The following is a 114,019-nucleotide window of genomic DNA, read 5'->3' as shown; positions in this document are numbered from 1 at the left end:
GCAGCGCAGGTGTCCGGGTAACCGTCCCCGGGACTACACGTCAGCGCCCTCTCAGCCCGGTGCTCCGAGCTCCCGCGTGTGCAAAGGTGCCCCCACGCTAGCGTCATATCGGGCGCGCTGAACAGAGGGCCCCACGCTTCCTCCACCTTCTTGCGATGATCGGTCGGTGACCCCACCCACGCAGTCTCACGAATCGCACGGCCACTCGCACAGTCATGGCCCCGCCGTGCCGGTCTCCCGGCACCTCCGCAAGGTGATCGCGGCGGTGCTGATTCCGTTCGCGGCCGCCGTGGTGGTCGGGCTCGCCGTGCTCTGGCCGGGCGGTGCGCCCGCGCACGAGCGGACCGGTGTGGGTTTCGACCGGCAGACCTTCGAGGGCCAGGTGGTCCAGCTTGAGCGGGTCGCCTGCAAGGACGTGAACGCCTCGCAGGTCCCGTCGACCGGTGACACCTCGACGCCCCAGGGCCGCGAGGCGGTGCGGGAGGAGACCGGCGAGTGCAAGAAGGCGACGGTCGAGCTGAAGAGCGGCAAGGAGAAGGGTCACACTTTCATCGAGATCGTCCAGCCGGACGCGCCGCGGCAGTTTCACGTGAAACAGGGTGTTGTGGTCGCCTATGCGCCGGACGCTCCCCGGGATCTCCAGTACTCGGTGTCCGATGTGGACCGCCAGTTCCCGTTGACGCTGCTGGCCGGGATCTTCGCGATCGCGGTGATCGTGGTGGGGCGGATGCGAGGGGTCATGGCGCTGGTCGCGCTCGTGGTCTCGTTCGCGATCCTGACGCTGTTCATCCTGCCGGCGATCCTCCAGGGCTCGAATCCGCTGGTGGTGGCGGTGGTGGGGGCGAGCGCGATCATGCTGGTCGCGCTGTATCTGTGCCACGGCCTGACGGCCCGTACCTCGGTGGCGGTGCTCGGCACCCTGATCTCGCTGCTGCTGATCGGCCTGCTGGGGTCGCTCTTCATCGGCTGGGCGAGCCTGACCGGCAACACTGATGACAACACGGGGCTGATCCACGGCCTCTACCCGGAGATCGACATGAGCGGCCTCCTGCTGGCCGGGGTGATCATCGGTTCGCTCGGTGTGCTCGACGATGTGACGGTGACGCAGACTTCGGCGGTGTGGGAGCTGCGCCAGGCCGACCCGACGATGGGGCCGCGGGCGCTGTACCGGGCGGGGATCCGGATCGGCCGGGACCACATCGCGTCGGTGGTCAATACGCTGGTGCTGGCCTACGCGGGTGCCGCGCTGCCGCTGCTGCTGCTCTTCTCGATCGCGCAGTCGAGCGTGGGGGCGGTCGCCAACAGTGAGCTGGTGGCGGAGGAGATCGTACGGACGCTGGTGGGGTCGATCGGTCTGGTCGCGTCGGTGCCGGTGACGACGGCGCTGGCGGCGCTGGTGGTCTCCGCCGACCGGTCCGCCCCGGAGAGCCCCGCGGCCCCGTCCGCGCCGCCCGCCCCGTCCGCGCCGCCCGCCCCGGACGGACCGGACGGACCGGGGGCGGGACCCGGGGCCGGTCCGGAGTGGGAGCTTCAGGAGGCCCCGGGGGTCCTGGTACCGACCCCGCCGGTGCGCGGACCGGGCGGCCGGGGCCGCCGCCGCAAGAAGTAGGCCGGGCGGAGCCCACCCGGGACACCAGAATCACCCGGACGGCCCCCTCCGCGGACCGTCAGCCGGCGTTCTCCTCGGCGAGGATGCGGCCCAGCTCCTCCTCAAGACTGCCTTCGAAGTCACTGAGCGTGCGCTCCTGGCCCAGCGGGACCAACCGGTCCGTACGGTCCAGGAAGGCGACCAGCGGCGCGGCACTGACGCGGAAGAGCGCGTGGTCGTCGCCGACCTGGAGCCGCATATGGACGTCCGAGAGGTCCTCGGGCGTCGTCGGCGAGATGTGCACATCACCGTCCCCGCTGGGCGTGTTGATGCCGTCGAGGAGCAGTTCGCGACCGAAAGTCCAGGTCACAGGCGCATCGCCGGGCAGATGGAATGTCATCCGCACCGCGTAGGGATCAGCCACCTTGTAGTGGAGTTCCACCGGGATACGGAACGACAGCTCCTCGGAGACGAGGAAGCTCATCAGGACCTCGGCCTGGACCGACTCGCGCATCGTTGTACTCCGGAGTAGATGGAACAGTGGCTGGTAATGATCCCCGTTGACCCTCTTGACGCAATCGTCCTGTAAGCGCTAGCGGATCACAAGGAGTAATTTTTCAGATACTGATAGAGAGGATTTGCGAGGTCAGCAGCGATCCGATCTCTCTGCGTAACCGTTCGACCGTCGGAAGCAGTCGTTCCTGTTGACAGACCGGTATAGAAATGGCCACGGCAGCGGCCGTGGAACCGACCGTGACGGGTACGGCGGCACAGACCGTGCCGATCCGGTACTCCTGCCGGGAGACGACCGGTTCCATCCGCCCCAGCGAGGCGAGGCGCTCCAGCAGGGTGCTCCGGTCCGTCACCGAGTACGGCGTGAGCGGGCGGACGGGATAGCGGTCCAGGTGGTCGCGGCGGGACGCCTCGTCGAGCTGGCTCAGCAGACACTGGCCGATCGCGTGGGCATGGGCCGTCGCGCGGAAGTCGGCCCGTGCGACGACCGCGGGGCACGCGGGACTGTCGGCCACGGAGACGAGGTCCATCTCGCCCTCGTGGTAGACCGCGAAGTACACGGGGACACCCATCGCGTCACGCAGCCGGGCGAGGACCTTGACGAGAGTGGCGCGGCGGCTGCGGACGGCTCCGGCGTGCACCAGCCGCTGCGCGGCGTCCCCGAGGACGAAGACGCCCCTCTCGCGGCGGAGATAGCCCTCGTAGGTGAGGGTGCGCAGCAGGTGATAGGCCGTGGGGAGAGCGAGCCCCGTCTCGCGGGCGAGCTGCTTCGCGGTGGCCCCGTCGGGATGGGACCCCACCGACTCCAGCAACCGCAGCGCCCGCCGCACCGAGCCGATCAGCGTGGGAGCCGCGGCGGATGTAGCTGTGACCAAAGATCACCCCCAGGCGTGCGGACGGGCCGGAGCCCGCCGGGTGCGGCAGAGGTGAGTCACTTTAGGGGCAGGTCACAGCCAGGGTTGGTTTCCCGTTCACCTTTCCCCCTGGCGGGCTAACAGACCTATGGACTGACAGCCCTACCAGTCACCACGCGAGGACGACGAGGACGCCGTGAACTTCCGCACGACGTAGATCAGTCCGCCGACGAGGGCGACGAATATCAGCACCTTGAACAGCACGCCGATCACGAACGCGAGCAGGCTCATGATCAGCCCGCCGAAGACCACGACGGCGATCACGGGCACCGCGATCCACTTCACCCACCACGGCATTCCCGTGAAAATCTCCCGAACCGCCATCGTCCTTACCTCGCTTCACCGAGTTCCTGATGTGACCGTCGTACGCCTTCGATGCTAGAGGCGCGGCAGCCTCCCTGGCGGCCCCGCAGCCCCCGCTCTCCCCTGATCCGACCCTGAGAAGCGCCTGAGGGTCACCCCTCGGGCGGCGCGAACACGACCATCACCCGCAGATCCTCCGTGATGTGGTGGAACTTGTGCGCGGCCCCGGCCGGTACGTAGACCACACTGCCGCGGCCGACCTGCGTCGTCTCCGTCCCGACCGTGATCGACGCCCGGCCGCTCACGACGAAGTACACCTCGTCCTGCCGGTGCGGCTGCTGCGGGTCGCTCGCGCCCGCGTCCAGCGCGTACAGACCCACAGACATGGTGCGTTCCCGTACAAACTGCAGATACGCGCCGTCGTTGGCGGCACGCTCCGCCTCCAGCTCATCCAGTCGGAATGCCTTCATGCCACGATCAGACCATGAAGAATTTCCTAGTCAAGACGATCGCCAACGCGGCGGCCCTGGCGGTGGCGATCTGGCTGCTCCAGAACATCACCTTGACCGGTGAGAACACCGGCAAGAAGGCGCTGACGCTGGTCCTGGTGGCGCTGCTCTTCGGGCTGGTCAACTTCCTCGTCAAGCCGGTGCTGAAGCTGCTGACCCTGCCGTTGTTCATCCTCACCCTGGGGCTGTTCACCCTGGTGGTGAACGCCCTGATGCTGCTGCTGACCTCCTGGCTCGCGGACAAGCTGAGCCTGAGTTTCCAGGTCGAGGGGTTCTGGACGGCCGTGCTCGGCGGCCTGGTCATCTCCGTCGTGTCGTGGGCGCTGAACGTCGCGCTCCCCGACGACAACGACTGAGCCGGCCATGAACGACCCCGTGCACCACTCCCTGGACATCGGTGACGGCACACGAGCCGTGCGAGCCGGGCTTCCCGAGCCGGTGAAGCACGAACCGACCCTCCCCGGGCCGGTCTTCGCCGCCCACTTCCACCTGCCGGGCGACCCGACCGGACCGTACACCTACGGCCGCGACGAGAACCCGACCTGGACCCGTCTCGAACAGGCCATCAGCGAGCTGGAAGCGCCCGGCAGACCCGTCGAGACCGTCGCCTTCGCCTCCGGGATGGCCGCGATCTCCGCGGTGGCCTTCTCCCAGCTCCGGGCCGGCGACGCGGTCGTCCTGCCCGACGACGGCTACCAGGCCCTTCCGCTGCTGCGCGAACGCCTGGAGGCGTACGGCGTGGAGGTGCGCACCGCGCCGACCGGCGGCGACGCCCAGCTCCGCATCCTGGCCGGGGCCCGCCTCCTGTGGATCGAGTCGCCGTCCAACCCCGGACTCGACGTCTGCGACATTCGCCGGCTCGTGCGCGAGGCGCACGCCGGCGGCACCCTCGTCGCCGTCGACAACACCCTCGCCACCCCCCTCGGCCAGCGCCCGCTGGAACTCGGCGCGGACTTCTCCGTGGCCAGCGACACCAAGGGCATGACCGGCCACGGCGACCTCCTCCTCGGCCATGTGACCAGCGGCGACCCGGAACTCGCCGCGGGCGTCCGGCGCTGGCGCAAGGTCGTCGGGGCGATCCCCGGGCCCATGGAGGCATGGCTCGCACACCGCTCGCTGGCCACCCTCCACCTCCGTGTCGAGCGCCAGTGCGCCAACGCGCTGGTCCTCGCCCGCGCACTGGCGGAACGCGACGACGTGAGCGCGGTGCGCCATCCCGGGCTGCCCGAGGACCCCTCGCACGCCGTGGCCGCCCGCCAGATGCGCCGCTTCGGCTCCGTGGTCTCCTTCGTCCTGCCCGACCGCGACAAGGCGGAACGTTTCCTCGGAGAGCTGCGGTTCGTGGAGGAGGCGACCAGCTTCGGCGGCGTACGATCCACCGCCGAGCGGCGCGGACGCTGGGGCGGCGACGCCGTACCGGAAGGCTTCATCCGCTTCTCCGTCGGCGCCGAGGACCCCGACGACCTGCTCACCGACGTCCTGCACGCCCTCGACACGGTGCGCTGACACCCACCGGCCGCCGCCCGCCAACGGCCCGGCCACCGACCCCGCCACCGACGGACTCCGTATACGAAAGAGACGGTCCGAGCCTCCCCCCTCATGGCTCGGACCGTCCCAGGTTCCACGCCGCTCCACGCGCGGAGAACCATTCCACCAAGGCTAGTTGACTCTGCGTCAGTGTCCAATCACAGTAGCGACAGCGGCCTATCGACTTATTTATAGTTGGCACAGCGGGGGCGCCGCGGGGGGCGAGGCCCTGTCGGGACAGGGCGCGGGCGCGGTTCAAGACGGGAGAGCGGGACATGGACCTGGCTCTGCTGCGCACCTTCGTCACCGTGCACCGCGCCGGTTCCTTCACCCGCGCCGCCGCCCTCCTCGGCCTCTCCCAACCCGCCGTGACCGGCCAGATCAGGACCCTGGAACGGCAGCTCGGACGCCCCCTCTTCCTCCGCCAGGCCCGCGGCGTCACCCCCACCACCATCGGCGACGAACTCGCGCACCGCGCCGCACCCCACCTCGACGCACTGGTCGAGATCGCCGAGACCGGACTCGACGAGGAATCCGGCGTACGGACCCTCCATCTCGCCGGACCCCCCGAATTCACCTCCCTGCGCGCCCTGCCCGCACTCACCCCGCTCACCGCCCAGGGCCTCGCACTGCGCACCTCGTTCTTCGGAAACTCCGAGGAAACCCTGGAAGGGCTGGCCGCCGGACATCATGATCTGGCCATCACCACCGCCCGGCCACGCGGCGGACTCCTCACCGCGACTCCGCTCTGCGACGAAGAACACGTCCTGATCGCGGCCCCCCGCTGGGCGGCCCGCCTCGGCCACGAGGTGCTGCGCGAGGGCGTCGTACTCCTCGAACAGCTCCCGGTGGTCGAGGTCCACGAATCGCTGCCCTTCGTCTCCCGCTACTGGGCCACCGTGTTCGAGACCCGGCCCGCGGCGGCCGGCACCGTGATCGCCCCCGACCTGCGGGCCGTCCTGGAGTGCACGGCGGCGGGCGCCGGACTCGCCGTCCTGCCCCGCTACCTCTGCGAGGCGGCCCTGGAGCGCGGCGAGGTCGTCGCCCTCCTCGACCCGCCCGTACCCCCGCTGCGCACCTACTTCCTGGCCGTACGCACCGGCACACTCGCCCTGCCGCCGGTCGCGCGGGCTCACGAGTGGCTGCTGCGGGCCGCCGTGCAGTGGTGACCGGCACAGACGGACCGGCGGACGGCCGGGACGACGGGCCCGCGATCCGATGGGCCGCCGGGAGTTTCAGAAGGGGTGGGACGGGCGAACCTCTTCCCATGACCGAACGGCCCGTGGTCAAGCGCACCGCACGCGCCATCCTGCTGGACGGCGACGACCTGATCCTGATCAAACGGACCAAGCCAGGGGTGGACCCGTACTGGCTCACCCCCGGTGGCGGCGTCGAGAGAACGGACGCCACCGTCGTCGACGCCCTCCACCGCGAAGTGGACGAGGAACTCGGCGCGAAGATCATCGATGTGGTGCCGTGCTTCGTCGACACCGTGGAGCACATCGCCGACGGCGGCGTCACCGGCGTGAAGGTCCAGCACTTCTTCGTCTGCCGGCTGGACTCGATGGACACCTCACTGCGCCACGGCCCCGAGATCGACGAACCGTCCGGGGAGTACGAGATCGTCCGGGTGCCGTTCAGCCGCGTCGGCATCGCCGCCGTCCATCTCGTACCCCTGTCCCTGCGCCACTACCTGGACGGCAACATCGAGGGCGTACGCGCGATGCACGCCCCCGACCTGGGCTGACCTGCGGATCACCGGCCGGGCGGCGCCCGGCCGGTGATCCCCGGGCGCCGCTACATGGCCGCGACCAGCTCGTCCAGGGAGTCGTGGCGGATCCGCTCCGAGGGGATCCCGGAGCCCCGCAGCGCGTCCAGACTGCTGCGGATCATCCCGGGCGGCCCCGACAGATACGCGTCGAACTCATGCCACGGACCGTGGTCGCGCACCGCCTCGGGAAGCCGCCCCGTCAGCCCCGCCGTGGGGCCCTCCGCGACCACCGGACGCACCGACAGCCACGGGTGGGCGCTCTCCAGCTCCAGCATCGTCTCCATGTCGTACAGGTCATGATCGCTGCGCGCGCCGTAGAACACCTCCACCGGACGCCGGTGCCCGCGCTCGGCGACATCCTCGATGAGCGCCTTGATCGGCGCGATACCGGTGCCCCCGCCCAGACAGAGCAGACCGTTGTCCTTGCTGTGGTCGACGGTCATCGAACCGGCCGGAGGCCCCAGCCGCAGGATGTCACCGGGACGGGCGTGGTGGACCAGCGCGTTGGACACCCAGCCGGCCGGGACCGCCTTCACGTGGAACGACAGCAGACCGTCCGGGCGGGGCGCCGACGCGAAGGAGTAGTGCCGCCAGACCCGCGGCCACCACGGCGTCTCCAGACTCGTGTACTGCCCGGCGAGGAACGGGTACGGCTGGTCGGGCCGGACCGTGACCACGGCGATGTCGGAGGTCCGCGACTCGTGCGAGACCACCTCGGCCTGCCACCACGCCGGAGCGTGCTGCTCGTTCTCGGCCGCCGCGTCGATCATGATCTGGGAGATGGTCGTGTACGTCCGCACCCAGGCGCCCTCGGTGTCCTCGTCCCAACTGGCCGAGGCGTAACGCGCCAGCGCCCCCATGAGGGCCTCACCGACCGCCGGGTAGTGCGCGGACTGGGTGCCGTACTTGCGGTGCCCACGGCCGAGCTGCCGCAGATAGTCCGTGAGAACGGCGGGCGAGTCCATGTGCTCGGCGGCCGTCAGCAGCGCCTTGAGCAGCCGGTCGCGCTGCGCGTCCATCGCCACGGGGAACAGCCCCCGCAGATCCGGATGGCGCACGAAGAGCAGCGAGTAGAAGTACGAGGTGACCTGATCGGACACCGGGGCGATCTCGGCCAGCGTACGGCGGACGAGGATCGCGTCCGGCGAGGCGTTCGGGTCGGGCGCCGCGGGAGGGGGCGGCACGACGGACGGCTGCCCCGCAGGGGCCGCCTGGGCGGCAGGGGCGGCCGGGGCCGCAGGGGCCGCCTGGGCGGCGACCGGTGCCTCGGGCGGCAGCGCGGCCGACACCGGCGCCTGCGGCGGCAGAGAGGCACCCTCCGCACCCTCCGCGGGCTGCCCGTCACCGGACCACTCCGTGACCTGCTCCGCCGGGGCGGGCGGCCCGTCGGCGCTCTCCGCGCCCGGGGGCCGCTCGTACTCCGGCTGAACGGGATGGTGCCGTACGGCGTCCACCGAGTCCGGCGGTACGGGACCGGGGCGCGCGGCGGCCGACCGTACGGCTGCCTCCGCGGCTGCGGCGGAAACGGGCCCGCCGACCCCGCCTCCCGTCGTCCCGGGGCCCTCGGAGACCTGCGGATGTGCTGCGGGGCCCTCGTCCGCGCGCGCCGCCTTGGCACGCGGCCGGAACGCGTCGGGAACCCCGTCGTCCTCGGGCGGCTGCACGGGAGCCGGCTGTTCCACGGCCGGTTCCCGGTCCGGGGCCGTGGCTCCCTCACGCGGTGGCGGCGCGGTACGGGTCCCGCCGGAACCCACCGGGCGTATCGAGGCGAAGGTGCGGCCCTGGGGGGGTATTCGGTCCCGGCCCGCCGCCTCCCCGGCACCGCCCGGAGCCGCCGGGTCCGGCCGGCCCTGGCCGCTCGGCGCCCGGCGAGGGGCGAACCAGCCGCCGCCCGCGCGCTCCCCGGAGCCGCCGCTGTCCCCGGAAGTGCCGTTGTCAGCGGACGTGGTGGTCGGAGCGTCCATGATGTGCCTCGCCTCGAACATCTTTCGGTCGGTCTGCGCACTTCCGCTGGTCCGGAATACGCAAGCAATTCCCCGTTCTGACTCGGACTGTCAACAGCCCGCCCCGAACCCCGCCACAGCCCCTGCGGTACCCGAGGCACAGGAATGCGACATAGCGCGCACCACCCGTCGTCGCAGCATGGCAGGCCATGTCACCACAGCGGACAAAGAGCGCGAAGTTCGGGCATCCACGCTGGATTTACCGTTAGGGTGCATCGCTCCCGCGCTCAATCGCCGGCTCCCCGCCGCGTTTCCACGGCACCTCCGGGTCAGAGTATTACTGCTGGAGGCGCACCAGTTCATAGACCTCACGCAGATCGCCTCCCGAGTACGTGTGCGTGGCGAGCCCCGCCAGGTGATGATCAGCGTTCACGGCCACGGCACAGGGCACCACCGTGAAGATCTCCGCATCGGACATCGAATCACCATAGGCAACACAGCGGTCCAGCCCCACCCCGAACTCCGCACACAGCCGGTTCGCGATCTTCACCTTCGCGGCCGGATCGAGGATGCCCGACCGGTCCACCGGCTCGACAAAAGGCAGAGCCGGCCACCGTGAACCATGAGTGGCGTGCGCACCCCACTCCAACAGCCGCGAAACAAAGAAATCAGGCGAGAGGGAGATAACAGCGCAGTAATCCCCCCTCTTCCGGATGTCCGCCCAGACCTCACGGATTCCCGAAAGCCACGGAGCACCCTCGAAAGCCGCCGCCACCTGCTCCACCGTCAGCTCGGCCCACAACTCCCGCGCCCGTACCGCGAACTCGTCCGGCGCCAGCCCCCGCGAGAGGAAACCACGCTCCAGCTCCGCGATCTCACGGCCCAGCCCCAACTGCCGGGAGATCTCCACCGCGGCGGCCGAACCACGGATCAGCGTGCCGTCGAGGTCGAAGAGATGAAGCCTGCGTCCGCTCACCGTGCTCCCCACACTCACCATGTACGCCGAATACTCACCATGTACGCCGAGATTAGTCCCCGCGGTTGCTCACGCGGGCAGACGCCCACCGGCCGCCCGGCAGGCACCGTGTTTCACGTGAAACAACGCAAGCGGCCCACGCACGGATCCTCCTCGTCCTCCACATCGCCGTCTCCGCGAGCCGGCTTCCCGCCTTCGCCGACACCTCCGCTCCCTCACTACTTCCCGTAAAACGGTGGACGAACGATCACCGGCTCCGCCAGCCTGATCCCCATGCCGACACCGCTCTCCGCACTGCCCATCCGACGCCTGACCATGAGAGACCTCACGGCCTGCGCGGACCTCGCCGAAGACCGCGACTGGGCACGCGAAGAGCACCGATGGGGCCTGCTCCTGTCGGCGAGCACCGGACACGGCATCGACGACCCGGACGGCAAGGGCCTGGCCGCCGTCTGCGTCGTCACCTCCTACGGCAGAGAACTCGCCGCCGTCGGCATGCTCCTCGTCGCCGGCCGGCACGCCCGCCAGGGCCTCGGGCAGCGCCTGATGCGGCACGTCCTGCACGAGGCCGGGTCCACCCCGCTCGTCCTTCACGCCACTCCCCAGGGCAAACCGCTCTACGAACGGCTCGGCTTCACCGCCATCGGCTCCACGGAGACCGTCCTCGGCCGCCTGCGGACCCCCGGCCCCACCGCGTCCCCCGTGGCCACCCGGACCGCGACCGCCGCCGACCTGCCCGCCATCGTCCGCCTCGACCACGAAGTCTTCGGAGCGGACCGCACTCACCTCCTCGCCCGGCTCCCCGCCTTCGCCGACCGCCTCCGCGTCGCCGAGGAAGCCTCCACGATCACCGGCTACGCGGCAGCCTGGCCCACCGCGGCATCCGATGTCATCGGCCCCGTCGTCGCCCGGGACACCGACACCGCCAAGGCCCTGATCACCGCCGTCGCCCCCGGCCCGGACCGGCCGGTGCGCACCTCCGTCGACGTACGCCACGAGGAACTGCTGAGCTGGCTCAAGGAGCACGGTCCGGAACGGACCGCCCTCACCACACTCATGACCTACGGCGTCCCCGACCTGCCGGGCGACCGAGCCCGGCGGTTCGCCCCCCTGAACCTGGCCACAGGCTGACCCGTCGCCCCCGCGGCGTACCCTGCCGACCATGAACGACCTGGAGATACGGCCCGCGGTCCCCGACGACATCCCTGCCATCGTGGCCCTGCTGGCGGACGACGCGCTCGGCGCACAGCGCGAGTCCCCCGACGACCTCACCCCCTACACCGCGGCCTTCGAACGCCTGGCCGCCGACCCGAACCAGCACCTCGTCGTGGCCGTACGCGATGACCGCGTGGTCGGAACACTCCAGCTCACCATCGTCCCCGGGCTCTCCCGCCGCGGCGCCACCCGCTCCCTCGTCGAAGCCGTACGGGTCCACTCCGACGAACGCGGCAGCGGCCTCGGCACCCAGCTCATCGAATGGGCGATCGACGCATCACGCCGCGAAGGCTGCCAACTGGTCCAACTGACCTCCGACGCCACCCGCACCGAGGCCCACCGCTTCTACGAGCGGCTCGGCTTCACCGCCTCCCACGTCGGATTCAAACTGAGTATCTGAAAACCGCATCCTTATCCGATCCGGCTCGTTGCCCCCGGCAAGGGGGCGGGACATATGTCCATCGGGATCCCGCCCCTCCGACGGGCCTCACGGCCCAGGAGGAGACGGATCAGATGCTCGACGAGATAGTTCTGCTGGAGTCCAGCTCCCTGCGCGCACGTGTCGCCGAACGCGACGAAGTCCTCGACAAGGTCAAAGAACTGGCCCTGTCACCCGACGGCCTCCACGCCACGACCAAGGATGTCGCCGCCTACTTCGAGGTCGGCGAGACCGTCATCTGGGCTGTCATCCACGACCACCGGAGCGAACTCCAGTCCAACGGATACCGCGTTCTCAGCGGCGAGGAACTGACGTGCTTCAAGCAAGTCTGTGGAATCAAGTCCCGCAGCCGCTCCGTCGGGATCTTCTCCCGACGCGCCGTCCTCTACACCGCGATGCTGCTCCGTGACAGCATCGTCGCACGTCAGGTGCGTACGTACCTGCTCGACAGCGAGCGGAATCAGTCCGTCGAGCCTGTGGACAACTTTATCCACAGGCTCCAGGAATGGATCGACACCCGCATCACCGACGCCCTCACCCAGCACCCCGCCGCACCCGCCGACGCGGACGCCGCGCGCCTCGCCGAGGACATCGTCCGCACCACCATCGGCACGGCCGTCGTCCCGGTCCTCAACACCGCCATCCGGAACGACGGCGACCAGCGCGCCCGGATCGAGACCCTCGAAGACGAGGTGACCCGCCTCAAGCGCATCCTGCGCGAGCGCGAGGCCGCCGGCTCGATGGGCGCACTCGACGCCATGAACGCACGCCAGTTCGAGCAACACATCGCCTGGCTCTGCCGCCGCGACGGATGCGATCCGGTCACGGTGACCGGCGGCCACGGCGACACCGGAGCCGACATCGTCGCCTACACCCCCGACGGGCGCCGCGTCGTCGTCCAGTGCAAGGCACGCACCCCTGCGGCGACCGTCACCAGCGGCGACGTACAGCAGTTCATCGGCATGGCCAAGCTCGACTACAAGGCCGACATCGCCCTGCTCGTCGCCACCTGCCCCTTCACCCGGGACGCCCTGCTGCTCGCCGCCCGGCACGACATGACGGCGGTCCACCGCGGGCTGCTGGAGGCATGGAACGGAGGCGTGAAACTCCAGGCGTTCCGCCCCTGATCCACCCCGACAGCCCATCCCCCCAGCAACCGATCCACCCCAACAGCCGGGCCCGAAGCCGCAATTCACGCTTGCGGCTTCGGGCCCGGTCGCACTCTACCGTCCGTCGGCCACGCTGCCCGGTTTCACGTGAAACATCACCACCGGTCCTGTACCCCGAGCCCGCGCCAGCCCGCCTCGTCCACCCCGCCGGGAACCGCGTCCCCCGGCTCGTACGGCGCCCGGGTGAAGACGAACGAGCCGAGGTCGAGATGGCTCACGGATCCGTCCGGCCGTCGCACCACTCGCAAGGTCTCCCCGGCGTAGTAGCCGTCGAGCCCCGTCCAGCCGCCGTCGGCCGCCGCGACAAAGACCGAGCCCCGCCCACCGCCGCGCAACGGGCGCAGCTCCAGCCCGCCGTCCGCCGTCAGCTTCAGCCCGACGGGCTGTGTTCCCCAGTACCACGGTCCGGTGAGCGCCAGCAGCTCCTGGTCCACCTCGGTCAGTGGCTTCCAGGGCGCCGGGATCCGCGGTTCCGCGTCCGCCACGATCCCCACCAGCTCCGCCGCGAGCGATCCGCTCGCCAACCCCGACGTGGCATTGGCCAGCGCCACCGCGGCCACCCCGTCCTCCACGCTCACCCACAGGCCGGCGACAAAGCCGGGAAGCGACCCCGTATGCCCCACGAGCGTCCGGCCGCCCTGGCGAATCACCTGTGTTCCGAAACCGTAGAGGCCGTCCCACTCCCCTGCCTCCGGCGCCACCGCCGGTTTCCTCAATTCCGCCACGGACGCCGCGCTCAGGACGTTCTCATCACCTTCCGCGAGGAAACCCGCGAACCGGCAGAGGTCGGCGGCGGTCGACCAGAGCTGCCCCGCCGGCGCCATCAGCCCCAGGTCCACGGCCGGCTCCGGCAGCATCACATCCGCCCACGGGTGCACGGCCCAGCCATCGGCCGCGGGCGCGACCGGGCGCGCCGTCGTGCGGTCCATGGACAGCGGCTCAAGGACCTCGCGCCGCAGCACTTCCTCCCAGGACGCGCCACGTACCGCCTCGATCAGCGAACCCAGCAGCGTGAAACCCGGGTTGGAGTAGTGGTGCCGCCTTCCGGTGGGGTGCAGCACCGGCCGCTCTCCCAGTACGTCCACCAGCTCCGGGCGCAGCGCACCCGGTGTCCGCTCCCACCACGGCGCCGGGCTCTCCGCGGCGAGCCCCGCGCTGTGGGCGAGAAGCTGCGCGACGGTGACCTCACCGACGCCCGTCCCCGGAAGGTGCTTCTCCAGCGGGTCCGCGAGATCGAGCAGCCCCTCGTCGCGCAGCCGCAACACCAGCACGGCGGTGAACGTCTTCGTGATCGACCCGATCCGGTACTGCGTATCCGCGTCCGGGGCGTGCCCGTCCACGCAGCTCCGGGCCCCCGACCACACCATCCGACCCTCACGTGCCACCGCCGCGACCACCGAGGGAACCCGTGCCTCCGCCTGCGCGACAGCAATACGATGCAACAGAGCCCGTCGTGTACCGGGCAGCAACTCTTCCCAAGGTGTGGTCATGAACCACATCTACCCATGCGGTACCGCCACGTCGACCGCATTTCGCGCTGTGCCGACACCCCCGCCACCCACGCGCCGTCAGGAACCGGACACCGCACGGCAAAACCCGCTGGACAGGTCCGACAGCAGTCACCACAGTGACCCGCATGACTTCTCTCGTACGCCACATATCGATCGACTGCGCCGACACCTACGCCCTGGGCAACTTCTGGGCCAAGGTCCTCGGTGCCTCCCTCGCCGACGACGACCTGCCCGGGGACTCGGAAGCTCTCCTCGAAGCCCGAGGCGTCACGCTGCTGTTCATCGCCGTCCCCGACGACAAAACCACCAAGAACAGGGTCCACTTCGATCTCCAGCCCCAGGAGCACACCCGCGACGAGGAGGTCGAACGCGTCCTCGCCCTGGGCGCCACCCTCGTGGCCGACCACCGCCGCCCCGACGGCCTGGGCTGGGTGACCCTCGCGGACCCCGAGGGCAACGAATTCTGCGTGGAGCGCAGCGCCGCCGAACGAGCGGCCAGGCCCGGCTCACCGACGTGACACCTCTTCGGCGGAAGGCGCGGCGGCGGGTGCCGACGGTGTCGTGGCGGCGGCACGCTCCAGAGCGGTCCGGGAGACGTCGACCGCGGTGACCTGCCGGCCGCGCCTGGTCGGCCAGATCGCGTCGGCGCCTTCACCGCGTCCCACGTCGAGCGCCTGCCCTGGCGGCAGACCGGTGATCTCGGTGACGAGCACTGGTGAGGTCAGATGCCGTGACGCCGGTCGCCCATGGCCAGTTCGCACAGGCGGGCTTCCGACGCGGCGGAGAAGGGCTCGTGCGGGGCCTCCCGCGCGGCACGGCGCGCGTCCTCGGCGACGGGATCGGCAGTGACCGCTCCTGCGGCGCCCGAGCCCGAAGGGGCGGCCGCGAGCACGCTCGTGGCGGGCCCGTCGGGGCTGCCCGTATTCCGGCCATCAGTACCGCGTTGGGGTCGTTGGGTCATCGTGACCACCTCCGCCAGCAACTTCCCCCATCCATGACGGGCTGACAATGTTCTTTGCGGAAAGCGCAAGGACCCGATCCCCATTCGCCCGAGGGGTACCACCGGCGAGGCCATCCCTGATCAGATCCTCAGGGGCGCTCCGTCGCGTCGGGAAGCAGGGGAAACAGCCGGGTGATGAGGGCCACCGGCCGCGCGGTGTCCGGCCTGGCCAGGGGGCGTTGTTCGCGGTCCTGGTAGGGCGCGAGCGCCCGCCGGATCGTGTCCGCGACCCGGCTCATCTCCTCAGGCGTCAGATAGGCGACGGCGCTGAAGGCTTCGTCGTGACGCCACTCGGCCGGCGCCCGGTCCCGCTGGGTCAGCCACCGCTGCCAGCTCTCGTCCTCCAGCCCCCGGGCCAGGTCGCCGAACGGCTCCACCGACGGCGCGTCGGCAGCGCTGTGGCGCTGCCGCAGACGCCAGGGGCGTGCGCGGCCCCCGCTGTGGGGGGCCTCCTCGACGTAACCGTGGCGTGCGAGCTGCCGCAGGTGGAAGGAGCACAGGCCGGAGCTGTGCCCCAGCCGGGAGGCGGCCTCGGTCGCCGTGACGGTGCCCACGTCGGCGAGCAGGTCCAGCAGGGCTGTGCGGACCTCGTGCTCGCGGAGTTCGCCCCCGGCGTCGCGTGCCCGGTCGCGGGAGGTGTTGACGTCATCTTCAGTCACTTTGCAAACTCTGCTACTTTGCAAAGGACTTGGCAAGCGGTCCTCGCTCGAAGGCACCGGGCCACGGTGACGTCCACGGCATCCGCCGCGTACACAGAAGAGGAGACAGTGATGTCTGTTCGGCACGAGGGGCCCCGGCCCCTCGACCGGCGAGTCCACTTACAGGGCCGCCCCGTCGACTCCTATCCGGCCCGGTCACCGGAGGCGGAACGCGGTTCGGTACGCCGCGTCACCATGGTGGGTGAGGAGATTCTGAGCCGCCCGTGCCAGGACGTGACCGAGTTCGGCTCCCCCGAACTGTCGGCGCTGATCGACGACATGTTCGTGACGATGTACGTGGCCGACGGTGCCGGACTGGCCGCCAACCAGGTGGACGTCGGCCTCCGGCTGTTCGTGTACGACTGCCCGGACGACCACGGGGTCCGGCATGTCGGCCACATCGTCAACCCGGTTCTGGAACTCCCCGATCCGGGCAACCGGCGGCTCCTGGACGACTTCGAGGGCTGTCTGTCCGTGCCCGGCGCCACCATGGAGGTCCCCCGTACGGATCACGCCGTCGTGCGCGGGCTCGACAAGGACGGCAGCCCCCTCGTCATCGAAGGAACGGGCTACTTCGCACGCTGCCTTCAGCACGAGACCGACCACCTCCTCGGCCACACGTATCTCGACCGCCTCTCCAGACGGGACCGCAAGGACGCGCTGCGGACCATGGCGGAGCGCCGTGAGGACGTCCTCGCCCAGCGCGCCGTCAAAGCCGCCGAGCTCGGCCGATAAGACAAACGCACCTCGTGTGCGGGACGGAGCCCAACGGGGCGGAGCCCAACGGGAACCTCTAGGACCGGGCATGGCCCACCCGGCAGCCCCGGGGTGCGACCGCGGTGGCTCCCTTCGGGTGGTGGCGGCGCAGGTTGGCGGCGAGGACACGGTCGAGCGTACGGTCGGACAGCATCGGGCCCAGACGCATGATCAGGGCGGCATCCCGGCCGGCGGTGTAGCGGGTGCGCGGCCTGCGGGTCGTCACGGCCTTCGCGATGACCCGGGCGGCGGCGTCGGCGGTCAGGCCCGACGCGGTACCCGAGGCCATCAAGCTGTTGTTCGCCCGCACCAGGGCGCCGTAACGCTCGTCCTGCTCCGGTGTCATCCCGGCGGCCAGGTCGTTCGCCGTCGCGATCCCCCGGGCGGCGATCTCCGTACGGACGCCGCCGGGCTCGACCACGACCACCTGGACGCCCAGCGGCGCGACCTCCCGGCGGAGCGAGTCGCTGACCGCTTCCAGGGCGAACTTCGCGCCGGCGTACGCGCCGTATGTGGCCATGGCGTACTTGCCGCCGATCGAGCTGATGTTGACCACCCGGCCCTTGCCGCTCAGCAGCGCGGGCAGGAGCGCCTGGGTGACGGCGATGTGGCCGAACAGGTTGACCTCGAACACCCGCCGCCACTCCGCCATCGGCAGGGCCTCGACCGGGGCGTTCACCTGGACACCGGCGTTGTTGACGAGCGCGTGCAGTGCGCGCGGGTCGTCGGTGACCCGCGCGGCGAGTGCCTCCACGCGCTCGGGCTCGGTGATGTCGAGGATGACCGGTTCGATGCCGGTCGACCGGATGGCGTCGGCGTCACGGTCGCGTCGCACGCCGGCCAGGACATGGAACCCCCGGCGAGCCAGTTCGCGGGCGGCCGACGCGCCCATGCCCGTGGAGGCCCCGGTCACGACGATCAGCTTCTGAGTTTCAGATGACGTTGTCACCTCTACTACGCTAACAGTTCAGATGACACCGTCAACTGTATGATGGACGCCATGGTCACCCGCGCGGAATCCGCCGCCGCCACCCGCCGCGCACTCCTCGACGCGGCCGCCGAACTCCTCGACCTCGGCGGCCCCGAAGCGGTCACCCTGCGCGAAGTGGGCGCACGGGCAGGCGTGTCACGGGGCGCGCCCTACCGGCACTTCACCGGCAAGGACAGCCTGCTGACCACCATCGCGACCGAGAGCTGGCAACGCATCGCCGACCAGATCCACACCCTGCGCACCGACCCGGCCCTCACGGACTCCGAAAAGCTGCACGGCGCGCTCCACACCCTCATCACCGTCGCCCGCGACCAACCGCACCTCTACCAGATGCTGTTCAGGCGCACCGGACACCGCCCCGAAGACCTCGCCGAAGGACTCGACCGCGTCCGGCGTCAGCTCTGCGGACCCGCGGACACCCCGACCGCAGACCGCATCCGCGCGGCCGGACACTTCCAGGACGAGTTCCTGGCCATCGTCACCGACCTCACCGGCGAACGGAACACACGGCACTACGGCGCCCTGCTGCTCACCAGCACCCACGGCATCGCGGACATGGAACTCAGCGGCCACTTGGCCACGGACAGCCTGCGCACCACCGCCGACGAGCTCATCGACACCCTCGTCCGCGTAGCCGCCGACGCCGGAAAAACGGCATAGCAACACCCACACCCCGCCGACACGCACCCCCTCGGCGGCACCGGCGAACCTACGACCAGGGGCTCAGGTCTGCGCCATGTCCACGAAACGCGAGTAGTGCCCCTGGAACGCCACCGTGATCGTCGCCGTCGGACCGTTACGGTGCTTCGCCACGATGAGGTCCGCCTCGCCCGCGCGCGGCGACTCCTTCTCGTACGCGTCCTCACGGTGCAACAGGATCACCATGTCCGCGTCCTGCTCGATCGAGCCCGACTCACGCAGGTCGGAGACCATCGGCTTCTTGTCCGTACGCTGCTCAGGGCCACGGTTGAGCTGCGACAGCGCGATCACCGGCAGCTCCAACTCCTTGGCCAGCAGCTTCAGGTTTCGCGACATGTCCGAGACCTCCTGCTGGCGGCTCTCGGCCCGCTTCGAACCACCCGACTGCATGAGCTGCAGATAGTCGATGACCACCAGGCGGATGTCATTGCGCTGCTTGAGACGCCGGCACTTCGCCCGGATCTCCATCATCGACAGGTTCGGCGAGTCGTCGATGTACAGCGGCGCCTGCGAGATGTCCGGCATCCGGCGGGCCAGCCGCGTCCAGTCCTCGTCCGTCATCGTGCCCGACCGCATATGGTGCAGCGCCACCCGCGCCTCCGCCGACAGCAGACGCATCGCGATCTCGTTCCGCCCCATCTCCAGGGAGAAGATCACACTCGGCAGATTGTTCTTGATGGACGCCGCCCGCGCGAAGTCCAGCGCCAGCGTGGACTTACCCATGGCCGGACGGGCCGCGATGACAATCATCTGGCCGGGGTGAAGACCGTTCGTCAGCGAGTCGAAGTCCGTGAAGCCGGTCGGCACACCGGTCATCTCACCGCTGCGCGAACCGATCGCCTCGATCTCGTCGAGCGCACCCTCCATGATGTCGCCCAGCGGCAGATAGTCCTCGCTCGTCCGCTGCTCCGTGACGGCGTAGATCTCGGCCTGCGCGGAGTTGACGATCTCATCGACATCCCCGTCAGCCGCATACCCCATCTGTGTGATCTTCGTACCCGCCTCCACGAGCCGGCGCAGCACCGCCCGCTCGTGCACGATCTCCGCGTAGTACGACGCGTTCGCCGCCGTGGGCACCGACTGGACGAGCGTGTGCAGATACGAGGCCCCGCCGACCCGGCCGATCTCACCGCGCTTGACCAACTCGGCCGCCACCGTGATCGGGTCGGCCGGCTCACCCTTGGCATAGAGGTCGAGAATCGCCTGGAAGACCGTCTCGTGGGCCGGACGGTAGAAGTCATGGCCCTTGATGATCTCCACGACATCGGCGATCGCGTCCTTCGACAGCAGCATGCCGCCGAGGACCGACTGCTCCGCGTCGAGATCCTGCGGAGGCACCCGCTCGAACCCTCCGGAACCGCCGTCCCAGGGGCCGCTCTCGCTGCCCCGCTCGTGCTGCTCCTCGCGGCCCCGGCCCTCCCCACGGCGCTGCCGGGAGACAGGCAGACGGTCGCTGGGACCGGTGTCGGTCCAGGGGTCGTCCAACGGCTCGGGAATGCTCACCGGCCACCTCCTCATGTCCGCTCAGCGGACCTCGCCGTGCCACTCTTTGTACGGCACGACACTGACAAAACGAGAGGTCTGACTCCGGTTCCGGCGCGTCGGACGCCGGTCCACGGTAGGCCCGCCGGCGACGTCAGCCAATCTTGTTATCCACAGGCCATGTGGACGAGAGACCAGATGCTGTGGAGAACATGGGCGAACCTGTGCACGGACCGGGGGACAGCGCTGTGGACAAAGTCATACTGGCCTTACCACACCACCTTTGACCTGGTCTTTTTCCATCCACCGGCTGTGGGGGAGAAAAACTTTCCCGACTGGACCAAGATCAGTGGAACCGGCGCACAACCGATCCTTCAACGGAGCCAAAAGTAAGGATCACAAGTCCCTTGCATCACTTACCTGTGGAAGATTAGGTTGACCGCATGACACAGGCCCCTTCGGCATCCAGGACAGGACGGCGACGGCACGATCGCGAGATCGTCGCGCTCGCCGTTCCGGCCTTCGGGGCCCTCGTGGCCGAGCCGCTCTTCGTGATGTTCGACAGCGCGATCGTCGGCCATCTCGGCACCCCGCAACTCGCCGGACTGGGCATCGCGGCGGCCCTGCTGACGACCGCCGTCTCCGTCTTCGTCTTTCTCGCCTACGCCACCACCGCGGCCGTCGCCCGGCGGGTCGGCGCGGGCGATCTGCCGGCCGCCATCCGTCAGGGGATGGACGGCATCTGGCTGGCCCTCCTGCTCGGTGCCGTCGTCGTCGCGGTGACCCTGCCCGCCGCGCCGTGGCTCATCGGGCTCTTCGGCGCCTCGGACACCGCCGCACCGTACGCCGTCACCTATCTGCGGATCTCCAGCCTCGGCATCCCGGCCATGCTGGTGGTACTGGCCGCCACCGGTGTGCTGCGCGGGCTCCAGGACACGCGTACGCCGCTGTACGTCGCCATCGGCGGGTTCGGCGCCAACGCGGCGCTCAATGTCGCGCTCGTCTACGGCGCCGGCCTCGGCATCGCCGGCTCCGCCTGGGGCACGGTGATCGCCCAGTGCGCCATGGCCGCCGTCTATCTGGTCGTCGTCGTACGGGGAGCGCGTCGGCACGGCGCGTCGCTGCGGCCCGACGCGGCGGGGATACGGGCCAGCGCACAGGCCGGGGCCCCGCTGCTGGTCCGTACGCTCTCGCTGCGGGCGGTTCTGATGATCGCCACGGCGGTCGCGGCGCGGCTCGGGGACGCGGACATCGCGGCGCATCAGATTCTTCTGTCGCTGTGGAGTCTGATGGCGTTCGCGCTCGATGCGATCGCCATCGCGGGGCAGGCCATCATCGGCCGCTATCTCGGGGCGGGGGACACCAAGGGCGCCCGGGAGGTGTGCCGTCGCATGGTGCAGTGGGGGATCGTGTCGGGTGTGCTGCTGGGTGTTCTGATCGTCGCCGCACGCCCGTTGTTCATTCCGCTGTTCACGGGGGACCCCGCGGTGCGGGAGACGCTGCTGCCGGCTCTGCTGGTGGTGGCGGTGACACAGCCGCTCGCGGGGATCGTGTTCGTGCTGGACGGTGTGCTGATGGGCGCGGGGGACGGTCCGTATCTCGCCGGGGCCATGGTGGTGACGCTGGCGGTCTTCGCGCCGGTCGCTCTGCTCGTGCCGGTTCTGGGGGGCGGACTGACGGCCCTCTGGTGGGCTATGGGGCTGATGATGGCGGTCCGCATGCTGACGCTCTGGCTGCGGAGCCGTTCGGGCCGGTGGCTGGTCACGGGCGCCACGCGCTGACGTACACGTCCCGGGCCGCCGTTTCACGTGAAACACCCGGTGTGCCCGTTTCACGTGAAACATGGCTGCGGCGAAGGAGCTGTAGTGACAGAACCGCAGGGACAGAGAAGAGGGCCGTATCCCGGTGGGGATACGGCCCTCTTCCTGCGTACTCTGCCGAGCGTGTCGCCTAGGCGGAGACGACCTCGATGCCGAGCTTCGCGGCGACCTCGGGGTGCAGACGCACGGACACCTGGTGCGAGCCCAGGGTCTTGATCGGCGAGCCGAGTTCGATGCGACGCTTGTCGACGTCCGGGCCACCGGCGGACTTGATCGCCGAGGCGAGGTCAGCCGGGGTGACGGAGCCGAAGAGGCGGCCGGCGTCGCCGGAGCGAACGGCCAGACGCACCTTCACGCCTTCGAGGCGGGCCTTGATCTCGTTGGCCTGCTCGATGGTCGCGATCTCGTGGATCTTGCGGGCGCGGCGGATCTGCGCCACGTCCTTCTCGCCACCCTTGGTCCAGCGGATCGCGAAACCACGCGGGACCAGGTAGTTGCGAGCGTAGCCGTCCTTGACGTCGACGACGTCGCCGGCGGCGCCGAGGCCGGAGACCTCGTGAGTGAGGATGATCTTCATGATTCGGTCACCCTCCCCTTATCGCGCGGTGGACGTGTAGGGCAGCAGCGCCATCTCACGGCTGTTCTTGACGGCCGTGGCGACGTCACGCTGGTGCTGCGTGCAGTTGCCGGTGACGCGGCGGGCACGGATCTTGCCACGGTCGGAAATGAACTTCCGCAGCATGTTCGTGTCCTTGTAGTCCACGTACTGGGTCTTGTCCTTGCAGAATGCGCAGACCTTCTTCTTAGGCTTGCGCACAGGCGGCTTCGCCATGGTGTTTCTCCTGTGTGATCAAGAAGTGGGGTACGAGCCCGCCCTAGAAGGGCGGCTCGTCCGAGTAGCCGCCGCCGGAGCTTCCGCCCCAGCCGCCTCCATTGCCCCCGCCGCTCTGCGGCTGCTGGCCGCCGCCGGCCGGCGCGCTGGTGGCCCACGGGTCGTCGGCGGGAGCACCGCCGCCGCCCTGCTGGCCACCACCACCGGAGCCGCCGCCCCAGTTTCCGCCGCCGCCCTGCTGGCCGCCGCCGTAACCACCCTGGCCACCGCGACCGGTGGTCTTGGTGACCTTGGCCGTGGCGTTCTTCAGGCTGGGGCCGACTTCCTCGACATCCAGCTCGTAGACCGTGCGCTTGACGCCCTCGCGGTCCTCGTAGGACCGCTGCTTCAGCCGGCCCTGCACGACGACGCGCATGCCTCGCTGGAGCGATTCGGCGACGTTCTCCGCCGCCTGCCGCCAGACCGAGCAGGTGAGGAACAGGCTTTCGCCGTCCTTCCACTCATTGGTCTGCCGGTCGAAGGTGCGGGGAGTGGACGCGACGCGGAACTTCGCGACCGCCGCACCGGACGGGGTGAAGCGCAGCTCGGGGTCGTCGACGAGATTGCCGACGACCGTGATGACGGTCTCGCCTGCCATGGGTGAACCTCTCGGCGGGGATTGCTTCTGGCTGCTTGCTGCTACTCGGACCCGATGACGCTGAGCTGGAGGCTCAGTGGGTCTCGGGGCGGAGGACCTTGGTCCGGAGGACCGACTCGTTCAGGTTCATCTGTCGGTCGAGCTCCTTGACGACCGCAGGCTCGGCCTGGAGGTCGATGACCGAGTAGATGCCCTCGGGCTTCTTCTTGATCTCGTAAGAGAGACGACGACGGCCCCAGGTGTCGACCTTCTCGACCTTTCCGTTGCCCTCACGGACGACGGAGAGGAAGTTCTCGATCAGCGGGGAGACAGCTCGCTCCTCGAGATCGGGGTCGAGGATGACCATCACCTCGTAGTGACGCATGTGGAACCCACCTCCTTTGGACTCAGCGGCCACGGTCGTTCCGTGGCAGGAGGGTCGTGATGCGTGAGCAACGGTATCGGCCGCCACTGACAATCCGGCTCGTCGGACGAGGGGATCGTGTTCTGGTCAGGGCAGACACCGGTGCAGACCGTACAGACTACCCGCACGGTGGCTTCCTGTTGAAATCCTGCTGCCTGCGGGCGCAATCTGTACACATCGGGTGTGCGCGGCGCTACGATGCGCCGCCTCCGGCAAGGCCAGGAGGTGCCAGATGGCACAGGCAATGCGACCGAACCCCTCCACGTCCCTTTTCTCGACGGACGGGAAGTCCCATCCGCTTCAGGACACCCTGATGGTGGTGACGCTGGCGCTGGGTCTCCTCGCGTTCGTCACGGCGTTCTTCCACCAGTTGCATCTGATCAGCTCGTGGGCGGGGCTGGTGGGGATCCTGACGGGTGGGTACGGGCAGTTCATCTCCGTGACGACACGCGAGCGGTTCCTGCTCATCATCGGGCTGGGCGCTTCGGCGGTCGGCTTCTTCCTCGGTATGGCGCACGGTGGTCTGTTCGGCGGGGTGATCGGTTAGGGGTCCCGTTCGATCCGGCGTGGTCCGCGTGGTCCGGCGTGATCCGCGTGATCCGAACGAGGGCCCTGGGGGCCTGTCCCGCGGGCCGGGCCCCCGGAACATCTCCGTCGGCTCGGCCGAGGGCCAGACGGGGCGCTCCATCGGCGCAGTAGGCTTCGGCGCGAGAGCCGGAGCCCCTGTATCGATGGGGACACACCTGCCGAGGAGCGCCCCGTATGAGTCTGACCCTGAGGACCATCAGCCGTGAGCAGCATCTGGCGTATATCCAGAGTCTGCCCGCGGCGAGTCATTGCCAGGTCCCGGCGTGGGCTGATGTGAAGACGGAGTGGCGCTCCGAGAATCTGGGCTGGTTCGACAAGAACGGTGAGCTGGTCGGTGCGGGGCTGGTGCTGTACCGGCAGTTGCCGAAGATCAAGCGGTATCTGGCGTATCTGCCCGAGGGTCCGGTGCTGAATTGGTATGCGCCGAATCTGGACGAGTGGCTTCAGCCGATGCTGGCTCATCTGAAGCATCAGGGTGCTTTCTCGGTGAAGATGGGGCCTCCGGTGGTTATCCGGCGGTGGAATGCGGCGGCGATCAAGTCGGGTATTCAGGATCCGGATGTGAAACGGCTGCGTGATGTCGAGGCGTCGCACATCGAGCCGCGTGCTTTCGAGGTGTCGGACCGGCTGCGCAAGATGGGGTGGCAGCAGGGGGAGGACGGGGGTGCGGGCTTCGGTGACGTCCAGCCGCGTTATGTCTTCCAGGTGCCTTTGGCCAATCGTTCGCTGGATGATGTGCTGAAGGGGTTCAATCAGCTCTGGCGGCGCAACATCAAGAAGGCCGAGAAGGCCGGTGTCGATGTGGTGCAGGGGAGTTACGAGGATCTCGGTGAGTGGCAGCGGTTGTACGAGATCACGGCGGAGCGGGATCATTTCCGGCCGCGGCCGTTGTCGTACTTCGAGCGTATGTGGAGTGTGCTGAACGCCGAGGACCCGAATCGGATGCGGTTGTATTTCGCGCGTCATGAGGGTGAGAACGTGGCGGCGGCGACGATGCTGATCGTCGGTGGTCATGTCTGGTATTCGTACGGTGCTTCGGCGAATCACAAGCGTGAGGTGCGGCCTTCGAACGCGATGCAGTGGCGGATGCTGCGGGACGCGTATGCGATGGGTGCGACGGTGTACGACCTGCGGGGTATTTCCGATTCGCTCGACGAGACCGATCACCTTTTCGGTCTGATTCAGTTCAAGGTGGGTACGGGCGGCGAGGCGGTCGAGTACATCGGCGAGTGGGATTTCCCGCTGAACAAGCTGCTCCACAAGGCGCTCGACATGTACATGTCGCGCCGTTGACCGGTTGATGTGCCGCCGGAGGTTTCCGGCGGCGGTCCGGGGCGGATCCTTCTGGTAGGGCCGGTTGGGCCGTCCCGACCCGTAAGACGATTCCCGTAAGACGATTCATATTCTTATCCACCGCAGCACTCTGATCACCGCAGCCGAGAGAAAGGTTCCGGACCGGCAATGGCGCTCTCCCTCTACGTCGACACCGCGCGCTGGCGGGCGCACCAGAAGTCGGTCATCGAGCAGTTCCCGGGGCTCGTCCCGGTCTGCAAGGGCAATGGCTACGGCTTCAGTCATGAACGGCTCTCCGACGAGACCACGCGTTTCGGGTCCGACACGCTGGCTGTGGGCACGATTTATGAGGCCGCGCGCATAAAGGACTGGTTCAGCGGCGATCTGCTGGTGCTCACGCCGTTCCGGCGGGGCGAGGAGCCGGTGCCGCTGCCGGACCGGGTGGTGCGCTCGGTCTCGTCCGTGGACGGCGTGTACGCCCTGGTGGGCGCCCGTGTGGTCATCGAGTGCATGAGCTCGATGAAGCGCCACGGGGTGAAGGAGGAGGAGCTGGGGCAGCTCCACGCCGCCATAGAGGACGTACGGCTGGAGGGCTTCGCCCTGCATCTTCCGCTGGACCGTACGGACGGCTCCGACGCGGTCGAGGAAGTCATAGCGTGGATGGACCGGCTGCGGGCGGCGCGCCTTCCGCTGCACACGATGTTCGTGAGTCATCTCGCGGCGTCCGAGCTGGCGCGGCTCCAGCAGCAGTTCCCGCAGACGCGGTTCCGGGCGCGGATCGGCACGCGGCTGTGGCTGGGTGACCACGAGGCGACCGAGTACCGGGGTTCGGTGCTGGACGTGACGCGGGTCGCCAAGGGCGACCGGTTCGGTTACCGGCAGCAGAAGGCCGCGTCCGACGGCTGGCTGGTGGTCGTGGCGGGGGGTACGTCGCACGGTGTGGGGCTGGAGGCCCCGAAGGCGCTGCACGGGGTGATGCCGCGGGCGAAGGGGGTCGCGCGGGCGGGTCTGGCGACGGTGAACAGGAATCTGTCTCCGTTCGTCTGGGACGGGAAGCAGCGCTGGTTCGCGGAGCCGCCGCACATGCAGGTGTCGATCCTGTTCGTGCCGTCGGACGCGCAGGAGCCGAGGGTCGGGGACGAGTTGGTGGCGCATCTGCGCCATACGACGACGCAGTTCGACCGGCTCGTGGACCGCTGACCGCGGCGCTCGCCCTGGCCCCGCGCCGGCCCCCGTAACGCCGAAGGCTCCCCCCGCGTCCACGCGCGAGGGGAGCCTTCAGTCGTTTCCCGAGCTCCCGGGTTCCCGAGTTCCCGAGGTGGTCAGCCGGTGTCGCGGTGGTCAGCCGAAGTCGGGTGAGCGCTCCTGGGCGGGCGGCAGGCTCTTGCGGACCCCCCATTCGAGCTTGACCCCGCCGAAGTGGGTGGCGGGCGTTCCGGCGGGCTCCGGTGCGGCTCTGCCGAGCACGAAGCGGTCCTCGGCGCCGTCCAGGACGCCTCCGGAGGGGTCGTCCGTGCCGTCGGTGCGTACGCCGTCCCGTTCGGGCAGGAGGATGTCCCGTACGACCAGGGCGCAGAGGTAGAGCGTGCCGAGCAGGTGCAGGGCGATGGCGAGCTGGTAGCCCTCGGTGGGCAGTCCCTTGTGGGCGTCGCCGCTGGTCGTGTACGCGAGGTACATCCAGATGCCGAGGTAGTACATGACCTCGCACGCCTGCCAGATGAGGAAGTCGCGCCAGCGGGGGCGGGCCAGGGCGGCGAGCGGGATGAGCCAGAGGACGTACTGCGGCGAGTAGACCTTGTTGGTGAGGATGAACGCGGCGACGACGAGGAAGGCGAGCTGGGCGAAGCGTGGCCGGCGGGGCGCGGTGAGGGCGAGGGCGCCGATGCCCGCGCAGGCCAGCACCATGAGGACCATGGCGTACGTGTTGACGGTGCTGACGTCGATGGACCGGCCGGTGCGCTGGGTGATGATCAGCCAGAAGGAGCCGAAGTCGATCTGCCGTTCCTGGCTGAAGGTGTAGAACTTCTTCCACCCCTCGGGGGCGAGCAGCATCACGGGCAGGTTCACCGCCAGCCAGGCGGTGGCGGCTCCCATGAGGGCCGTGCCGTACGCGCGGTAGCGGCCGGCTCGCCAGCACAGGACGAGCAGCGGCCCCAGGACGAGTGCGGGGTAGAGCTTGGCGGCGGTGGCGAGCCCGATGAGGATGCCGAAGGCCAGGGTGCGGCCGCGGGACCACATGAGCATGGCGGCGGCGGTGAGGGCGACGGCCAGCAGGTCCCAGTTGATGGTGGCGGTGAGCGCGAAGGCGGGCGCCAGGGCGACCAGGAGGGCGTCCCAGGGGCGGCGGCGGTGGGTGCGGGCGACGCAGACGGCGATGACGGCGGCGCAGATCATGAGCATGCCCGCGTTGACCATCCAGTACATCTGCTCGCGGTACTGGAGGGAGCCGCCGGGGGTGAGCCAGGAGGCGACCTCCATGAAGAGGCCGGTCAGGACGGGGTACTCCAGGTACTGCATGTCGCCGCTGAGCCGGTCGAAGTACGGCACGAGGTTGTCGGCGAAGCCGCGCCCGATGAAGAGGTGCGGGATGTCCGAGTAGCAGGCGTGGGTGTACTGGGAGCTGGCTCCGCGGAACCAGGCCCAGTTGTAGCAGGGCATCTTCTGCACCATGCCGAGTGCGAACATGCCGATCGCCACCAGTGCGACGGCGCGTACGGGGGAGAGCCGGCCGCTGCCCGGCCAGGCCCAGCGTCCGGCGGGGCCGCCGATCAGTTCGCTGCCGGCCGCGGCGATCTCGTCCCGCCGGGTGGGCGCCACGTCCGGCCGGTCCTGGTGCACGGTTGTCTCTTCTGCGCTCGGCATGGCGTCCATCCTGCCGTATGCCGCTGTGGGCGGTGCGGGCCTGTGGACGACGCGAGGGCCGCCGCACCGTACGTACGTGTATCTGTACGTATCCGGTGCGACGGCCCTCGCGGGTGTCGCGGGCGGCCCCTCCGCCTGTGGAGGCGGCCTGTGCGGCGGCTGCGGCGGCTTCGGGTGCCGGAGAGGTCTCCGGCGTGTCAGCCGAAGATGCCCCCGCCTCCCGAGTCTTCCGTTTCCTCACTGGACGGTGAGGGCGAGGTGGTCTCCCCGCCGTCGCCGCCCCCGCCTGGGCCGCCGTTGCCGTTGCCCTGGTTGGTGTTCCCCTGGTTGTTGTTGCCCTGGTTGGCGCAGCCGAAGATGTTGTTGCAGGACTCCGTGTCGGAGGGGCTCGGCGGCGGCGCCTGCTCGCTCTCGGTCTCCGTCGGGGTCGCTGACGGGCTCTCGGAGTCGCTCGGCGACGGGCTGTCGCTCGGCGACGGGGTCGGGGACGCGGCGCCGCCTCCGTAGACCGCCTCACCGATGGGCTCGGGCTTGGGGAACTTCTCGACGGGCTTCCCCTTGAGCGCCTGCGTCATGTAGTCCTGCCAGATCTCGGCCGGGAACGACGCGCCGTGGATCTTGTCCTGATTACCAGTACCGAACATCTCCTCGAACTGACGCTTCGTGTTCTTCGCGTCGTCGTCCATCCGGTACATGTCGATGGCGGTGGAGAGTTGCGGGGTGTAGCCCACGAACCAGGCCGACTTGTTGCCGTCGGTGGTACCGGTCTTGCCGGCGACCTCACGGCCGGGGAGCTGCGCGCTGCTTCCCGTACCGCCGTCCTTCACGACGTCCGTCAGCACGTCGGTGACGTTGTCCGCGACATTGGAGGGGAAGGCATTGGTCGCCGTCGCCTTGTGCTGGTAGATGACCTCGCCCTCCTTCAGCACCTTGTCGACGGAGTACGGGTCGCGCTGCTTGCCGCTGGCGGCGAAGGTGGCGTAGGAACTGGCCATCCGGATGGCACTCGGGTCGGAGATGCCGAGCGAGAACGAGGGAACGCTGGACTTGCTGAGGGATTCGGGGAGCAGACCCGCGTTGATGGCCGCCTGGCGCACCTGGTCGATCCCGACGTCCATGCCGAGCTGGACGAAGGGCGAGTTGGCGGACTGCTTCATGGCCTCACGCAGGTCGATGTCGCCGTAGTCGCGGCCGCCGTCGTTGGTCTGGAGCCACTCCTTGCCCTCTTCGTTGGTCCAGATCGACCCGTCGTATTCCTTGATCTTCAGTTTGTTGTCGCCGTTGTAGGTGGCCTTGTCGGGCGAGACCTGTGTGCGCTGTTCGTCGGTCTGCTGCGGAGGGAGTTTCGGGTCGCGCTTGCCGTGTTCCATGGCCGCGGCTAGCACGAACGGCTTGAAGGTCGATCCGACCTGGGCGCCGGTCTGGTCGGCGTTGTTGGTGAAGTGCTTGGTGGCGTCCTCGCCGCCGTAGATGGCGACGATCTTTCCGCTGGCCGGCTCGACCGAGGCGCCGCCGAACTGGACGTGGGTGTCGGTCTTCGGACGCTTCTCGGGGTCGATGTTGGCGTCGTAGACCTTCTTGACCGACTTCTCCAGCTCTTCGACCTTCTTCTTGTTGAAGGTCGTGTGGATCTCGTAGCCGCCCGCGGTGAGGTCGTCGGCCGTGATGTCCCGGTCGTTGTTGTTGACGAAGTTCGCCTTGGCGAGGTCGACCAGGTATCCGATCTGGCCGCCGAGGTCGCCGGACTTCTTCGGCGGGTCCGGCATCGGGAACTCGGTGTACTTGGCGCGTTCGGTCGCGTCGAGGAGCTTGTCATCCACCATGCCGTCGAGGATCGACTTCCAGCGGATCTCGGCCCGCTTCCTGTTCGCCTCGGGAGTGGCGTTCCGGTTGAGCTCGGGGGCGCCGGCCGGGTCGTAGAGGGTCGCGCCCTTGAGCAGCGAGGCGAGGAAGGCGCACTCGCTCGCGTTGAGCTCGTCGGCGTCCTTGCCGTAGTACGTACGGGCCGCGGCCTGGATGCCCCAGGAGTTGCGCCCGTAGTACGACGTGTTCAGGTACCCCTCCATGATCTTTTCTTTGTCCATGTCCGCGCCGACCCGCATGGAGATGAAGAGTTCCTTGAACTTACGGCTGAAGGTCTGGCTCTGGTCTCCCAGCCGGGCGTTCTTGACGTACTGCTGGGTGATGGTGGAGCCACCCTGCGTGTCGCCGCCCATGGCCATGTTGAACACGGCGCGGCCCATGCCCTTGAAGTCGACGCCGGGGTCGTTCCAGAAGGTCTTGTTCTCGGCGGAGACCACCGCGTTCTGCATGTTCTTGGGGATCTGGCTGATGTTGATGATCTGCCGGTTGACCGCGCCGTCGGCGGCTGCCATCTGGGTGCCGTCGTCCCAGTAGTAGACGTTCTTCTGAGCCTCCGACGCCTTCTGGACGTCGGGGACCTCGACCATGGCGTACGCGACGGTCCCGGCGGCCAGGACGGACCCGACGAAGGCGATACTCAGCCCGGTGGTCTGCTTCCAGGAGGGCACCCAGCGGCGCCAGCCGTACTTGTTGTACCGCGGGTAGTCGATGAACCGCTTCTTGCGCGGTTCCTCGTCCCCGGCTCCGCCGCCGCGTCGGCCTCCGCCGCCACCGCCCGCGCCACCGCCCTCGGCCCCGCGTCGGCGTCCGCCGCGCTGGGCGGCGCGTCTGGCCTCGGCACGCCCGCCGTAGGCGGGCTCCTCCTCGTATCCCTCGGCATGGGAGACCGTGGTCTCCCGCGAAGGGGCTGCACGGCGACCGGACGGCTGCTGGGCCGCACGCCTGGACGCGGCACGGCCGCCACCTGGTGGCTGCGGCGTTTTGCGACGGTGCTCGCTCATCGAACGACTACTCCTCGGGCAGGCGTGTACGCCTGGAAGCGGCAGTTGGGTTCCGGTCCCCCGAAATGAATACGGACCGGCCCGGCATAGGGCTCATCCGACATGCATCCGGTGAACCGACAGTCTTGACGTTCATGGACGTCGCTGGGTTCCCGGTGGTCTGCATGCCGCACAGACTACGCACGGTCAAACCCCTCCGAGAGCTGAAGTTCACCCTAAATCAGGCAAGTTGCATCATGAGAATCCGGGATGTGACGCCGTTCACTAAAGCCCCCCTTGTCCCCACCGTCTCTCCGATCTATCGTCGGGATGTATCGAGTCGATACATCGGTTCGGCATAAGAGTCCGGGACGGTGTCCTGGACCGTGGAGGAGGCGAGGGTGAGCAGACGCTCGGGCATTCTTGAGTTCGCTGTCCTCGGCCTGCTCCGCGAGTCCCCCATGCACGGCTATGAGCTGCGGAAACGGCTCAACACCTCGCTGGGGATCTTCCGTGCCTTCAGTTACGGGACGCTCTATCCCTGCCTCAAGACGCTGGTTGCCAACGGCTGGTTGATCGAGGAACCGGGCAGCGCCCCGGAGGACGCGCTCGCCGCCTCCCTCGCGGGGCGCCGGGCCAAGATCGTTTATCGGCTCACGGCCGACGGCAAGGAGCACTTCGAGGAGCTGCTGTCGCACACCGGCCCCGACGCCTGGGAGGACGAGCACTTCGCTGCTCGGTTCGCCTTCTTCGGGCAGACGGAGCGCGATGTGCGCATGCGGGTGCTGGAGGGCCGCCGGAGCAGGCTGGAGGAGCGCCTCGAAAAGATGCGCGCCTCCCTGGCCCGTACCCGTGAGCGGCTCGACGACTACACGCTCGAACTGCAGCGCCACGGCATGGAGTCCGTGGAGCGCGAGGTGCGCTGGCTGAACGAGCTGATCGAGAGTGAGCGGGCAGGGCGGGATCAGATGCGGTCCGGCCCCGAGGAGCCCGTCGAGCAGGAAGCCGGAGAAGCGGACGGCCTGCCCCGGCACCGGGACGCCGCGTCTTCCGGGGGTACGCCCCCGGGACGTCCAGGACCGCCGGATCCGTCCGCGGACCCCACCAAGTGAGGCCCTGCACCTCCGCAGGGTTTCATCACGAACGCTGAGATCACACAGGGAGCAACCGCAATGGGTTCGGTTCGCGTAGCCATCGTCGGTGTGGGCAACTGCGCCGCCTCGCTGGTGCAGGGTGTCGAGTACTACAAGGACGCCGACCCGGCGGGCAAGGTCCCGGGTCTGATGCACGTCCAGTTCGGCGAGTACCACGTACGGGACATCGAGTTCGTGGCCGCGTTCGACGTGGACGCGAAGAAGGTCGGCCTCGACCTCTCGGACGCCATCGGTGCCAGCGAGAACAACACCATCAAGATCTGTGACGTGCCCTCCACGGGCATCACGGTCCAGCGCGGCCACACCCTCGACGGTCTGGGCAAGTACTACCGCCAGACGATCGAGGAGTCCCCCGAGGCCCCCGCGGACATCGTCCGGACCCTCAAGGACAAGCAGGTCGACGTCCTGGTCTGCTACCTGCCCGTGGGCTCCGACGACGCCGCGAAGTACTACGCGCAGTGCGCCATCGACGCCAAGGTCGCCTTCGTCAACGCCCTCCCGGTCTTCATCGCCGGCACGAAGGAGTGGGCGGACAAGTTCACCGAGGCCGGCGTCCCGATCGTCGGTGACGACATCAAGTCGCAGGTCGGCGCCACGATCACGCACCGCGTCATGGCGAAGCTCTTCGAGGACCGGGGCGTCGTCCTGGACCGCACGATGCAGCTCAACGTCGGCGGCAACATGGACTTCAAGAACATGCTGGAGCGCGAGCGCCTGGAGTCCAAGAAGATCTCCAAGACGCAGGCCGTCACCTCCCAGATCCCCGACCGCGACCTGGGCGCCGACAACGTCCACATCGGCCCGTCGGACTACGTGGCCTGGCTCGACGACCGCAAGTGGGCCTACGTCCGCCTTGAGGGCCGCGCCTTCGGCGACGTCCCGCTGAACCTGGAGTACAAGCTGGAGGTCTGGGACTCCCCGAACTCCGCGGGCGTCATCATCGACGCCGTGCGCGCCGCGAAGATCGCCAAGGACCGCGGCATCGGCGGCCCGATCCTCTCCGCGTCGTCGTACTTCATGAAGTCCCCGCCCGTGCAGTACTTCGACGACCAGGCGCGTGAGAACGTCGAGAAGTTCATCGCCGGCGAGGTCGAGCGCTAACACCTCCGCGCACCCCGCACCGGTCACACCGGCCGCGGTGGTCACGGCAGTTGCGGCAGTTGCGTTCCGTGCGACCGGCCGTACGAGAAGGGGCACCGGGCCATCAGGTCCGGTGCCCCTCTCGCGTCCGCCGGCGGTACGTATGTGACGCTGGCCCACATGCCTGTCGTACGGGATCTGCGCTTACTCCTGCGTCTCAGGGACTTCCGCCGACTGCTCGCGGTCCGGCTGCTCTCCCAGGCGGCCGACGGCGTCTTCCAGGTCGCGCTCGCCGCGTACGTCGTCTTCTCCCCCGAGAAACAGACCTCGCCCGCCGCCATCGCCTCCGCGATGGCCGTACTGCTGCTGCCCTACTCGCTGGTCGGCCCGTTCGCCGGAGTGCTCCTCGACCGCTGGCAGCGCCGCCAGGTCTTCCTGTACGGGAACCTGCTGCGCGCCCTGCTGGCCGGGTGCACGGCGCTGCTGATCCTGGCGTCCGTACCCGACTGGCTCTTCTACGCCTCGGCGCTCTCCGTGACCGCCGTCAACCGGTTCGTGCTCGCAGGGCTCTCGGCGGCCCTGCCCCGGGTCGTCGACGACGAGCGCCTCGTCCTGGCGAACTCGCTCTCCCCCACCGCCGGTACCCTCGCCGCGACCGCGGGCGGCGGGCTCGCCCTCGCCGTACGGCTGACCGCAGCCGACTCGGACGCCGCCGTGATGCTGCTGGGCGCCGTCCTCTACTTCTGCTCGGCGCTCACCTCGCTGCTGCTGGCCCGCGAACTGCTCGGCCCCGAGCACGCGCTCGTACAGCCCCGGCTGGGGGCCGCGCTCACCTCCACCGCGCAGGGGCTCGCCGACGGACTGCGTCATCTCGCCGAGCGGCGCCCGGCGGCGGGCGCGCTGGCCGCCATGACGGTGATGCGCTTCTGCTACGGGGCGCTGACGGTGATGGTGCTGATGCTCTGCCGCTACGCCTGGACGGACCGGGAGTCCGACGGCCTGGCGCTGCTCGGGCTCGCCCTCGGAATCTCCGGCGCGGGGTTCTTCGCGGCGGCGCTCCTCACCCCGTGGGCGGTGGGCCGGCTCGGGGCGCCCGGATGGATGGCGCTCTGCGCCACGGCGGCGGCCGTGCTCGAACCGGCGCTCGGGCTGCCTTTCGCGCCCGTACCGCTGATGGCCGCCGCGTTCCTCCTCGGTCTGATCACCCAGGGCGCGAAGATCGCAACCGACACCGTGGTGCAGACAACGGTGGACGACGACTTCCGCGGCCGGGTCTTCTCCCTCTACGACGTTCTGTTCAATGTCGCCTTCGTGGGCGCCGCCGCGGTGGCCGCGCTGATGCTGCCGCCGGACGGACGGTCCGCGCCGCTGGTGGTGATGGTCGCGCTTCTCTACGCGGCCGTCGCGGCGGCCCTGACACGCGGGAGGCGGTGTTTCACGTGAAACACCGCCTCCCGGGGAACCGCGCTCGGGTGATGTTTCACGTGAAACATCACCCGAGCGTCATCCGTTCTGCGCCGCCCACCACTCCTTGAGCGCGGCGACGGCCGCGTCCTTCTCCATGGGGCCGTTCTCCAGCCGCAGCTCCAGCAGGAAGGTGTACGCCGCGCCGATCACCGGCCCGGGGCCGACATCCAGGATCTCCATGATCTGGTTGCCGTCCAGGTCCGGCCTGATGGCGTCGAGCTGCTCCTGCTCCTGGAGCTGGGCGATGCGCTCCTCCAGGCCGTCGTAGGCACGGGAGAGCGCGTTCGCCTTGCGCTTGTTGCGGGTGGTGCAGTCGGAGCGGGTCAGCTTGTGGAGCCTGCTCAGCAGCGGGCCCGCGTCGCGTACGTACCGGCGGACCGCCGAGTCGGTCCATTCGCCCGTCCCGTAGCCGTGGAAGCGCAGATGCAGCTCGACCAGACGGGAGACGTCCTTCACCATCTCGTTGGAGTACTTGAGCGCGGTCATCCGCTTCTTGGTCATCTTCGCGCCCACCATCTCGTGGTGGTGAAAGGAGACCCGGCCGTCCTTCTCGAAGCGCCGGGTGCGGGGCTTGCCGATGTCGTGCAGGAGCGCGGCCAGCCGCAGCACCAGGTCCGGTCCGTCCTCCTCCAGGTCGATGGCCTGCTCCAGAACGGTCAGCGAGTGCTCGTAGACGTCCTTGTGACGGTGGTGCTCGTCGCTCTCCAGCCGCAGCGCCGGCAGCTCGGGCAGGATCCGTTCGGCGAGCCCGGTGTCGACGAGCAGCGCCAGCCCCTGGCGCGGGTGAGCGGCGAGGATCAGCTTGTTCAGCTCGTCCCGGACCCGCTCGGCGGAGACGATCTCGATACGTCCGGACATGTCCTTCATGGCCGCGACGACCTCCGGCGCCACCTCGAAGTCCAACTGCGCGGCGAAGCGCGCGGCCCGCAGCATCCGCAGCGGATCGTCGGAGAAGGACTCCTGCGGGGTACCGGGCGTGCGCAGCACCTGGGCCGCGAGGTCCTCCAGCCCGCCGTACGGATCGATGAACTCCTTCCGCGGGAGGGCCACGGCCATCGCGTTGACCGTGAAGTCCCGGCGTACGAGGTCCTCCTCGATGGAGTCGCCGTAGGACACCTCGGGTTTGCGTGACGTACGGTCGTACGCTTCCGAGCGGTACGTGGTGACCTCGATCTGGAAGCGCTGATCCACGTCCCCGACGCGGGCGTCCTTCTGGCAGCCGACCGTCCCGAAGGCGATCCCGACCTCCCACACCGCGTCCGCCCAGGGCCGCACGATCTTCAGTACGTCCTCGGGGCGGGCGTCGGTCGTGAAATCCAGGTCGTTGCCGAGCCTGCCCAGCAGGGCGTCCCTGACCGAGCCTCCGACCAGGGCGAGACCGAAACCGGCCTCCTGGAAACGGCGGGCGAGATCGTCGGCGACGGGGGACACCCGCAGCAGTTCGCTGACCGCGCGGTGCTGCACCTGGCTGAGTGCACTGGGGTTGTCTTCATTGGCTTTCGGCACAACAGAAAAGGGTACGTGCCGTGGCTCATCCGGTCGTCCCCGTTTCCGGGCTCCCCTCCGATTCACGGGTTTACGGCAGCGCATGAGATTCTTCCGATCATGTGGAGCAGTCCCCAGCACTTCGCCACAGCGCACATCGTTACCATGCGTGGACGCAGCAACCGACAACCACCAACGGCAGCAGACGATGACGAGGGACGGGCGAGCGCGTGGCCGAGGCGGCAGACTTCCAGGGGACGGGCCATTCCGCTGCCCGCCGATGGCTGCGGCGCACAGCCTCCCTCCTCGCCGGGGTACCGCTCATGGCGAGTCTGCTGGCCGGTACGACGGCTCCCGCGGCCCAGGGGGCGACACAGGCCACCGGGGGCCGTACGGTCCGTGTGGCGCTCGACACACTCGCGCCCAGCGCCCCGGTGAAGGGCGACACGCTCACCATCTCGGGGACCGTGACCAACGAGGGCAAGAACACCGTCAACGGCGCGCAGGTGGATCTGCGGGTCGGGCCGCGGATGGCCGGCCGGACCGCCATCGACGACGCCGCGGCGCGCTCCGGCGTCTCGGGTGACGTGGCCCCGATCGGCGGGGCGTACAAGGTCGTCATCCCGAAGCTCCCGGCCGGGATCCCGCAGGACTTCGCCCTGTCCGTCCCCGTCAGCAAGCTGGGGCTCGACGAGGACGGGGTCTACCAGCTCGGCGTCTCGGTGACGGGGCAGACCTCGGCCGCCCCGTACGACCAGGTGCTGGGTGTCCAGCGCACCTTCCTGCCCTGGCAGCCCGAAGGGACGGACAAGAAGACCCAGGTCACCGCGTTGTGGCCGCTGATCTCGTCGACGCATCTCTCCGCCGAGACCGGGCGGGACGATCAGCAGACCCCGGTCTTCGAGAACGACGACCTGGCCGAGGAGCTGGCGCCCGGCGGACGGCTGGAGCAAATGGTCTCCCTCGGCAGCCGGCTCCCGGTGACGTGGGTGATCGATCCCGATCTGATCGCCACCGCCGACGCCATGACCAGGAACTACAGCGTCAGAAGCGGCGACACGACGGTGCCGGGCCGCAACCAGGCCGTGGCGGTCAAGTGGCTCGACTCGCTGGAGAAGGCGGTCAAGGCCGGCAAGGTCGTCGCGCTGCCGTTCGCCGATCCGGACCTGGCCTCGCTCGCCCACCGCGGCAAGAGCGTCTCCGGCGCCCTCAGCCATCTCCAGCCGGCCACCGACGTGGCCGACGACACGGTGGAGACCGTCCTCCACGTCAAGCCGTCCGTGGACTTCGCCTGGCCGGTGGACGGCGCGATCGACCCGTCGATCGTCGATGTGGCGACCTCCGCGGGCGCCCACAAGGTCATCACCCGCAGTGACAGCCTCCAGGACAACCTCTCGTACACCCCGAACGCCGCACGGCCGATCGGCGGCGGCACGACGGCCGTCGTCGCGGACTACCGGCTCTCGACCGCCTTCCAGGGCGACATGTCGGCGGCGAGCAGCTCCACCCTCGCCGTCCAGAAGTTCCTGGCCCAGTCGCTGGCCGTGACGCTCCAGGAGCCCGACAACGAGCGCAACGTCGTGGTCGCGCCGCAGCGGACGCCGACGGCGGCCCAGGCGCAGTCGATGGCGCGCGCGCTGCGCGCCCTGGAGCCCGAGCGCTGGACGGAGCCGACGGACCTGATCGCGGCGGCCGCGGTCGGCCCGGACGCGGACGCCACCACGAAGGTGCCGGGCGCCTCCCACTACCCGAAGAAGCTGCGCGCCCAGGAACTGCCGACCCGGACGTTCCTCGACATCAAGAACACGCAGGACCGCTTCGACAAGTTCAAGGCCATCCTCACCGCACCGGACCGGGTCGCCGCCCCCTTCGGCAACGCGATCAGCCGGGCGATGTCGACGTCCTGGCGCGGGGACCCGGACGGCGCCCAGCAGTACCGGGAAACGGTCGACACCTATCTGCAGAGCCTCACCGACGAGGTGCGGCTCATCCCCAAGTCCGTGCTCACCCTGTCCGGGCGCAGCGCGACGATCCCGGTGACCGTCCAGAACCAACTGCTCCAGGGCGTGCAGAACCTGGTGCTGCGCCTGAAGTCGGACAACCCGACCCGGCTGAAGCTCGACGGTGATCTGGCCGTCGCGGAACGACCGATCAAGATCGACGGCGGGCACAGCCAGTCGGTGAAGTTCACCGGCGCGGGCAACGCCAACGGGCCGGTGCAGGTGACCGCCCAGCTCTACACGGTGGACGGCAAGCTGTACGGCGGCCCGATGACCTTCCAGGTGAAGGTCTCGGAGATCACGCCCACCGTGATGCTCGTCATCGCGGGCGGTGTGCTGCTGCTGGTCCTCGCCGGGGTGAAGATGTACAGCCAGCGCAAGCGGGCCGTGGCCCGTAAGGCGGGCGCCGGGCCCGCGGACGGCGACGGCGGCGAGAGCGGCGACGACGGCCCGCAGGACGGCAACGGCGACGGTGACCGGGGCGGCCTGGAGGACACGGACGCCACCGGGCCGGATCCCACCGGGCCCGGCACCGCCGGACCGCACGCCACCGGATCCGACACCACCGGGCCCGAAGCCGACGGTCCGGACCCCAACGGGGACCCGCACGGCACGAAGAACACGGCCGCCACGAAGGCCGTCGAGGACACAGATCCCGGGCAGCCGAGTGACCCGACACCGGACACCGGTCCGGAAAGCGCGGACGCGTCGGGCGCGGGTGAGAAAGTGGACCGTTGAGCGATGTCGTGGCCGGTCGGCCGGGGACGATGAGGTGGGGTAACCATGAACGCGCCGTACGACGGTGACCGTGGGCCGGGCACGGGCGGCGATCCGGCAGGCCAGGTCCCGCCGCCTCCGCCCCCTGCCCAGGACCCGTATGTCCAGGACGCCTACGCGCAGGACCCCTACTGGGCGCAGGACCTGTCCGCGCAGGATCCGGTGACCGAGGCGCTGTACGACCGCGCCTCGCACCCGCCGCCGCCCCCGGGCACCTATCCGGACCACCAGGACCTGTACCGGCAGCCGCACGCCCAGCAGCCCGCCCCCGATCCGCGGATCTGGGCGCAGCCCCCGCCGCCCGAGCCCTCGGGCCCCTCCCGTCTTCTGCCGTACGGGGACGACGCGCGGACCACCCAGTTCACCGGCGTCGACGACCTGGTCACCCGGGCCGCGGACGAGAGCCCGGCGCCGGACGCGTTCGCGCACCTCTACCGGGACCAGCAGGCCACGGCGCAGGCCGTGGCGGCGCCGGAGCCCGAGGCGGCCCCCGCGCCGCCGGCCAAGAAGTCGGGCGGCAAGGCGGCCGGGCTGCTCAAGTCCAGCGCGCTGATGGCCGCGGGCACGCTGGTGTCCCGGCTCACCGGCTTCGTACGGAGCCTGGTGATCACGGCCGCGCTGGGTGCGGCGCTCCTCGGTGACTCGTTCACCGTCGCCTACACCCTGCCTACGATGATCTACATCCTCACCGTCGGCGGCGGCCTGAACTCGGTCTTCGTACCGCAGCTCGTGCGGGCGATGAAGAACGACGACGACGGTGGCGTCGCCTACGCCAACCGGCTGCTCACTCTGGTCATGGTCGCGCTCGGCGCGATCGTGGCGCTGGCCGTGTTCGCCGCGCCCGTGCTGGTCCAGGCGATGTCGGACCCGATCGCCAGCGACGCCGCCGCCAACAACGTGGCTGTCACCTTCGCCCGCTACTGCCTGCCCACGATCTTCTTCATGGGTGTGCACGTGGTCATGGGCCAGATCCTCAACGCGCGCGGCAAGTTCGGCGCGATGATGTGGACCCCGGTCCTCAACAACATCGTCATGATCACCACGTTCGGTCTGTTCATCTGGGTGTACGGCACCGCCGCCGACTCCGGGATGACCGTATCGACGATCCCGCCGGACGGCGTACGGCTGCTGGGCATCGGTACGCTCCTCGGTCTCATCGTCCAGGCGCTCGCGATGATCCCCTACCTCAGGGAGACCGGGTTCCGGTTCCGCCCGCGGTTCGACTGGAAGGGCCACGGCCTCGGCAAGACGGTCAAGCTCGCCAAGTGGACCGTCCTGTTCGTCCTCGCCAACCAGGCGGGTGTCCTGGTCGTCACCCAGCTCGCCACGGCCGCGGGCAAGGCGTCCGGCACGGACGGCGCCGGCATCCTGGCCTACAGCAACGCCCAGCTCATCTGGGGCATGCCGCAGGCCATCATCACCGTCTCGGTCATGGCCGCCCTGCTGCCCCGGATCTCCCGCGCCGCCAGCGACGGCGACCCGGGCGCCGTCCGCGACGACATCTCGCAGGGGCTGCGCAACTCCGCGGTCGCGATCGTCCCGATCGCCTTCGGGTTCCTCGCGCTCGGTGTCCCGCTCTCCGTCCTGATGTTCTCGTCCAGCGGCCTGGAATCGGCGCGGTCCATGGGCTTCATCCTGATGGCGTTCGCCCTCGGTCTCATCCCGTACTCCGTGCAGTACGTCGTCCTGCGCGGCTTCTACGCCTACGAGGACACCAGGACGCCCTTCTACAACACGGTCATCGTCGCCGCGGTCAACGCCGCGGCCTCCGCGCTCGCCTATGTGCTGCTGCCCCCGCGCTGGGCCGTGGTCGGCATGGCCGCGGCGTACGGACTGGCCTACGCCGTCGGTGTCGGCGTGGCCTGGCGCAGGCTGAAGAACCGGCTGGGCGGCGATCTGGACGGCGGACGCGTCCTGCGGACGTACGCGCGGCTCTGCCTCGCCTCCGTGCCCGGCGCCCTCGCGGCCGGCGCGGTCGCCTACTTCGTACTGGAAGCTCTGGGCAGCACCGCCCTCGCCTCGATCGTCGCCCTGATCGGCGGTGGCATCGTCCTGCTGGGGCTCTTCTTCGTCGCGGCGAAGAAGATGCGGATCGAGGAGATGAACGCCATGGTCGGCATGGTCCGGGGCCGCCTCGGACGGTGACGCGACCCGGCCGGGTACAACCATCATCGGCTGCCGCGTGTCGTGCATAGCGTCCGACTGTGGGCACAATTGGCTTGGCTGTTGGACAGGGCGCAATGGATGGGGAGGCAGGAGCGACGGTGGCGGAACGTAGCACGGCTGCCGTCGACGTGGCCGGCAACAGTGGCGATGAGCCGCTGACCGCCAAGGCGGACAAGGCCACGACCGACGGGTTGGCGGAGGCCCAGGAGACGGCGGAGCGGTCCGCCGACGACACGGGCGGTGAGCGGCGGGACACCGAGCCGGGCGGCGCGGCGCCCGAACTCCACAGCGGCCACAGACTCGCCAGACGCTACCGCCTGGAGGAGTGCGTCACCCGTCTGGACGGTTTCAGCAGTTGGCGTGCCGTCGACGAGAAACTGCGCCGCGCCGTCGGCGTGCACCTGCTGCCCTCCGACCATCCCCGGGCCCGTTCCGTGCTGGCCGCGGCCCGGTCCGCCGCGCTGCTCGGCGATCCCCGCTTCGTCCAGGTCCTGGACGCCGTCGAGGAGGGCGATCTCGTCTACGTCGTCCACGAATGGCTGCCGGACGCCACCGAGCTCACCACGCTGCTCGCCGCGGGCCCGCTGGAGGCCCACGAGGCGTACCAGCTCGTCAGCCAGGTCTCCCAGGCCATGGCCGCCGCGCACCGCGAGGGGCTGGCCCATCTGCGGCTGACGCCCGGCGCCGTCCTGCGGACCTCCACCGGCCAGTACCGGATCCGCGGACTCGCCGTGAACGCCGCGCTGCGCGGCATCCGCGCGGACCGGCCCCAGCGCACCGACACCGAGGCGATCGGCGCGCTCCTGTACGCCGCACTCACGCAGCGCTGGCCGTACGAGAGCGACGCCCACGGCCTCTCCGGCCTGCCCAAGGGGGTCGGGCTGATCGCCCCCGACCAGGTGCGCGCCGGTATCCACCGCGGTCTCTCGGAGCTCGCGATGCGGGCCCTGGTCAACGACGGCGCCACCGCCTCCCGGCAGGATCCGCCGTGCACCACGCCGGACGAGCTGTCCGCGGCGGTCGCGGAGATGCCCCGTATCCGGCCGCCGGAGCCCACGTTCACGCCCCCGCCGGAGTACCAGCGCACCACCTACCAGCAGGGCACCTACGGGCGTACCCAGGCGGGCGTCGGGGTGACGTCCCCGACCCCGGTGATGCCGCCGCCGCCCCCGCTCCAGAGCCCCACCGGCAAGGTCCTCAAGTGGACCGTCGCCGCACTGCTCATCGCCGTCCTGGGCCTGGGAAGCTGGCAGGTCGCCGACCAGCTCCTCGACGGGGAGCGCGGCACGCCCGACACGACCCCCACGCAGACCACCACCGGGGGCGGCGACAAGGCAGTCAAGCCCGTCAAGCCCCTCAAGATCGACGGTGCGACGGAGTTCATGCCCGAGGGATCCGGGATAAGGCCGGAACTGGTCTCGAACGCCACCGACGGCGACAGCGGCACGGCCTGGATCACCAAGCAGTACTGGAACTACCCCAATTTCGGTAACCTCCCCGGCCATACTCAGGGCAGCGGAATCGTCGTCGACCTCGGCAGTGTGAAGGACGTCTCCGGTCTCGACATCCGTATGTACCGGTCCGGTCAGAAGGCCGAAGTGCTGGCCGCCGACTCGGACGCGTCGGATCCGGCGTCGCTCTCGGACTTCTCCCAGCGGCTCACCAAGCTGGAAACAGTCGGAAGCACGGTGAAGGCCACCCTCGACAAGCCTGTGCGGACCCGGTACGTATTGATCCACATCACTGAGCTGCCGCAGGACGGATCCGCCACCCGCTTCCGCGGGGGCATCTCGGAGATCCAGATCACCGGCTGACCGGAGACAGGGGAGGGGGCTCACCGTTGGACGACGCCGCACTGGGCGACTTGAGCGACCAGGACCTGCTGAGCGCTCATGTCACGGGCCACTCTCGGGCCTTCGGCGAGCTGGTACGGCGCCACCGCGACCGGCTCTGGGCCGTCGCCCTCCGCACCCTGGGGGACCGCGAGGAGGCGGCCGACGCCGTGCAGGACGCCCTCGTCTCCGCCTTCCGGGCCGCCCACACCTTCCGCGGGCAGTCCGCCGTCACCACCTGGCTGCACCGCATCACCGTCAACGCCTGCCTCGACCGGGCCCGCAAGGCCGCCTCGCGCAGAACCTCGCCCATGGACGACACCGAGCGGCTGGAGCAGCTCCTCGAACCCCATGAGTCGGCCGAGGCGCCCGCCGAGCGGCAGGACCTCCACCGGGAGCTGCTGGCGGCACTGGCCACACTCCCCGTCGACCAGCGGGCCGCCCTGATCCTCGTCGACATGCAGGGTTACCCCGTGGCGGAGGCCGCCGCCGTGCTGGGGGTGCCCACCGGCACCGTGAAGAGCCGCTGTGCACGCGGCCGGGCCAGACTTCTCCCTCTGCTCACCCATCTACGCGGGGACACCAGGGATAACAGCGGTTCCGAGCGGGGAAGGAACCGGACGCCGCGGGCATCCGTCCCACCGGCATCGGGACCAAAAGATTCAGGATCGAGCGATCCTGCTGGAGTGAAGGGCGGAGGTGGGCGCGCATGACATCTACGACCGACACCGCTCAGCATCCGGATGTCTCGGAGATCTCCGACCTGGCCGAAGGTCTGCTGCCACCGGCCCGCAGCGCCGATCTGCGGCAGCATCTCGACGGCTGCGTCCTCTGCGCCGATGTCCATGACTCCCTTGAGGAGATCAGAGGGCTGCTGGGCACCCTGCCGGGGCCGCCCCGGATGCCCGCCGATGTCGCGGGCCGTATCGACGCCGCCCTCGCCGCGGAAGCGCTCCTCGACGCGACCACGCCCGATGACTCCACGGCCCTCGATGAGTCCCCGGCATCGGCCGAGCCCGCGGACTCCGCCGATGTTTCACGTGAAACATCGCCCTCGTCCAAGCCCCGGTCCGAGCCGCAGTCCGAGCCCCACTCCCCACCGCGCTTCCCGGCGGTCACGTCGGCGGTGTCGACGGACACCGTACGGGCCGACCGCCCCGCCGGACGGCCCAAGGCTGCCACGGGGCCCGGACGCGGCGGACCGTCCCGCCTGCGGCGCCGCCGTACCGCCGTCCTGGGTGCCGTGTTCGGTACGGCCCTCGTAGGGATGGGCGTACTGCTGCTCCCGTCGCTCCACTCCTCGGACTCCGGGGAAGCCTCCAAGACGGCCAGCTCCGCCGCGGGCGACGGCGACCTGTTCTCCGAGACACGTCTTCAGGACCGCGTGGACACCCTGCTGGCCTCCGGCGCCGATGCCGGGACCGAAAGCGAGACCAAGGCGGGCCGGCCGCGCTCCATGGAGGGTGACCGGGGCGGAGCCTCGAACTCTCCCCTGCTCACACCGGCGCCCGTCGTCCCGGCTTGCATCCAGCGAGGCATCGGCAGCAGTCTGTCGGCGCTGGCCGCCGAGCGGGGCACCTATCAGGGAAGCGACGCATATCTCGTCGTCCTGCCGCACTCCGGTGACAGCACCCGGGTCCAGGCATATGTGGTCGACGCGACCTGCGTGAAGAGCGCTCCCTCGACCGACGGAACCGTCCTGCTGACGCACTCCTACCTCCGCCGCTGACGCCCCCTCGCGTCGAGCCGGAAGACCTCGGGAATGCGGGACCCGTAGGATCCGTTGGATGGGGTGAAAGTCGTTGATCCGGCCCCAGTAGTGCAGTCTGCAGAGACGAGGAAGAAACCCGTGAGCGACGTCCGTAATGTGATCATCATCGGCTCCGGGCCCGCCGGCTATACCGCCGCGCTGTACACCGCGCGCGCATCGCTGAAGCCGCTGGTCTTCGAGGGCGCCGTCACCGCCGGTGGTGCGCTGATGAACACCACCGATGTGGAGAACTTCCCGGGCTTCCGCGACGGCATCATGGGCCCGGACCTGATGGACAACATGCGGGCCCAGGCCGAGCGCTTCGGCGCAGAGCTGGTCCCGGACGATGTCATCTCGGTCGACCTCACCGGCGACATCAAGACGGTCACCGACACCGCGGGCACCGTGCACCAGGCCAAGGCCGTGATCGTCACCACAGGCTCCCAGCACCGCAAGCTCGGCCTGGCCAACGAGGACGCCCTGTCCGGACGCGGTGTCTCCTGGTGCGCCACCTGTGACGGCTTCTTCTTCAAGGACCAGGACATCGCCGTGATCGGCGGCGGGGACACCGCGATGGAGGAAGCCACCTTCCTCTCGCGCTTCGCCAAGTCCGTCACGATCGTCCACCGCCGGGACACGCTGCGCGCCTCCAAGGCCATGCAGGAGCGTGCCTTCGCCGACCCGAAGATCAAGTTCGCCTGGGACAGCGAGGTCGCCGAGATCCACGGCGAGCAGAAGCTCTCCGGGCTGACCCTGCGCAACACGAAGACCGGCGAGACCTCGCCGCTCGCGGTGACCGGGCTGTTCATCGCGGTGGGCCACGACCCACGGACCGAGCTGTTCAAGGGCCAGCTCGACCTGGACGGAGAGGGCTATCTGACCGTGGCCGCCCCGTCGACGCGGACAAACCTCTCCGGTGTCTTCGGCGCCGGCGATGTGGTCGACCACACCTACCGCCAGGCGATCACCGCCGCGGGCACCGGCTGCTCCGCCGCCCTCGACGCCGAGCGCTTCCTCGCCGCGCTGAGCGACAGCGAGAACGCCGAGCCGGAGAAGACCCCCGCCGTCTGACCAGCGCCCCCCCCCATCCACACCCCTCAACCCGTAAGGAGGCCGCCGTGGCCGGCGACCTGAAGCATGTGACCGACGATTCCTTCGACGAGGACGTTCTCAAGAACGACAAGCCCGTCCTGGTGGACTTCTGGGCCGCCTGGTGCGGACCGTGCCGCCAGATCGCCCCGTCGCTGGTGGCCATCGCCGCCGAGCACGGCGACAAGATCGAGATCGTCAAGCTCAACATCGACGAGAACCCGGCCACCGCCGCCAAGTACGGGGTCATGTCCATCCCGACCCTGAACGTCTACCAGGGCGGAGAGGTCGTCAAGACCATCGTCGGCGCCAAGCCCAAGGCCGCGCTCGTCCGCGAACTCGGCGACTACATCGGCTGACGAACGGCAGGCGCCGTCAGACGCACGATGTTTCACGTGAAACGGGTCCGCCCCCCATCCGGGGGACGGACCCGTTCTCCGTTCCACTCGCCGCTGCCCGCCTCAGAGCGGCCGTAGCGCCGGCTCCTTCTTCACCGCTCCCAGGAGCCGGTCGAGCGCCAGCTCCACGTCTTCCTTCCAGGAGAGCGTGGTACGCAGCTCCAGCCGCAGCCGGGGGTATCTCGTGTGCGGGCGGACCGTCTTGAAGCCCACCGCGGTGAGATGGTCGGCGGGCAGCACACAGGACGGCTCCTTCCAGTGGCTGTCACCGAACGCCTCGATGGCCTTGAAGTCCCGCCGCAGCAGATCCTTCGCCACGGTCTGCACCATCACCCGGCCCAGCCCCTGCCCCTGATAACCGGGCATGACCCAGGCAGTCATCAACTGGACGGCGTCCGGGGAGACCGGGCTCGTCGGGAAGGCCAGGGAGCGCGGCACATAAGCGGGAGGCGCGTACAGGACGAAGCCGACCGGCAGATCATCGATGAAGACGATGCGGCCGCAGGATCCCCACTCCAGCAGAACGGCCGAGATCCACGCCTCTTTCTCCGTACCCGCCCGGCCCGCTCCTACCGCGGCTTCACCGCTGACCGGATCAAGTTCCCAGAAGACACACGTACGGCAGCGATGGGGGAGGTCCGAAAGGTTGTCCAGCGTGAGCGGTACGAGCCGACGCCCCATGGAGGCTGTTCCTCACTTCTTTCCCCTGCCGCGCCCCGAGCGCCCGTCAGCGCGCTCCGCTCCCGGAGCAGGCCGCCGACAAAGCCACCGAGCACGCCGAGTGCCATTCCGGCCGACATCAGTTGGCCGCGGCTCACCGATCGCATGGCCCTCGCTCTCCTTCTGAGGTGGATCAAGGTGGATGCGCCCTACCAGAACGCATCGTATCCACCCGGAGACAAGCCGGGACACCGCGGGATCGCAAAGGGCGGGCCGTGTTCCGGTCAGCGTGGAACACGGCCCGCCCCAGTGGTGCGGTGGAGCCTCAGCTCACCTCGTCGTCCCCGGTGTTCTCGGTGAGCGCCTGGTCCAGGACGCGCCCCTCACCGGGGGCGAGGGTGCCGAGGATCCGGTCCAGATCGTCCATCGAGGCGAACTCGACGACGATCTTCCCCTTCTTCTGTCCCAGGTCGACCTTCACCCGGGTCTCGAAGCGGTCGGAGAGCCGCGACGCCAGATCACCCAGCGCCGGCGACAGCCGGGCACCGGCCCGCGGCCCCTTCGACTTGGGGGAGGTCTGAGGACGCGACCCCATCAGGGTCACGATCTCCTCGACCGCTCGCACGGAGAGCCCTTCGGCGACGATGCGGTGCGCCAGCCGGTCCTGCTCCTCGGAGTCGTCCACCGACAGCAGCGCCCTGGCATGACCGGCGGAGAGCACTCCGGCCGCGACCCTGCGCTGCACCGGAGGAGACAGACGCAGCAGCCGCAGCGTGTTGGAGACCTGCGGGCGCGAACGCCCGATCCGGTCGGCGAGCTGGTCGTGCGTGCAGTTGAAGTCCTTGAGCAACTGGTCGTAGGCCGCGGCCTCTTCCAGCGGGTTCAACTGGGCCCGGTGCAGGTTCTCCAGCAGTGCGTCCAGCAGCAGCTTCTCGTCGTCCGTGGCGCGGACGATCGCGGGGATGCGCTCCAGGCCGGCTTCCCGGCAGGCCCGCCAGCGCCGCTCGCCCATGATCAGCTCATAGCGCTCCGACCCCACCTGCCGTACGACGACGGGCTGGAGAAGCCCCACCTCCTTGATGGAGGTGATCAGCTCGGCGAGCGCGTCCTCGTCGAACACCTCACGGGGCTGCCGGGGGTTCGGCGTGATCGAGTCGATCGGTACTTCGGCGAAGTGGGCTCCGGCCACAGCCTGTTCGGGCGCCGCCACACGCTCCGGTACAACGGTCTCCGACTCCGGGGAGACGGTGGCCGTCGACAGCGACGTCACCTTCGCGGCGGCCACCCCGCGCTCCGCCGTCAGCACCGGGGCCACCGCGGGGGAGGCCACCGGCTGCTCCTGCGGAGCGGCGGGGATCAGTGCACCGAGCCCACGCCCCAATCCTCTACGTCGCTCGCTCACTGGATCCCCTCCGACATGCTCTGCTGGCTGTTCTGGATACTCACATGGGCCTGCTGGGCGTCATAGTGCACCCCCACCCCCCGCAGGGCGATCTCACGGGCGGCTTCGAGATACGAGAGGGATCCACTGGAACCCGGATCATAAGTCAGCACCGTCTGCCCGTAGCTCGGCGCCTCCGAGATACGGACGGACCGGGGAATGCTGGTCCGCAGCACCTCCTTGCCGAAGTGGCTGCGGACCTCGTCCGCCACCTGCGAGGCGAGACGCGTCCGGCCGTCGTACATGGTGAGCAGAATCGTCGAGACATGCAGCGTGGGGTTGAGATGCGCCCGCACCAGATCGACGTTCCGCAGCAACTGGCCCAGCCCTTCCAGCGCGTAGTACTCGCACTGAATGGGGATCAGAACCTCTGCTCCCGCGACCATCGCGTTGACGGTCAGCAGGCCGAGCGAGGGCGGGCAGTCGATGAGGATGTAGTCCAGCGGCTGCTCGTACGCCTCGATCGCCCGCTGCAGTCGGCTCTCCCGTGCCACCAGGGACACCAACTCGATCTCCGCACCGGCGAGATCGATGGTGGCCGGGGCACAGAAGAGACCTTCGACGTCCGGGACCGGCTGGACCACCTCGGAGAGCGGCTTGCTCTCCACCAGGACGTCATAGATCGAAGGAACTTCGGCATGATGGTCGATCCCCAGCGCCGTGGAGGCGTTGCCCTGCGGATCGAGGTCGACCACCAGTACGCGCGCACCGTGGAGCGCGAGCGACGCGGCGAGGTTGACCGTGGTGGTGGTCTTTCCTACGCCGCCCTTCTGGTTGGCGACGACCATGACACGTGTCTGTTCGGGGCGGGGCAGACCCTCGCCGGCCCGGCCCAGTGCCTCCACCGCCAGTTGGGCGGCGTGGCCGATGGGGGTGTCGTCCATCGGGGGCGGTGTTTCACGTGAAACATCCTCCCCCGGCGACTCGGTGCGGGGACCGGGGACCGGATCGGTCGTCGGTCCCGCGATGTTGGCGTCGGACCGCAAGGATTCACTCTCCTCGACTTCAGACTCGCAATGGACAGAGCCTGCCATGCTTTCGGGGTCGTGAACCAGCGAGGCCCGTGGATCTGTGGATGAATCCGCGTCTGTGGACAACCCCGTCCCCCGTACGAGGGGTTTTCGGCCGCGTGGTGTGGCGGCCGCGCGACCTCGGGTGATGATGCCCTGCAGCAGTGAGCGACGTTTCACGTGAAACACGATGCACGCGCTGCGGGGCTAGACCATCACGACACTCCGCAATGCATAGGTATGGCAGCTTGTATGGACCATCACTGATAGCCACAGAGGACTGTACGGCTCAACGGCGGCGCCGTGCACGGCCGGCCCGCGCGGCCTTGGCCCGCTTCGTCGCGAACCTCACACCGCCGGGGCTCTCCCCGACCTCCACCCGCACCACCGTGGCGAGCGGATCGACGATGCCCTCCCCGACCTGAAGCACCGAGGTCTCCACCACGCCGAGCTTGCTCAGCGCCGCACGGGCCCCGTTGATCTCCTCCTCGGCCGTGTCGCCCTTCAGCGCCAGCATCTCGCCGTAGGGACGCAGCAGCGGCACCCCCCAGCCCGCCAGCCGGTCGAGCGGCGCCACCGCCCGTGCCGTCACCACATGGACCGGCTGGAGCGTGCCGAGGACTTCCTCGGCCCGGCCGCGTACCACCGTCACATGGTCCAGGCCCAGCAGCTCGACCACTTCCTGGAGGAAGTTCGTCCGCCGCAGCAGCGGCTCCAGCAGTGTGATCTTCAGGTCCGGCCGGACCAGAGCCAGCGGAATCCCGGGGAGACCCGCGCCCGAGCCGACATCGCAGACCATCACGTTCTCGGGCACGACCTCGGAGAGCACCGCACAGTTCAACATGTGCCGCTCCCACAGGCGCGGTACCTCACGGGGGCCGATCAGACCGCGCTTGACGCCCGCGTCCGCCAGCAGCTCCGCGTAGCGGACAGCCTCCGGAAAGAACTCACCGAAAACAGTGCGCGCCTCGTCCGGTGCGGGGGGAAGCTCTGCTGCCTCCGTCACGGGAACCGTCCTTCCATACCGAACCACCCACCGGTGGCTGACTATCAGGCTGACAAAGATCGGCCCCGCCTGCGCGACAGGCGGGGCCGAATACGTTGAACCACTCAGGCAGGGAGCACCACGACGAAGCGCTCGGGCTCCTCGCCCTCGGACTCGCTGCGCAGACCGGCGGCGGCGACCGCGTCGTGCACGACCTTCCGCTCGAAGGGCGTCATCGGGCTCAGCTTCACCGGCTCACCGGTGCTCTTCACCTCGTCCGCCGCCTTGGCACCCAGCTCGGCCAGCTCGGTGCGCTTCCTGGCCCGGAAGCCCGCGATGTCCAGCATGAGCCGGCTGCGGTCCCCGGTCTCCCGGTGGACTGCGAGCCGCGTCAGCTCCTGGAGTGCCTCCAGGACCTCGCCGTCGCGCCCCACCAGCTTCTGAAGATCCCCACCGGCCGCATCGCTGATGATCGAGACCGCGGCCCGGTCTGCCTCGACGTCCATGTCGATATCGCCGTCGAGATCGGCGATGTCGAGCAGGCCCTCAAGGTAGTCGGCCGCGATCTCCCCTTCCTGCTCCAGGCGGGTCAGGGTGTCGCCCCCCTCGGGGGCGGCGGAGATGGTGCCTTCCGTCACGGGTGGACTCCTTCTTACTTCTTGGTCGGATGCTTGGGCCGCTGCTGACCCTTGCGCTGTCCGGACTTGGCCTTCTGGCGTGTGGCGCCGCCGGCGGGCTTGGCCGCCGGCTTGGACGCGGTGTCCTGCGGCTCGTCCTTCTTCTGCAACGAGGTCTTCGCCTGCGGCTCGTCCGCCTCGGCGTCACCGGACGCCGGCTTGTCCGTACCGGCCTGGGCCGCGGCGGCCTGCCGCTGTGCCTTGGTCTGGCGCTTGGGCTGCTGGCGCCTGGCCGCGGCACTCGCCTCGGCCTCGGCGGCGGCGGTGTCGCTCTTGACGACCGTGCCGTCGGGCTGCGCGGCCAGACCCGACTTGCCCAGGCCCACGACGAACTTACGCTCGTTGTCGTTGCGGTCCGGGCCCTTGGCCACGATCGCCTGCACGACGGAACGCTTGCGACGGGACCGCACCTCACCGTGCGCGGTGATGCTCTTCAGCAGACGCTGCAGGTACTGGTCCTGCGCCTTGCTGCCCGGGGTGGGGTTCTGGTTGATCACGTACATCTGCTGGCCCATGGTCCACACGTTGGTGGTCAGCCAGTAGACGAGCACACCGACGGGGAAGTTCACGCCGGTGACCGCGAAGATCAGGGGGAAGATGTACATGAGCATCTTCTGCTGCTGCATGTACGGCGTCTTGACCGTCAGGTCGACGTTCTTCGTCATGAGCTGGCGCTGCGTGTAGAACTGCGACGCCGACATCAGGATGATCATGATGGCGGTGACGATCCGTACATCCGTCAGCGACGCGTTCAACGACGCGACCTTCTCGCTGCTGTCCAGGAACTTGGCGGCCAGCGGAGCACCGAAGATGTGCGCCTGCCGGGCGCTGTCCAGCAGCTCCTGGTTGATCACGCCGATGGTCTTGCCGCTCGCGATGCTGGAGAGCACGTGGTACAGCGCGAAGAAGAACGGGGACTGCGCCAGGATGGGCAGACACGAGGAGAGCGGGTTCGTACCCGTCTCCTTGTACAGCTTCATCATCTCTTCGGACTGACGCTGTTTGTCGTTCTTGTAGCGCTCCTGGATCGCCTTCATCTTCGGCTGGAGCACCTGCATGTTCCGCGTCGACTTGATCTGCTTCACGAAGAGCGGGATCAGGCAGATACGGATCAACACCACCAGGGACACGATGGACAGTCCCCAGGCCCAGCCCGTGTCGGGGCCGAAAATCATCCCGTACAGCGAGTGGAACTGGACGATGACCCAGGAAACTGGTGTGGTGATAAAACTGAACAGACTGGCAATCGTGTCCACTAATCAGGCTCCTTGAGCTTTGGGCGAGGTCTCTGCGGCCGGGCTGGGGGTGTCGGGGGCCGATCCCCCGGAAGGCACGCCAGCAGCGGGCCGCCCGCCCTTACCGCCGCGCCACGCGTTGCGCAGCAGTTCATGCCATCGCGGCCGTTTACGCGGCGGGACATGGTCCACACCGCCCGGCGACCACGGATTGCACCGCAGAATGCGCCAGGCGGTCAGCGCCGTGCCCTTCACCGCGCCATGGCGGTCGATGGCCGTATATCCGTAGTGCGAACACGACGGGTAGTACCGGCAGACAGGCCCGAGGAGCGGGCTGATCGTCCACTGGTACAGCTTGATCAGAGCCAGCAGCGGGTACTTCATCGCGCGCCCCCTCCCAGCAGCCGCCGGAGAGCGGCGTCCAGGTCTCGGGCCAGCAGTGCATGATCGGCGTCGCCTGATCCGGGCAGCGCCCGTACGACCACCAGGCTACCGGGGGGCAGCGTGGACAGGCGGTCGCGTATGAGATGGCGCAGGCGCCGCTTCACGCGGTTCCGTACGACCGCTCCGCCCACCGCTTTGCTTACGACGAAACCCGCACGCACCGGGGAAGCGCTCTCCCCAGGCGCGTGCGGGTCCGTTGAACCGCTGTTCAGATGGACGACGAGAAGCGGGCGTCCAGCCCGGCGTCCTCGCCGTACCGCGGTCGCGAAGTCCTCGCGCCGCCTCAGCCGATTCTCGGTAGGCAGCACGTCATGACCTGTTTGTCAGCAGGCGATCAGGCGGACAGACGGGCGCGACCCTTGCTGCGGCGAGTCGCGAGAATCGCGCGGCCGGCACGGGTACGCATCCGCAGCCGGAACCCGTGGGTCTTGGCGCGACGGCGGTTGTTCGGCTGGAAGGTGCGCTTGCTCACTCGGGGGCTCCAGAAAATGATGTGTGGATGGCGGGACATCGCCTGGCTGTCACCGTGCGCCCACGAGAGGCTGAGAAGCTCGCGTTCACGCCCGAGTGCACCGCTTCACAACCACAGATCGTGATCTTTGCCCATCGGAGGCAGGCGGCAGCAGCCATCGACAACTCGACCTGGTCACGGTACGCGCGGCTACGCCATCCGGTCAAACCAGCTCGGTGCCGGACTCCATTGTGCACAGGCTGTGGACAACAACTTGAACCGCGCGGGTCGGCCTGACTACCTTGGCGGAGACCGCTCCCTATGCGCCGGTCGGTCTTCACCCCGGCTTTCCCCGCCGGCCTTCCCACCCCGTCCCGAGAAGCACACATTCGTGGGACCAGCGAGAGAGCGTGCCTTGTGGCTGATGTACCTGCCGATCTTGCCGCAGTGTGGCCACGAGTGCTGGAGCAGCTCCTCAGGGAGGGCCAGCAGGGCGTAGAGCCCAAGGACAAACAGTGGATCGAACGGTGCCAGCCCCTGGCCCTGGTCGCGGACACCGCGCTGCTCGCCGTCCCCAATGAATGGGGCAAGCGCGTCCTGGAGGGGCGCCTCGCCCCTCTCATCAGCGAGACCCTGAGCCACGAGTGCGGCCGGCCCATCCGGATCGCGATCACCGTCGACGACTCGGCGGGCGAGCCCACCCCGCCGGCCCCGCCCGTACCCCAGCAGCACCGCTACCAGGGCGGCCCGCTCCACGACGAACCGCGGCAGGACGACGCGTACGACGGCTACGGGCACCGCCCTTCCGACGACGGCATGCCGTCCGTACGCCCCGCCTACCCGGACTACCAGCAGCAGCGCCCCGCCCCCGGGGCCTGGCCGCATTCCCAGGAGGACCTGTCCTGGCAGCCCCGCCTCGGCGGGTACCAGGACCGCGACCCGTACGCCACCGCCCGGCCGCAGCAGCACGACTACCGGCAGCCGCAGGGCCAGGACCGGTCCCCGTACGAGCGCGCCACCGACCAGCACGATCAGCACGACCACCGCTCCCGCCACGACCGTCACGACCTCCAGGAGCCGCCCGCGCCGCGGCACGGCGGCGGGCAGAGCGTGGGCCGGGCGCGCGCCGGGGCGCCGGGACCGCTGGGCGCCCAGCCCGCCCCGGCGCCGGGCCCCGGCGAGCCGCAGGCCCGGCTCAACCCCAAGTACCTCTTCGACACCTTCGTCATCGGCGCGTCCAACCGCTTCGCGCACGCGGCGGCGGTCGCCGTCGCCGAGGCGCCGGCCAAGGCGTACAACCCGCTCTTCATCTACGGCGAGTCCGGGCTCGGCAAGACGCACCTGCTCCACGCCATCGGGCACTACGCGCGCAGCCTCTACCCCGGTACGCGGGTGCGGTACGTCAGCTCCGAGGAGTTCACGAACGAGTTCATCAACTCGATCAGGGACGGTAAGGGCGACACCTTCCGCAAGCGCTACCGCGATGTCGACATCCTCCTGGTCGACGACATCCAGTTCCTGGCGTCCAAGGAGTCGACGCAGGAGGAGTTCTTCCACACGTTCAACACGCTCCACAACGCCAACAAGCAGATCGTGCTCTCCTCGGACCGGCCGCCCAAGCAACTGATCACGCTGGAGGACCGGCTGCGCAACCGCTTCGAGTGGGGACTGACCACGGACGTCCAGCCGCCGGAGCTGGAGACCCGTATCGCGATCCTCCGTAAGAAGGCGGTCCAGGAGCAGCTCAACGCGCCGCCCGAGGTGCTGGAGTTCATCGCCTCGCGGATCTCGCGCAACATCCGCGAGCTGGAGGGCGCCCTGATCCGGGTCACCGCGTTCGCCTCGCTCAACCGGCAGCCGGTGGACCTCGGGCTCACCGAGATCGTGCTGAAGGACCTCATCCCCGGCAGTGAGGACGCGGCCCCGGAGATCACCGCGACCAACATCATGGCGGCGACCGCCGACTACTTCGGGCTGTCGGTGGACGACCTCTGCGGCTCCTCGCGGAGCCGGGTGCTCGTGACGGCGCGGCAGATCGCGATGTACCTCTGCCGTGAGCTGACCGATCTCTCGCTGCCGAAGATCGGCGCCCAGTTCGGCGGGCGCGACCACACGACGGTGATGCACGCGGACCGGAAGATCCGCGCGCTGATGGCCGAGCGCCGCTCCATCTACAACCAGGTGACCGAACTCACCAACCGCATCAAGAACGGCTGAGACCGCCCCACCCGGCGCGGGACGGTCCGGGAGAACGGCCTGACAGCGCTCATGAGGGCGTCCTGGACCCTGCCCGACACGGTCCCGGGCGCCCTTTTCGCCGTCCCGGAGGGCTCGCGGCGCCTCCTCCGGCGTGTCGCCGGACGGGCTCGCTGTTCGAATACGCGGCGGTGCGGAGACCTTCTCCACAGATTCGGGCAGAATCTTCCGTCCACAGCCTGGGGACCCAGGAGTTGTCCCGATCGTGTCCACAGGGGAGGCCGCCGACCGGACATCGCTCCAGGTCAGGGGGGTGTGGATTTGTGGTTGACGCCGCTCCACAGGCTGTGGACGGAATTTTCGTCCACAGGGCGTCCGGGATCTTGTCCACCGGCGGCCCACAGGCAACCGTCCGTCGCCCACAGCTTCTCCACAGCCCTGTCCACTGTTCGGCAACGAAACCCCCGGGGTCGCTGAGTCGAGTGAAAGGCGTCACACCAAGGAGGTCGGTTGGGCTGTGGGGAACATGGGTAAAACTGGGGACGCGGCTGGGGAGAAGTCACGGTGTCCTGTGCATGGGGTGTGCAGAACTTTCGTCCGTCCACAGAAGAGCCGAGTTCTCCACGGCTCCACCCACAAGCGCGGTGGATAAAAAAACGGGCTTGACCTGCGCATACGGCGTTATCCACGGTTTCCACAGGGCCTACTACTACTACCCCTGAGAGTTAGCCAGGAGTCCGCTTCGAAGCAGGGCCTGTGCACAACTTCGCGGCCGACCATCCGGAACGTCTCGCCTCGACTTGACCCGCGACAGCACCGAGTGTCGGTGCCGTAGGTCAGACTGGTCCCCGGCATCACAGCCGACGACGAAGGCCAGCAGGGCGAGCGAGCAACAGCAGGAGGCGGTTCCGGTGAAGATCCGGGTGGAGCGCGATGTACTCGCGGAGGCGGTGGCCTGGGTGGCCCGTAGCCTTCCGGCCCGTCCGCCGGCACCGGTGCTCGCGGGCCTTCTGCTGAAGGCGGAGGACGGCGCCCTCAGCTTCTCCAGCTTCGACTACGAGGTCTCGGCGCGGGTCTCGGTGGACGCGGAGGTGGAGGAGGACGGCACCGTCCTCGTCTCCGGCCGGCTGCTCGCCGACATCTGCCGTGCCCTCCCCAACCGTCCGGTGGAGATCTCCACAGACGGTGTACGGGCGACCGTGGTCTGCGGCTCCTCGCGGTTCACGCTCCACACACTCCCTGTGGAGGAGTACCCGGCGCTGCCGCAGATGCCGACGGCCACCGGCACCGTTCCCGGTGAGGTCTTCGCCTCCGCCGCCTCCCAGGTCGCCATCGCCGCGGGCCGCGACGACACGCTGCCCGTGCTCACCGGCGTACGGATCGAGATCGAGGGCGACACGGTCACCCTGGCCTCGACCGACCGCTACCGCTTCGCGGTCCGTGAGTTCCTGTGGAAGCCCGAGGCGCCGGACATCTCCGCGGTCGCCCTGGTGCCCGCCAAGACGCTGCTGGACACCGCCAAGGCGCTCACGAACGGCGACACGGTCACGCTGGCGCTCTCCGGCTCCGGTGCGGGCGAGGGCCTGATCGGCTTCGAGGGCGCGGGACGGCGTACGACGACGCGCCTTCTTGAAGGCGATCTGCCGAAGTACCGCACGCTCTTCCCGACCGAGTTCAACTCGGTCGCGGTGATCGAGACCGCCCCGTTCGTCGAGGCCGTCAAGCGCGTGGCCCTGGTCGCGGAGCGGAACACCCCCGTACGGCTCAGCTTCGAGCAAGGCGTTCTCATCCTCGAAGCGGGTTCCAGCGACGACGCACAGGCTGTGGAGCGTGTCGACGCGCAGCTCGACGGCGACGACATCTCGATCGCCTTCAACCCGACCTTCCTGCTGGACGGTCTGAGCGCGATCGACTCCCCGGTGGCCCAGCTCTCCTTCACGACGTCCACGAAGCCGGCGCTGCTGAGCGGCCGTCCGGCCGTCGACGCGGAGGCGGACGAGGCGTACAAGTACCTGATCATGCCGGTACGCCTGAGCGGCTGACCCCACAGGTGAGTGGCCGGGTCCGGGCGTAGGCTCGGACCCGGGTACGAATCGCCTCGACGCTTAAGGAACGCCTGATGGAGCTCGGTCTTGTGGGTCTCGGCAAGATGGGCGGCAACATGCGCGAGCGCATCCGCCGCGCCGGCCACACCGTCATCGGATACGACCGCAACCCGGACCTCGCGGACGTCCACAGCCTCAAGGAGCTGGTGGGCAGGCTCAAGGGTCCGCGGGTCGTGTGGGTGATGGTCCCCGCGGGCGCCGCGACCCAGGCGACGATCGACGAGCTGGCCGAGCTGCTGTCCCCCGGCGATGTCGTGGTCGACGGCGGGAACTCCCGCTGGACCGACGACGAGAAGCACGCGGTCGAGCTGGGCATCAAGGGCATCGGCTTCCTCGACTGCGGTGTCTCCGGCGGCGTCTGGGGCCTCGACAACGGCTATGCGCTGATGTACGGCGGTGACCCGGAGCATGTGGCGAAGGTGGAGCCGATCTTCGACGCGCTCAAGCCCGAGGGGAACTTCGGCTCCGTGCACGCCGGCAAGGTCGGCGCGGGCCACTTCGCCAAGATGGTTCACAACGGCATCGAGTACGCCATGATGCAGGCGTACGCCGAGGGCTGGGAGCTGCTGGAGAAGGTCGACTCGGTCACCGACGTCCGTGAGGTCTTCCGCTCCTGGCAGGAGGGGACGGTCATCCGTTCCTGGCTGCTGGACCTGGCGGTCAACGCGCTGGACGAGGACGAGCACCTGGAGCAGCTCCGGGGGTACGCGGAGGACTCGGGCGAGGGCCGGTGGACGGTCGAGGCGGCCATCAACCACGCGGTGCCGCTGCCCGCGATCACCGCGTCGCTCTTCGCGCGGTTCGCCTCGCGCCAGGAGGACTCGCCGCAGATGAAGATGGTCTCGGCGCTGCGCAACCAGTTCGGCGGCCATGCCGTCGAGTCGGCCGACGACAAGTAGTGACATCGGGGGAGGTCCGCGCACAGCCATGCATGTGACGCATCTGTCGCTGGCCGACTTCCGGTCGTACGCCCGGGTGGAGGTGCCCCTCGACCCGGGCGTCACCGCGTTCGTGGGGGCGAACGGGCAGGGCAAGACGAATCTGGTCGAGGCGGTCGGTTATCTGGCGACGCTCGGCAGCCACCGGGTCTCGTCGGACGCGCCGCTGGTCCGGATGGGCGCCGAGCGCGCGGTGATCCGGGCGGCGGTCACCCAGGGTGAGCGCTCGCAGCTCGTGGAGCTGGAGCTGAACCCCGGCCGGGCCAATCGGGCCCGTATCAACCGTTCGTCGCAGGTCAAGCCGCGTGACGTGGTCGGGATCGTACGGACGGTGCTGTTCGCGCCGGAGGATCTGGCGCTGGTGAAGGGTGATCCTGGCGAGCGCCGCCGGTTCCTGGACGAGCTGATCACCGCGCGGTCGCCGCGGATGGCGGGGGTGCGGTCGGACTACGACCGGGTGCTCCGTCAGCGGAACACGCTGCTGAAGTCGGCGGCGATGGCGCGGCGGCACGGTGGGCGTGGCATGGACCTGTCCACGCTGGACGTGTGGGACCAGCATCTCGCGCGCGCCGGGGCGGAGCTGCTGGCGCAGCGGGTCGATCTGATCGCGACGTTGCAGCCGCTGACGGACAAGGCGTACGAGCAGTTGGCGCCGGGTGGCGGGCCGGTGGCGCTGGAGTACCGTTCCTCCGCCGGTGGTCCCGGCGGTGACGAGGGCGCGGGCTCCCCGGGTCCGGGTGAGCCGGCCGCCGGGTCCTCGCGCGACGAGCTGTACGCGTATCTGCTGGCGGCGCTGGCCGAGGTGCGCAAGCAGGAGATCGAGCGGGGTGTGACGCTGGTCGGCCCGCACCGGGACGATCTGGTGCTGAAGCTGGGCCGGCTGCCGGCGAAGGGGTACGCGAGCCACGGCGAGTCCTGGTCGTACGCGCTGGCGCTGCGGCTGGCCTCGTACGATCTGCTGCGTACCGAGGGCAATGAGCCGGTGCTGGTGCTGGACGACGTGTTCGCCGAGCTGGACGCGCGGCGGCGGGAGCGGCTGGCCGAGCTGGTGGCTCCGGGGGAGCAGGTGCTGGTGACGGCGGCGGTGGACGACGATGTGCCGGGTGTGCTGGCCGGGGCGCGGTTCGTGGTGGCCGAGGGTGCGGTGGAGCGCGTATGAGTCCGTCAGGAACGCCGGGGTTCCCGGGGACACCGGGGCAGTTGCCCGAGGTGTCCGCCGGGACCGGGGCGTCGTCGTCCGGGTCGGCGGCGGCTTCGGCGGCGGCTTCGTCGTTGGTGCCCGAGCCGTCCGGGGTGGATCTGGCCCGGGTCGCGCTGCGTGCGGCGAAGGAGCAGGCCCGTGCCCGGGGCAATGCCGTACAGCAGAAGAAGCAGGCGAGGCGGGGCGGCGGGCTGCGGTCCGGCGCGCGGGCCGACGGGCGTGATCCGCTGCCGCTGGGCGCCGCGATCAACCGGCTGATCATGGAGCGGGGCTGGGAGACCCCGGCCGCCGTGGGCGGGGTGATGGGCCGCTGGCCGCAGATCGTCGGGGAGGACCTGGCGAAGCACTGTGTGCCGCAGCGTTACGACGACGCCGAGGACGCGCGGGTGCTGACCGTGCAGTGCGATTCGACGGTGTGGGCGACGCAGCTCCGGCTGCTGGCGCCGCGCCTGGTGGCCCGGCTGAACGAGGACCTGGGGCACGGCACGGTGCGGATGATCAAGGTGCTGGGGCCGGGGGGCCCGCCGCAGCGGTACGGCCGTCTCCGGGCGCCGGGGAGCACGGGGCCCGGCGACACGTACGGCTGAGAAGGGCGGGAGGGCCGAGGGCCGAGGGTCGAGACGACCAGGAGGGCCGAGCCCGTCGCCCTCCAGTCCTCCGTCCCCTCCAGTCCCCGTCCCCTTTCCCGCCCGTGTCCCGCGCCTCGTACGTCCCCGCGCCTCCGTCGCCGTACATTCCCGGTGCCCGTACGCGGCACCGTTCCTTCTCACGAGCCGTCCTTCTTACGGGGGACGGCTCGTCCCGTTCCGTACCGTCCCGATAGCGCTGTGACCTGGGGAAGCGTCTGGGGAGATTGAGGTGTCCCTCACCGTAGCGGGAGGTTGACAGGCCGAAGCGCTCAATGCCGGTGTGAGCCTCTTGGAGCCCCTTCCTGAATATGGGGAGTCGGAGGCTGCTCATCCAGGGCGGCACATGCGGACTCAGGTACCGGCAAACCCCCATTCGGGTCGGCGCTACCGGTAGACTGATGGAAAATCCCGCGCTGCTTGCGGGGGACTGTCAACAGATGCTGACACAAGCCGAACGACGCAGCCGCTCCCGCTTGCTCGGAGGACGGCCTGTGCTGTGCCAGAAAGGGCGCTTCGTGGCCGATTCCGGCAACCCCAATGAGAAGACCCCGTCCGTCGCCACTGGCGAGCACGGCGAGGTAACCGCCGCGTACGACGCCAGTGCCATCACCGTCCTCGAGGGCCTGGACGCGGTCCGCAAGCGGCCCGGCATGTACATCGGCTCCACCGGTGAGCGCGGGCTCCACCACCTCGTGCAGGAAGTCGTCGACAACGCCGTCGACGAGGCGATGGCCGGTCACGCGGACACGATCGACGTCACGATCCTCGCCGACGGCGGGGTCCGGGTGATCGACAACGGCCGCGGGATCCCGGTGGGCATCGTTCCGTCCGAGAACAAGCCGGCCGTCGAGGTCGTGATGACGGTGCTGCACGCGGGCGGCAAGTTCGGCGGTGGCGGTTACGCCGTCTCCGGCGGTCTGCACGGCGTGGGTGTCTCCGTCGTCAACGCGCTGTCGACGAAGGTCGCGGTCGAGGTCAGGACGGACGGTCACCGCTGGACGCAGGATTACAAGCTCGGTGTGCCGACGGCGCCCCTGGCCCGTAACGAGGAGACGTCCGAGACCGGTACGTCGGTGACGTTCTGGGCCGACCCGGACGTCTTCGAGACGACGGACTACTCCTTCGAGACGCTGTCGCGGCGCTTCCAGGAGATGGCCTTCCTCAACAAGGGCCTGACCCTGACCCTGACGGACGAGCGCGAGTCGGCGAAGGCCGTCGTGGGCGCGGACGTCGCGGGTACGGACGCGGTGGAGAACAAGGACGAGGAGCCGCCGGCGCGTACGGTGACGTACTTCTACGAGGGCGGCATCGTCGACTTCGTGAAGTACCTCAACTCGCGCAAGGGCGAGCTGATCCACCCGACGGTCATCGACATCGAGGCCGAGGACAAGGAGCGGCTGCTCTCGGTCGAGATCGCGATGCAGTGGAACGCGCAGTACAGCGAGGGTGTGTACTCCTTCGCGAACACGATCCACACGCATGAGGGCGGTACGCACGAGGAGGGCTTCCGCGCGGCGATGACCGGTCTGGTCAACCGCTACGCGCGCGAGAAGAAGTTCCTGCGGGAGAAGGACGACAACCTCGCGGGCGAGGACATCCGCGAGGGTCTGACGGCGATCATCTCGGTGAAGCTGGGTGAGCCGCAGTTCGAGGGGCAGACGAAGACGAAGCTGGGCAACACGGAGGCGAAGACCTTCGTCCAGAAGATCGTGCACGAGCACCTGACGGACTGGTTCGACCGTAATCCGAACGAGGCCGCGGACATCATCCGCAAGTCGATCCAGGCCGCCACGGCCCGGGTCGCGGCCCGTAAGGCGCGGGATCTGACCCGTCGCAAGGGGCTGCTGGAGAGCGCGTCCCTGCCGGGCAAGCTGAGCGACTGCCAGTCGAACGACCCGTCGAAGTGCGAGATCTTCATCGTCGAGGGTGACTCCGCCGGTGGTTCGGCGAAGTCGGGCCGTAACCCGATGTACCAGGCGATCCTGCCGATCCGCGGCAAGATCCTGAACGTCGAGAAGGCGCGGATCGACAAGATCCTCCAGAACACCGAGGTGCAGGCGCTGATCTCGGCGTTCGGCACGGGGGTGCACGAGGACTTCGACATCGAGAAGCTCCGCTATCACAAGATCATTCTTATGGCGGACGCCGACGTCGACGGCCAGCACATCAACACGCTGCTGCTGACGTTCCTGTTCCGTTTCATGCGTCCCCTGGTCGAGGCCGGGCACGTCTACCTCTCCCGCCCGCCGCTCTACAAGATCAAGTGGGGCCGGGACGACTTCGAGTACGCCTACTCCGACCGGGAGCGCGACGCGCTGGTCGAGCTGGGCAAGCAGAACGGGAAGCGGATCAAGGAGGACTCGATCCAGCGCTTCAAGGGTCTGGGCGAGATGAACGCCGAGGAGCTGCGGATCACCACGATGGACGTCGACCACCGGGTGCTCGGCCAGGTCACGCTGGACGACGCGGCCCAGGCCGACGATCTGTTCTCGGTGCTGATGGGCGAGGACGTCGAGGCACGGCGGTCCTTCATCCAGCGCAATGCCAAGGACGTCCGCTTCCTCGACATCTAGTCGGTCACTGCTGACGGATTCGACAAGGCCGAAAGGAACACTGACCAGCAATGGCCGACGAGAACACCCCCGCAACACCTGACAACGCCGACGGCTCCGAGAACTCCGGCGTCCCCGGCACCCCCGGGACCCCTGTGGTCCAGGAGGTGGTCGAGGCGGTCGAGGGACTGGCGATGCGCGTAGAGCCCGTGGGGCTCGAAACGGAGATGCAGCGCTCGTACCTCGACTACGCGATGTCCGTCATCGTGTCGCGCGCGCTGCCGGACGTACGGGACGGCCTCAAGCCCGTGCACCGGCGTGTGCTGTACGCGATGTACGACGGCGGTTACCGGCCCGAGAAGGGCTTCTACAAGTGCGCCCGCGTCGTCGGTGACGTGATGGGTACGTACCACCCGCACGGCGACTCCTCGATCTACGACGCGCTGGTCCGCCTCGCGCAGCCGTGGTCGATGCGGATGCCGCTGGTGGACTCCAACGGCAACTTCGGTTCGCCGGGCAACGACCCGGCCGCCGCCATGCGGTACACCGAGTGCAAGCTGATGCCGCTGTCGATGGAGATGCTCCGGGACATCGACGAGGAGACCGTCGACTTCACGGACAACTACGACGGCCGCAACCAGGAGCCGACGGTGCTGCCGGCGCGGTTCCCGAATCTTCTGATCAACGGTTCGGCGGGTATCGCCGTCGGTATGGCCACGAACATCCCGCCGCACAATCTGCGGGAGGTCGCGGCCGGCGCGATGTGGGCGCTGGAGCACCCGGACGCCTCGCACGAGGAGCTGCTGGACGCGCTGATCGAGCGGATCAAGGGCCCTGACTTCCCGTCGGGCGCCCTGGTCGTGGGCCGTAAGGGCATCGAGGAGGCGTACCGTACGGGCCGCGGCTCGATCACGATGCGCGCGGTGGTCGAGGTCGAGGAGATCCAGAACCGCCAGTGCCTGGTGGTCACGGAGCTGCCGTACCAGACCAACCCGGACAATCTCGCTCAGAAGATCGCCGACCTGGTCAAGGACGGGAAGATCGGCGGTATCGCCGATGTCCGGGACGAGACGTCCTCCCGTACGGGGCAGCGCCTGGTCGTCGTCCTGAAGCGGGACGCGGTCGCCAAGGTCGTGCTGAACAACCTGTACAAGCACACCGATCTCCAGTCCAACTTCAGCGCGAACATGCTGGCGCTGGTGGACGGGGTGCCGCGCACGCTGTCGCTCGACGCGTTCATCCGGCACTGGGTGGCGCACCAGATCGAGGTCATCGTCCGGCGTACGAGGTTCCGGCTGCGCAAGGCGGAGGAGCGGGCGCACATCCTGCGCGGTCTGCTCAAGGCGCTCGACGCGATCGACGAGGTCATCGCGCTGATCCGGCGCAGTGACACGGTCGAGATCGCGCGTGAGGGCCTGATGGGGCTGCTCACGATCGACGAGATCCAGGCGAACGCGATCCTGGAGATGCAGCTCCGCCGGCTGGCGGCCCTGGAGCGGCAGAAGATCGTCGCGGAGCACGACGAGCTCCAGGCGAAGATCAACGAGTACAACGCGATCCTGGCGTCGCCGGAGAAGCAGCGCGCCATCGTCCGCGAGGAACTGGCCGTCATCGTCGACAAGTTCGGTGACGACCGGCGTTCCAAGCTGGTCCCCTTCGACGGTGACATGTCCATGGAGGACTTGATCGCCGAGGAGGACATCGTCGTCACCATCACGCGTGGCGGCTATGTGAAGCGTACGAAGACGGACGACTACCGCTCGCAGAAGCGCGGCGGTAAGGGCGTACGCGGGACGAAGCTCAAGGAAGACGACATCGTCGACCACTTCTTCGTCTCCACGACCCACCACTGGCTGCTGTTCTTCACGAACAAGGGCCGGGTCTACCGGGCCAAGGCGTACGAACTCCCCGACGTCGGCCGGGACGCGCGGGGTCAGCATGTGGCCAATCTGCTGGCATTCCAGCCGGACGAGCAGATCGCCGAGATCCTCGCGATCCGCGACTACGAGGCCGTGCCGTATCTCGTTCTCGCAACAAAGGCGGGGCTGGTCAAGAAGACCCCGCTGAAGGATTACGACTCTCCGCGGTCGGGCGGTGTCATCGCGATCAACCTCCGGGAGACGGACGCGGGCGCGGACGACGAGCTGATCGGCGCCGAGCTGGTGTCGGCGGAGGACGACCTGCTGCTCATCAGCAGGAAGGCGCAGTCGATCCGGTTCACCGCGACGGACGACGCGCTGCGGCCGATGGGCCGTGCCACGTCCGGGGTCAAGGGGATGAGTTTCCGCGAGGGCGACGAGCTCCTCTCGATGAATGTCGTCCGGCCCGGTACGTTCGTCTTCACTGCCACGGACGGCGGATACGCGAAGCGGACCGCTGTTGACGAGTACCGCGTCCAGGGCCGTGGCGGCCTCGGCATCAAGGCCGCCAAGATCGTGGAGGACCGCGGGTCGCTCGTCGGCGCGTTGGTGGTCGAGGAGACTGATGAGATCCTTGCCATCACCCTCGGCGGTGGTGTGATTCGCACGCGAGTCAACGAAGTCAGGGAGACGGGCCGTGACACCATGGGCGTCCAACTGATCAACCTGGGCAAGCGTGATGCCGTCGTGGGTATCGCGCGTAACGCCGAGGCGGGCCGTGAGGCTGAAGAGGTCGACGGGACCGATGACCCGGGGACCGATGAGGCCGCTACGGCCGAGGTCGCCGGGGGCAGCAAGCCTCCGGCCGGGGAGCACGAGGAGTAAGCGTGAGTGGAGCCACGGGCGCCGGATCGGCCGCTTCCGGAGCGAACGGTGCCCGTGGCCCTGCCACGGACTCCCAGGGGGTTACGGTGACCGACACCCGGGGGAACAAGCCCCCGTACGAGACCTATGGCGCTGGGCAGCCGCAGCCGGCCGCTCAGCCGTACCACCCGCCGCAGGCGTATCCCTCTCCCGGCGGCGGAGCCACTCAAGCCGGAAAGGGATCCATGCCGGCCGGACAGCAGGGCCAACAGGGAGCTTCCGTGACATCTGCCCCTTCCGCCACCGGGACCGCCGGGTCCGCCGGTGGCGGCGGATCCGCCACACCGACGACGGGACCGGGCGCCGCCGCAGCCGCGGCGGTGCGTCTGCCGAGGACGGGGGCGCGGACCACGCCCCGTACCCGCAAGGCGCGACTGCGGGTCTCCAAGGCCGACCCGTGGTCGGTGATGAAGGTCAGCTTCCTCCTCTCCATCGCGCTCGGCGTCTGCACGATCGTGGCGGCGGCGGTGCTGTGGATGGTCATGGACGCCATGGGCGTCTTCTCGACCGTCGGCGGGACGATCAGCGAGGCCACCGGGTCCAACGAGAGCAACGGGTTCGATCTCCAGTCGTTCCTGTCGCTGCCGCGGGTGCTCGTCTTCACGTCGGTCATCGCCGTGATCGACGTGGTGCTGGCGACCGCGCTGGCCACGCTCGGGGCCTTCATCTACAACCTCTCCGCGGGCTTCGTGGGCGGCGTCGAGCTGACGCTCGCCGAGGACGAGTGAGGACCGGGTATCGATTTTGGGGCTGGCCCTGAAGTGCGCTAATCTTCAGGGGCAGCGCGGGGCTATAGCTCAGTTGGTTAGAGCGCATCCCTGATAAGGATGAGGCCACAGGTTCAAATCCTGTTAGCCCCACCGCGAGTATCGGCCCGTACGGATCACCTCCGTACGGGCCGATTGCATTGCGCCGGTCGTGTGCGACGCGATCGGTCGGCCCCGCCTTATGCGCGACTCATTGCGTACGTGTCCGTCGGTTGAGCGACCGTTCTTTTACTGTCGGTGTCCGGCCGTGAAGAAGGCGGGAGTTGGGGTGCGGACAGGTCACCGATCGATATCGATCGGTGTGTATAGTCGGGCGCCAGAAGTCCCCTACGTCAAGGAAAGACGAGGTCGCGCGGTGAAGAAGCTTCTCTTGGTCGCACTGGCTGCCATCGGCGGGCTCCTCGTGTACCGCCAGATCCAGGCGGACCGCGCCGAGCAGGATCTGTGGACGGAGGCGACCGACTCCGTACCCGCAGGTTCGGGTGTGTGAGTCGCAGCAGTCCTGATGCGAGCCCCGGTCGCTGAGCGGCCGGGGCTTCGTGCTGCCCGGGGCCTGGTGGCGCACGTGGTCCGCTGTCCGCCGCCCCGGGGGCTCGTACCGCCTGTCGCCCTGAGGGCTCGTACCGCCCGGGCAGACAGGGGCGCGGCTGCCGGGGCAGGATGGAGCCTCGCAGACGGAACGTGGCAGCGGGCAGAGGCAGGGGGAGAAGCGCGTGAACGGGCAGCGCAGCAGGGGCCGGGTGGCGGCGGCCGCGACGTCGGTGATGTGCGTGGCGGCGGCCGTGAGCGCGGTCGCCGCGCTGCCGGGGCAGGCGTGGGCGGCGGGCGAGCCGGCTCCGTACGCCTTCGCGCCCGACGCGCGGCAGATCACCGGCGCGGCGACCACGAGCGAGGCGAAGGCGCTGGACACCGGCGCCGTCTACCGGGACGCGATCAAGCCGGGCGAGAAGCGCGTCTACCGGCTGGACCTGACGAAGAACACGAGCGACTACGTCTCCGCGGTCGCCGTGCCCGAGCCCGGTACGAAGGTCGCCTTCGGGGACAAGATCGAGGTGTCGTTCCAGAACCGCGAGGGCACCGACTGCAGTTCGAACTATTCGAACTTCGGTACGCAGGGCGAGTTCGCCCGGCCGCTCGCCGCCTACGCCTACCGGGTGCTCAAGGAAGGCTCGTCCACCTGCCAGGAGTCGGGGCCGTACTACGTCGTCATCGAGCGGACCAGTGAGAAGACCTCCTCGGCCACGCCGTGGGAGCTGGAGATCCGCCATGTCACCGAACCGGGGCTGAAGGCGACCGGGCCGACCCAGGCGCCCTCGCAGTGGCCCAGCGCCTCCCCCGAGCCGGTCGCGGGCGCCGTGCGCGAGCGGGCGGGCGGCAACGGCTTCACCGACGCCAAGGGGCTGGAGTCGGGCGAGTGGACGACGAAGATCGAGCCGGGGGCGACCCTCTTCTACCGGGTGCCCGTCGACTGGGGGCAGCAGCTCTTCGCCAGCGCCGACCTCGGCAGCTCGGACGGGGACGGGTTCGTGGGCGGCGCGCTCGGGGTGTCCCTGTACAACCCGGCGCTCGGGTACGTGAGCGGCAGCAGCTCGGTCTCGTACGACGGCAAGCAGAAGACGACCGCCCTCGACCCGCTGCCGCCGGTGGCGTACGAGAACCGCTTCGGCTACCGCTCCGGCGACCAGGACATGCGGTTCGCGGGCTGGTACTACCTGCGGATCAGCCTCAACCCGGAGGTCGGCACGACGTTCGGCCGGAAGCCGTACGGGCTGACGCTGCGGGTCGACGTCAAGGGCACGCCGAAGACCGGACCGGGCTACGACGGGCCCGCCGGCCTGTTCAGCGTGACCGACGACGACCGGGACGCGGCCCAGGACGGCCAGGCGGCGCCGGACGAGGCCAGGAGCGACACGATGGCGCTGGTCGCGGCGGGCGGGATCGGCACGGGCACGGCACTGGTGCTCGGGCTCGGCGTGTGGACGCTGCTCGCGCGACGGGGCGGGGCGGGCGGCGGCCGGGGCGGGGCCGTACAGGGTCCGTGACCGGCGGGGCCGCGCTTCGAACCTGTCAGACCTGTCAGACCTGGGTGAGCGCCCAGAAGCCGACCGCGAAACAGGCCAGCGCCAGCAGCAGGACCGGGACCGTCACCTTCGGGGGCGGTCCCGGGCGCTTGCGGGGCGCGTGGTGGGCGACGGTACGGTGCGCCGACTGCGGCTGTGGCTGCGGCGGCTGGGCCTGCTGCGGCAGGGATGCCTGCGGGAGGGGCGCCTGCGGGCTCTGGGCGGTGTACGGACGCGTGAGGCTGTAGTCCTGCCGTACGGCCGCGGTCTGCGCCTGGGAGTGGGCCAGCTCGGCCGCTGAGGGGTACGGCTGAGGGTGGGACGGGGGGTTGGGCTGGGGCTGCTGCTGGGGTGCCTGCTGCCGGACCGGCGGTGGGGGGAGATGGAAGCTGCCGGTCTCCGACATGGGGGTGGGCGGAGGCGTGGGGGACGGCTCGACGGGCGGTTCCGGGGCGGGGACGGCCTCGTGCGCGGGGGCCGGGACGGGGGCGGGGGCCGGCCGGGGATCCGGGGCGGGCTCGGGCTCCGCCTTCGGCTCGGGCTCCTTCACGGGGCCGGACGGGCCGAACCCGGGAGGCAGCGGACCGATCTGGTCGAAGATCTCGACCGGCTCCTCTTCCTCCCCGGCCTCGGGGAGCAGATCCACGGCCGTCGTCAGCGCCTTGCGCGCCCCCGTGGCCGTACGGAACCTGGCCTCCGGGTCGGGCTGGACCAGCCCCGCCAGAACCTGCCACAGCGGCTCAGGGATGCCCTGCGGCGCCCCCGGGGTGCCGTGCGCCGCGAAATGCTCGACGAGCGCCTTGGAGTCGGGTTTGCGGCCCTGCAACAGGTAGAGCGCGACCAGGCCCACCGCGAAGAGATCCGCGGGGAAGTCCGGTTCCGCGCCCATCATCTGCTCGGGCGCGAAGTAACCGGGCGTTCCCACCACGTAGTTGGTCTCCGTCAGCCGCGGCTCCCCCTTGCGCATGGAGATGCCGAAGTCGGACAGGCGCAGGTGCGGCCGCGCCGTTCCGGTGGCGTCCAGCAGGATGTTGGCCGGTTTGATGTCGCGGTGCACGACCCCCTCCGCGTGCACCGCGGCCAGACCGGCGAGCAACTGATCGAGCAGGGTGCAGACGAAGCGGGGCGGCAGCGGGCCGTAGTCGCCGATGACATGCGCCAGCGAGCCGCCGGTCACCAGATCCATGGTGAACAGCACCTTGTCGTCGTCCGCTGCCCAGCTCGCCGGGGCGAGGACATGCGGATGATCGATCCTGAGCGCCTGCTCGCGGACGAACCGCAGCAAGGTGTGCGCGTCGCTCTGCTGGAGGACCTTCGCGGCCACGTAACGGCGCCGCCGGTGGTCCCAGGCGCGCCAGACGGCGCCCACACCGCCGCGGCCGATCGGGTCGATCAGCTCGTACCGCCCCGCGAAGACCTCACCCATGGCGCCGCGCTCGCTCCCCGTCGTCGTGTCCGGCGGACTTCCGCCCTTGCCCTGCCCGTACCGCCTACTGCTGCACGCTTGTCGCGTGTCGCTCTAGCTCTGGTGCGCCTCGTAATGGGCGACCGCGTCCGCGGTGCGCCCGGCACCGTAGACCCGGAGGAACTCTGCCAGTTCGGGCTGGGTCGGGGCGAGGGAGTCCGCCGCGTCTATGATGTCGCCGGCCGCGGCGACCGACCGCAGCAGGGACTGGATCTCCCGCACCACCCGGCGCACGGTGGGCGCGCCCGAACTGTTCGTCGTCTGGCTGGTACCCGTCAGGACGGAGCCCCCCTGGGACTTCTTGATCTCCTCCATCCGGTCGGTGGCCTCCCCGGCGCTGACGCTGCCGTCCGCCACCTGCCCCGCGAGATCCTGCAGCGCCTGCACACGCTGGACCACCGCCGGGTTGCCGATCTTCGCGCGCTGGCCACTCATCAACTGCGAGAGCATCGGCGCCGACAGCCCCAGCACGGCCGCGAGCCGTGCCTGGTTCAGACCCAGGTCATCGATGAGGCGACGGAAGAGCGCCCCCAGAGGCTCTCCGTACCAGCTTCTCTGGAGCTCTCTGGCTCTGGCAGTCGATTCCTGCTGTGCGGCATCCATGCGCGTCTCCCCATCGCTTCCCCAATGCGGCAGCTTCACTGCTGCGAACCTCGTGGGGCATCTTACGGAGCGTGGTCGCGCACGGGGAGCCCCAATCGTTTTGCGGGATCCCCCGGTACACCCGGTACTCTGGTGCCCGGTGATGGGAGAGCCAATCTCTGCTGGTCGGCGTACCCGCCCGTCCCGGGGCCTTAGCTCAGTTGGTAGAGCGCTGTCTTTGCATGGCAGATGTCAGGGGTTCGACTCCCCTAGGCTCCACAGTTAGATGCCCTCTGAACTGCGGAAACGCAGTTTCAGGGGGCTTTTCTGCCCATTGGCGGTACTTGGCGGGAGCACGCGGCGATGCCGTCCGGGCCGAGGTCAGGGCTCACCTGGGGCGGGTGTCCGCCCGGCCGGGGGCTGGATGTCGATGCGTCGGCCCGTTGTGCGGGTGGGCGTGATCGACACCCACAGCCGGCGGTCGCCGCCCGCCCAAGGCGTGGTGCGTGCGTGCTGTTCCAGTCGCCGTACCTCCCGGTCCTCGGTGACCGACCGAGCCGCCCCGACGACGTTGACGCTCCAGCCTCTGCTCATCGCGTCGTCGATGTGATCGACTTCGAAGGCGACCTCCTGGCCGACGGCCTCGGCTGTCGCTGTCCCGGGAGCGGTCCGGTAGGCGATCTCGTCGCCGACGACAACGTAGTTGACGGGAACGACGGCCGGGCCGTCCCACGTGGAGACGGCTACTCTGCCGACCCCGTGGGTCGACAGCAGATCACGGCATTCCTCGCCGCTGAGAGTCGTCAGCTCCGGATGGTAGGCGGCTCGCCCGGTGCCGGGCGGCAGCTCCGTTCCGCTTCCGGTCAGCATGTCGACCGTTGTCTCCAGCGCGTCGGCGAGCCTCAGCATGAATCCGACGCCCGGGGTCGCCTGCCGTTCCTCGACGTATTCGACGTAGCCGGTAGCGGATCCCGCGCGCTCGGCCACCTCCTCCCGGCTCAGTCCCAACTGTTCCCGGCGGGCCGTGATACGTCTGCCCAGGTCGCTCCGCGGCGCGTGAACGGTCCTGCCGTGTGATTCCCCCCGCATGTGATCCGGCATGGTGAACGCACATCCTTCGGGTTCGGGCTCCTTCTCCACCTCACCCTGCTCGCCGGGCCGAGGTCCGCGCGTGGGCCGGCCGGTTCCGGGAGAGGGCTGACCGGCCCACACGGGGCGCACAGGGGGACTACTCGGCCCTACACACCCGGCGCGACGGCCGCGCACCATGGACAGGTTCACCCCGGCCCGGCGGGCCGGTCGCTGCGCGGAGGAGCCGGTGATGTCATCGAATTCCGGAGAAAGGTCCAGCGGTGCGGACGCCTCACGGGCAGCCGCGGTGGCCGAGACGCACACCGCGGTCGTGCTGTTCGTCGGGGACCACGCCTACAAAGTGAAGAAACCCGTCGACCTCGGCTTTCTCGATTTCCGTACCGCCCCTGCCCGGCAGACGGCGTGCGAACGGGAGGTCCTGCTCAACCGGCGTTTCGCCCCCGACGTCTACGACGGGGTCGCCGAACTCGGCCTCCCATGGGGCGGTCCGCCCGAACCGGTCGTGGTGATGCGCCGGATGCCGGCCGAGCGCAGACTCGCGTATCTGGTCGCCGTCGGGGCTCCGGTCGACGACGCGCTGCGGCGGACCGCCCGGGTGCTCGCGGCGTGCCACGCCGATTCCCCCCGGACCGCTGTGATCTCCCGCGAGGGAACCCGGGACGCCCTGCTCGCCCGCTGGGAGGCGAGCTTCGAACAGATCCACGCGCTGGACGCGCGGCCCCCACTGCCGCACTTCGATGAGATCACGCATCTCGTACGCCGCTATCTGGCCGGCCGGAAGGACGTCTTCGACACCCGTGTCCGTGAGGAGCGCGTGGTGGACGGCCACGGCGACCTGCTGGCCGAGGACATCTTCTGCCTCGACGACGGGCCCCGTGTCCTGGACTGCCTGGAATTCGACGACACGCTGCGCTACGTCGACGGCCTCGACGACGCGGCCTTCCTCACCATGGACCTGGAACGGCTGGGGGCGCCGGAGGCCGCCGCGTACTTCCTCGCCCGCTACAGCGAGTACTCGGGCGACCACGCGCCACCGTCCCTGCGTCACCACTACGTCGCCTACCGGGCCTTCGTCCGTGCCAAGGTCTCCCTGTTCCGGGAACAGCAGGGCGTTCCTGCCGCACGGTCCGAGGCGGAACGGTTCGCCGACATCACGGTGCGTCATCTGCGGACCTCCGCGGTTCGGCTCGTCCTGGTCGGCGGCCTGCCCGCCAGTGGCAAGTCCACGCTGGCCGGCGCGCTCGCCGACCGGCTCGGCCTCACCCTGCTGAGCAGCGACCGGCTGCGCAAGGAACTGGCGGGCCTCCCGCCCGAGCGGCCCGCGCCCGCCGAGTACGAGAAGGGCGTCTACACCCCCGCGTGGACGCGGCGCACTTACGGCGCACTGATCGACCGCGCCTCGGTGCTGCTGTCCGCCGGGGAATCGGTGGTGCTCGACGCGACCTGGAACGCCGGGGAGTGGCGGAGTGCCGCCGCCGAAGCGGCCCGTCACCACGGTGCCGATCTGGTCTCCCTGCGCTGCGAGGTCCCGCGGGAAGTCGCCGCGCACCGGCTCGCGGCCCGCCCGCCGGGCCCGTCCGACGCCGGTCCCGATGTGGGCGAGGCGATGGAGGCGGCGGCGGAACCGTGGCCGGAGGCCGTCACGCTGGACACCAGCGGGACTCTGGATGCCTCGGTCGGGCGAGCGGTCGCGGCGGTGCGTCCCGACGGCACCGAGCGGACGAGCGTCTTCCGGCGGCCGTACATGGCACCCGGCTGAGAGGTTCGCAGGGAGATCACGGACGTCCTTTGGGCCCTTCAGGCCCCCGAAGCGCCCCCGACGGCCCTCGCCGCCGCCCGCACCGGCCCGGCAGCGTGGGAAGGGCCACGTGGGAGGAGACCGCTCCGGGCGCTCCTCGGCGGGCATCGGACCACGAGCATCGGACCACGGGCATCGGACCACGGGCATCGGACCAGGAGGAGGCAGGCCATGGACAGCAGTACGAGGGGCAGCGGCACGTCCGGTGCGCGGGCGCTCGGACCGGTGGTGGCCGGCACCGATGGTTCCGACCACGCCACCAGGGCGGTGCTCTGGGCCGCCGACGAGGCAGCCTCGCGGAACCGGCCCCTGACCGTCGTTCACGCGATCGGGGTCGAACAGGCCCAGTACCTGGCCTTCGACGACACTCACACCATCCTCCGCGAGGCTCGGGACACGCTCGACGCGGCGGCGGCGCGGGTGGCACGCGAACACGCGGACATCCCCGTCTCCACGGTGCTGAGTCGGGACGAGGCGGCGGAGAGCCTGCTGGAGGCGGCGGGGGAGGACGGCACCGTCGTGGTCGGTTCCCGGGGACTGGGCGGATTCACCGCCCTGCTCGTGGGCTCGGTCGGGCTCCGTACCGCCGCGCGCGCGAACGGCCCGGTGGTCGTGGTGCGTCACGTCACCGAGGACGCGGGCGGCGTCGTGACGGTCGCGGTCCGGGACGACGGCGACCGGGACGCCCTGATGTACGCGGCACGGACCGCGCGGCTGCGCCACGCCTCGCTCCGGGTGGTCAGCGTCTGGATGTTCCTCCAGAACGTGGGGTCCATGGCGACGATGGTCGACGATCTCAGCGGACTCGCCGAGGCGGAGAGCGAAGCCACGGCACACATGGTCGAGCCGGTCCGGAAGGAGTTTCCGGAACTCACGGTCACCGTGGAAACCGTCCGCGCCACCTCCGTCGCCGGAGCCCTGGTGGAAGCGGCCCAGGACGCGGACCTGCTCGTGGTGGGCGCACGCAGGCCCGCGCACCGTATCGGCTCCCCGCTGGGGCGGGTCACCCACGCGGTCCTGCATCACGCACCCTGTCCGGTCGCCGTGATCCCGCGCGGCTGATGCCGGCGCCGAGGGCCCACGGGTGACCTCACCACAGGGACGGGTCGGCGGGTCCGGTCAACTGCACGATGTCATCGGACGCGACATCGTGCAGACGGACGGCGAGGTCCTCCAGCGCGCGGCTCGCGGCCAGTTCGTCGCCGATCTCGGGGATGGAGCGGTCGATCGGATTCCGCCGCGCCACCCCTCTGCCCACCACGCGCGAGGTGTCCGTGTGCGAGGAGTCCTGCGTCATCAGGACCGCACGCGCACGCGTCTCGTCACCGTCCTCCGTGAGGTAGATCTGCGCGCTCCACTGCTTGGCCTTCATGATCGCTCCTTTCGCGGGCCCGGTTCCTCTCCACCGGCCCGGTCGCTTCGGTCCGGCCGTCCAGCCCGGCCGGTCAGTGTCCTTCCGGGACGACCGCGACGGGACACGGGGCGTGGTGCAGCATCGCGTGGTTGACCCGGCTGAGCTGCAGCCCGACCACTCCGTGTCGCCGTTGTGCTCCGACGACCAGCAGGTCCGCGCTCGCGGACTCCTCGATGAGCGCCTGGTGCGCCGTGCCCTGGACGAGTCTCCGCCGTACGGTGACCTCCGGGACCTCGCGGGCGGTGACACCGAGAACCTGGTCCAGGCACTCGTCGGCCCGCTGCTGGTAGGCCCGCTTCTGCTCTCCGTCGACCAGCGGGTACGGCATGTTCTCGTACGGTGGACACCGCCAGGCGCGTACCGCGGTCAGTTCGGCCCCCCTCGACCGAGCCTGGTGGAAGGCGAAACGGGCAACGCTGGTGGATCCGGTTGTCTCCCCGACGCCCAGGACGACACGGCCGTACGTGGAACGTCTGCTGGGCTCGGCGCCGCGGGCCACGACCACCGGGCAGGACGCCCGGGCGGCGACGGTCAGGCTCACCGATCCCAGGAGCATGCCCCCGATCGGACCGTGTCCCCGTGGTCCGACGACGAGGAGTGCCGCCTCGGTCCCCTCTTCGAGAAGCGCGGCCACCGGATCGTCGGGCCGCACATCGGTGGAGATCTTCACGTCGGGGGTCTGCCGACGCACGCGTTCCTCGGCCGCCGCGACGAGATTCTCCGCGAAGACCTGCTCGGAGGGCCGGTCCTGCGAGAGCCTCGGCCGTATCCCCTCGTAGTGCTCCCACAGCGAGGCGTGCACCACTCTCAGGGGCCGGCCGGAGCGCTCCGCCTCGGCCGCCGCCCAGTCGACCGCCTGAAGACTGCCTTCCGAACCGTCCACCCCCACCACCACGGGAAGCTCCATCCTTCTCACCGCCTTTCCTTTCGGAGATGTGGGCTCTCGGAGTGCGTGACGGCCGGTGGTCAGTCCTCGACCACCAGCACGTGCGATACGGGGCGGCGGGGTGTCTTCGCCCCTGCCGGCCCGTAGCCCAGCCTGATCACCATCTGGACGTGCCCCCTGCCCGAGTCCGGGTCGCGCAGTATCCAGCGCAGTTCGGGCCATTCGAGTGCCTGGGTGGCGAAGGACGTGCTCAGGCCGTGGAGCGTGGCGATGAGCAGGACCCGTTCGAGGGCCTGTCCCGCGCGCAGCCAGTCGGCCGGTCCGTCTCCCGCGGTACGGAGCAGAGCCAGTTGGGGACGGTCCTCGAAGTCGGCCAGGGCACGGCCGTGAGCCGGCGTACGGCCGGCGAAGTCCCGGACGGGAGCCGATCCGCCTCGCTTGAGCGGCCCGAAGGCGTACTCCGGTATGCCGTCCACGGGTGCTTCCGCGGTGGTGTCCCGTGTCCACCGCTCCGTCTCCGCCTCCCGGCGGACGTCCATGTGGTCGTATCCCTCGGCGTCCCGGATCAGGTCGAGCACGGTCCGGAGGTGGGACCCGGCCGGAAAGGTCAGTTCGGCTTCCTCGCGCTGCGCGGCCTCGGTGAGCGCGTGCCGGACCTCGGCCGGGACGCGTCGGCCGGTGAAGGGGTATCTGCTCGTGTGACGGTCGTGGATCGCCGGGTGGAGCACGGTGAGTCCGTCGGCGGGGCCTTCGGGGGCGTCGAGCCGTACGGTCGCCAGCAGATCGGGGGCCGCGGCGTCGGGGAGCAGCCGGGTCACCGGCCGCAGACGGGCGTGGGCCGCGGCGACCCGCAGGTTGAACAGGGCCGCGCCGCAGCCGATGTGCAGCCCGCGGGTGGTGGGGTCGGCGTGCGGCATGGCGCGTGTCAGGTCCGCGAAGAGGCTGAAGGTCCGGCTGCCACGGGCGTAGCGGAAGCGCCAGGGCTGCGCGTTGTGCATGGACGGTGCGGTGGTCGCGTCGCGGACCAGATGGGCCACGGCCACCTTGTCCGGTGTGTGTACGGACACCAGGTCCTCCCGGGTCATGTCGTGTTCCTCGCCTCCAGCCTCCACCGGGGGGAGGAGCACGCGGCAGGGGCCGGTAGGCCCTGCTCCGAGCCTCATGGCCCCCATCGGACCATGACCCTCGGGGCTTCCCGGTCGTACGGAAGGGCCGGGTGGCTCCTGTCGCGGACGGGGGCAGGAGCCCACGCTTGAGGGGTGGCCGTCGCACGGCGGTCGCGGTGACAAGAGGGAGCCAGGACATGGATCACCGAAAGATCAGTGAGCTCATGACCCGCGGTGTCGTGAGCGTGCGGATCGATACACCGTTCAAGGAAATCGCCCGGACCCTCATGGAGCACAACGTGAGCGCCGTGCCCGTGCTCGACGGTGCGGGCCGCCCGGCCGGAATCGTTTCGGAGGCGGATCTGCTGCGCAAGGCGGCCGACCGCTCGGACCTGTCGGGCAGGACTCCGCTGCCGCACCTCGAGGCGTGGGAGCGGGCCAGGGCCGAGGGCCGTGACGCCGGAGAGATCATGTCCGCCCCGGCGCTGTGCGCGCATCCGGAGTGGACGGTCGTGGAGGCCGCGCGGCTCATGGCCGTGCAGAACGTCAAGCGGTTGCCGGTGGTCGACGAGGCTGACCGGCTGCTCGGCATCGTCAGCCGGGCTGACCTGCTCCGGGTGTTCCTGCGGCGGGACCCGGCGATCCGTGAGGAGATCACCCACGACGTGCTGGGCGCGACGCTGGGTCTGGCGCCGTCGGACGTCACCGTCGAGGTCACCGAGGGGCAGGTCTTCCTGCGCGGCACGGTGGACGACAGCAGGCTGATCCCCGTACTCATACGGCTGTGCACCAGCGTGGACGGTGTCGTCTCGGTCTCCGAAAGGCTCACGTACCGGGCGGATCACACAGGACGCGCCGTCCGTACCGGAGACGGAGCCATGCCATGAACGCGGGTGATGCCGTGAATCCGGTGGTCACCGTAGGGCTGGACGGCACCCCCGAGTCGCTCTCCGCCGCGCTCTGGGCAGCTCAGGAGGCGTCCGCGCGTGGCGCGACCCTGCGGCTGCTGCACGCCTGGGTGATGCTCGCCCCCGAACGGGGCGACCAGCCGCAGGAGAACGACCGGAACTACTGGCCCAAGCGGATCGTCGCCGAGGCGGCCAGAACGATCGAGGAGCGGTTCCCGGGTCTGCCGGTGTACCAGGACCTGGTCGCGGAGGAACCGGTGGAGGCACTGCTCGCCGTGGCGATGGAGTCGCAGTCGCTGGTGCTGGGCTCACGTGACGTGACCGGCCTGGCCGGTTACTTCCTCGGCGACATCGGCATGCACGTACTGGCACGGACCGAGGCCGTCACGGTCCTCGTACGCGCGAGGGAGGACCCGGCCTCGATCAAGGAGAACGGCGACGTGGTGCTCGGCCTGAGCCTGCACGGGACGTGCGACGCGCTCCTCGCCTACGGGTTCGGGACGGCGGCCCGGCGCGGGGCCGTCCTGCGGGTGGTGCACGGCAGGAATCTGCCGCCCCCGGCGTACAACCGTGGAGGCATCGACCCGTACCTCTCCCACGAGATGACCACCCGGGCACAACAGGACCTGACCCGGGCACTGCGCCCGTGGCGCGACCGGTTCCCGGACGTGAGCGTGGTGGAGAGCGTACGGATGGAGAGCCCGGGGCGTGCCGTCGTACGGGACATCGCGGGAACGGGACTGCTCGTCGTCGGACGCCGGATCAGGCGTCCCGTGCTCGCCCCCCGTATCGGTCACGTGCTGTCGGCGGCGGTGCATCACGCTCCCTGCCCGGTGGCCGTCGTGCCCCACGCGTGACCCGTCGCCGGGAATCCGGCACCGATGACCGTCCGGGGCGCCGGTTCGCCCGGCGTGGCGATCGGCCCACGCGCGGAGGACCGGTCGGCACTCACCAAGTGCGGGGCCGGGCCGGACCATGGGAGTGGAGAACAGCACCGGCTGGAATCAGAAGGAGGCCGACATGAGCGGGAAGATCGAACGCAGGGTGCGCCGGCCGTCCGGACTGCCCGATCTGCTGGGCTGGGCGGAGGAAGGCGCCCCCTGGCTCCACCAGGTACCGGGGCTCCACAGCATCCGTATCGAGGAATCCCTCACGGACGGCACGTACGCCCTCCGCGCGGAGCTGCCGGGAATCGACCCGGCCAAGGACCTCGAACTCACCGTGGCGGAGGGCATCCTGACACTGCGGGCCGAACGCAGCTCGGAGTCCCAGGAGAAGAACCGTACGGAATTCCACTACGGCACCTTCATGCGGTCCGTGCGGCTGCCTGCCGGGGCGCGGGGTGAGGAGGCCACCGCCGCGTACAAGGACGGCGTGCTCACCGTCACGGTTCCGGTTCCCGGCGCGGAGACCGCGACCCGGACCATCCCGGTTCAGCACGACTGAGCGCCCCGCCCCACGCTCTGTCACGGTCAGGAGGCGACGTCAATGAAGGCACTGGTCTTCCACGGGCCCGGAAAATCGTCCTGGGACGAGGTTCCGGATCCTGGCGTCAAGGACGCGGCGGACGCGATCGTACGGATCGGCGCCGTCACGATCTGCGGCACCGACCTCCATATCCTCCAAGGGGACGTACCGGAGGTCGTGCCGGGAACCGTCCTCGGCCACGAGGCCGTCGGCGAGGTCGTGGAGGTGGGCGCGGAGGTACGGTCCGTACGGCCCGGGGACCGGGTCCTGGTCTCCTGCATCTGCGCGTGCGGGCGCTGCCGCTACTGCCGGGAGTCCCGGTACGGCCAGTGCCTGGGCGGCGGGGGCTGGGTACTGGGGCATCTGATCGACGGGACCCAGGCCGAGTACACGCGCGTTCCCTTCGCCGATCTCTCCCTCCACCCGCTGCCCGCCCCTCTCGGCGACGACGACGCGGTGCTGCTGGCCGACATCTTCCCCACCGCCTACGAGGTGGGTGTCCTGAACGGACGTGTCCGCCCCGGAGACACCGTGGTCGTGGTGGGCGCGGGCCCCGTCGGGCTGGCCGCGATCGTCACGTCGGGACTGTTCGGTCCTGGCCGGATCATCGCCGTCGACCCGGACCCGTCCCGGCTGGCGGCGGCACGCGGGCTCGGGGCCGACGCCGTCGTGAGCGCGGAGGAGGATCCCGCGCGGCTGGTCGCCGATCTGACCGAGGGATACGGGGCGGACGTGGCCATCGAGGCCGTGGGCGTGCCGGAGAGCTTCGAGCTGTGCACCCGGGTGGTACGTCCCGGCGGCCATGTCGCCAATGTCGGGGTGCACGGCAAACCGGCGGTGCTGCACCTCGAAGAGCTGTGGATCAAGGATGTGACCATCACGACCGGGCTGGTCGACACCAGCTCGACCCCGATGCTGCTCCGGATGGCGGCGGCGGGCCGGCTGCCCACGGCGGCGCTGGTCACGCACCGCTTCGGACTCGACGCGATGGAGGAGGCGTACGGGGTGTTCTCGGAAGCCGCAGCCGAAGGCGCGCTGAAGGTGGTCCTGGAGCGGTCCACCGTGTGAGCGGATCCGTTCACGTTCACGGGTGGTCGGCCACGCGCTGCGATCGGCCGCGAGATGCCTGGACGCCGTGGACCGTTACCGTGGAGACGTGGAGTACTCCGCTCCGCTCGGCGGGGCCCGACGGAGGACACGGTGACCGAGGACGGCGGCAGGCGGGCGAGCGGCGAGTCTCCAGGGCGGGACGTGCTGCCCAGGGAGTTGCGCGCGCATCTGGCCGTGGTGGAGCGGAGTCCCGGCGAGTCGATGCGGAGCCTGCTCGAAGCGGTCCTCTCGGTCGGCCGGGAGCTGGAACTGCCTCAGGTGCTGCGGCACGTCGTCGAAGCGGCCACCGTGCTCGTGGACGCAGAGTACGGAGCCCTCGGCGTGGTCGGCGAGGACGCCGGTCTCTCACAGTTCCTGACCACCGGCGTGAGCGAGGAGCAGGCGCGGGCGATCGGCCCGCTCCCCTCCGGTCACGGCATCCTCGGCGAGCTGATCCGCCACCCCGGGCCCCTGCGCCTGCCGGAGCTGTCCGAGCACCCCGCCTCGTACGGATTCCCGCCGAACCACCCGCCGATGCACTCGTTCCTGGGGGTGCCGATCAAGGTGGGTGACAAGGTGTTCGGCAACCTGTACCTCACGCAGAAGCGGGGCACCGCCGCCTTCGGCGCCGAGGACGAGACCGTCCTCATGACACTGGCCATGGCCGCAGGGGCGGCCATCGAGAACGCGCGGCTGTACGCGACGTCGTGCGACCGGCAGCGCTGGCTGGAAGCCAACGCGGAGATCGTTTCCGGCCTGTTGTCGGGGCAGGACGAGGACCAGGTGCTGCGCCTGATCGTCGGCCACGCACGCCGGATCCTCACCGCCGATCTGGGCGCGCTGGCACTGCCGGTCGAGGGCGACAGCCTGCGGGTGGCGTACGCCACCGGCGTCGACGCGGACCTCCACGACGGGCTGGTCCTGCCCGGCGAGGGTTCCCTCGTCGGCGCGTCGTTCCGGGCCGGGACGACGCTCATCAGCCGGGACGTGCGGCACGATCCGCGCATCACCGCGGGCCCGCCGCGGTGGCACGGCCTGAGGTCCGCCGTCGCGGTTCCCCTGGCCGTCGGCGGTACGGCACGAGGCGTGCTGCTCCTGGCACGGAGTGCCGCACGGGAGCCGTTCACCGAGGCCGGAACGGCCCCGTTGCGTGCCTTCGCCGGGCAGGCGGCGCTCGCCATGGAGCTGGCCGATCGGCGCCGCGGCGCCGAACAGGTCGCCCTCCTGGAAGACCGCGACCGGATCGCCCGTGACCTGCACGATCTGGCCATCCAAAGGCTGTTCGCGACCGGCATGACCCTGCAGAGCGCTGTCCGGTTCGTGGATCACCCGGAGGCGCGCGAACGGCTGCTGCGCGCCGTGGACGATCTCGACGAGACGATCAAGATCATCCGTTCGACGATCTTCGGGCTGCGGTCCCGCGACACGGGACGTGCCCGGCAGGGGCTGCGGGCGCGGGCGACCACCGTGGTGGAGGAGGCCGTGGGAGCCCTCGGCTTCACCCCCGCCGTGAGGATGGAAGGCCTGATCGACACCGATGTGCCGGTGGAGACCGGGGACCATGTCGTGGCGGTCCTGGGCGAGGCGCTGAGCAATGTCGGGCGGCACGCCCACGCCGACGCCGCCGAGGTCTCCCTCGTGGTCCGCGACGGGCTGCTGACCCTGACCGTCTCCGACAACGGCACCGGCATCGCACCGGACGGGCACCGCAGCGGGCTCGACAACCTCGCCCGGCGGGCGGAGAGCCTCGGTGGCGGGCTGACCGTCGGAACACCCCGCCAAGGGGGTACCCGGCTGGTGTGGACGGTGCCCCTCGTCCGTACGTGAGCCGGCGTCCCGCGGATCGCGACCGGGCCCGGCGTCCTGCGGATCGCAGGGGTCAGCGGTGTCCGTGTTCGCCGGTGACGGGGCGCGCGGTGGACTGGGTGGCGAGAACGGCGGCCTGGATACGCCGCGCGACGCCGAGCTTCGCCAGCAGGCGCGAGATGTGGTTCTTGACGGTCTTCTCCGACAGGAAAAGGCGCTTGCCGATCTCCTGGTTGGTCAGCCCTTCCCCGATCAGCACGAGGATCTCCCGCTCACGCGGCGAGAGCTGGGACAGCGCGTCCGCCTCGGCACCGGTGCCGTCCTCCTCGCCCCGCAGACTGCTCATCAGCCGCGTCGTGGTCGCGGGGTCGAGCATGGACTGACCGGAGGCGACGGTCCGTACGGCCGCGACGAGATCCGCGCCCTTGATGTCCTTCAGCACGTAGCCCGCCGCCCCGGCCATGATCGCGTCCAGCAGCGCATCGTCGTCGTCGAACGACGTGAGCATCAGGCAGGCGAGGTCCGGCATCCGCGAACGCAGCTCCCGGCAGACCGTGATGCCGTCCCCGTCAGGCAGCCGTACGTCGAGCACGGCCACGTCCGGCCGCAGCGCGGGTCCACGGGCGAGAGCGTGGTCGACCGTGCCCGCGTCGCCCACGACGTCGAGGTCCGGTTCCGCGTCGAGCAGATCCCGCAGGCCACGCCGGACGAGTTCGTGGTCGTCGAGCAGGAAGACCCGGATCGGGTTCTGCGGTGAGACCTGCCGTTCCTCGCTCACACTCTCTCCTCCGACGCGCTCGTGGCTCAGGCCCCGTGCCCCCTCCATCGTGGCCCCGCTCCGCCGTGCGGGCCAGGGCCGAACGGGCCCCGGGTGACGCGCGGCGGAACCGATCACCCGGGTGGCGTGCCGCTGCCCTGCGGTCCGTACAGGTCCAGGAGACGGGTACGGCTGCCTCGTAGCCGGTCCGCCAGCACCTCGGCCACGGTCCGGTACACCACGCGGCCGAACACGGGGTCGGCCTCGCACAGGGCCCGCACGACCGTCGCGTCGAACTGTTCGGCCCGGACGGTACGGACGGCCTGCGCGCCCAGGTGCCACACGTACGGAGGGAACAGCCAGGACCAGCCGAGCAGTGCACCGGGACCCAGCGTCTCGACGACCGCCGCCTGTCGCCCGGGAACATGCACGTCCAGCGCCACCTGGCCGCTGCGTACGACCCAGAACCGGTCGGCACGCCGGCCCTCGTCGAAAATGCGTGTGCCATCGGGGAAGGTCACGTCCGTGACGACTTCCCGCAGTCGTTCGCGCCGGTCGGGGGGCAGCCCGTCGAACATGTTCCTTGTCGTGGTCATCTTCGTCGCACCTCATCGGGAAGCGTGTGCGCACCGGCCGGTCAGTTCGTTCACCACCGCGACCACCCCGTCGACGCGGGCCACCATCCCCGTCGCGACGGACGCGTCCACGTCACACCCCGGACGGCCGCGCAAGGTCACCACGCCGTCGACGACCGACACGGTGAGCAGGGCGGGATCGAGCCACAGGGCGCGGACCACGACCTCGTCGAGTATCTCGTCGCGGAGGTCGGAATCGGGGCGGACGAACACCCGCAGCAGGTCACGCCGGGTGAGGATGCCGACGAGGCGGGCCTCCTCGTCCACCACCGGCAGCCGGCCGACACGGCGGTCGGCCATGGTGCGACCGGTCAGTGCGAGGGAGTCGACCGCGTGGACGGTGACCGCCGGAGCTGACATCAGCTCACCGGCGGTGAGGCCCGCGGCATCCGGCCGGGCGGGCAGGGGGGCCTCGTCGGGGCGTGCGAAGCGCCCTGTCCCGTCCTGGTACGGGGCGAGATCGGAACGGGCGACGACTCCGATCACCTTGTCGTCGTCGTCCACGACCGGCAGACCGCCGATTCCGTGCTCCGCGATCCACCGGGCCACGTCGGCGATCGGCGTGGCGGCTTCCGCGCGAATGGCGTCCGCGGTCATCACGTCACCGGCCCTGCGGAATCTCATCGCGTGCCCTTCATCCGATCGGGGGAGACCGGCTTTCACGATCCGCCCCCGGGCGGGCGGCCCGCTGGGGCTGTCCGGTGCCGTCCTGCGGGCCGTTCGGCCCTCCGGCGGGGACCTGTCGGCGCATGGGCGGAGGCGGTCCGTAACAGGGACCGTGGAGTACGGACCGTGCAGGGGATCAGCCCAAGGCGTCCGCGAGACTTCGGAGGAAGCGATGCCCGAGACGAGTACGCCACCGTCGGCCCCGGTCCCCGACGAGGAACTGGCGGCCCTGATGGCCCACTGGCGCGCGGCCAACTACCTGGCGGCCGGCCAGATCTACCTCATGGGCAACCCGCTGCTCACCGAGCCACTGCGCCCGGTGCACATCAAGCCGCGGCTGCTCGGCCACTGGGGCACCTCGCCGGGTCTCAACCTGGTCCACACCCACCTCAACCGCGTGATCAGAGCCCGTGACCTGCCCGTCCTGTGCGTCTGGGGCCCCGGCCACGGCGGCCCGGCCGTGCTGGCCAATTCCTGGCTGGAGGGCAGCTACTCCGAGACGTATCCGGACATCGGCAGGGACGCGGACGGCATGGCCCGGCTCTTCCGGCAGTTCTCCTTTCCCGGCGGGGTCCCCAGCCATGTCGCGCCCGAGACGCCGGGCTCCGTCCACGAGGGCGGCGAGCTGGGCTACTCCCTCTCGCACGCCTACGGAGCCGCCTTCGACCACCCCGAGCTGCTGGTCGCCTGCGTGATCGGCGACGGGGAGGCGGAGACCGGACCGCTGGCGGCGTCCTGGCACTCCAACAAGTTCCTCGACCCGGTGCACGACGGCGCGGTGCTGCCGATCCTCCACCTCAACGGCTACAAGATCGCCAACCCGGCCGTCCTGGCCCGGATCCCCGAGGCGGAGCTGGACGAGCTGCTGCGGGGGTACGGGCACGAGGCGCTGCACGTCAGCGGCGACGATCCGGAGACCGTCCACCGGGCCATGGCCCGGGCGATGGACACCGCCCTGGACCGTATCGCGCTGATCCAGCGCACGGCCCGTGAACAAGGCGTCACGGAACGCGCCCGCTGGCCGGTGATCGTGCTGCGGACGCCGAAGGGCTGGACCGGCCCCGCCACCGTCGACGGCCTGCCCGTCGAGGGGACCTGGCGGGCGCACCAGGTGCCGCTCTCCGGCGTCCGCGAGAATCCCGAGCACCTGCGGCAGTTGGAGAGGTGGCTGCGCTCGTACCGGCCGGACGACCTCTTCGACCGGCACGGCGGCCCCCGCCCCCAGGTGCTCGCCTGCGTGCCCGAAGGCGAGCGCCGCCTCGGCGCGAGCCCGTACGCCAACGGCGGTCTCCTGCTGCGCGAACTGCCGGTACCCGCCCTGGAGCGGTACGCGGTACCCGTCGACCGGCCCGGGACGACCCAGCACGAGCCGACCCGTGTCCTCGGCGAGTTGCTGGAGGCGGTCATGGAAGCCACCGACGAGCGGCGTGACTTCCGTGTCATGGGTCCGGACGAGACCGCCTCCAACCGGCTCCAGGCCCTCTACAAGGCCACGGGAAAGGTCTGGCAGGCGGAGACGACGGCGGTGGACGAGGATCTGGACCGGCACGGCCGCGTGATGGAGATCCTCTCCGAACACACCTGCCAGGGCTGGCTGGAGGGCTATCTCCTCACCGGCCGCCACGGCCTGTTCTCCTGCTACGAAGCCTTCGTCCACATCGTCGACTCCATGGTCAACCAGCACATCAAGTGGCTGAAGGTCTCCCGCGCCCTGCCGTGGCGCCGCCCCATCGCCTCCCTCAACTACCTGCTCACCTCGCACGTGTGGCGCCAGGACCACAACGGCTTCTCCCACCAGGACCCCGGCTTCGTCGACCACGTACTCAACAAGGCCCCCGAGGTCGTACGGGTCTACCTGCCCCCGGACACCAACACGCTGCTCTCCGTCGCCGAACACGTCCTGCACAGCCGCGACTACGTCAATGTCGTCGTCGCCGGAAAACAGCCCTGCTACGACTGGCTCACCCTGGACGAGGCCCGCGCCCACTGCGCGCGCGGCGCGGGCGTCTGGCCCTGGGCGGGCACCGAACGGGACGGCGAGGCGCCCGATGTGGTGCTGGCCTGCGCCGGGGACGTACCGACCCAGGAGGTCCTGGCGGCTGCCCTGCTGATCCGCCGTCACCTGCCACAACTCGCCGTGCGGGTCGTCAACGTCGTCGACCTGGCCCGGCTGCTGCCCGAGAGCGAGCACCCGCACGGACTCTCCGACCGCCAGTACGACGCGCTGTTCACCCCCGACAGGCCGGTCATCTTCGCCTACCACGGATACCCCTGGCTGATCCACCGCCTCGCCTACCGCCACACCGGCCACCCGAACCTGCACGTACGCGGCTACAAGGAGTCGGGCACCACCACGACCCCCTTCGACATGGTCGTCCGCAACGACCTCGACCGCTACCGGCTCGTCATGGACGTCATCGACCGCGTCCCCGGACTCGCGGTACGCGCCACCGGCGTACGCCAGGCCATGGAGGACATCCGCCTCAGGCACCACGCCTGGATCCGCGAACACGGCACCGACCTCCCCGAGGTCACGGACTGGACCTGGCAACCGGTGCCCGTGGACACCGGGACACGCGCGCCATGACCCGCCCGGCGGCCACCCCGGCCGAGCACCTGGCGCCGTGCCTGCGCTCCGTGCGGGCCGTGGTCCTCGACACCGACGGTGTCATCACCGACTCCGCCGGAGCGCACGCCGCGGCGTGGAAGGGCGCGTTCGATGCCTGCCTCAGGGCGGCGGGAGCCGACCGCGTCTTCGACCCCGAGGACGACTACCGCCGCTACGTGGACGGCAGGTCCCGCCAGGACGGGGCAACCGCCTTCCTCCACGCGTGCGGGCTGTCGCTGCCCCTCGGTGACCCGGACGACGGGCCGGGCACGGCGACCGTCATGGCCGTCGCCGCCGAAAAGGAACGGCTGTTCCGCGCATGGCTGCGGGAACACCGCGTCGACGCCTGGCCGGGAACCGTACGCCTGCTCCGCGCGCTGCGCCGCGCGAACGTACCCCGCGCGGCCGTCTCGGCGTCCCGCCACGCCACCGAACTGCTCTCCTCTGCCGGGGTGCTCGACCTGCTCCCCACGGTCGTGGACGGAAACGAGGCCCGCCGCCTGGGGCTGGCGGGCAAGCCCGATCCCGCGCTCTTCCTGGAGGCCGCCGGGCGTCTCGGTGTCCCCGCGCGGGAGAGCGCCGTCGTCGAGGACGCGACAGCAGGCGTCGAAGCGGGCCGGCGCGGTGGTTTCGGCCTGGTGGTCGGGGTGGACCGTACGACGGGGGGTACCGGCGCCGCCCGGCTGCGCCGGTACGGCGCCGACGTGGTGGTGGCCGACCCGGGCGAACTGCTTCTCCCCGGGGAGGGCTGACCATGCACGCCTGGACCTAGACGTACGAGGGCTACGACCCCCGGTCGGAGCGGCTGCGCGAGACCCTGTGCACGCTGGGAAACGGCTACTTCGCCACGCGCGGCGCCGCGTCCGAGACCACCGCCGGTCCCGCGCACTACCCGGGTACCTACGCGGCCGGCTGCTACGACCGGCTGGTCTCCACGGTGGCGGGACACCGGACCGAGAACGAGGACCTGGCCAATCTGCCCAACTGGTTGCCCCTGCGTTACCGCGTACGCCCCGAAGGAGCGGATCCAGGGCCCTGGCTCTCCCCGGACAGCGGCCCGCTCGTGGCGTACCGGCAGACGCTGGACCTACGGCACGGCACGCTCACCCGGAGATCGGAGTACGCGCTCCACGAGGGCCCCGGGCGGCTGGGCGTGGAGCAGTGCCGTCTCGTCCACATGGGCGAGCCCCATCTGGCGGCCCAGCGCACCTCGTTCACCGCCCAGGGGTGGACCGGGGAAGTGCAAGTGGAATCAGGGCTGGACGGTGATGTGCGGAACGCCGGAGTCGAACGCTACCGCGGTCTGGCGAACCGGCATCTGACCCACTGGCTCACCGGAGCCGAGGAGAACGACACCGTGTGGCTGCGCTGCCGTACGGTGAACTCCGACATCCGGATCGCGCTGGCGACGCGCACCCGGTCGGCAGATCTCCCCACAGCCGCGTCCCGCGCCCGGCTCACCGAGCGGGCGGCGTTCCGGACGCTGGCCATCCCGGTCGTGGCAGGGGGGACGGTGTCCGTGGACCAGACGGTCGCCCTGTACACCTCGCGCACCCCGGCCATCGGCGGCCCCCGGCGGGCCGCTGTGGAAGCGGTGCGCGAAGCCCCGGACTTCCGCGCTCTGCTGGTCTCGCACCACCGTGCCTGGGAGAGACTGTGGCACAGGGCGGAGCTCGAGGTCCCGGGGGAGGCCGGGCGGATCCTGCGGTTGCACCTGTTCCACGTCCTCCAGACCCTCTCCCCGCACACGGCCGAGCTGGACGCCGGCGTCCCCGCCAGAGGGCTGCACGGCGAGGCGTACCGGGGGCATGTCTTCTGGGACGAGCTGTTCGTCCTGCCGTACCTGAACCTCCACTTCCCCGAGGTCTCCCGCGCCCTGCTCAGCTACCGACACCGGCGGCTGCCCGCGGCCTGCCGCGCGGCGCGGGAGGCCGGCCGGAAGGGGGCGATGTTTCCCTGGCAGAGCGGCAGCGACGGCCGCGAGGAGACCCAGGAACTCCACCTCAACCCCCGCTCGGGACGGTGGCTGCCCGACCACTCCCGGCTCCAGCACCACGTCGGCTCCGCCGTCGCCTACAACGTGTGGCAGTACTGGCGGGCCACCGGTGACACCGGCTTCCTGTACACGAAGGGCGCGGAGACGCTGATCCAGGTCGCCCGCTTCTGGGCGGACAGCGCCGTCTGGGACCCGTCCCTCGCCCGCTACCGGATTCGGGGCGTCGTCGGTCCCGACGAGTATCACGACGGGTACCCCGGCGCCGCCACGGCGGGACTGGACGACAACACCTATACGAACGTCACGGCCTCATGGGTGCTGATGAGGGCGCGCGACGTGTGCCACAGGCTCCCCGCCTCCCGGCGGAGTGAGCTGTACGAGCGACTCCAGCTCTCCGCCGACGATCCGGCGCACTGGGCGGACATCGCCCACCGTCTTCATGTGCCGTACCACCACGGGATCATCAGCCAGTTCGCCGGATACGGGGAGCTGGCGGAGCTGGACTGGGCGGGCTACCGGAAACGGTACGGCGACATCCGCAGGCTGGACCGGATCCTCGAGGCCGAGGGCGACACCGTCAACCGCTACCAGGCGTCCAAACAGGCCGATGTACTGATGCTGGGATACCTCTTCCCGCCCCGGGAACTCGCGGGCCTGTTCCGGTGGCTCGGCCACTCTCTCGACGACGACATGTGGCGGACCACCGTCGACTACTACCTGCGCCGCACCAGCCACGGTTCCACCCTCAGCGCGCTCGTCCACGCGTGGGTGCTGGCCCGGGTCCGCCGCGACGAGGCGTGGACGTACGCGGAGGAGGCCCTGACCGGGGACGTGGCGGACATCCAGGGCGGCACCACGCCGGAAGGAATCCACCTCGGTGCGATGGCCGGCACCCTGGACTTCGTGCAGCGCGGACTGACCGGCCTTGAGGCCGGTACCGACGGGCTGCGGCTGGATCCCTCACCGCTGCCGCAGTTGTCGAAGTTCGGATTCCGTATCCGCTATCGCGGTCACTGGGACGTGGACCTGAGGTTCCGCGCGGAGCGGGTGCGCGTCGCGGTCGCGGAGTCCGACGAGGACCCCGTGCGGGTGACGGTCCGTGGCCGGACGGCCGCCATCACTCCTGGCACGGCCCGCTGGCTCGATCTGCGAGGCCCGAAGGGCCCTGTCCCTCCGGTGGCGGCGCGGGGAGTTCGACGGTGAAGACCGTGTGCCCGGGGCGGCTCTCGACGTCGACCGTGCCGCCGTGCGCGGTCACCACCGCGTGGACGATGGCGAGGCCCAGGCCGGTGCTGCCCGCCGTACGCGAGCGGCTGTGGTCCGCGCGGACGAAGCGGCCGAACACCTCGGGCCGGAGCTCCGGGGGGATGCCGGGGCCGTTGTCCTCGACCGTGAGCCCGACCCGGGAGTGCCCGGCGGCGGCCTCGGTGCCGGACGTGAGTCGTACGGTGACCTCCGTGCCGGCCGGGGTGTGGGTACGGGCGTTGGCGAGGAGGTTCCCGACGGCCTGGTGCAGCCGGTGTTCGTCACCCGTGACCGTCACCGCTTCTTCGGGCAGGTCGAGCAGCCACCGGTGTCCGGGGCCGGCCGCCCGCGCGTCCTCCGTCGCGTCGAGGACGAGCCGGGTCAGATCCACCGGGGCCCGGTCAAGGGCGCGCCCCGCGTCGATCCGGGCGAGCAGCAGCAGGTCGTCTACGAGTCGGCTCATCCTCCGGGACTCGGCGTGGATCCGGTCCAGCGCACGCCGGACCTCGGGCGGTACGGGGCCGCGGTGCCGCAGCGCCAGTTCCGCGTGACCGCGGATGTTGGCCACGGGGGTACGCAGTTCGTGGCTGGCGTCCGCGGCGAAGTGACGCAGCCGTTCCTCGCTGGCCTGGCGCCGCTCCAGGGCGCTGCCGACATGGCCGAGCATGCGGTTGACCGCGGTGGCGACCTGCCCGACCTCGGTCCGGGGGTCGGCGACCGGGACCGGCTCCGGCATGGCGACGTCACCGCTGGCCAGAGGCCGTTCGGCCACACTCACCGCGGTGGTCGTGACCCGTCTCAGGGGCCGCAGGGAGAGCCGTACCCAGAGGGCTCCCACGACACCGGTGGCGGCGAGGGCGGCGCCGAAGACCGCCACCTCCACGCCTTCCAGCCGGTGCACGGTCTCCTCCACGGGCCGCAGCGGCAGCCCGGTGATCAGGACGTCCCGGTCGTCGCCCCGTACGGCGGTGAGCCGGTAGGCGCCGAGTGCGGACAGCCGCCGACTGTGGCCGTCCCCGTCGACGGGGACGCCGGCCAGGGCCCGCCGGTCCCCGACGGTGAGCGGCACCGGTGCGTCCGTCCGGTCTTGTACGACGGCCGCCCGGGTGGTCGTGCCGTGCAGCAGGCGGGCGCCGAACGTGCCCTCCGACTGGCCCCGGGTGTCGGGCCGGTTGTCGGAGTCCGGGGTGGCCTCGTGCTCCAGGCTCGCCGCGAAGCGCCCCCCGGACGCGGTGAGCTGCTGGTCCAGCCGGCGCACCAGGAAACCTTCGAGCGCCAGGACGGTCGTGACGCCCACGGCCAGACAGGCGAGGGCCAGCAGCACGACGAGCCCGGTGGTGAGCTGACCACGCAGGGTGCGGGGGCGCAGCCGCCGTGTCAGGGCGAGCGCGTGGGTACGGACCGCGGCGCACATCAGGGCGCCGGCTTGAGTACGTAGCCCACCCCGCGCACGGTGTGGATCATCGGTGTCCGGCCGGCGTCGACCTTCTTGCGCAGATAGCTGATGTAGAGCTCGACGACGTGTGCGCGGCCACCGAAGTCGTACGACCAGACGCGGTCGAGGATCTGCGCCTTGGACATCACACGGCGCGGGTTGCGCATGAGGAACCTGAGCAGTTCGAACTCCGTTCGTGACAGCTCCACGAGCGCGCCGCCCCGGGTCACCTCGCGCGCCTCCTCGTCCATGACCAGATCGCCGACCGTCAGCCGGACGCCGCCGTCCGGCCCGCCGGCGTCGGGTTCGCGCGCCATGCCCGCCCTGCGCAGCAGCCCGCGCAGCCGGGCCAGCACCTCCTCCAGGCTGAAGGGCTTGGTCACGTAGTCGTCGCCGCCCGCGGTGATCCCGGCGACGCGGTCCTGCACGGAGTCCCGCGCGGTGAGGAAGAGGACACACACATGTCCCAGCTCCCCGCTCGCCGCCCGCAGCTCCCGCAGCACCCGCAGACCGTCCATGTCGGGCAGCATCCAGTCCAGGACGACGGCGTGCGGCCGGAAGGCGCGGGCGACGGCGACGGCGGTGGCCCCGTCCGCGGCGGTACGGACCTGCCAGCCCTCGTCCGACAGCACGCCGGAGAGGACCTCGGTGAGGTCGGGCTCGTCGTCGACGACGAGCACCCGGACGGGGCCACCGTCATCGCCGTACAGGCGGGGCGGGGAGCTGTGGAGGTTCATGGTGGATCCAGCATCGCTCGTCAGCGGCGGTGCGGGGCCACGGCAGGCTCTGAGTTTCCTCTGAATACCGACAGCGGCACCGGCCCTGCCGCCGCGCTCAGAGGCTTCTCAGAGGTCGTGCTGTGACGCTGGCCCTCACCTTGAGGAGAGAGGGCCCCATGAGTACGGCGATCCACACCCGCCATCAGGCCGGCCGCGCGGTCCGTCCCCGCCGTCCGCGCTCGCTCGTTCCCCTTCTGACGCAGTGCGCCGTCTGGGTGGGCGCCGCCGGAGTGCTCGCCCTGTGGTGGAACGACACCACCTCCGTGGTGGGCGCGGCGGGGTGGCTGACCGACGCGGGCCGGATCACGGGGCTCCTTGCCGGATACGCCTGCGCCGTACTGGTGGCGCTGATGGCCCGCGTTCCCGTCCTGGACCACACCGTCGGCAGCGACCGGCTCGCGCGCTGGCACGCCACGGGCGGCCGGTACACGATCTCCCTGGTGCTCGCCCACACGCTGCTGATCATCTGGGGGTACGCGCTCACCTCGGACACCGGTGTGGTGCACCAGACGTCCACGCTCGTGCTGCGCTATCCGGACATGCTCAAGGCGACAGCCGCCTTCCTGCTGCTGGTCGCCACGGGGATCGTCTCGGCACGGGCCGCGCGCCGCAGGATGCGGTACGAGACCTGGCACTATCTCCACTTCGCGACCTACCTGGCGGTCTTCCTCGCCTTCTTCCACCAGCTCAGCAACGGCGCGGACTTCGTCGGCCACCCCGCCACCCGAGCGGTCTGGTACGCCCTTTACCTCGGGGTGGCCGCGCTGATCGGCTGGTACCGCTTCGCGGTCCCCGTACGGCGTAATCTGCGCCACCGGCTGCGCGTCGCCGGGCTGCGGTACGAGGCACCGGGGGTCGTCTCCGTCCATCTGACCGGCCGGCACCTGGAGGAACTGAACGCGCGCTCGGGGCAGTTCTTCCGCTGGCGCTTCCTGGCGCCGGGCCTGTGGTGGGCCGCCAACCCGTATTCGCTCTCCGCGCCGCCGCACCCGCGCGAACTGCGGATCACCGTCAAGGCGGCGGGCGGGCACAGCGCCGCCCTCGCAACCCTGCGGCCGGGGACCCGGGTGTGGGCCGAGGGCCCGTACGGTGCCTTCACCGCGGCACGGCGCCGGTCCCCCAAGGTGCTGCTGCTGGCGGGCGGCGTGGGGATCACCCCGCTTCGGGCGCTCTTCGAGACCCTGCCGGGCGAGGTCACACTGGTCTACCGGGCCCGTCGCCCCGAGGACCTGGCGCTGCGCGGCGAACTCGACGCGATCGCCGCCTCCCGGGGCGCAGTCGTGCACTACGTGGTCGATGAACCGGCCATGACCCCGGTGTCCAGGACCTCCCCCCGGACCTCACCGCTCACCGCCCGTGCCCTGACCCGCCTGGTGCCGGACCTCGCCGCGCACGAGGTGTATCTGTGCGGCCCGCCCGGGATGACCGACGCCGCACGCCGCGCCCTGCGTGGGGCCGGGGTGCCGCGCCGCCACATCCACCACGAGTCGTTCGCGTTCTGAGGAGCCCCGGCATGTCCGCACCCGTCCGTCGAGCCGTGCTGGCCGCCGCGTCGACCAGCGCCGTCGTCGTCCTGCTGCTCTCCCTGAAACCGCACCACACCGCCGTTCCCGCCGGTGGCGGCGCCCCGCCACCGGCGGGAACCTCCCAGCCCCAGGCCGCGGCCCCGTCCCGCGACGCGGCCTCACCCGCGCAGGGCGGCTCACACCCGGCCGGCGGCACCTACACCGGCGATGCCGTGTCCACCCCGTACGGCACGGTGCAGGTCTCCGCGACCGTCAGGAACGGGCGGCTGACCGCGGTCAAGGTCCTGCGGGTCCCTTCCGGGGACGGTCGCAGCCAGCAACTCGCCGGATACGCCGTGCCCCAACTGACACAGGAGGCACTGGGGGCGCACAGCGCCCACATCGATGCGGTCTCCGGGGCCAGTTACACCAGCCAGGGTTACATCCAGTCCCTGCAGAGCGCGCTGGACCAGGCCGGTGTCTGACGGCCCGAGCGGCCCGCGCCACGTCGAGCACGTGATGGGGACGGTCTTCTCCTTCGACGTACGCGACCCCCGCACCCCGGCGATCGGGGATGCCCTACGGGAGGCCGTGACCTGGCTGCACCATGTCGACGCCGAGTACTCCCCGTACCGGCCCGACAGCACGGTCAGCCGTCTGGCCCGCGGTGAGACCGAAACGGCCGGCTGCTCCCAGGAAGTACGGGACGTCCTCGCCCTCTGCGAAGGCGCCGCACGGGTCAGCGGCGGCTGGTTCAGCCATCGGCCGGCCGGCACGCTCGACCCTTCCGGCCTGGTCAAGGGATGGGCGATCGAGCACGCCTCACGCATCCTGTACGACGCCGGTGCCCGCAACACCTGTGTCAACGGCGGCGGAGACCTCCGGCTCAGGGGCGAGGCCGCACCCGGCACGCCGTGGCGAGTCGGCATCGCCCATCCGCTGCGGCCGGGCGCGCTGTGTGCGGTCGTCACCGGCCGGGACCTGGCCGTCGCCACCTCGGGCACGGCCGAACGGGGTGCCCACATCGTCGACCCGCACACCGGCGCGCCCGCCGTCGGTCCCGCCTCCGTCACGCTCACCGGCCCCGGTCTGACCCTGACCGACGCGTACGCCACCGCCGCCTTCGCCATGGGCGACGCGGCCCACGACTGGGTGGAGTCCCTCGACGGCTACGAGGCGTTCGCCGTCCTGCCCGACGGCCGCTCCTGGCGGACGAGGGGTTTCCCCGGGACCGTATCCGCACCACGATGCCGCCGGCCAGGACGTACGACTCCGACAGATGGTCGTGACGGTCAGAACTGAGGCCCCGCCGAAGGAGGTTCGGTCCGCCGGGCCGCAGGGCCGACGAGATCGCACTCGACGTCCACCACTCCTTCGACCGCCCGGGTGAGACGGGCGGCGATCGGCACGAGGGCGGTGTCGCGAATCGTGCCACTGAGGGTGACCACGCCATCCTCGACAGTGACCAGCACGCTCTCACGGGACACCAGGAAGAGGCGCTGCACCACCTCTTCGCGCACCTCCTGCGCGATGTCCTCGTCGGACCGCAGGAATACCTTCAACAGGTCGGAACGGCTGACGATCCCCCGGAGCATGCCCGCGGAATCCACCACCGGAAGCCGTTTCAGCCTTCGCAGTGCCATCGTCCGCGCGGCCTGCGCCAGGGTCGCGTCCTCGTCGACGGTGGTGGCCGGAGCACTCATCAGCTCCTCGGCGGTCACCGCCCCCGCCTTGCGCAGATCCGCGAGTCGGCGCATCTGCTCCGCCCGGCTCGGATCCGCGTCCCGGAACTCTTCCTTGGGCAGCAGGTCGGCCTCCGAGACCACCCCGGCCACCCGCCCGTCACCCACCAGAACCGGCAGTGCGCTCACCTTCCAGCGGCCCATGGTCTCGACCATCTCCTTGAACCCGGCGTCCGGTCCCACGGCCACCACGGGCCGCGTCATCACATCGCTCACATGGTGGGGAGCGTGATACATGATCCCTCCTGCGGCTGATCCCCCCTTGGGCCGGAAACCGCCCCCTCCACGAAGATTGTGAGCTCGCGGTGTACGGCGACCAAGGGGCCGACCGGCCCCGCCCCCGTCCCGGACGGGGTAATCGGTGCGGAGGACGTTCGGGTGCCTATTCGCATGTGAAAGTTGCAGGTCGGGGCGATGCCCGGTTCGAGCCGTGCTCCGTCGAGGGCGGCGAGGGCAGCCCGAGGCCCAAGAAGTCCCGCCGGACGGTCACCACCAGGACGTCCTGGCTGACGCGGGTGCCGCCGCCGACGGAACCGCGCCCCCGGTGAAGGCGGGACGCGGTTCCGTCGGCGGCGGCTGTGTCGTGGGACGTGGGGGCGACTACCAGGCGAGGGCGTCCGCCGGGTTGTCCTGCCAGTACGTGACCTGGGCGGAGCTGTTGAAGAAGACACCGCCGTTCGGCAGCGTCAGGGTCTTCTCGTTGCCGGTCGCGTTGCCCTTCCTGTCGGAGAAGAGCACCCCCAGGGTCTTCGCGGTGGCGCCCCCCTCGCCGTCGGGGGAGGACGTCGTGATGCCCGCGTACGCGGACTCGCCGGGTTCGAGCGTCACCACGGCCTGCGGCGTGGTCTCCTCGGCCCACCACAGCGGGGCCTGGGCGTCGGCGCCGGCCCTCAGGTAGGGGGCGGAGTAGGCGTAGCAGGGCTGGGTGCCGGTGTTGGTGGCCTTGAGCAGCAGGTGGTTGATCGGGCGGGACACGTCGCTGACGGTCAACTGGGTGTTCGCCGGGGTGCAGGTGACGACGGCCGCCTTCGTTGCGGCGGAGGCGGTCTGCCCGGCGGCCTGGACGCCGACGAAGGCGAGCGCCGCGGCGAGGACCATGGAGGAGGCGGCCGTGCGGGAGGCGGAACGAGTGGCGATACGCATGAACGGACTGCTTTCTCTGAACGACGGAAGGCGTTCTTCCGGTGGTGGACTGTGTCGGTCTGTCGGTCGGTCTGTCTGTCCTGGCCGGGCCGTGTGGCGTGCGGGTGGCGCGCCGGAAGTGCGGTCCGGGAAAGGGGGGTTCAGCGGGCCGATCGCTGGGTCGGCACCGTGCTTGGATGACCCGAGCCTGCGTCGTGGGGCGTCCCATCCGCCATTCCATCGGGGATTTCGGGACGCTGGGATGTGCCAACTGGGTCTGACCAGGCCAGACATGACCTTCCTGGGATGTCGAACGGAATGGAGGACCGGTGAGTCCGGCTGAGGAGATCGCTGATTTCGCCGCGCTGCTGCGCGAGTTGAAGCAGCGGTCCGGGCTGAGTTACGAGGCTGTGGCGAAGCGGGCGCACATGAGCACCTCGACGCTGCACCGGTACTGCAAGGGGGAAGGGGTACCGGCCGACAACGCGGCCGTCTCCCGCTTCGCCCGGGTGTGCGGGGCGACCCCCGAGGAACTGGTCGAGTTGCACCGGCGCTGGGTCCTGGCGGACGCGGCACGGGAACGCGCCCGGCGGGCCGCGGCGGACCCGGAACCGCCCTCCGCGCAGGTACGCACGGACCGACCGTCGCCGGAGGCGGCTGTCCCCGCTCGCCGGATGGCGACGTTTCTCCGCACCGCCCGCCGGCGGTGGGCCCTGGTCGCGGCGGGTACCGCTGTCGCCGTCGCCGTGTCCACCGCGCTCACGGTCGGCCCGGAGGACCGGGAGGCGGACCTGGCGAAGACCGGTCGGCCGGGCGGTACGGGGGCCTCCGCCACGCCTCCCCCATCGGCGTCCGCGTCCTCCTCCGTCTCCGTACGTCCCTCCGTACGTCCCTCCGCACGTACGAGCCTCTCCCCGTCCCCCACCTCGCCCCCGGCCCCCGAACCGTCCGGCGCCGAGCCGTCGGTACGCGGTACGGACACCTCGGCGCACAGCCCCGACCCGGGCCGCGTCCGGGACGGCGGGGCGGTCCCGCTGACGGTGTCCACCCGCACGTATGCCTGGGACGACCCGCAGTGCGAGGGGAAGTACCTGATCAACCGGCCTCCCGGTGAGGTCTCGCCGCCGGTGATGGGGCAGGACGTGCCGGGGTGGGTGGCGGCGCACGGCGCCGTCGCCGCCGACACACAGCGAGTGGCGCTGACCGTCCAGGGCACCGGGGACGCGACCGTCGTCATCGAGTCCCTGCACGTCCGGGTGGTCGACTCGACCGCGCCCCCGGCCTGGAACGCGTACCTGGGGGCGTCGGGCTGCGGCGGAGGCGTGGAGACGAGGTCGTTCGACACGGATCTCGACGCCGCCCACCCCGCCATCGCTCCGAAGGCAGGCCAGCGCGGTGTTCCCTACAAGGTGAGCCGGTCCGATCCCGAGGTGCTGTACATCACCGCCCATGCCCGTGCCCACGATGTGAAGTGGTACGTGGAGTTGCAGTGGTCCAGCGGCGGCCGTCAGGGAACCACGCGGATCGACGACCACGGACAACCGTTCCGCACCAGCGGCAGCCGGGGCCGTCCCGTCCACGAGTTCCTGCTCGGCGGCACCGAGTGGTTCACAGTGGCGGAGAACTGATGCTGAGCGCCGTCGGGCGGCCGGTGCCCACCGGGGGAGGTCAGGCGCGCTTGGCGGGCAGCAGCCCGAGGGCGGTCAGCCGCCTGTTCGAGCGCCGGGCGGCCCAGGCGACCACCAGGAGGGCGAGGGCGAGCAGCGGGAAGCCCATGGCGATCTTGGCGATGCCCAGCGAACCGACCTGGTCGGTCGCGTAGAAGTACTGCTGGACGGCGAACCGGGCACCGAAGACGGCGGCCAGGACCAGGGTGGCGATGTCGTAGTAGAGCCGCGAGCGCTTGTCCGAGCGCCAGACGGTGCCCTTGCCGGTGGCCGCGTTCCAGGCCACGCCGGCCAGCGGCCACCGCACCAGGACGGAGAGGACGAAGAGGATCGCGCCGGCCAGGCTCGCCCAGATACCGATGAGGAAGTAGTCCTTCGCGGAGCCGGTGAACCAGACGGCGCCGGCGGCGATCGCGACGCCGAACACGCCGCCGATCGCGGGCTGCACCGACTCCCCGCGCACCAGCCGCGCCCCGCCGATGGCCACCGCGACGGCGAAGGCGGCGACGATCGAAGCCGTGAGCTCGAGGAAGTTGTGGGCGATGACGAAGGCCAGCACGGGCAGCGCCGAGTAGACGACTCCCTTGGCGCCTCCCGCTTGGTCGAGCACCGAGGGCTGCCGCCGGGGTGCCGTCCGCTCCGTCTGTGTGTCGGGCTCTGTCTCCAGGAAGCTCTTGGTCTCCATGGTGGTCGGTCCTCCCGAGTTCGTCTGAGGGTGAGACGTCCTGCCGTTGTGTCGCTAGATGACATCTTGTCATCTAGCGACACGTGACGCCATCCCCCTCTTCGGGTGGCGCGAGTCGCGGGGCGGCCGCGGGCCTCGGTGGATCACTCTTGCAGCGTTTGTCATTAAGTGACGTTTTCATTAAGTGGCAGAAGGCCGATTGCCCTGCCGCCGCCCTGCCGCCGCCCGGCGTTGTCGCTCGCGACGGGCTCCTCGGCGCCACAGGAGGCAAGGTGGTCCGAAAGACCGTGAAGGCGCCGGACGGCGCCTTCACGGCCGCGGTGTGGCGCGCCCTGCCCGACAGCAAGCCCAAGGGCTGGCTCCAGTTCGTGCACAACAAGGCCCACACTGCCGAGACCCCCGTACGTGATCAGCTCGCCGCCGCAGGGGAGATCACCGTCAGACGCGGTCGGCCGCGATCAGGAGGTACTGGAAGGAGCCGTCCTTGTACGAGTTGATGAACGCTTCCTCGATACCGGTGACCAGTGAGGAGGTCGCCCGCAGTTCCCAGTAGGGCAGGGTCGCGGGAGTGAGGTCGACGACGGCCTGGGGGACGAGGCGGTTGTCGGCCATGGCGCGGAGGTACTCCCGGCGGGAGTGGATGTTGCACTCGAAGTGCGCGTTGATCTGGGAGACCCACTTCGACGGCTGGCCGTACCGCGGGTTCCAGCAGCCGGTGATGGTCACGTAGCGGCCGCCGGTCGCGAGGACGCGGGAGTGCTCGGCGAAGAGGTCGTCCAGGTCGACGTACATGGACGACTCGTTGTTCCACGAGGCCGCGGCCTGCCCGGTCTCGAAGGGGGTGCCGAGCATGTTGCAGACGCGGGCGCGGACATGGTCGTCGATGCCGAGTTCGCGGGCGCGCCGGTTGGCGAAGTCGGCCTGCTTGGCGGACAGGGTGACGCCCTCGACCGTGCAGCCGAAGCGCTGATGGGCCATCACCATCGAGCCGCCGCGGCCGCAGCCGGCGTCCACGAGGGTGGCGTCGCGGTCGAGGGGGCCGAGGTGGTCCAGGAGGAGTTCGGCCTGTGCCGATTCCAGGCGGTGGAGTTCGGCGATCAGCTTCTTCTCGTACGCGCTGCCCTCGGGGTCGCCAAGGGCGTCGTGGTCGACGTCCCCGATGCCGTAGTGGTGGTGGTAGAGGCCGTCGACATCGCCGAGCCGCAGGTTGACGGGCCTGGCCTCGCCGTCCCAGTAGCGGGCGATGTCCCCCTGATAGGGCGTCGCCGGGGAGGGGATGAAGACGGAGGAGCCGGCGGTGGTGAGTTCGGTGCTGGTCACAGGTGAATCCATTCTTCTTACCAGAAGTCGGGCAGGCTGTAGCGGTAGGTGTTGGTCTGGTGCCAGTGGTGGTTGCCGTCGACCCACGCGGCCACTCCCCGCAGGAAGCGCTGCACGCTCGGGACGGGGCAGGCGGCGGCGAAGGCCGCGGCGGCGGTCTCGAAGTCGCGCATCAGCTCGTTGTGGACCTCGACGGCCTTGAGGTAGGCATCGCGGTCGGAGGTGTTCTCGCGTTCGGCGATCACCACCGGCAGGTTGAGGTGGCGGCCGGGGGACGCGAGCTCCTTCGTGTACGAGTACAGGTCGTTCACGATGGTGGTGGCGTTCGAGGCCAGTGCGATGACCCGCTGCATGGCGGGCTGGGCGTGCAGGTCGGCGGGGAGTTCGTAGCCGCCGACGGTGTCCGTGATGGTGGGGCAGGGGCGGAAGTTGTTGAACTGGCGCATCGCCAGGTACTCCCAGACCTCCGGGACGTGGTCCTGCTCGGCCCAGGCGGCCTCGGCGAGGTAGCCCATGTGCAGCCGGGCCATGTCGTGCCGGTACCGGTCGGCCTGGGAGGGGCCGGCCTCCTGGAGGAAGTACTCCATGGCGGAGCGGTAGGCGCGTCGCGGCGCGTCCGAATGGAGCGACCGTGCCCACTGCGGCTGGTACTCCGCCGTCGTGTGCAGGGGGTCGAGGGTGGTGTGCGCCAGCAGAAGGCGTCCGCCGAGGCCGACGGGCGAGCCTCCGTGGTCCTCGCAGTAGCAGTCGTCCACCGCGTTCTCGGCGACCATCAGGCGTGTGGCGAGCATCAGGTGGTCGACGGTGGGGGCGTCCGGGTGGCAGGCGACCATGTAGCGCCCCACGGAGAAGCCGTCGAACTGGTCCTCCCAGTCCTCGGGGAACAGGTCGACCTCGTCCACGGCCCAGGTCTTGATCCTGCGGCTGACCTCTTCCACCCGTACGGGGTCGGGCGCCGCCACCGGGTGGTGGTAGAGGCCGGGGATCGGGGTGCCCTCCTCCGGTGAGGAGGTGGACGGGGGTGCGGGCGAAGGCGTCGGTGGCAGCGCCGGTGGCACCTCGCGCGGGGCGAAGCGCAGGCTCGCCGTACCGAGGCCGCTGGGGCCGCCCAGGATCCGTCGCAGGTCGGCGTCGGGGACGTCCACGGCGGGCGGGGCGGGTGCGGAGGACACCAGGGGCGGGGCGTCGGCCGCGGCCTGGAGGGCGCGGGCGGCGTCGCCGAGGACATGCGCCCCGAAGTGGGAAGCGGCCGTGGGCAGGCTCGATTGCACGGGGAAGAGCTCAGGGTCGGGCATCCATGGCTCCTTGCTGGCGGGCGTGTGGGGGGAGGGGCGTTCCGGCTTCCGGGCATGCTCGGCCGGCCCGTCCCGGAGGGGGCGGGTGGCGGGGCCGGGGAGGGAGACCCGAACGAGAGGCTCTAGTCGTGCTTGCCGGCGATCTGCACGTTCTCCAGTACGCCGAGCGCGTCGGGCACGAGGACGGCGGCGGAGTAGTAGGTGGTGACCAGGTAGGAGATGATCGACTTCTCGTCGATCCCCATGAACCGCACCGACAGGCCCGGCTCGTACTCCTCCTGAAGCCCCGTCTGGCGCAGACCGATGACGCCCTGGTTGTCCTCGCCGGTGCGCATGACGAGGATCGAGGTGGTCTTCTCCTTGGTGATGGGGATCTTGCCGCAGGGCAGGATCGGTACACCGCGCCAGGCCGGGACCTGCTGGCCGCCGAGGTCGACATGGGTCGGGTAGAGGCCGCGGCGGTTGAACTCGCGTCCGATCGCTGCGATCGCCCGCGGGTGGGCGAGGAAGAACTTGGAGCCGCGGCGGCGGCAGAGCAGTTCGTCGAGGTCGTCCGGGCTGGGCCGGCCGGCGTGGGTCTGGATGCGCTGCTTGAAGGCGGCGTTGTGGAGCAGACCGAACTCGCGGTTGTTGATCAGCTCGTACTCCTGGCGCTCGCGCAGCGCCTCGATGGTGAGCCTGAGCTGCTCCTCGGTCTGGTTCATCGGCCCGTTGTAGAGGTCGGCGACCCTCGTGTGGACCCGTAGAACGGTCTGGGCGAGGGAGAGTTCGTACTCGCGCGGGTTCAGTTCGTAGTCGACGAACGCGCCGGGCAGCGCGGGCTCCCCGGTGTGGCCGGCCGACATGGCGATCTCGGCCTCGCCGTGACGATTCTGCCGTTGCAGGGGGAGCGAGCTGAACCGCTCGACATGGGCCTGGAGGCCCGGCGCCGCGGACATCACGGCGGCGAAGTCGGCGCGGGACAGGGTGAGCAGGGTGCCGGCGGTCTCGGCGGTGGCGGTGGACTCCCACCGGGCGTCCGCGTCCAGCAGGGCGTGCTCGCCGAACCGCTCGCCGTCGGCGAGTACGGCGACGTCGACGTCCTCGCCGTACTTGCCGGGGGCGGTCTGGCTGACGCGGCCGTGGGCGATCAGATGGATCCGCTCGGCGGGCGTGCCGTGCTCGGCCAGCGTCTCGCCGGCCCGGAAGTCGCGCTGGACGCACCGGCCGGCGAGCGCGGTCAGCACCTCCAGGTCCTCGTAGCCCCGCAGCAGGGCCAGTTCGCCGAGTTCGCGGGGGATCACCCGGACGACGGCGCCGTCCTGGACGAACTCCACGCGCCCGTCGCCGACGGTGTAGCTCAGCCGGCGGTTCACCCGGTAGGCGCCGCCCTTGGTCTCCACCCACGGGAGCATCCGCAGCAGCCAGCGGGAGGAGATCTCCTGCATCTGCGGGGCGGACTTGGTGGTGGTGGCGAGGTTGCGGGCCGCCGCCGTGCCCAGGCTGGACTGCCGGGGCAGCTCCAGAGGTGCTTCCTGGCCGGTTTCAACAGTCATCGGGCGCGCTCTCCTTCGTGAAGGCGGTGGCCGACGGGGCTGCGCGGCACCGGGAAAGAGGGAAGGGGAAAGGGGGTGAACATCCGGGAATCCGTCGAGATGCCAGGGAACAGTAACGGCCGGTGCACCCGGTTGGTCCAGAGAAACCGGTGGCGTTAACTCGATGCGTTGATCATTCCGAGGAAAGGTTTAACCCGGATGGTTATCGGATTCGGGCGGGCGCATGGCTGGAAACAGACGGTCGCTCAGCACCCCGCGGACAACGATTCAGCAATGCCCCTGCCGTACCAGTGCCGCCTCTGCCCCTGACCGCCGGGTGACGTACGGCGTCCGCCCGTACCCCGGATCCATCGGACCGAACCGCCCGAACGCCCGAACACCCGAACGCCCACGAACGCCCGAACGCCCGACCCCGGGCGTTCCCTCACACGAGAGCGGAGCTCACGCGCGGTGGTGCACCAGGCGTACGGGCCCGAACAGGCCCGTACGCACCTGGCCCGCGGTGACGGCCCTCGTCGGGGACGCGTCGTCCAGGTAGCCCGCGAGGGTGGAGCGGACCGTGATCTCCAGGTCGTTCTCGCCGGGGCGCAGGGCGCCGGTGATCTCGGTGCGCCAGGGGCCCCAGACGAGTTGGTCGACCAGCACGCCGTTGACCACCACGTCGGCCGTGCCGCGCACCTCGCCCAGGTCGAGCACCACCCGCCCGCCGGGCGGTGCGTGGAAGACCGTACGGTGGCGGACCTCGCCGCCCAGGGCGCGCAGCCCGAGGTCCTCCCAGGCCACCAGCTCCGCCGGGGCCTCGGTGACCTCGGCCTCGATCGCCGCGTCCAGGAGGGCGCCGCCGCTGCGGCCGTCCGTCGCCGTGATCCGCAGCAGGACCTCCGTCCCGGCGGGCAGCGGGGCGGGGAAGCGGACCCGGCCGTCCGCCGCCGGGTGGTAGGTGCCGTCCGCGGCCGTCACCACCACGGCCAGGCCGGTCGGGATGCGCAGCGCGGTCGTCCCCAGCGGCGCGGGAAAGCGGAGCCATTCGGTCCGGGGGCGGTCCGACGCCGTGGCACGGGGCACCAGCGGCAGGACGACACCGTCCTGCGCCGCCCCCGGCTCCAGCCAGCTCGCGCCCGGCAGCGGATGCGGCCTGACCCGGGCGCAGAGGAAGCGCGGGTCGCGCGGGTGGTGCCGGCGTGGCGCCGCCGCGTCCCAGCCCGGACCGCTGAGCACGTCCAGGGAGCGGGAGTCCACCGTCGCCGCCCCGCCCTCGCCCAGCCGCAGCGTCAGCGTGTTCTCCCCCGGGCGCAGCACCGTACGCAGGTCGTAGGGGTGCACCCGGATCTCGCGGTGCCCCGGGTACGGGTTGAAGTCGCCCTGGCGGCCCACCTCGGCATCGTTGACCAGCACCGTGCAGGCGCCCTCGCAGGCGACCAGGATCTCCGCGTCGTCCGGCACCTCAGCCAGTTGGAAGGTACGGGTCGGTTCCGTGCCGGTCAGCCACTCCGGCCTGCGGTAGGCGGCGGGGTCGGTGACCACGGCGAAGGAGGCCCGCAGCGGCCCGTCGCGCTCGGCCGTGAACTCGATCTCCAGCTCGACCGTACGCCCCGCCGTGTGCGTGGGCAGGAGGCTGAAGGACTGGTACCCGGCGCCCTCGGCGGGCAGTTCGGCGCCGTCGACCCGTACCCGCCGCGCGGCCCCCGACCCCACGGCGAGATACCGCTGCGCCCCGTCCTCGGCGGATCCGGGCAGCCCGATCCGGGTGCGTACGGCGACGGTCCCGCCCCTGGGCACCTCGCGCCAGTCGAGGAACTCCTCCGGTACGTACCCCTTGGGGCCCAGCGGGCCCTGGTGCACCGGGTCCTTGTGGATGCCGCGCGACAGCGACCACCGGGCGGGCCGCCACGTGGAGTCGGGGTCGCGGACCTCGGCGAACGGGCCGTAACCGGCGACCACCGGCTGCCAGCCGGCCGCCACCGCGGCACCGTCCCCGGCGGTGTCCCCGTGCGGAGCGCCGTCGGCCCGGTGTTCCAGGCGCCAGACCTCCACGGGCAGGACGCCCGCCCGGTCGGCGGCGGCCAGATCGCCGTGCGTGTTGTCCAGCGTCGAGCGGGCCCGCGCCCGCCACGGCCCCTCGACCGGGGTGTGGCCCACGGGCTCGCCCAGCTCCTCCCGGGTGGCGTCGGGCAGCTCCGCGCCGAGCACGAGCAGGGTCACGGGACCGTCCGCGAAGTCCGTGTCCACCGTCCAGAAGGCCCCGTCGCCCTCGTCGGCCACCGTCAGCTCCGTACGCGCCCCCGTCCTCGGGTCCCAGCGCTGCGCCCGCAGCGGCGGCAGGCCCTCGACCGTGATCCGCGCGCGCCGGTCGCCCGGCGGCACGAAGACATAGCCGTCCTCCCGCAACTGGCGCCAGTACTCGTCCCAGGGGAAGCCCGCGTCCGCCCAGTCGTGCCGGTCCAGCCCCTCCAGACGCACCATCGGCGCCTTCGTACCGCTGATCTCGTCGTGCGCGGCGAGCATCACCACCCAGGTGTCCCCGAGCCGCCGCAGCAGATACGGCACATCCGTCCGCACCCGTACCGGTCCCGCCGCCAGCGCGCCCGGCACCTCCTGCGGGGAGCCGACCCGTACCGCGAGACCGGCCAGGGCCGGGCCCACCGGGCTGCGGCCGACCCGGACCACCCGGCCGCCCGCCCGCGCGAACTCCGCGAGGACCGACTCCGTCGCCCCGTCGACGAGCGCGGCGTCCGGGATCACCACGTTGCGGTACGTCTCCTGGCCGATCCGCAGCCCCCCGTCGGCGGTGACCGTGCCGCCCGCGACGGTCGCCTCGTCCAGCGTGTCGTGGTCGCGCCCGGCCCGCTCCAGCACCCCGCGGCGCTCCGCGAACCAGGCGCTCACCCCGTTCAGTTCGTGGTACGCGGCGACCGCGCGCCGGGCGGGCGGCAGCGGTCCCTCCAGCGTCAGATACGCCTGCGCGGTGCTCGTCGGGGCGAGCAGCACCGTGTCGCACACATGCGTCCCGGCCGACAGCACCGAGCAGAGCCGGGTCACCGCCCCGGCGAACTGGTGGTACGAGGGCCAGTACGGCTGACGCCAGCAGGTGGACGGCGGGGCCCACTCCCACCAGCCGCCGGCCGTCGAGTAGTACACGGCGTGCGGATCGTAGAGGTTGGCGCCCCGGCGCAGAAAGGGCGCGAGCCAGTCGTACGTCTCCTCCAGGGTGCCGCCCCAGCCGGAGGAGTGGAACGCCTCGATCCAGGTACGCGGACCGCCGTGCGCGTGCGCCAGCGAGCTGTGCGCCTTCGGGTCGCCCCAGTGGTCGCTGCCGGGCGCCCCGTACCCCTGGTGGGTGCCCAGATAGTCGCCGTAGAGCAGCACCCCGCCCACCGGGTCGCCCTCCCGCGCCGGGGACGCCTGGTCGAAGCCGCAGATCAGCCCCCGTTCGCCGAACCAGTCGTCCAGCGGGTCGAAGAACGCCCGGCGCGCCAGCGTCGCCCGGTGCGCGTGGTAGTCCCGGCGCACCCGCGCCGCGTCCCGGCTCGCGTCCCCGAGATACCGGGCGCCCCCGGCGCTCCGGTCGCCCGCGAACAGCGCGGAGCGCAGCGGCAGCAGGTCGTATCCGTACGCCTTCTCGAACGTGTCCGCGAAGTCCCGCCCCCAGGTCGGCATCGGCGGCAGCTCGTCCTGGAAGAACCCGGGGATGACCGTGCCGAACCAGTGCCCGACCTGGCGCTCCAGCTCGCCGTGCACCTGGTCGAGCAGCGCCGCGCACGCCTCGGTGCCGAAGTAGTCGAAGCCGCTGACACGCTCCTCGATCACCCCGTCGGCCCCCCGGTGCAGGGCGAGCCCGGCGAACTCGGGGCGTACGGCGGTCAGCCGGCCCTGGAAATTGGCGCCGGAGAAACCGATCTGGTCGTACATCCACAGGTGGAAGCCCAGCTCCCGCGCGTCCTCGCAGGCGCCGTCCAGCAGCTCGATCCACCGCGGGCTGAGGAAGGGCGGATCGTCGGCGAGCGAGCCGAACATCGGCCCCGTCGGCGCCAGACACATCACCACGGCCTGCCGCACGCCCTGCGAGACCAGCTCCGTCATCTGCCGCCGCAGCCCCCGCCGCGTGACCTTCGCGCCGCTCCACCACCAGATCGGCAGCGGGGTGTACTCCGGGCCGGGGTCGGTGAACCGGGCCAGGAGCTCGCCCGCACCGGCGCTCACGCCGGTGCGGGCGCCCTCGGGCCTGCTCCGTTCCTGGATCATGTCCGCATTCCTGCCCACGCTCATGCCGTGGCACGCTCCGCCTCGATCATCTCCAGCGTCTTGCCGGAGGTGTCGGGCATGAAGAAGTACCCGACCACCCCGCTGATCAGCAGGAACACCGAGAGCAGACCACCCACGACACCGAGTCCGACCTGCGCGAGCGTCGGTACGAAGAAGCTCCAGACGCCGAGGCACATACGCGCCACCCCGAAGGTGAAGCCCTGCGCCGTACCGCGCAGCATGGTCGGGAACAGCTCCTGGCTGAAGACCTTGTAGAACGCCTCGCCCGCCAGCGCGCCGCCCGCGCTGAACAGCACGATGTTGATGACGATCACCGGGATCGTGAAGGGCAGGAAGAGGAAGAGCGCGTACGCCACGATCTGCGCCACGGAGCCGATGGCCCACATCAGCCTGCGGGTCGCGTGCGACCCGTCGGCGTGCCGCATGAACACCAGCACCGTCACCGCGATGCTGATCACGAACCCCCCGCACGACAGCGCCACGCCCGCCGCCTGGCCCCCGGCGTGCAGCGTCTTGACGAAGTACGGCGTGAAGATGCCCGCCGTGCCGGCCGCCAGCCCCCAGAAGACGTAGATGCTCCCCGTCCACACCAGCGCCCGCAGATGGGCGCCGGAGAAAAGGTCCCGCAGGCCGTGGCGCGCCGTCGTCCCGGCCGCGGCGGCGGCGGCCGACGCGGCCTGCCAGCGCGGCGACTCGGTGAGCCCCTGGCGCAGCGCCCAGGTGACCAGGGCGACCACGAGCAGATGGAGGAAGACGATCCGGATGCCCAGCAGACCCAGCGGGGCGAGCGCGAGGGCGAGCACCAGGACCACCACGGGCCCCACCGACCACGCCACCTGGGTGAAACCGAGCAGCTTGCCGCGCGACCTCGGCGGCGAGAACTCGCCGACCAGCGCCAGCGAGGTGGGCACGTCCGCGCCGACCGCGACGCCGATGACGAAGACCCCGAGGAAGAGCATCACGGAGTCGAAGGACAGCGCGACACAGAGCACGCCCGCCGCGTACACCAGCAGGTCGTACTTGTAGATGCGCTTACGGCCCAGCCGGTCGCCCAGCCGGCCGCCGATGAACGCCCCGATCGCGCAGCCGATCGCGTTCGGACCGATCGCGGCGAGGGCGCCCACCACGGTGCTGTTCAGATGCAGATACGACTGGAACAGGGCGAGCCCGGCGCCGAGGGCCACGATGGATCCCGCGTCCAGATAGGACGCCATACCAGCAAGGACGGACCATCTCCACTGCTGGGAGCTGATCTCCTCGCGGCCGGTGGCCTCGCTCGTGGCAGCGCCGACGGTCCGCTGGGCCATGGCTGGTCCTCCTACACGCCGTTGTGCCGAGGGGTTGTGCTGTGCCGGGGGATTTCGGGGCCCGGTTGGACCGTACGAGTGGTGTTCATCCGAAGAACTGCGCAGCGGCGGCGTAGCTCCTCGGAATCTCAGGATGCGTACACATCATGAGGAAGGTATGTAGATCGACCCGACCGAAAGCGCAACTCGAAGCCCACCCGAATCGCCACCTGAATCCCCACCCGCATTCCCATCCGAAGCACTCATCCGAAAGTGAAAGTGAGGGGTCATGGCCGCCTTCAAGGTCAAGAAACTGTGGACCGTCTTCCTCACCGCGTTCTTCGCGGTGCTCGCCTCCCTGGGGCTCACCACCCCGGCCACCGTCACCGTCGCCGGCGCCGCGCAGCCCACCGACCGGGCCGCCGACCGCCCGGCGCCGGCGCCCGCCGCCGCGCACCGCGCCGCCGTGGCCCTGCCGGCGGCCAGGGCGACCCTGCCGAGGGCCCTGCCACGGGCCCGCTCCCTGCCGCCCACGATCAAGCAGCGCATCCGCGCCGAGGCGCACGGCTCGTCACCGTCGGTCCGTCACCTGCCCGCCCTCACCACCACCCTTCCGGGCGATGACGACGACGGCGCTCACGCCGCCGACGCGGCCCTCGTCGCGGCATGAGGCGCCGGCACGCTCCTCGCGGCCCTCACGGTTGCGGCTCCCACGGCTCGCACGGTTCCGGTGGTTCCGGCGGTCACGATTCCAGCTCCCGTGGCTCCGGCGGTCACGGTTGCGGCTCTCACGGTCAGGGGCGGTCGCCCCGGTTCCGGTCCCGCTCCGCCGCCTCGGCCTCCGCCTCGGCCTGCTTCGCCTGCACCTCGGGATCGAGCGGATCGACCACATGGCTACCGGTCAGAGGACTGCCGTCCACCGACGTCAGCGGAGCACGCTCCGAGACCTCCGTAGCGGCCGGCGGCTCCACCAGCCAGTCCGGATTCGCCTGCTTGTCCCACCACTTCCACGCGACGAAGGCTCCACCGGCCACCACACCCAGGACCGCGAGGCCCTTGGCGACCCGGCCGGCCCTGGCCCGCCGCTCGTGCTTGCGCACCAGCTTCTGGATCTCCTTCGCCGTGACCTGTCCGCGCAGGGCGGCCAGCGCCGCCGTCGAACGCGCCGCGGCCTGCTCCGCCACCGGCTGTGCCGTCGCCACCGCCTGCCCGACCCGCGGCACCGTGTAGTCCGCCGCCTGACGGGCGGCCCTGCGGGTGCGTACGGCGGCACGGTGAGCCGCGTCATCGATCTTTGGGGGTACACGAGGCGCCACATGGGCGCCGTACTGAACACGAGCCTGTTCGGCTGCCTTTGACATCGTCGGCGCGAGCCGTACCCGCGCCTCGCGGGCGTAGAGGGCCGCTTGCTCCTTGGCCAGAGTGGCCTGTTCCTTTGCCGTGTCGGCGTAGGGGGCCACCGCTTCCGCGGCGTGCTGCACGCTCTCCTTGGCCGAACCGGTAGCGGCGCGCACGCTGTCCATGCGGGTCACAGGATCATCCTCCTCGGTGGCGTTCCGTATTTCGCCTATCCACCCTTTTCGAAATCATGCCTGCCGGTGACGATCCCGGCATGCGTTACGGGCATCCGTGTCATCCCGGACGTCCGTCCTTCCGGCATGTCCGCCGCTCCTTCCTCCGGCCTCACCTCGCCCTGGCCGTGCGAGGATCGGGAGCGTCAGCGACGACTCACGGAAGGCACATCGTGGCCGAGCAGCTTTACGCCACCCTCAGGACCAGCCAGGGCGACATCGAGCTGCGGCTCCTGCCGTACCACGCGCCCAAGACGGTCAAGAACTTCGTCGAACTCGCCCGGGGCGAGCGCGAGTGGACCGACCCGGCGACCGGCGGGAAGAGGACGGACCCGCTGTACGACGGCACCGTCTTCCACCGGGTGATGAAGGGCTTCATGATCCAGGGCGGGGACCCGCTGGGCAACGGCACCGGCGGCCCCGGGTACGAGTTCGCCGACGAGTTCCACCCCGAACTGGCCTTCGACAAGCCGTACCTGCTGGCCATGGCCAACGCCGGACCGGGCACCAACGGCTCGCAGTTCTTCATCACCGTCTCGCCGACCGGCTGGCTGAACCGTAAGCACACCATCTTCGGCGAGGTCAGCAACGCCGCCGGCAAGAAGGTCGTCGACGCGATCATCACCGTCCCGACCAACCCGGGCACCGACCGCCCGCTCCAGGACGTCGTGATCGAGTCGGTCGTCGTCGAGACCCGCTGACCCTCGACCTCGGACACAGCCGTCGCCGACCGAGTTCCCGCCGTCCGGGAACCTTCCCGCCCCGCCCGTCCGTAGTCGTTACGACCAGGTCATGACCCACCGGACGGGCGGGGCGGCGCGCTGCGTACCGCCCGCCGCCACGAAGCCCGCCGCCACGAAGACCGAGGGGACCCGATGGACCACCCGCCAGGAGGCCACGGAGGCCAGGACCGGCCCGCCGTCACCCAGGGCCCGCCGAACTGCTACCGCCACCCCGGCCGGGAGACGGGCATAAGCTGCACGCGCTGCGAGCGGCCCATCTGCCCCGAGTGCATGATCAGCGCCTCCGTCGGATTCCAGTGCCCCGACTGCGTCAGACAGGGATCCGGTACGGGGCACGGCGCCACCGCCAACCAGCCGCGCACCCTCGCGGGCGGCACGATCGCCGCCGACCCCCGGCTGCTCACCAAGATCCTGCTCGGCATCAATGTCGCCGTCTTCGTCGCCGTCCTCGCCGTGGGCGACCACGACCGGCTCGCGATCGACCTCGGGCTCATCGGCACCGCCTACGACGACGGCCATTTCGTCGGCGTCGCGAACGGCGAGTGGTACCGGCTGGTCACCTCGATGTTCCTGCACGAGGAGGTGTGGCACATCGCCTTCAACATGCTGGGCCTGTGGTGGCTCGGCGGTCCGCTGGAAGCCGCGCTCGGCCGTGGCCGCTATCTGGCGCTCTACCTGCTCTCCGGACTGGCCGGCAGCGCCCTCACGTATCTGATCGCCGCGCCCAACCAGCTCTCGCTGGGCGCGTCCGGCGCCATCTTCGGGCTGCTCGGCGCCACCGCCGTACTGATGCGCCGGCTCAACTACGACATGCGGCCGGTCCTCGCCCTGCTGGCGCTGAACCTGCTCTTCACCTTCACCTGGAGCGGCATCGCCTGGCAGGCGCACGTCGGCGGCCTGGTGGCGGGCGTCGCGATCGCCATAGGCATGGTCCACGCGCCCCGGGCGCACCGGACGCTGGTGCAGTACGGGACGTGCGGGCTGGTGCTGCTGGTGACGATCGGGATCGTCGTGGCCAGGACGCTGCAGCTCACCTGAAGGGCGTCCGGGACGCCCCGGGGGGCGGACCTGTGGCCACGTTGTCCACAGAGTGTGCTGGATCTTGTGCATCCTGTGGGGAACATGCGTGCCCCTTGTCGCCGGTATGGGTTTGACCAGCGGAGACAAGGGGCGATCACATCATCGGAGGGACCGTGGCGGTCACACCGGCGTCAACCACCCGTGGGGTTATCCACAGATCTTCTGACCTTTTCCCCTGCCTGTGGATAACAATGTGGACAAGCATGGGGAGAGCTTGACGCGGAGCGGTCGGGGCCGCTACTTCCACTGGGTGGAGACACCGAAGCCGGCGGCGATGAAGCCGAACCCGACCACGATGTTCCAGTTCCCGAAGCTCTTCACCGGAAGATCGCCCTCGGTCACATAGAAGACGACGATCCACGCCAGCCCGATCAGGAACAGGGCCAGCATCACCGGAGCCACCCAGCTCCGGTTGGTGAGCCTTATGGCGGTCGCCTGCTTCGCCGCCGGGGGCGGCGTGAAGTCGGCCTTCTTGCGGATACGTGACTTCGGCACGAGGGACTCTCCTGTCGATGCGCTGCGTGACCGCGCAGGGGGACTGTAACGGGTCCCGGGGCGGAGAGCAGGGGGAACCACCGCCCCCGGGCGTCCGTTAGCGTAGTGCTTCCGCGGCGGCTAAGGAGATAAGGGTACGTTGAGCAATTCAGCCGACTCTCCCCCAGGGCCGGTCCCTCGGCCAGGACACACGCCGGACCGCGGGCCGGGAAGACGCCCCGTCCGGGTCCTCACAGCCGCCGTTTTCGCCCTCGCCGGGCTGATCTTCGTCACGAGTTTCAACACGGCCAAGGGCACCAACATCCGTACGGACACCTCGCTGCTCAAGCTCTCCGACCTGATCCACGAACGCGACCGGAAGAACGCCGAACTGGGCGACACCACCGCCGCGATACGGCAGGAGAACGACCGGCTCGTCAGCCGCGACCACGGCACCAGCGAGGCCGAGAACGCCGAGCTGCGCGCCCTGGAGACCTCGGCGGGCACCCGGAAGGTCACGGGCCCCGGCCTCACCGTCACCCTCGACGACGCCCCGCCCAACGCCACCGCCAACCCCGGCTACCCCGAGCCGCAACCCAATGACCTCGTCATCCACCAGCAGGACCTCCAAGCGGTGGTGAACGCGCTGTGGCAGGGCGGCGCCGAGGGCATCCGCGTCATGGACCAGCGGCTGATCTCCACCAGCGCCGTCCGGTGCGTGGGGAACACCCTGATCCTCCAGGGCCGCGTCTACTCGCCCCCGTACAAGATCACCGCGGTCGGCGACCGGACCGAACTCCGCAAGGCGCTCGACAACTCACCCGCGATCCAGAACTACGAGCTGTACGTGAAGGCGTACGGCCTCGGCTGGAAAGTCGATGAGCTGCGCAAAGAGACACTCCCCGGCTACTCGGGCACGGTGGACCTCCACTACGCGACCCCCGCCGAGTGACGAAGACCAAGTCCGAACCTGGGTGCAGCTCGCTCATGCACCGCCCACGCGCCCCCGTGGCCCTTTAGTCTGGTGCCGTACCGCCTGGTGCGGTACCGAACGGAAGGGACAGCATGTACGGCTGGATCTGGCGGCATCTGCCGGGCAACGCTTTGATTCGGGCGGCGATCTCGCTCGTGTTGGCGCTCGCCGTCGTCTATGTGCTGTTCCAGTACGTCTTCCCGTGGGCGGAGCCGCTGCTGCCGTTCAACGACGTGACGGTCGACGGAGCGGGGGCGGCCCGATGAGCGCGCGCATCCTCGTCGTGGACAACTACGACAGCTTCGTCTTCAACATCGTCCAGTACCTCTACCAGCTCGGCGCCGAGTGCGAGGTCCTGCGCAACGACGAGGTGGCCACCTCGCACGCCGACGACGGCTTCGACGGCGTCC

102 protein-coding genes, 2 tRNA genes, 2 pseudogenes and 1 riboswitch (2 of these 107 only partly in view) are annotated in these 114,019 nt (G+C 70.2%); of the genes and pseudogenes, 57 read left to right on the top strand and 49 right to left on the bottom strand.

The window, feature by feature from the left end; all coding sequences use genetic code 11:
* Positions 1-86: riboswitch (TPP riboswitch) on the bottom strand (it extends 59 nt beyond the left edge of the window).
* A gap of 80 nt (positions 87-166) precedes the next feature.
* Entirely contained in the window at positions 167-1,609 is a 1,443-nt protein-coding gene (locus tag ACIO3P_RS12330; RefSeq protein WP_401849133.1) for a YibE/F family protein, read from the top strand.
* Positions 1,610-1,667: 58 nt separating this feature from the next.
* Here ACIO3P_RS12330 and ACIO3P_RS12325 read toward each other — a convergent pair whose 3' ends face one another.
* The 4 genes from ACIO3P_RS12325 to ACIO3P_RS12310 all read right to left on the bottom strand — a co-directional run bounded on the left by ACIO3P_RS12325 (position 1,668) and on the right by ACIO3P_RS12310 (position 3,788).
* Positions 1,668-2,102, bottom strand: coding sequence for an SsgA family sporulation/cell division regulator (locus tag ACIO3P_RS12325; RefSeq protein WP_329822853.1), 435 nt, complete (start codon positions 2,100-2,102; stop codon positions 1,668-1,670).
* 103 nt (positions 2,103-2,205) lie between these two features.
* Positions 2,206-2,976: an IclR family transcriptional regulator gene (locus ACIO3P_RS12320; RefSeq protein WP_401849132.1), complete on the bottom strand. Its 771-nt coding sequence runs from the start codon at positions 2,974-2,976 to the stop codon at positions 2,206-2,208.
* A 141-nt stretch (positions 2,977-3,117) separates the two neighbouring features.
* The gene (locus ACIO3P_RS12315; protein ID WP_329822851.1) at positions 3,118-3,339 is read right to left on the bottom strand and encodes a DUF5326 family protein; all 222 of its coding nucleotides are present in this window, start codon (positions 3,337-3,339) and stop codon (positions 3,118-3,120) included.
* A 131-nt stretch (positions 3,340-3,470) separates the two neighbouring features.
* Entirely contained in the window at positions 3,471-3,788 is a 318-nt protein-coding gene (locus ACIO3P_RS12310) for a cupin domain-containing protein (protein ID WP_329822850.1), read from the bottom strand.
* 14 nt (positions 3,789-3,802) lie between these two features.
* On the opposite strand from ACIO3P_RS12310, the gene ACIO3P_RS12305 reads away from it, so the two are divergent.
* The 4 genes from ACIO3P_RS12305 to ACIO3P_RS12290 all read left to right on the top strand — a co-directional run bounded on the left by ACIO3P_RS12305 (position 3,803) and on the right by ACIO3P_RS12290 (position 7,101).
* The gene (locus ACIO3P_RS12305) at positions 3,803-4,183 is read left to right on the top strand and encodes a phage holin family protein (protein ID WP_399296180.1); all 381 of its coding nucleotides are present in this window, start codon (positions 3,803-3,805) and stop codon (positions 4,181-4,183) included.
* A 7-nt stretch (positions 4,184-4,190) separates the two neighbouring features.
* Entirely contained in the window at positions 4,191-5,333 is a 1,143-nt protein-coding gene (locus ACIO3P_RS12300) for a cystathionine gamma-lyase (protein WP_401849131.1), read from the top strand.
* A gap of 296 nt (positions 5,334-5,629) precedes the next feature.
* Positions 5,630-6,523: a LysR family transcriptional regulator gene (locus ACIO3P_RS12295; protein WP_329822847.1), complete on the top strand. Its 894-nt coding sequence runs from the start codon at positions 5,630-5,632 to the stop codon at positions 6,521-6,523.
* A gap of 98 nt (positions 6,524-6,621) precedes the next feature.
* Positions 6,622-7,101: an NUDIX domain-containing protein gene (locus tag ACIO3P_RS12290; protein ID WP_384913418.1), complete on the top strand. Its 480-nt coding sequence runs from the start codon at positions 6,622-6,624 to the stop codon at positions 7,099-7,101.
* A 50-nt stretch (positions 7,102-7,151) separates the two neighbouring features.
* Here ACIO3P_RS12290 and ACIO3P_RS12285 read toward each other — a convergent pair whose 3' ends face one another.
* A complete protein-coding gene (locus ACIO3P_RS12285; protein ID WP_329822845.1) occupies positions 7,152-9,089 on the bottom strand; it encodes a globin domain-containing protein in 1,938 nt (645 codons plus the stop codon).
* Positions 9,090-9,405: 316 nt separating this feature from the next.
* The gene (locus ACIO3P_RS12280) at positions 9,406-10,065 is read right to left on the bottom strand and encodes an HAD-IB family phosphatase (RefSeq protein WP_329822844.1); all 660 of its coding nucleotides are present in this window, start codon (positions 10,063-10,065) and stop codon (positions 9,406-9,408) included.
* Positions 10,066-10,317: 252 nt separating this feature from the next.
* On the opposite strand from ACIO3P_RS12280, the gene ACIO3P_RS12275 reads away from it, so the two are divergent.
* The 3 genes from ACIO3P_RS12275 to ACIO3P_RS12265 all read left to right on the top strand — a co-directional run bounded on the left by ACIO3P_RS12275 (position 10,318) and on the right by ACIO3P_RS12265 (position 12,825).
* The gene (locus ACIO3P_RS12275) at positions 10,318-11,175 is read left to right on the top strand and encodes a GNAT family N-acetyltransferase (protein ID WP_329822843.1); all 858 of its coding nucleotides are present in this window, start codon (positions 10,318-10,320) and stop codon (positions 11,173-11,175) included.
* Between the two features lie 31 nt (positions 11,176-11,206).
* Positions 11,207-11,659, top strand: a complete 453-nt coding sequence (locus ACIO3P_RS12270; protein WP_401849129.1) for a GNAT family N-acetyltransferase — start codon at positions 11,207-11,209, stop codon at positions 11,657-11,659.
* Between the two features lie 113 nt (positions 11,660-11,772).
* Positions 11,773-12,825 (top strand): restriction endonuclease, encoded by a 1,053-nt coding sequence (locus tag ACIO3P_RS12265; RefSeq protein ID WP_401849127.1) that lies wholly within the window; start codon positions 11,773-11,775, stop codon positions 12,823-12,825.
* Between the two features lie 137 nt (positions 12,826-12,962).
* Here the strand turns inward: ACIO3P_RS12265 and ACIO3P_RS12260 are convergent, their stop codons facing one another.
* The gene (locus ACIO3P_RS12260; protein ID WP_329822840.1) at positions 12,963-14,357 is read right to left on the bottom strand and encodes a serine hydrolase domain-containing protein; all 1,395 of its coding nucleotides are present in this window, start codon (positions 14,355-14,357) and stop codon (positions 12,963-12,965) included.
* Positions 14,358-14,503: 146 nt separating this feature from the next.
* On the opposite strand from ACIO3P_RS12260, the pseudogene ACIO3P_RS12255 reads away from it, so the two are divergent.
* Positions 14,504-14,887 (top strand): annotated as a pseudogene (locus tag ACIO3P_RS12255) (VOC family protein); the annotation flags it as partial.
* Between the two features lie 45 nt (positions 14,888-14,932).
* On the opposite strand, the pseudogene ACIO3P_RS12250 reads toward ACIO3P_RS12255, so the two are convergent.
* The 3 genes and pseudogenes from ACIO3P_RS12250 to ACIO3P_RS12240 form a co-directional block, all read right to left on the bottom strand.
* Positions 14,933-15,139, bottom strand: a pseudogene (locus tag ACIO3P_RS12250) (methyltransferase domain-containing protein); the annotation flags it as partial.
* Positions 15,100-15,339, bottom strand: coding sequence for a hypothetical protein (locus ACIO3P_RS12245; RefSeq protein WP_329822839.1), 240 nt, complete (start codon positions 15,337-15,339; stop codon positions 15,100-15,102). The pseudogene ACIO3P_RS12250 and the gene ACIO3P_RS12245, both read right to left, overlap by 40 nt.
* Positions 15,340-15,467: 128 nt before the next feature.
* Positions 15,468-16,037, bottom strand: a complete 570-nt coding sequence (locus tag ACIO3P_RS12240; protein ID WP_401849126.1) for a winged helix-turn-helix domain-containing protein — start codon at positions 16,035-16,037, stop codon at positions 15,468-15,470.
* A 111-nt stretch (positions 16,038-16,148) separates the two neighbouring features.
* Between ACIO3P_RS12240 and def the strand changes: the two genes are divergently transcribed.
* A complete protein-coding gene (gene def, locus ACIO3P_RS12235) occupies positions 16,149-16,811 on the top strand; it encodes a peptide deformylase (protein ID WP_401849125.1) in 663 nt (220 codons plus the stop codon).
* 58 nt (positions 16,812-16,869) lie between these two features.
* Here def and ACIO3P_RS12230 read toward each other — a convergent pair whose 3' ends face one another.
* Positions 16,870-17,781: an SDR family NAD(P)-dependent oxidoreductase gene (locus ACIO3P_RS12230; RefSeq protein ID WP_401849124.1), complete on the bottom strand. Its 912-nt coding sequence runs from the start codon at positions 17,779-17,781 to the stop codon at positions 16,870-16,872.
* 51 nt (positions 17,782-17,832) lie between these two features.
* Between ACIO3P_RS12230 and ACIO3P_RS12225 the strand changes: the two genes are divergently transcribed.
* Positions 17,833-18,483: a TetR/AcrR family transcriptional regulator gene (locus ACIO3P_RS12225; protein WP_401849122.1), complete on the top strand. Its 651-nt coding sequence runs from the start codon at positions 17,833-17,835 to the stop codon at positions 18,481-18,483.
* A gap of 63 nt (positions 18,484-18,546) precedes the next feature.
* On the opposite strand, the gene dnaB is transcribed toward ACIO3P_RS12225, so the two are convergent.
* Positions 18,547-20,007, bottom strand: a complete 1,461-nt coding sequence (gene dnaB / locus ACIO3P_RS12220) for a replicative DNA helicase (protein WP_401794046.1) — start codon at positions 20,005-20,007, stop codon at positions 18,547-18,549.
* 440 nt (positions 20,008-20,447) lie between these two features.
* On the opposite strand from dnaB, the gene ACIO3P_RS12215 reads away from it, so the two are divergent.
* Positions 20,448-21,785, top strand: a complete 1,338-nt coding sequence (locus tag ACIO3P_RS12215; protein WP_401793512.1) for an MATE family efflux transporter — start codon at positions 20,448-20,450, stop codon at positions 21,783-21,785.
* A 169-nt stretch (positions 21,786-21,954) separates the two neighbouring features.
* On the opposite strand, the gene rplI is transcribed toward ACIO3P_RS12215, so the two are convergent.
* The 4 genes from rplI to rpsF form a co-directional block, all read right to left on the bottom strand.
* Positions 21,955-22,401, bottom strand: a complete 447-nt coding sequence (gene rplI, locus ACIO3P_RS12210) for a 50S ribosomal protein L9 (protein WP_329822833.1) — start codon at positions 22,399-22,401, stop codon at positions 21,955-21,957.
* An 18-nt stretch (positions 22,402-22,419) separates the two neighbouring features.
* Positions 22,420-22,656 (bottom strand): 30S ribosomal protein S18, encoded by a 237-nt coding sequence (gene rpsR / locus ACIO3P_RS12205; protein ID WP_003967857.1) that lies wholly within the window; start codon positions 22,654-22,656, stop codon positions 22,420-22,422.
* Between the two features lie 43 nt (positions 22,657-22,699).
* Complete coding sequence (locus tag ACIO3P_RS12200; RefSeq protein ID WP_329822832.1) at positions 22,700-23,293, bottom strand: single-stranded DNA-binding protein; 594 nt, start codon at positions 23,291-23,293, stop codon at positions 22,700-22,702.
* A gap of 73 nt (positions 23,294-23,366) precedes the next feature.
* Positions 23,367-23,657 (bottom strand): 30S ribosomal protein S6, encoded by a 291-nt coding sequence (gene rpsF, locus ACIO3P_RS12195; RefSeq protein ID WP_006604399.1) that lies wholly within the window; start codon positions 23,655-23,657, stop codon positions 23,367-23,369.
* Positions 23,658-23,928: 271 nt separating this feature from the next.
* On the opposite strand from rpsF, the gene ACIO3P_RS12190 reads away from it, so the two are divergent.
* The 3 genes from ACIO3P_RS12190 to ACIO3P_RS12180 all read left to right on the top strand — a co-directional run bounded on the left by ACIO3P_RS12190 (position 23,929) and on the right by ACIO3P_RS12180 (position 26,777).
* Positions 23,929-24,243 (top strand): hypothetical protein, encoded by a 315-nt coding sequence (locus tag ACIO3P_RS12190; protein WP_329822831.1) that lies wholly within the window; start codon positions 23,929-23,931, stop codon positions 24,241-24,243.
* A gap of 215 nt (positions 24,244-24,458) precedes the next feature.
* Positions 24,459-25,577 (top strand): peptidoglycan bridge formation glycyltransferase FemA/FemB family protein, encoded by a 1,119-nt coding sequence (locus ACIO3P_RS12185; protein ID WP_329822830.1) that lies wholly within the window; start codon positions 24,459-24,461, stop codon positions 25,575-25,577.
* A gap of 168 nt (positions 25,578-25,745) precedes the next feature.
* Positions 25,746-26,777 (top strand): alanine racemase, encoded by a 1,032-nt coding sequence (locus ACIO3P_RS12180; RefSeq protein ID WP_329822829.1) that lies wholly within the window; start codon positions 25,746-25,748, stop codon positions 26,775-26,777.
* Positions 26,778-26,918: 141 nt separating this feature from the next.
* Here the strand turns inward: ACIO3P_RS12180 and ACIO3P_RS12175 are convergent, their stop codons facing one another.
* Together ACIO3P_RS12175 and ACIO3P_RS12170 are read right to left on the bottom strand one after the other, a co-directional pair.
* Positions 26,919-28,439 carry a glycosyltransferase 87 family protein gene (locus ACIO3P_RS12175; protein WP_329822828.1) on the bottom strand — a complete coding sequence of 507 codons (1,521 nt, stop codon included), beginning with the start codon at positions 28,437-28,439 and terminating at the stop codon, positions 26,919-26,921.
* A 197-nt stretch (positions 28,440-28,636) separates the two neighbouring features.
* Positions 28,637-31,303, bottom strand: a complete 2,667-nt coding sequence (locus tag ACIO3P_RS12170) for a transglycosylase domain-containing protein (protein ID WP_401849121.1) — start codon at positions 31,301-31,303, stop codon at positions 28,637-28,639.
* 380 nt (positions 31,304-31,683) lie between these two features.
* Here ACIO3P_RS12170 and ACIO3P_RS12165 point away from each other — a divergent pair, with 380 nt between their 5' ends.
* The 3 genes from ACIO3P_RS12165 (at position 31,684) to ACIO3P_RS12155 (ending at position 34,959) form a co-directional block, all read left to right on the top strand.
* Positions 31,684-32,394, top strand: coding sequence for a PadR family transcriptional regulator (locus tag ACIO3P_RS12165; protein ID WP_329822826.1), 711 nt, complete (start codon positions 31,684-31,686; stop codon positions 32,392-32,394).
* A gap of 60 nt (positions 32,395-32,454) precedes the next feature.
* A complete protein-coding gene (locus ACIO3P_RS12160) occupies positions 32,455-33,537 on the top strand; it encodes an inositol-3-phosphate synthase (RefSeq protein WP_329822825.1) in 1,083 nt (360 codons plus the stop codon).
* Positions 33,538-33,696: 159 nt separating this feature from the next.
* A complete protein-coding gene (locus ACIO3P_RS12155) occupies positions 33,697-34,959 on the top strand; it encodes an MFS transporter (RefSeq protein ID WP_401849119.1) in 1,263 nt (420 codons plus the stop codon).
* A gap of 60 nt (positions 34,960-35,019) precedes the next feature.
* Here the strand turns inward: ACIO3P_RS12155 and ACIO3P_RS12150 are convergent, their stop codons facing one another.
* Positions 35,020-36,489 (bottom strand): CCA tRNA nucleotidyltransferase, encoded by a 1,470-nt coding sequence (locus ACIO3P_RS12150; protein ID WP_329822823.1) that lies wholly within the window; start codon positions 36,487-36,489, stop codon positions 35,020-35,022.
* A 209-nt stretch (positions 36,490-36,698) separates the two neighbouring features.
* Between ACIO3P_RS12150 and ACIO3P_RS12145 the strand changes: the two genes are divergently transcribed.
* The 7 genes from ACIO3P_RS12145 (at position 36,699) to trxA (ending at position 46,441) form a co-directional block, all read left to right on the top strand.
* Positions 36,699-39,206: a DUF6049 family protein gene (locus ACIO3P_RS12145; RefSeq protein ID WP_329822822.1), complete on the top strand. Its 2,508-nt coding sequence runs from the start codon at positions 36,699-36,701 to the stop codon at positions 39,204-39,206.
* Positions 39,207-39,251: 45 nt separating this feature from the next.
* A complete protein-coding gene (gene murJ / locus ACIO3P_RS12140) occupies positions 39,252-41,390 on the top strand; it encodes a murein biosynthesis integral membrane protein MurJ (RefSeq protein WP_329822821.1) in 2,139 nt (712 codons plus the stop codon).
* Positions 41,391-41,509: 119 nt separating this feature from the next.
* Positions 41,510-43,225, top strand: a complete 1,716-nt coding sequence (locus ACIO3P_RS12135; protein ID WP_329822820.1) for a protein kinase family protein — start codon at positions 41,510-41,512, stop codon at positions 43,223-43,225.
* Positions 43,226-43,251: 26 nt separating this feature from the next.
* The gene (sigM, locus tag ACIO3P_RS12130; RefSeq protein WP_329822819.1) at positions 43,252-43,956 is read left to right on the top strand and encodes an RNA polymerase sigma factor SigM; all 705 of its coding nucleotides are present in this window, start codon (positions 43,252-43,254) and stop codon (positions 43,954-43,956) included.
* Positions 43,953-44,972, top strand: a complete 1,020-nt coding sequence (locus ACIO3P_RS12125; RefSeq protein WP_401849117.1) for a hypothetical protein — start codon at positions 43,953-43,955, stop codon at positions 44,970-44,972. Before sigM ends, ACIO3P_RS12125 begins: the two co-directional genes overlap by 4 nt.
* Before the next feature lie 120 nt (positions 44,973-45,092).
* On the top strand, positions 45,093-46,064 hold the full coding sequence (trxB, locus tag ACIO3P_RS12120) for a thioredoxin-disulfide reductase (protein ID WP_329822817.1): 972 nt from the start codon (positions 45,093-45,095) through the stop codon (positions 46,062-46,064).
* 47 nt (positions 46,065-46,111) lie between these two features.
* A complete protein-coding gene (trxA, locus tag ACIO3P_RS12115; protein WP_329822816.1) occupies positions 46,112-46,441 on the top strand; it encodes a thioredoxin in 330 nt (109 codons plus the stop codon).
* 102 nt (positions 46,442-46,543) lie between these two features.
* Here the strand turns inward: trxA and ACIO3P_RS12110 are convergent, their stop codons facing one another.
* The 9 genes from ACIO3P_RS12110 to rpmH form a co-directional block, all read right to left on the bottom strand.
* Positions 46,544-47,161 carry a GNAT family N-acetyltransferase gene (locus ACIO3P_RS12110; protein ID WP_329822815.1) on the bottom strand — a complete coding sequence of 206 codons (618 nt, stop codon included), beginning with the start codon at positions 47,159-47,161 and terminating at the stop codon, positions 46,544-46,546.
* A 304-nt stretch (positions 47,162-47,465) separates the two neighbouring features.
* Positions 47,466-48,542, bottom strand: coding sequence for a ParB/RepB/Spo0J family partition protein (locus ACIO3P_RS12105; protein WP_401849115.1), 1,077 nt, complete (start codon positions 48,540-48,542; stop codon positions 47,466-47,468).
* The gene (locus tag ACIO3P_RS12100; protein WP_329822813.1) at positions 48,539-49,615 is read right to left on the bottom strand and encodes a ParA family protein; all 1,077 of its coding nucleotides are present in this window, start codon (positions 49,613-49,615) and stop codon (positions 48,539-48,541) included. The genes ACIO3P_RS12105 and ACIO3P_RS12100 overlap by 4 nt, the downstream gene beginning before the upstream one ends.
* 265 nt (positions 49,616-49,880) lie before the next feature.
* Complete coding sequence (rsmG, locus tag ACIO3P_RS12095) at positions 49,881-50,597, bottom strand: 16S rRNA (guanine(527)-N(7))-methyltransferase RsmG (protein WP_329822812.1); 717 nt, start codon at positions 50,595-50,597, stop codon at positions 49,881-49,883.
* 104 nt (positions 50,598-50,701) lie between these two features.
* Positions 50,702-51,214 carry a R3H domain-containing nucleic acid-binding protein gene (locus tag ACIO3P_RS12090; protein ID WP_329822811.1) on the bottom strand — a complete coding sequence of 171 codons (513 nt, stop codon included), beginning with the start codon at positions 51,212-51,214 and terminating at the stop codon, positions 50,702-50,704.
* Positions 51,215-51,228: 14 nt separating this feature from the next.
* On the bottom strand, positions 51,229-52,509 hold the full coding sequence (gene yidC / locus ACIO3P_RS12085; RefSeq protein WP_329822810.1) for a membrane protein insertase YidC: 1,281 nt from the start codon (positions 52,507-52,509) through the stop codon (positions 51,229-51,231).
* Between the two features lie 3 nt (positions 52,510-52,512).
* Positions 52,513-52,872 (bottom strand): membrane protein insertion efficiency factor YidD, encoded by a 360-nt coding sequence (gene yidD / locus ACIO3P_RS12080; RefSeq protein ID WP_329822809.1) that lies wholly within the window; start codon positions 52,870-52,872, stop codon positions 52,513-52,515.
* Entirely contained in the window at positions 52,869-53,240 is a 372-nt protein-coding gene (gene rnpA / locus ACIO3P_RS12075; RefSeq protein ID WP_329822808.1) for a ribonuclease P protein component, read from the bottom strand. The genes yidD and rnpA overlap by 4 nt, the downstream gene beginning before the upstream one ends.
* A 26-nt stretch (positions 53,241-53,266) precedes the next feature.
* Positions 53,267-53,404: a 50S ribosomal protein L34 gene (gene rpmH / locus ACIO3P_RS12070; RefSeq protein ID WP_003975051.1), complete on the bottom strand. Its 138-nt coding sequence runs from the start codon at positions 53,402-53,404 to the stop codon at positions 53,267-53,269.
* A 396-nt stretch (positions 53,405-53,800) separates the two neighbouring features.
* Between rpmH and dnaA the strand changes: the two genes are divergently transcribed.
* The 11 genes from dnaA (at position 53,801) to ACIO3P_RS12015 (ending at position 68,596) form a co-directional block, all read left to right on the top strand.
* Entirely contained in the window at positions 53,801-55,600 is a 1,800-nt protein-coding gene (dnaA, locus tag ACIO3P_RS12065; RefSeq protein ID WP_329822807.1) for a chromosomal replication initiator protein DnaA, read from the top strand.
* Positions 55,601-56,490: 890 nt separating this feature from the next.
* Positions 56,491-57,621 carry a DNA polymerase III subunit beta gene (gene dnaN, locus ACIO3P_RS12060; protein ID WP_329822806.1) on the top strand — a complete coding sequence of 377 codons (1,131 nt, stop codon included), beginning with the start codon at positions 56,491-56,493 and terminating at the stop codon, positions 57,619-57,621.
* A gap of 77 nt (positions 57,622-57,698) precedes the next feature.
* A complete protein-coding gene (gene gnd, locus ACIO3P_RS12055; RefSeq protein WP_329822805.1) occupies positions 57,699-58,583 on the top strand; it encodes a phosphogluconate dehydrogenase (NAD(+)-dependent, decarboxylating) in 885 nt (294 codons plus the stop codon).
* Between the two features lie 28 nt (positions 58,584-58,611).
* Complete coding sequence (recF, locus tag ACIO3P_RS12050) at positions 58,612-59,781, top strand: DNA replication/repair protein RecF (RefSeq protein ID WP_329822804.1); 1,170 nt, start codon at positions 58,612-58,614, stop codon at positions 59,779-59,781.
* Complete coding sequence (locus ACIO3P_RS12045; RefSeq protein WP_401849112.1) at positions 59,778-60,410, top strand: DUF721 domain-containing protein; 633 nt, start codon at positions 59,778-59,780, stop codon at positions 60,408-60,410. The genes recF and ACIO3P_RS12045 overlap by 4 nt, the downstream gene beginning before the upstream one ends.
* 533 nt (positions 60,411-60,943) lie before the next feature.
* Positions 60,944-63,025: a DNA topoisomerase (ATP-hydrolyzing) subunit B gene (gene gyrB / locus ACIO3P_RS12040; RefSeq protein WP_329822802.1), complete on the top strand. Its 2,082-nt coding sequence runs from the start codon at positions 60,944-60,946 to the stop codon at positions 63,023-63,025.
* Positions 63,026-63,075: 50 nt separating this feature from the next.
* Positions 63,076-65,748: a DNA gyrase subunit A gene (gene gyrA / locus ACIO3P_RS12035; RefSeq protein ID WP_401849109.1), complete on the top strand. Its 2,673-nt coding sequence runs from the start codon at positions 63,076-63,078 to the stop codon at positions 65,746-65,748.
* A gap of 86 nt (positions 65,749-65,834) precedes the next feature.
* Positions 65,835-66,515, top strand: coding sequence for a DUF3566 domain-containing protein (locus ACIO3P_RS12030; protein WP_329822800.1), 681 nt, complete (start codon positions 65,835-65,837; stop codon positions 66,513-66,515).
* A gap of 58 nt (positions 66,516-66,573) precedes the next feature.
* A tRNA-Ile gene (locus tag ACIO3P_RS12025) sits at positions 66,574-66,647 on the top strand.
* 262 nt (positions 66,648-66,909) lie between these two features.
* Complete coding sequence (locus ACIO3P_RS12020) at positions 66,910-67,044, top strand: DLW-39 family protein (RefSeq protein ID WP_003958712.1); 135 nt, start codon at positions 66,910-66,912, stop codon at positions 67,042-67,044.
* 223 nt (positions 67,045-67,267) lie between these two features.
* Positions 67,268-68,596: a hypothetical protein gene (locus ACIO3P_RS12015; protein WP_401849107.1), complete on the top strand. Its 1,329-nt coding sequence runs from the start codon at positions 67,268-67,270 to the stop codon at positions 68,594-68,596.
* 34 nt (positions 68,597-68,630) lie between these two features.
* Here ACIO3P_RS12015 and ACIO3P_RS12010 read toward each other — a convergent pair whose 3' ends face one another.
* Complete coding sequence (locus tag ACIO3P_RS12010; protein ID WP_401849105.1) at positions 68,631-70,040, bottom strand: serine/threonine-protein kinase; 1,410 nt, start codon at positions 70,038-70,040, stop codon at positions 68,631-68,633.
* A gap of 93 nt (positions 70,041-70,133) precedes the next feature.
* Complete coding sequence (locus tag ACIO3P_RS12005; RefSeq protein WP_329822797.1) at positions 70,134-70,682, bottom strand: DNA-binding protein; 549 nt, start codon at positions 70,680-70,682, stop codon at positions 70,134-70,136.
* Positions 70,683-70,867: 185 nt separating this feature from the next.
* Here ACIO3P_RS12005 and ACIO3P_RS12000 point away from each other — a divergent pair.
* Positions 70,868-70,940, top strand: a tRNA-Ala gene (locus tag ACIO3P_RS12000).
* 102 nt (positions 70,941-71,042) lie between these two features.
* Here ACIO3P_RS12000 and ACIO3P_RS11995 read toward each other — a convergent pair.
* On the bottom strand, positions 71,043-71,762 hold the full coding sequence (locus ACIO3P_RS11995) for a pyridoxamine 5'-phosphate oxidase family protein (RefSeq protein ID WP_329828201.1): 720 nt from the start codon (positions 71,760-71,762) through the stop codon (positions 71,043-71,045).
* Positions 71,763-71,982: 220 nt separating this feature from the next.
* Here ACIO3P_RS11995 and ACIO3P_RS11990 point away from each other — a divergent pair, with 220 nt between their 5' ends.
* On the top strand, positions 71,983-73,512 hold the full coding sequence (locus ACIO3P_RS11990; protein WP_401849103.1) for an AAA family ATPase: 1,530 nt from the start codon (positions 71,983-71,985) through the stop codon (positions 73,510-73,512).
* A 210-nt stretch (positions 73,513-73,722) separates the two neighbouring features.
* Positions 73,723-74,613 carry a universal stress protein gene (locus ACIO3P_RS11985; RefSeq protein WP_329828204.1) on the top strand — a complete coding sequence of 297 codons (891 nt, stop codon included), beginning with the start codon at positions 73,723-73,725 and terminating at the stop codon, positions 74,611-74,613.
* A 28-nt stretch (positions 74,614-74,641) separates the two neighbouring features.
* Here the strand turns inward: ACIO3P_RS11985 and ACIO3P_RS11980 are convergent, their stop codons facing one another.
* The 3 genes from ACIO3P_RS11980 to ACIO3P_RS11970 all read right to left on the bottom strand — a co-directional run bounded on the left by ACIO3P_RS11980 (position 74,642) and on the right by ACIO3P_RS11970 (position 76,936).
* Positions 74,642-74,923, bottom strand: coding sequence for a DUF1876 domain-containing protein (locus tag ACIO3P_RS11980; RefSeq protein ID WP_329828205.1), 282 nt, complete (start codon positions 74,921-74,923; stop codon positions 74,642-74,644).
* Between the two features lie 73 nt (positions 74,924-74,996).
* Complete coding sequence (locus ACIO3P_RS11975) at positions 74,997-75,872, bottom strand: universal stress protein (RefSeq protein WP_401849532.1); 876 nt, start codon at positions 75,870-75,872, stop codon at positions 74,997-74,999.
* 59 nt (positions 75,873-75,931) lie between these two features.
* Positions 75,932-76,936, bottom strand: a complete 1,005-nt coding sequence (locus tag ACIO3P_RS11970; RefSeq protein WP_329828206.1) for an Acg family FMN-binding oxidoreductase — start codon at positions 76,934-76,936, stop codon at positions 75,932-75,934.
* 218 nt (positions 76,937-77,154) lie between these two features.
* Between ACIO3P_RS11970 and ACIO3P_RS11965 the strand changes: the two genes are divergently transcribed.
* The 5 genes from ACIO3P_RS11965 (at position 77,155) to ACIO3P_RS11945 (ending at position 82,248) form a co-directional block, all read left to right on the top strand.
* A complete protein-coding gene (locus tag ACIO3P_RS11965) occupies positions 77,155-77,844 on the top strand; it encodes a CBS domain-containing protein (protein WP_401849102.1) in 690 nt (229 codons plus the stop codon).
* Complete coding sequence (locus ACIO3P_RS11960; RefSeq protein WP_401849100.1) at positions 77,841-78,722, top strand: universal stress protein; 882 nt, start codon at positions 77,841-77,843, stop codon at positions 78,720-78,722. The genes ACIO3P_RS11965 and ACIO3P_RS11960 overlap by 4 nt, the downstream gene beginning before the upstream one ends.
* 163 nt (positions 78,723-78,885) lie before the next feature.
* Positions 78,886-79,311, top strand: coding sequence for an Hsp20/alpha crystallin family protein (locus ACIO3P_RS11955; protein WP_329828209.1), 426 nt, complete (start codon positions 78,886-78,888; stop codon positions 79,309-79,311).
* 42 nt (positions 79,312-79,353) lie between these two features.
* Entirely contained in the window at positions 79,354-80,400 is a 1,047-nt protein-coding gene (locus ACIO3P_RS11950; RefSeq protein WP_401849098.1) for an alcohol dehydrogenase catalytic domain-containing protein, read from the top strand.
* A gap of 132 nt (positions 80,401-80,532) precedes the next feature.
* Entirely contained in the window at positions 80,533-82,248 is a 1,716-nt protein-coding gene (locus ACIO3P_RS11945) for a GAF domain-containing protein (RefSeq protein ID WP_401849095.1), read from the top strand.
* 52 nt (positions 82,249-82,300) lie between these two features.
* Here the strand turns inward: ACIO3P_RS11945 and ACIO3P_RS11940 are convergent, their stop codons facing one another.
* The 3 genes from ACIO3P_RS11940 to ACIO3P_RS11930 all read right to left on the bottom strand — a co-directional run bounded on the left by ACIO3P_RS11940 (position 82,301) and on the right by ACIO3P_RS11930 (position 84,243).
* The gene (locus tag ACIO3P_RS11940; protein ID WP_401849094.1) at positions 82,301-83,005 is read right to left on the bottom strand and encodes a response regulator; all 705 of its coding nucleotides are present in this window, start codon (positions 83,003-83,005) and stop codon (positions 82,301-82,303) included.
* Between the two features lie 113 nt (positions 83,006-83,118).
* The gene (locus ACIO3P_RS11935; RefSeq protein WP_329828212.1) at positions 83,119-83,580 is read right to left on the bottom strand and encodes a cyclic nucleotide-binding domain-containing protein; all 462 of its coding nucleotides are present in this window, start codon (positions 83,578-83,580) and stop codon (positions 83,119-83,121) included.
* Positions 83,581-83,592: 12 nt separating this feature from the next.
* Positions 83,593-84,243 carry a CBS domain-containing protein gene (locus tag ACIO3P_RS11930; RefSeq protein ID WP_329828213.1) on the bottom strand — a complete coding sequence of 217 codons (651 nt, stop codon included), beginning with the start codon at positions 84,241-84,243 and terminating at the stop codon, positions 83,593-83,595.
* 214 nt (positions 84,244-84,457) lie between these two features.
* Here ACIO3P_RS11930 and ACIO3P_RS11925 point away from each other — a divergent pair, with 214 nt between their 5' ends.
* From ACIO3P_RS11925 to ACIO3P_RS11915, 3 genes are read left to right on the top strand one after another with little or no spacing between them, the layout of a single operon-like run.
* Positions 84,458-86,872 (top strand): phosphoketolase, encoded by a 2,415-nt coding sequence (locus tag ACIO3P_RS11925; protein WP_401849091.1) that lies wholly within the window; start codon positions 84,458-84,460, stop codon positions 86,870-86,872.
* Entirely contained in the window at positions 86,869-87,645 is a 777-nt protein-coding gene (locus ACIO3P_RS11920) for an HAD-IA family hydrolase (RefSeq protein WP_329828215.1), read from the top strand. Before ACIO3P_RS11925 ends, ACIO3P_RS11920 begins: the two co-directional genes overlap by 4 nt.
* A gap of 53 nt (positions 87,646-87,698) precedes the next feature.
* The gene (locus ACIO3P_RS11915; RefSeq protein ID WP_401849530.1) at positions 87,699-90,092 is read left to right on the top strand and encodes a glycoside hydrolase family 65 protein; all 2,394 of its coding nucleotides are present in this window, start codon (positions 87,699-87,701) and stop codon (positions 90,090-90,092) included.
* On the opposite strand, the gene ACIO3P_RS11910 is transcribed toward ACIO3P_RS11915, so the two are convergent.
* Together ACIO3P_RS11910 and ACIO3P_RS11905 are read right to left on the bottom strand one after the other, a co-directional pair.
* Positions 90,007-91,548 (bottom strand): sensor histidine kinase, encoded by a 1,542-nt coding sequence (locus ACIO3P_RS11910; protein WP_401849089.1) that lies wholly within the window; start codon positions 91,546-91,548, stop codon positions 90,007-90,009. The genes ACIO3P_RS11915 and ACIO3P_RS11910 overlap by 86 nt on opposite strands.
* Positions 91,548-92,306 carry a response regulator transcription factor gene (locus tag ACIO3P_RS11905; RefSeq protein WP_329828219.1) on the bottom strand — a complete coding sequence of 253 codons (759 nt, stop codon included), beginning with the start codon at positions 92,304-92,306 and terminating at the stop codon, positions 91,548-91,550. The genes ACIO3P_RS11910 and ACIO3P_RS11905 overlap by 1 nt, the downstream gene beginning before the upstream one ends.
* A 158-nt stretch (positions 92,307-92,464) precedes the next feature.
* Here ACIO3P_RS11905 and ACIO3P_RS11900 point away from each other — a divergent pair, with 158 nt between their 5' ends.
* The 3 genes from ACIO3P_RS11900 to ACIO3P_RS11890 are packed head-to-tail and all read left to right on the top strand — an operon-like array spanning position 92,465 to position 95,155.
* The gene (locus ACIO3P_RS11900; RefSeq protein WP_401849087.1) at positions 92,465-93,850 is read left to right on the top strand and encodes a ferric reductase-like transmembrane domain-containing protein; all 1,386 of its coding nucleotides are present in this window, start codon (positions 92,465-92,467) and stop codon (positions 93,848-93,850) included.
* Between the two features lie 11 nt (positions 93,851-93,861).
* Positions 93,862-94,338, top strand: a complete 477-nt coding sequence (locus ACIO3P_RS11895; RefSeq protein ID WP_329828221.1) for an FMN-binding protein — start codon at positions 93,862-93,864, stop codon at positions 94,336-94,338.
* 34 nt (positions 94,339-94,372) lie between these two features.
* Positions 94,373-95,155 carry an FAD:protein FMN transferase gene (locus ACIO3P_RS11890; protein WP_401849528.1) on the top strand — a complete coding sequence of 261 codons (783 nt, stop codon included), beginning with the start codon at positions 94,373-94,375 and terminating at the stop codon, positions 95,153-95,155.
* Here the strand turns inward: ACIO3P_RS11890 and ACIO3P_RS11885 are convergent.
* Positions 95,146-95,832 (bottom strand): CBS domain-containing protein, encoded by a 687-nt coding sequence (locus ACIO3P_RS11885; RefSeq protein WP_329828224.1) that lies wholly within the window; start codon positions 95,830-95,832, stop codon positions 95,146-95,148. The genes ACIO3P_RS11890 and ACIO3P_RS11885 overlap by 10 nt on opposite strands.
* A 363-nt stretch (positions 95,833-96,195) precedes the next feature.
* On the bottom strand, positions 96,196-96,738 hold the full coding sequence (locus tag ACIO3P_RS11880; protein WP_329828226.1) for a DUF4232 domain-containing protein: 543 nt from the start codon (positions 96,736-96,738) through the stop codon (positions 96,196-96,198).
* 308 nt (positions 96,739-97,046) lie between these two features.
* Here ACIO3P_RS11880 and ACIO3P_RS11875 point away from each other — a divergent pair, with 308 nt between their 5' ends.
* A complete protein-coding gene (locus ACIO3P_RS11875) occupies positions 97,047-98,345 on the top strand; it encodes a helix-turn-helix domain-containing protein (RefSeq protein WP_401849084.1) in 1,299 nt (432 codons plus the stop codon).
* Between the two features lie 40 nt (positions 98,346-98,385).
* Here the strand turns inward: ACIO3P_RS11875 and ACIO3P_RS11870 are convergent, their stop codons facing one another.
* The 6 genes from ACIO3P_RS11870 to ACIO3P_RS11845 all read right to left on the bottom strand — a co-directional run bounded on the left by ACIO3P_RS11870 (position 98,386) and on the right by ACIO3P_RS11845 (position 108,789).
* Positions 98,386-99,069: a DUF3159 domain-containing protein gene (locus ACIO3P_RS11870; protein WP_401849082.1), complete on the bottom strand. Its 684-nt coding sequence runs from the start codon at positions 99,067-99,069 to the stop codon at positions 98,386-98,388.
* Between the two features lie 438 nt (positions 99,070-99,507).
* Positions 99,508-100,389 (bottom strand): geranyl diphosphate 2-C-methyltransferase, encoded by an 882-nt coding sequence (locus ACIO3P_RS11865; RefSeq protein WP_401849080.1) that lies wholly within the window; start codon positions 100,387-100,389, stop codon positions 99,508-99,510.
* A gap of 17 nt (positions 100,390-100,406) precedes the next feature.
* Positions 100,407-101,684, bottom strand: coding sequence for a family 2 encapsulin nanocompartment cargo protein terpene cyclase (locus ACIO3P_RS11860; RefSeq protein WP_329828231.1), 1,278 nt, complete (start codon positions 101,682-101,684; stop codon positions 100,407-100,409).
* A gap of 122 nt (positions 101,685-101,806) precedes the next feature.
* Entirely contained in the window at positions 101,807-103,219 is a 1,413-nt protein-coding gene (locus tag ACIO3P_RS11855) for a family 2B encapsulin nanocompartment shell protein (RefSeq protein ID WP_329828232.1), read from the bottom strand.
* Positions 103,220-103,660: 441 nt separating this feature from the next.
* Positions 103,661-107,461 (bottom strand): hypothetical protein, encoded by a 3,801-nt coding sequence (locus tag ACIO3P_RS11850; RefSeq protein WP_401849079.1) that lies wholly within the window; start codon positions 107,459-107,461, stop codon positions 103,661-103,663.
* 20 nt (positions 107,462-107,481) lie between these two features.
* A complete protein-coding gene (locus tag ACIO3P_RS11845; RefSeq protein ID WP_329828234.1) occupies positions 107,482-108,789 on the bottom strand; it encodes an MFS transporter in 1,308 nt (435 codons plus the stop codon).
* A gap of 268 nt (positions 108,790-109,057) precedes the next feature.
* Here ACIO3P_RS11845 and ACIO3P_RS11840 point away from each other — a divergent pair, with 268 nt between their 5' ends.
* Positions 109,058-109,438, top strand: a complete 381-nt coding sequence (locus tag ACIO3P_RS11840) for a DUF6344 domain-containing protein (protein WP_401849077.1) — start codon at positions 109,058-109,060, stop codon at positions 109,436-109,438.
* A 124-nt stretch (positions 109,439-109,562) separates the two neighbouring features.
* Here the strand turns inward: ACIO3P_RS11840 and ACIO3P_RS11835 are convergent, their stop codons facing one another.
* Positions 109,563-110,300, bottom strand: a complete 738-nt coding sequence (locus tag ACIO3P_RS11835) for a DUF5324 family protein (RefSeq protein WP_401793606.1) — start codon at positions 110,298-110,300, stop codon at positions 109,563-109,565.
* 212 nt (positions 110,301-110,512) lie between these two features.
* Between ACIO3P_RS11835 and ACIO3P_RS11830 the strand changes: the two genes are divergently transcribed.
* Both ACIO3P_RS11830 and ACIO3P_RS11825 read left to right on the top strand, forming a co-directional pair.
* A complete protein-coding gene (locus tag ACIO3P_RS11830) occupies positions 110,513-111,040 on the top strand; it encodes a peptidylprolyl isomerase (protein ID WP_329828237.1) in 528 nt (175 codons plus the stop codon).
* Between the two features lie 174 nt (positions 111,041-111,214).
* Positions 111,215-112,120, top strand: a complete 906-nt coding sequence (locus ACIO3P_RS11825; RefSeq protein ID WP_329828238.1) for a rhomboid family intramembrane serine protease — start codon at positions 111,215-111,217, stop codon at positions 112,118-112,120.
* 279 nt (positions 112,121-112,399) lie between these two features.
* Here the strand turns inward: ACIO3P_RS11825 and crgA are convergent, their stop codons facing one another.
* Positions 112,400-112,657, bottom strand: a complete 258-nt coding sequence (gene crgA, locus ACIO3P_RS11820) for a cell division protein CrgA (RefSeq protein WP_329828239.1) — start codon at positions 112,655-112,657, stop codon at positions 112,400-112,402.
* Positions 112,658-112,796: 139 nt separating this feature from the next.
* Here crgA and ACIO3P_RS11815 point away from each other — a divergent pair, with 139 nt between their 5' ends.
* From ACIO3P_RS11815 to ACIO3P_RS11805, 3 genes are all read left to right on the top strand, one after another.
* A complete protein-coding gene (locus tag ACIO3P_RS11815; RefSeq protein WP_329828240.1) occupies positions 112,797-113,588 on the top strand; it encodes a DUF881 domain-containing protein in 792 nt (263 codons plus the stop codon).
* 113 nt (positions 113,589-113,701) lie between these two features.
* Entirely contained in the window at positions 113,702-113,875 is a 174-nt protein-coding gene (locus tag ACIO3P_RS11810; protein ID WP_329828241.1) for a hypothetical protein, read from the top strand.
* A protein-coding gene (locus tag ACIO3P_RS11805; RefSeq protein ID WP_329828242.1) for an aminodeoxychorismate/anthranilate synthase component II crosses the window boundary here: on the top strand, positions 113,872-114,019 show its 5' portion. It continues 491 nt past the right edge of the window; 148 of the gene's 639 nt are visible here — the first part of the coding sequence; its start codon is at positions 113,872-113,874; its stop codon lies beyond the right edge, outside the window. The genes ACIO3P_RS11810 and ACIO3P_RS11805 overlap by 4 nt, the downstream gene beginning before the upstream one ends.

The sequence above is a fragment of the Streptomyces sp. NPDC087310 genome, assembly GCF_044744405.1.
Classification (GTDB): Bacteria; Actinomycetota; Actinomycetes; order Streptomycetales; family Streptomycetaceae; genus Streptomyces.
Note: the sequence above shows the minus strand (reverse complement) of the source record. Positions and strands in the feature narration are given on the sequence as shown.

What these genes read in the sequence shown, in the direction of transcription:
- ACIO3P_RS11850 (WP_401849079.1), bottom strand. Translation starts at nt 107,461, where the DNA reads ATGATCCAGGAACGGAGCAGGCCCGAGGGCGCCCGCACCGGCGTGAGC.
- ACIO3P_RS11855 (WP_329828232.1), bottom strand. Translation starts at nt 103,219, where the DNA reads ATGACTGTTGAAACCGGCCAGGAAGCACCTCTGGAGCTGCCCCGGCAG.
- ACIO3P_RS11840 (WP_401849077.1), top strand. Translation starts at nt 109,058, where the DNA reads ATGGCCGCCTTCAAGGTCAAGAAACTGTGGACCGTCTTCCTCACCGCG.
- ACIO3P_RS11810 (WP_329828241.1), top strand. Translation starts at nt 113,702, where the DNA reads ATGTACGGCTGGATCTGGCGGCATCTGCCGGGCAACGCTTTGATTCGG.
- ACIO3P_RS12245 (WP_329822839.1), bottom strand. Translation starts at nt 15,339, where the DNA reads ATGACCCAACGACCCCAACGCGGTACTGATGGCCGGAATACGGGCAGC.
- gyrA (WP_401849109.1), top strand. Translation starts at nt 63,076, where the DNA reads ATGGCCGACGAGAACACCCCCGCAACACCTGACAACGCCGACGGCTCC.
- ACIO3P_RS12295 (WP_329822847.1), top strand. Translation starts at nt 5,630, where the DNA reads ATGGACCTGGCTCTGCTGCGCACCTTCGTCACCGTGCACCGCGCCGGT.
- ACIO3P_RS11885 (WP_329828224.1), bottom strand. Translation starts at nt 95,832, where the DNA reads ATGTATCACGCTCCCCACCATGTGAGCGATGTGATGACGCGGCCCGTG.
- ACIO3P_RS11890 (WP_401849528.1), top strand. Translation starts at nt 94,373, where the DNA reads ATGGGGACGGTCTTCTCCTTCGACGTACGCGACCCCCGCACCCCGGCG.
- ACIO3P_RS12300 (WP_401849131.1), top strand. Translation starts at nt 4,191, where the DNA reads ATGAACGACCCCGTGCACCACTCCCTGGACATCGGTGACGGCACACGA.
- ACIO3P_RS12310 (WP_329822850.1), bottom strand. Translation starts at nt 3,788, where the DNA reads ATGAAGGCATTCCGACTGGATGAGCTGGAGGCGGAGCGTGCCGCCAAC.
- ACIO3P_RS11910 (WP_401849089.1), bottom strand. Translation starts at nt 91,548, where the DNA reads ATGTGCGCCGCGGTCCGTACCCACGCGCTCGCCCTGACACGGCGGCTG.
- ACIO3P_RS12270 (WP_401849129.1), top strand. Translation starts at nt 11,207, where the DNA reads ATGAACGACCTGGAGATACGGCCCGCGGTCCCCGACGACATCCCTGCC.
- ACIO3P_RS12265 (WP_401849127.1), top strand. Translation starts at nt 11,773, where the DNA reads ATGCTCGACGAGATAGTTCTGCTGGAGTCCAGCTCCCTGCGCGCACGT.
- ACIO3P_RS12155 (WP_401849119.1), top strand. Translation starts at nt 33,697, where the DNA reads ATGCCTGTCGTACGGGATCTGCGCTTACTCCTGCGTCTCAGGGACTTC.
- ACIO3P_RS11900 (WP_401849087.1), top strand. Translation starts at nt 92,465, where the DNA reads ATGAGTACGGCGATCCACACCCGCCATCAGGCCGGCCGCGCGGTCCGT.
- rpsF (WP_006604399.1), bottom strand. Translation starts at nt 23,657, where the DNA reads ATGCGTCACTACGAGGTGATGGTCATCCTCGACCCCGATCTCGAGGAG.
- ACIO3P_RS12275 (WP_329822843.1), top strand. Translation starts at nt 10,318, where the DNA reads ATGCCGACACCGCTCTCCGCACTGCCCATCCGACGCCTGACCATGAGA.
- ACIO3P_RS12305 (WP_399296180.1), top strand. Translation starts at nt 3,803, where the DNA reads ATGAAGAATTTCCTAGTCAAGACGATCGCCAACGCGGCGGCCCTGGCG.
- ACIO3P_RS11905 (WP_329828219.1), bottom strand. Translation starts at nt 92,306, where the DNA reads ATGAACCTCCACAGCTCCCCGCCCCGCCTGTACGGCGATGACGGTGGC.
- ACIO3P_RS11930 (WP_329828213.1), bottom strand. Translation starts at nt 84,243, where the DNA reads ATGAGATTCCGCAGGGCCGGTGACGTGATGACCGCGGACGCCATTCGC.
- ACIO3P_RS12190 (WP_329822831.1), top strand. Translation starts at nt 23,929, where the DNA reads ATGGCACAGGCAATGCGACCGAACCCCTCCACGTCCCTTTTCTCGACG.
- ACIO3P_RS12125 (WP_401849117.1), top strand. Translation starts at nt 43,953, where the DNA reads ATGACATCTACGACCGACACCGCTCAGCATCCGGATGTCTCGGAGATC.
- ACIO3P_RS12225 (WP_401849122.1), top strand. Translation starts at nt 17,833, where the DNA reads ATGGTCACCCGCGCGGAATCCGCCGCCGCCACCCGCCGCGCACTCCTC.
- ACIO3P_RS12185 (WP_329822830.1), top strand. Translation starts at nt 24,459, where the DNA reads ATGAGTCTGACCCTGAGGACCATCAGCCGTGAGCAGCATCTGGCGTAT.
- ACIO3P_RS12200 (WP_329822832.1), bottom strand. Translation starts at nt 23,293, where the DNA reads ATGGCAGGCGAGACCGTCATCACGGTCGTCGGCAATCTCGTCGACGAC.
- ACIO3P_RS12215 (WP_401793512.1), top strand. Translation starts at nt 20,448, where the DNA reads ATGACACAGGCCCCTTCGGCATCCAGGACAGGACGGCGACGGCACGAT.
- gnd (WP_329822805.1), top strand. Translation starts at nt 57,699, where the DNA reads ATGGAGCTCGGTCTTGTGGGTCTCGGCAAGATGGGCGGCAACATGCGC.
- ACIO3P_RS11975 (WP_401849532.1), bottom strand. Translation starts at nt 75,872, where the DNA reads ATGGAGCTTCCCGTGGTGGTGGGGGTGGACGGTTCGGAAGGCAGTCTT.
- ACIO3P_RS12290 (WP_384913418.1), top strand. Translation starts at nt 6,622, where the DNA reads ATGACCGAACGGCCCGTGGTCAAGCGCACCGCACGCGCCATCCTGCTG.
- ACIO3P_RS11985 (WP_329828204.1), top strand. Translation starts at nt 73,723, where the DNA reads ATGGACAGCAGTACGAGGGGCAGCGGCACGTCCGGTGCGCGGGCGCTC.
- ACIO3P_RS11825 (WP_329828238.1), top strand. Translation starts at nt 111,215, where the DNA reads ATGGACCACCCGCCAGGAGGCCACGGAGGCCAGGACCGGCCCGCCGTC.
- ACIO3P_RS11960 (WP_401849100.1), top strand. Translation starts at nt 77,841, where the DNA reads ATGAACGCGGGTGATGCCGTGAATCCGGTGGTCACCGTAGGGCTGGAC.
- rplI (WP_329822833.1), bottom strand. Translation starts at nt 22,401, where the DNA reads ATGAAGATCATCCTCACTCACGAGGTCTCCGGCCTCGGCGCCGCCGGC.
- ACIO3P_RS11965 (WP_401849102.1), top strand. Translation starts at nt 77,155, where the DNA reads ATGGATCACCGAAAGATCAGTGAGCTCATGACCCGCGGTGTCGTGAGC.
- ACIO3P_RS11990 (WP_401849103.1), top strand. Translation starts at nt 71,983, where the DNA reads ATGTCATCGAATTCCGGAGAAAGGTCCAGCGGTGCGGACGCCTCACGG.
- ACIO3P_RS12180 (WP_329822829.1), top strand. Translation starts at nt 25,746, where the DNA reads ATGGCGCTCTCCCTCTACGTCGACACCGCGCGCTGGCGGGCGCACCAG.
- ACIO3P_RS11870 (WP_401849082.1), bottom strand. Translation starts at nt 99,069, where the DNA reads ATGGAGACCAAGAGCTTCCTGGAGACAGAGCCCGACACACAGACGGAG.
- ACIO3P_RS11880 (WP_329828226.1), bottom strand. Translation starts at nt 96,738, where the DNA reads ATGCGTATCGCCACTCGTTCCGCCTCCCGCACGGCCGCCTCCTCCATG.
- ACIO3P_RS11995 (WP_329828201.1), bottom strand. Translation starts at nt 71,762, where the DNA reads ATGCCGGATCACATGCGGGGGGAATCACACGGCAGGACCGTTCACGCG.
- ACIO3P_RS12325 (WP_329822853.1), bottom strand. Translation starts at nt 2,102, where the DNA reads ATGCGCGAGTCGGTCCAGGCCGAGGTCCTGATGAGCTTCCTCGTCTCC.
- ACIO3P_RS12285 (WP_329822845.1), bottom strand. Translation starts at nt 9,089, where the DNA reads ATGGACGCTCCGACCACCACGTCCGCTGACAACGGCACTTCCGGGGAC.
- ACIO3P_RS12260 (WP_329822840.1), bottom strand. Translation starts at nt 14,357, where the DNA reads ATGACCACACCTTGGGAAGAGTTGCTGCCCGGTACACGACGGGCTCTG.
- ACIO3P_RS12160 (WP_329822825.1), top strand. Translation starts at nt 32,455, where the DNA reads ATGGGTTCGGTTCGCGTAGCCATCGTCGGTGTGGGCAACTGCGCCGCC.
- ACIO3P_RS12175 (WP_329822828.1), bottom strand. Translation starts at nt 28,439, where the DNA reads ATGCCGAGCGCAGAAGAGACAACCGTGCACCAGGACCGGCCGGACGTG.
- ACIO3P_RS11920 (WP_329828215.1), top strand. Translation starts at nt 86,869, where the DNA reads ATGACCCGCCCGGCGGCCACCCCGGCCGAGCACCTGGCGCCGTGCCTG.
- ACIO3P_RS11895 (WP_329828221.1), top strand. Translation starts at nt 93,862, where the DNA reads ATGTCCGCACCCGTCCGTCGAGCCGTGCTGGCCGCCGCGTCGACCAGC.
- ACIO3P_RS12010 (WP_401849105.1), bottom strand. Translation starts at nt 70,040, where the DNA reads ATGGGTGAGGTCTTCGCGGGGCGGTACGAGCTGATCGACCCGATCGGC.
- recF (WP_329822804.1), top strand. Translation starts at nt 58,612, where the DNA reads ATGCATGTGACGCATCTGTCGCTGGCCGACTTCCGGTCGTACGCCCGG.
- ACIO3P_RS11955 (WP_329828209.1), top strand. Translation starts at nt 78,886, where the DNA reads ATGAGCGGGAAGATCGAACGCAGGGTGCGCCGGCCGTCCGGACTGCCC.
- murJ (WP_329822821.1), top strand. Translation starts at nt 39,252, where the DNA reads ATGAACGCGCCGTACGACGGTGACCGTGGGCCGGGCACGGGCGGCGAT.
- ACIO3P_RS12005 (WP_329822797.1), bottom strand. Translation starts at nt 70,682, where the DNA reads ATGGATGCCGCACAGCAGGAATCGACTGCCAGAGCCAGAGAGCTCCAG.
- rpsR (WP_003967857.1), bottom strand. Translation starts at nt 22,656, where the DNA reads ATGGCGAAGCCGCCTGTGCGCAAGCCTAAGAAGAAGGTCTGCGCATTC.
- ACIO3P_RS12170 (WP_401849121.1), bottom strand. Translation starts at nt 31,303, where the DNA reads ATGAGCGAGCACCGTCGCAAAACGCCGCAGCCACCAGGTGGCGGCCGT.
- ACIO3P_RS11980 (WP_329828205.1), bottom strand. Translation starts at nt 74,923, where the DNA reads ATGAAGGCCAAGCAGTGGAGCGCGCAGATCTACCTCACGGAGGACGGT.
- ACIO3P_RS11925 (WP_401849091.1), top strand. Translation starts at nt 84,458, where the DNA reads ATGCCCGAGACGAGTACGCCACCGTCGGCCCCGGTCCCCGACGAGGAA.
- ACIO3P_RS11970 (WP_329828206.1), bottom strand. Translation starts at nt 76,936, where the DNA reads ATGACCCGGGAGGACCTGGTGTCCGTACACACACCGGACAAGGTGGCC.
- ACIO3P_RS12045 (WP_401849112.1), top strand. Translation starts at nt 59,778, where the DNA reads ATGAGTCCGTCAGGAACGCCGGGGTTCCCGGGGACACCGGGGCAGTTG.
- ACIO3P_RS12315 (WP_329822851.1), bottom strand. Translation starts at nt 3,339, where the DNA reads ATGGCGGTTCGGGAGATTTTCACGGGAATGCCGTGGTGGGTGAAGTGG.
- yidD (WP_329822809.1), bottom strand. Translation starts at nt 52,872, where the DNA reads ATGAAGTACCCGCTGCTGGCTCTGATCAAGCTGTACCAGTGGACGATC.
- ACIO3P_RS11950 (WP_401849098.1), top strand. Translation starts at nt 79,354, where the DNA reads ATGAAGGCACTGGTCTTCCACGGGCCCGGAAAATCGTCCTGGGACGAG.
- ACIO3P_RS11845 (WP_329828234.1), bottom strand. Translation starts at nt 108,789, where the DNA reads ATGGCCCAGCGGACCGTCGGCGCTGCCACGAGCGAGGCCACCGGCCGC.
- ACIO3P_RS12100 (WP_329822813.1), bottom strand. Translation starts at nt 49,615, where the DNA reads ATGGCAGGCTCTGTCCATTGCGAGTCTGAAGTCGAGGAGAGTGAATCC.
- ACIO3P_RS11860 (WP_329828231.1), bottom strand. Translation starts at nt 101,684, where the DNA reads ATGCCCGACCCTGAGCTCTTCCCCGTGCAATCGAGCCTGCCCACGGCC.
- ACIO3P_RS11935 (WP_329828212.1), bottom strand. Translation starts at nt 83,580, where the DNA reads ATGACCACGACAAGGAACATGTTCGACGGGCTGCCCCCCGACCGGCGC.
- ACIO3P_RS12280 (WP_329822844.1), bottom strand. Translation starts at nt 10,065, where the DNA reads ATGGTGAGTGTGGGGAGCACGGTGAGCGGACGCAGGCTTCATCTCTTC.
- ACIO3P_RS12110 (WP_329822815.1), bottom strand. Translation starts at nt 47,161, where the DNA reads ATGGGGCGTCGGCTCGTACCGCTCACGCTGGACAACCTTTCGGACCTC.
- def (WP_401849125.1), top strand. Translation starts at nt 16,149, where the DNA reads ATGTCTGTTCGGCACGAGGGGCCCCGGCCCCTCGACCGGCGAGTCCAC.